The organism is Nocardia tenerifensis NBRC 101015, from assembly GCF_000308715.1.
GTDB lineage: Bacteria > Actinomycetota > Actinomycetes > Mycobacteriales > Mycobacteriaceae > Nocardia > Nocardia tenerifensis.
The window spans coordinates 1-82682 of sequence record NZ_BAGH01000614.1; the positions used below are offsets into that span (position 1 = coordinate 1).

At 67.5% G+C, this 82682-nt stretch carries 79 protein-coding genes; 40 read left to right on the plus strand and 39 right to left on the minus strand.

Features of this window, described 5'->3' with window-relative positions; genetic code table 11:
- From ON39_RS44545 to ON39_RS49530, 5 genes are all read right to left on the minus strand, one after another.
- The coding region (locus ON39_RS44545) for a bifunctional salicylyl-CoA 5-hydroxylase/oxidoreductase (protein ID WP_040743361.1) at positions 1-2317 on the minus strand (2317 nt) is incomplete at its 3' end.
- Between the two features lie 83 nt (positions 2318-2400).
- Positions 2401-3249, minus strand: a complete 849-nt coding sequence (locus ON39_RS44550) for a siderophore-interacting protein (protein ID WP_211336503.1) — start codon at positions 3247-3249, stop codon at positions 2401-2403.
- Complete coding sequence (locus ON39_RS44555) at positions 3246-4262, minus strand: ABC transporter substrate-binding protein (protein WP_246003209.1); 1017 nt, start codon at positions 4260-4262, stop codon at positions 3246-3248. Before ON39_RS44555 ends, ON39_RS44550 begins: the two co-directional genes overlap by 4 nt.
- Before the next feature lie 69 nt (positions 4263-4331).
- Entirely contained in the window at positions 4332-4976 is a 645-nt protein-coding gene (locus ON39_RS44560) for a hypothetical protein (protein ID WP_051187937.1), read from the minus strand.
- Positions 4973-5344: a hypothetical protein gene (locus tag ON39_RS49530; protein ID WP_157195665.1), complete on the minus strand. Its 372-nt coding sequence runs from the start codon at positions 5342-5344 to the stop codon at positions 4973-4975. The genes ON39_RS44560 and ON39_RS49530 overlap by 4 nt, the downstream gene beginning before the upstream one ends.
- A 250-nt stretch (positions 5345-5594) precedes the next feature.
- Here ON39_RS49530 and ON39_RS44565 point away from each other — a divergent pair, with 250 nt between their 5' ends.
- Complete coding sequence (locus ON39_RS44565) at positions 5595-6512, plus strand: RNA polymerase sigma-70 factor (protein ID WP_040743367.1); 918 nt, start codon at positions 5595-5597, stop codon at positions 6510-6512.
- A 51-nt stretch (positions 6513-6563) separates the two neighbouring features.
- Here the strand turns inward: ON39_RS44565 and ON39_RS44570 are convergent, their stop codons facing one another.
- Complete coding sequence (locus tag ON39_RS44570) at positions 6564-7025, minus strand: nitroreductase family deazaflavin-dependent oxidoreductase (protein WP_040743369.1); 462 nt, start codon at positions 7023-7025, stop codon at positions 6564-6566.
- Between the two features lie 267 nt (positions 7026-7292).
- Here ON39_RS44570 and ON39_RS44575 point away from each other — a divergent pair, with 267 nt between their 5' ends.
- Together ON39_RS44575 and ON39_RS44580 are read left to right on the plus strand one after the other, a co-directional pair.
- Positions 7293-8291 carry an Acg family FMN-binding oxidoreductase gene (locus ON39_RS44575; protein ID WP_040743467.1) on the plus strand — a complete coding sequence of 333 codons (999 nt, stop codon included), beginning with the start codon at positions 7293-7295 and terminating at the stop codon, positions 8289-8291.
- 163 nt (positions 8292-8454) lie between these two features.
- Positions 8455-8721 carry a hypothetical protein gene (locus ON39_RS44580; RefSeq protein ID WP_146251383.1) on the plus strand — a complete coding sequence of 89 codons (267 nt, stop codon included), beginning with the start codon at positions 8455-8457 and terminating at the stop codon, positions 8719-8721.
- 142 nt (positions 8722-8863) lie between these two features.
- Here the strand turns inward: ON39_RS44580 and ON39_RS44585 are convergent, their stop codons facing one another.
- Positions 8864-10096, minus strand: coding sequence for an ROK family transcriptional regulator (locus ON39_RS44585; protein ID WP_040743374.1), 1233 nt, complete (start codon positions 10094-10096; stop codon positions 8864-8866).
- 142 nt (positions 10097-10238) lie between these two features.
- On the opposite strand from ON39_RS44585, the gene ON39_RS44590 reads away from it, so the two are divergent.
- The 14 genes from ON39_RS44590 (at position 10239) to crcB (ending at position 23716) form a co-directional block, all read left to right on the plus strand.
- On the plus strand, positions 10239-11288 hold the full coding sequence (locus tag ON39_RS44590; RefSeq protein WP_051187938.1) for a substrate-binding domain-containing protein: 1050 nt from the start codon (positions 10239-10241) through the stop codon (positions 11286-11288).
- Positions 11279-12190, plus strand: a complete 912-nt coding sequence (locus ON39_RS50330; RefSeq protein WP_218006209.1) for an ATP-binding cassette domain-containing protein — start codon at positions 11279-11281, stop codon at positions 12188-12190. The genes ON39_RS44590 and ON39_RS50330 overlap by 10 nt, the downstream gene beginning before the upstream one ends.
- Complete coding sequence (locus ON39_RS50335) at positions 12099-12803, plus strand: ATP-binding cassette domain-containing protein (protein ID WP_218006210.1); 705 nt, start codon at positions 12099-12101, stop codon at positions 12801-12803. Before ON39_RS50330 ends, ON39_RS50335 begins: the two co-directional genes overlap by 92 nt.
- Entirely contained in the window at positions 12800-13855 is a 1056-nt protein-coding gene (locus ON39_RS44600) for an ABC transporter permease (RefSeq protein ID WP_085998379.1), read from the plus strand. Before ON39_RS50335 ends, ON39_RS44600 begins: the two co-directional genes overlap by 4 nt.
- A gap of 133 nt (positions 13856-13988) precedes the next feature.
- A complete protein-coding gene (locus tag ON39_RS44605) occupies positions 13989-14894 on the plus strand; it encodes an SMP-30/gluconolactonase/LRE family protein (protein ID WP_040743473.1) in 906 nt (301 codons plus the stop codon).
- Entirely contained in the window at positions 14884-15495 is a 612-nt protein-coding gene (locus ON39_RS44610; RefSeq protein WP_040743376.1) for a bifunctional 4-hydroxy-2-oxoglutarate aldolase/2-dehydro-3-deoxy-phosphogluconate aldolase, read from the plus strand. The genes ON39_RS44605 and ON39_RS44610 overlap by 11 nt, the downstream gene beginning before the upstream one ends.
- Positions 15496-15574: 79 nt before the next feature.
- A complete protein-coding gene (locus tag ON39_RS44615) occupies positions 15575-16519 on the plus strand; it encodes a sugar kinase (RefSeq protein WP_040743378.1) in 945 nt (314 codons plus the stop codon).
- An 11-nt stretch (positions 16520-16530) separates the two neighbouring features.
- Positions 16531-17286: an SDR family NAD(P)-dependent oxidoreductase gene (locus tag ON39_RS44620; protein ID WP_211336504.1), complete on the plus strand. Its 756-nt coding sequence runs from the start codon at positions 16531-16533 to the stop codon at positions 17284-17286.
- Positions 17283-18428: a galactonate dehydratase gene (gene dgoD, locus ON39_RS44625; protein WP_040743383.1), complete on the plus strand. Its 1146-nt coding sequence runs from the start codon at positions 17283-17285 to the stop codon at positions 18426-18428. Before ON39_RS44620 ends, dgoD begins: the two co-directional genes overlap by 4 nt.
- A 495-nt stretch (positions 18429-18923) precedes the next feature.
- Entirely contained in the window at positions 18924-20387 is a 1464-nt protein-coding gene (locus ON39_RS44635; protein WP_040743387.1) for an MDR family MFS transporter, read from the plus strand.
- A gap of 174 nt (positions 20388-20561) precedes the next feature.
- Positions 20562-22106 carry a M28 family metallopeptidase gene (locus ON39_RS44640; protein WP_040743389.1) on the plus strand — a complete coding sequence of 515 codons (1545 nt, stop codon included), beginning with the start codon at positions 20562-20564 and terminating at the stop codon, positions 22104-22106.
- Between the two features lie 140 nt (positions 22107-22246).
- Positions 22247-22633: a hypothetical protein gene (locus ON39_RS44645; protein ID WP_040743391.1), complete on the plus strand. Its 387-nt coding sequence runs from the start codon at positions 22247-22249 to the stop codon at positions 22631-22633.
- Positions 22634-22865: 232 nt separating this feature from the next.
- Entirely contained in the window at positions 22866-23357 is a 492-nt protein-coding gene (locus ON39_RS44650; RefSeq protein ID WP_246003210.1) for a fluoride efflux transporter FluC, read from the plus strand.
- Complete coding sequence (gene crcB / locus ON39_RS44655; RefSeq protein WP_040743393.1) at positions 23354-23716, plus strand: fluoride efflux transporter CrcB; 363 nt, start codon at positions 23354-23356, stop codon at positions 23714-23716. Before ON39_RS44650 ends, crcB begins: the two co-directional genes overlap by 4 nt.
- Positions 23717-23721: 5 nt before the next feature.
- Here crcB and ON39_RS44660 read toward each other — a convergent pair whose 3' ends face one another.
- Positions 23722-24861 carry a Fic family protein gene (locus ON39_RS44660; RefSeq protein ID WP_040743395.1) on the minus strand — a complete coding sequence of 380 codons (1140 nt, stop codon included), beginning with the start codon at positions 24859-24861 and terminating at the stop codon, positions 23722-23724.
- A gap of 52 nt (positions 24862-24913) precedes the next feature.
- On the minus strand, positions 24914-25843 hold the full coding sequence (locus ON39_RS44665) for a TetR/AcrR family transcriptional regulator (protein ID WP_146251384.1): 930 nt from the start codon (positions 25841-25843) through the stop codon (positions 24914-24916).
- Positions 25844-26152: 309 nt separating this feature from the next.
- Here ON39_RS44665 and ON39_RS44670 point away from each other — a divergent pair, with 309 nt between their 5' ends.
- Complete coding sequence (locus ON39_RS44670) at positions 26153-26773, plus strand: hypothetical protein (RefSeq protein WP_157195666.1); 621 nt, start codon at positions 26153-26155, stop codon at positions 26771-26773.
- On the opposite strand, the gene ON39_RS49535 is transcribed toward ON39_RS44670, so the two are convergent.
- From ON39_RS49535 to ON39_RS44715, 11 genes are all read right to left on the minus strand, one after another.
- Complete coding sequence (locus tag ON39_RS49535; protein ID WP_146251386.1) at positions 26770-28569, minus strand: hypothetical protein; 1800 nt, start codon at positions 28567-28569, stop codon at positions 26770-26772. The genes ON39_RS44670 and ON39_RS49535 overlap by 4 nt on opposite strands.
- Before the next feature lie 104 nt (positions 28570-28673).
- A complete protein-coding gene (locus ON39_RS49540) occupies positions 28674-28841 on the minus strand; it encodes a hypothetical protein (protein WP_157195667.1) in 168 nt (55 codons plus the stop codon).
- Positions 28842-29484: 643 nt separating this feature from the next.
- Positions 29485-31776: an excinuclease ABC subunit UvrA gene (locus tag ON39_RS44675; protein WP_040743401.1), complete on the minus strand. Its 2292-nt coding sequence runs from the start codon at positions 31774-31776 to the stop codon at positions 29485-29487.
- A gap of 76 nt (positions 31777-31852) precedes the next feature.
- Entirely contained in the window at positions 31853-33715 is a 1863-nt protein-coding gene (gene asnB / locus ON39_RS44680) for an asparagine synthase (glutamine-hydrolyzing) (RefSeq protein WP_040743403.1), read from the minus strand.
- A gap of 26 nt (positions 33716-33741) precedes the next feature.
- The gene (locus ON39_RS44685; RefSeq protein ID WP_051187939.1) at positions 33742-35229 is read right to left on the minus strand and encodes an aldehyde dehydrogenase family protein; all 1488 of its coding nucleotides are present in this window, start codon (positions 35227-35229) and stop codon (positions 33742-33744) included.
- An 18-nt stretch (positions 35230-35247) separates the two neighbouring features.
- Complete coding sequence (locus ON39_RS44690; protein ID WP_040743404.1) at positions 35248-36303, minus strand: zinc-dependent alcohol dehydrogenase family protein; 1056 nt, start codon at positions 36301-36303, stop codon at positions 35248-35250.
- Positions 36304-36314: 11 nt separating this feature from the next.
- Positions 36315-37505, minus strand: a complete 1191-nt coding sequence (locus ON39_RS44695; protein ID WP_040743406.1) for a cytochrome P450 — start codon at positions 37503-37505, stop codon at positions 36315-36317.
- Positions 37502-38563, minus strand: a complete 1062-nt coding sequence (locus tag ON39_RS44700) for a methyltransferase domain-containing protein (RefSeq protein ID WP_040743408.1) — start codon at positions 38561-38563, stop codon at positions 37502-37504. The genes ON39_RS44695 and ON39_RS44700 overlap by 4 nt, the downstream gene beginning before the upstream one ends.
- A gap of 33 nt (positions 38564-38596) precedes the next feature.
- Entirely contained in the window at positions 38597-40396 is a 1800-nt protein-coding gene (locus ON39_RS44705; protein ID WP_040743410.1) for a gamma-glutamyltransferase family protein, read from the minus strand.
- A 78-nt stretch (positions 40397-40474) separates the two neighbouring features.
- A complete protein-coding gene (locus tag ON39_RS44710) occupies positions 40475-41935 on the minus strand; it encodes an FAD-binding protein (protein WP_040743412.1) in 1461 nt (486 codons plus the stop codon).
- 250 nt (positions 41936-42185) lie between these two features.
- Entirely contained in the window at positions 42186-42665 is a 480-nt protein-coding gene (locus tag ON39_RS44715) for a MarR family winged helix-turn-helix transcriptional regulator (protein WP_051187940.1), read from the minus strand.
- Between the two features lie 101 nt (positions 42666-42766).
- On the opposite strand from ON39_RS44715, the gene ON39_RS44720 reads away from it, so the two are divergent.
- The 13 genes from ON39_RS44720 to ON39_RS44780 all read left to right on the plus strand — a co-directional run bounded on the left by ON39_RS44720 (position 42767) and on the right by ON39_RS44780 (position 59845).
- Positions 42767-43516 carry a VOC family protein gene (locus ON39_RS44720; protein WP_040743414.1) on the plus strand — a complete coding sequence of 250 codons (750 nt, stop codon included), beginning with the start codon at positions 42767-42769 and terminating at the stop codon, positions 43514-43516.
- Positions 43517-43540: 24 nt separating this feature from the next.
- Positions 43541-44743: an MFS transporter gene (locus ON39_RS44725; protein WP_051187941.1), complete on the plus strand. Its 1203-nt coding sequence runs from the start codon at positions 43541-43543 to the stop codon at positions 44741-44743.
- A gap of 285 nt (positions 44744-45028) precedes the next feature.
- On the plus strand, positions 45029-45529 hold the full coding sequence (locus ON39_RS44730) for a VOC family protein (RefSeq protein WP_246003211.1): 501 nt from the start codon (positions 45029-45031) through the stop codon (positions 45527-45529).
- Complete coding sequence (locus tag ON39_RS44735) at positions 45526-46428, plus strand: 3-methyl-L-tyrosine peroxygenase-related protein (RefSeq protein WP_246003212.1); 903 nt, start codon at positions 45526-45528, stop codon at positions 46426-46428. The genes ON39_RS44730 and ON39_RS44735 overlap by 4 nt, the downstream gene beginning before the upstream one ends.
- Complete coding sequence (locus tag ON39_RS44740; RefSeq protein WP_040743418.1) at positions 46425-47309, plus strand: LLM class flavin-dependent oxidoreductase; 885 nt, start codon at positions 46425-46427, stop codon at positions 47307-47309. The genes ON39_RS44735 and ON39_RS44740 overlap by 4 nt, the downstream gene beginning before the upstream one ends.
- Entirely contained in the window at positions 47309-48142 is an 834-nt protein-coding gene (locus ON39_RS44745; RefSeq protein ID WP_246003213.1) for a phenazine biosynthesis protein PhzF, read from the plus strand. The genes ON39_RS44740 and ON39_RS44745 overlap by 1 nt, the downstream gene beginning before the upstream one ends.
- Positions 48139-49377, plus strand: coding sequence for an aminotransferase class V-fold PLP-dependent enzyme (locus tag ON39_RS44750; protein ID WP_083895106.1), 1239 nt, complete (start codon positions 48139-48141; stop codon positions 49375-49377). The genes ON39_RS44745 and ON39_RS44750 overlap by 4 nt, the downstream gene beginning before the upstream one ends.
- The gene (locus ON39_RS44755; RefSeq protein ID WP_040743422.1) at positions 49374-50174 is read left to right on the plus strand and encodes a tryptophan 2,3-dioxygenase; all 801 of its coding nucleotides are present in this window, start codon (positions 49374-49376) and stop codon (positions 50172-50174) included. Before ON39_RS44750 ends, ON39_RS44755 begins: the two co-directional genes overlap by 4 nt.
- Before the next feature lie 51 nt (positions 50175-50225).
- Positions 50226-51290: a methyltransferase gene (locus ON39_RS44760; RefSeq protein WP_040743424.1), complete on the plus strand. Its 1065-nt coding sequence runs from the start codon at positions 50226-50228 to the stop codon at positions 51288-51290.
- Positions 51291-51366: 76 nt separating this feature from the next.
- Positions 51367-52257, plus strand: a complete 891-nt coding sequence (locus tag ON39_RS44765) for an alpha/beta hydrolase (RefSeq protein WP_040743486.1) — start codon at positions 51367-51369, stop codon at positions 52255-52257.
- A gap of 8 nt (positions 52258-52265) precedes the next feature.
- A complete protein-coding gene (locus tag ON39_RS44770) occupies positions 52266-54089 on the plus strand; it encodes a non-ribosomal peptide synthetase (RefSeq protein ID WP_246003214.1) in 1824 nt (607 codons plus the stop codon).
- Between the two features lies 1 nt (position 54090).
- Positions 54091-58431, plus strand: coding sequence for a non-ribosomal peptide synthetase family protein (locus tag ON39_RS44775; RefSeq protein WP_083895107.1), 4341 nt, complete (start codon positions 54091-54093; stop codon positions 58429-58431).
- Positions 58424-59845 carry an FAD-dependent oxidoreductase gene (locus ON39_RS44780; RefSeq protein ID WP_051187942.1) on the plus strand — a complete coding sequence of 474 codons (1422 nt, stop codon included), beginning with the start codon at positions 58424-58426 and terminating at the stop codon, positions 59843-59845. The genes ON39_RS44775 and ON39_RS44780 overlap by 8 nt, the downstream gene beginning before the upstream one ends.
- A 3-nt stretch (positions 59846-59848) precedes the next feature.
- On the opposite strand, the gene ON39_RS44785 is transcribed toward ON39_RS44780, so the two are convergent.
- From ON39_RS44785 to ON39_RS44805, 6 genes are all read right to left on the minus strand, one after another.
- Complete coding sequence (locus ON39_RS44785) at positions 59849-60580, minus strand: response regulator transcription factor (RefSeq protein ID WP_246003215.1); 732 nt, start codon at positions 60578-60580, stop codon at positions 59849-59851.
- Between the two features lie 104 nt (positions 60581-60684).
- The gene (locus ON39_RS44790) at positions 60685-62085 is read right to left on the minus strand and encodes a flavin monoamine oxidase family protein (protein ID WP_051187943.1); all 1401 of its coding nucleotides are present in this window, start codon (positions 62083-62085) and stop codon (positions 60685-60687) included.
- Positions 61995-62231 (minus strand): hypothetical protein, encoded by a 237-nt coding sequence (locus ON39_RS51115; protein ID WP_246003217.1) that lies wholly within the window; start codon positions 62229-62231, stop codon positions 61995-61997. Before ON39_RS51115 ends, ON39_RS44790 begins: the two co-directional genes overlap by 91 nt.
- Positions 62232-62779: 548 nt before the next feature.
- On the minus strand, positions 62780-63685 hold the full coding sequence (locus ON39_RS44795; RefSeq protein WP_040743429.1) for an ADP-ribosylglycohydrolase family protein: 906 nt from the start codon (positions 63683-63685) through the stop codon (positions 62780-62782).
- A 41-nt stretch (positions 63686-63726) separates the two neighbouring features.
- Positions 63727-64608, minus strand: a complete 882-nt coding sequence (locus ON39_RS44800; RefSeq protein ID WP_040743431.1) for an alpha/beta fold hydrolase — start codon at positions 64606-64608, stop codon at positions 63727-63729.
- 29 nt (positions 64609-64637) lie between these two features.
- Positions 64638-65033: a GNAT family N-acetyltransferase gene (locus ON39_RS44805; protein WP_085998380.1), complete on the minus strand. Its 396-nt coding sequence runs from the start codon at positions 65031-65033 to the stop codon at positions 64638-64640.
- Positions 65034-65208: 175 nt separating this feature from the next.
- On the opposite strand from ON39_RS44805, the gene ON39_RS44810 reads away from it, so the two are divergent.
- Positions 65209-66402: an NAD(P)/FAD-dependent oxidoreductase gene (locus ON39_RS44810; protein ID WP_040743436.1), complete on the plus strand. Its 1194-nt coding sequence runs from the start codon at positions 65209-65211 to the stop codon at positions 66400-66402.
- Complete coding sequence (locus tag ON39_RS44815; RefSeq protein ID WP_040743438.1) at positions 66399-67307, plus strand: sigma-70 family RNA polymerase sigma factor; 909 nt, start codon at positions 66399-66401, stop codon at positions 67305-67307. Before ON39_RS44810 ends, ON39_RS44815 begins: the two co-directional genes overlap by 4 nt.
- Positions 67308-67465: 158 nt before the next feature.
- On the opposite strand, the gene sigJ is transcribed toward ON39_RS44815, so the two are convergent.
- Together sigJ and ON39_RS44825 are read right to left on the minus strand one after the other, a co-directional pair.
- Positions 67466-68404 carry an RNA polymerase sigma factor SigJ gene (sigJ, locus tag ON39_RS44820; protein ID WP_040743439.1) on the minus strand — a complete coding sequence of 313 codons (939 nt, stop codon included), beginning with the start codon at positions 68402-68404 and terminating at the stop codon, positions 67466-67468.
- A 10-nt stretch (positions 68405-68414) separates the two neighbouring features.
- On the minus strand, positions 68415-69605 hold the full coding sequence (locus ON39_RS44825) for an NAD(P)/FAD-dependent oxidoreductase (protein WP_040743441.1): 1191 nt from the start codon (positions 69603-69605) through the stop codon (positions 68415-68417).
- Between the two features lie 161 nt (positions 69606-69766).
- On the opposite strand from ON39_RS44825, the gene ON39_RS44830 reads away from it, so the two are divergent.
- Positions 69767-70654 (plus strand): aminoglycoside phosphotransferase family protein, encoded by an 888-nt coding sequence (locus ON39_RS44830; RefSeq protein WP_040743493.1) that lies wholly within the window; start codon positions 69767-69769, stop codon positions 70652-70654.
- Here ON39_RS44830 and ON39_RS44835 read toward each other — a convergent pair.
- The 4 genes from ON39_RS44835 to ON39_RS44850 all read right to left on the minus strand — a co-directional run bounded on the left by ON39_RS44835 (position 70640) and on the right by ON39_RS44850 (position 74371).
- Complete coding sequence (locus ON39_RS44835; protein WP_051187945.1) at positions 70640-72034, minus strand: FAD-dependent oxidoreductase; 1395 nt, start codon at positions 72032-72034, stop codon at positions 70640-70642. The two genes, ON39_RS44830 and ON39_RS44835, sit on opposite strands and share 15 nt — an antisense overlap.
- A gap of 1 nt (position 72035) precedes the next feature.
- Positions 72036-72926 (minus strand): AurF N-oxygenase family protein, encoded by an 891-nt coding sequence (locus tag ON39_RS44840; RefSeq protein WP_083895108.1) that lies wholly within the window; start codon positions 72924-72926, stop codon positions 72036-72038.
- 6 nt (positions 72927-72932) lie between these two features.
- Positions 72933-73415 carry a hypothetical protein gene (locus ON39_RS44845; RefSeq protein ID WP_040743443.1) on the minus strand — a complete coding sequence of 161 codons (483 nt, stop codon included), beginning with the start codon at positions 73413-73415 and terminating at the stop codon, positions 72933-72935.
- A 365-nt stretch (positions 73416-73780) separates the two neighbouring features.
- Entirely contained in the window at positions 73781-74371 is a 591-nt protein-coding gene (locus ON39_RS44850; RefSeq protein ID WP_040743445.1) for a TetR/AcrR family transcriptional regulator, read from the minus strand.
- A 30-nt stretch (positions 74372-74401) separates the two neighbouring features.
- Between ON39_RS44850 and ON39_RS44855 the strand changes: the two genes are divergently transcribed.
- A complete protein-coding gene (locus ON39_RS44855; RefSeq protein ID WP_040743447.1) occupies positions 74402-74749 on the plus strand; it encodes a DUF6463 family protein in 348 nt (115 codons plus the stop codon).
- 80 nt (positions 74750-74829) lie between these two features.
- Here ON39_RS44855 and ON39_RS44860 read toward each other — a convergent pair whose 3' ends face one another.
- Both ON39_RS44860 and ON39_RS44865 read right to left on the minus strand, forming a co-directional pair.
- Positions 74830-75084: a hypothetical protein gene (locus ON39_RS44860; protein ID WP_040743449.1), complete on the minus strand. Its 255-nt coding sequence runs from the start codon at positions 75082-75084 to the stop codon at positions 74830-74832.
- Positions 75085-75189: 105 nt separating this feature from the next.
- On the minus strand, positions 75190-76029 hold the full coding sequence (locus ON39_RS44865; RefSeq protein ID WP_040743451.1) for a helix-turn-helix transcriptional regulator: 840 nt from the start codon (positions 76027-76029) through the stop codon (positions 75190-75192).
- Between the two features lie 85 nt (positions 76030-76114).
- Between ON39_RS44865 and ON39_RS44870 the strand changes: the two genes are divergently transcribed.
- Positions 76115-76897 carry an SDR family NAD(P)-dependent oxidoreductase gene (locus ON39_RS44870; RefSeq protein WP_040743453.1) on the plus strand — a complete coding sequence of 261 codons (783 nt, stop codon included), beginning with the start codon at positions 76115-76117 and terminating at the stop codon, positions 76895-76897.
- A 72-nt stretch (positions 76898-76969) separates the two neighbouring features.
- On the opposite strand, the gene ON39_RS44875 is transcribed toward ON39_RS44870, so the two are convergent.
- A complete protein-coding gene (locus ON39_RS44875; RefSeq protein WP_040743455.1) occupies positions 76970-77440 on the minus strand; it encodes a DUF3592 domain-containing protein in 471 nt (156 codons plus the stop codon).
- A gap of 126 nt (positions 77441-77566) precedes the next feature.
- Between ON39_RS44875 and ON39_RS46655 the strand changes: the two genes are divergently transcribed.
- Positions 77567-78175: a DUF6301 family protein gene (locus tag ON39_RS46655; protein WP_255219353.1), complete on the plus strand. Its 609-nt coding sequence runs from the start codon at positions 77567-77569 to the stop codon at positions 78173-78175.
- Positions 78172-78663, plus strand: a complete 492-nt coding sequence (locus tag ON39_RS44885; protein WP_040743457.1) for a TY-Chap domain-containing protein — start codon at positions 78172-78174, stop codon at positions 78661-78663. Before ON39_RS46655 ends, ON39_RS44885 begins: the two co-directional genes overlap by 4 nt.
- Positions 78664-79012: 349 nt before the next feature.
- On the opposite strand, the gene ON39_RS44890 is transcribed toward ON39_RS44885, so the two are convergent.
- Complete coding sequence (locus ON39_RS44890; RefSeq protein ID WP_040743459.1) at positions 79013-79834, minus strand: MBL fold metallo-hydrolase; 822 nt, start codon at positions 79832-79834, stop codon at positions 79013-79015.
- 98 nt (positions 79835-79932) lie between these two features.
- Between ON39_RS44890 and ON39_RS44895 the strand changes: the two genes are divergently transcribed.
- Positions 79933-80532: a helix-turn-helix domain-containing protein gene (locus ON39_RS44895; RefSeq protein WP_083895110.1), complete on the plus strand. Its 600-nt coding sequence runs from the start codon at positions 79933-79935 to the stop codon at positions 80530-80532.
- A gap of 89 nt (positions 80533-80621) precedes the next feature.
- Here the strand turns inward: ON39_RS44895 and ON39_RS44900 are convergent, their stop codons facing one another.
- The gene (locus ON39_RS44900) at positions 80622-80960 is read right to left on the minus strand and encodes a YciI family protein (RefSeq protein ID WP_040743503.1); all 339 of its coding nucleotides are present in this window, start codon (positions 80958-80960) and stop codon (positions 80622-80624) included.
- A gap of 87 nt (positions 80961-81047) precedes the next feature.
- Entirely contained in the window at positions 81048-81650 is a 603-nt protein-coding gene (locus tag ON39_RS44905; protein WP_040743461.1) for a TetR/AcrR family transcriptional regulator, read from the minus strand.
- A 118-nt stretch (positions 81651-81768) separates the two neighbouring features.
- Between ON39_RS44905 and ON39_RS44910 the strand changes: the two genes are divergently transcribed.
- Entirely contained in the window at positions 81769-82542 is a 774-nt protein-coding gene (locus tag ON39_RS44910; protein WP_040743463.1) for a hypothetical protein, read from the plus strand.
- Between the two features lie 6 nt (positions 82543-82548).
- Here the strand turns inward: ON39_RS44910 and ON39_RS48060 are convergent.
- Positions 82549-82682: citrate/2-methylcitrate synthase (locus ON39_RS48060; RefSeq protein ID WP_303621540.1), on the minus strand; the 134-nt coding region annotated here is incomplete at its 5' end.

Sequence of the window (82682 nt, forward strand, 5' to 3'; positions counted from 1 at the left end):
CCTGCTGGCGTTGGATATTGGCCTCGAACTGCCGTTTGCCCGCCGAATACTGCTTGGGCCAACCGATTTCGGTGTAGCCGATCCGGGCGGCCTCGGTGAGGGTCCAGGACGGGTTCGCCAGGTGCGGGCGGGCGATGGCGCACAGGTCGGCCCGGCCCGCGGCCACGATGCTGTTCACGTGGTCGGCCTCGGAGATCGCGCCGACGGCGATCGTGGCGATCCCGGCCTCCTGGCGCACCCGGTCGGCGAACGGCGTCTGCCACATGCGCCCGAAGGTCGGTTGCTCCAGCTTGGTCACCTGGCCCGACGAACAGTCGATCAGATCGGCGCCCGCCTGCTTGAACCACCGGGCGATCTCGACGGCGTCGACCGGCGTGATGCCGCCCTCCGCCCAGTCGTGCGCCGAGATACGCACCGACATAGGGAGTTCCGCGGGCCACGCCGCCCGCACCGCCGCGAAAACCTCGAGCGGGTAACGCAATCGGTTCGGCAGCGACCCGCCGTACTCGTCCGTGCGCCGGTTGGTCAGCGGGGAGATGAAGCTGGACAGCAGATAGCCGTGCGCGCAATGCAGTTCGAGCCAGTCGAAGCCCGCCTCGGCCGCACGGTGGGTGGCGGCGACGAACTGGGCGGTCACACCGTCCATGTCGGCGCGGGTCATCGCCCGCGACCACTGGCTCTGCCCGTCGAGGTACTGCTGCGGCGAGGCGGAGATCAACGGCCAGTTTGGTTCGTCGTCGTCGGCGGTGAGCGGTTGGTCGATGCCGTCCCACATACGCCGGGTGGACCCCTTCGCGCCCGAATGTCCAAGCTGCATGCCGATTTTCGCGTCGGTGTTCGCGTGCACCCAGTCGGCGATGCGCTGCCAGGCCCGCTGTTGCTCGTCGGTGTAGAGGCCGGGGCAGCCCGGCGTGATCCGGCCCGTCGCGCTCACACAGGTCATCTCGGCGAACACCAGCCCGGCGCCGCCCTGCGCGCGAGCGCCGAGGTGCACCAGGTGGAAGTCGCCGGGCACCCCGTCGACGGCCGAGTACTGGGCCATGGGGGAGACGATGACCCGGTTCTTCAGCGTCACCGAGCGGACCGTGTACGGCGTGAACATCGGTGGGACGGAAGGCTCTTCGGCGGAGCGCGCCATGCCGGCCCGCGCGTCGAACCAGCGTTCGTAGTTCTCCAGCCAGGTTTTGTCGCGCAGGCGCAGATTCTCGTGGCTGATCCGCTGGCTGCGGGTGAGCATGGAGTACATGAACTGCTCGGGTTCGAGCTGGTCGCAGTATCTTTCGCCGCACACCTCGAACCACTCCATGGCGTTCCACGCCGCGTTCTGGAGTCGCAGCGCGTCGATCGACCGGATCTCCTGGTAGTGCGTGAGCACGTCGGGCAGGTCCGCGGGTGTGTCGCCGTGCTCGCCCAATTGGCGCACCAGCTCGATGGCGTCCTCCAGGGCCAGCTTGGTGCCGGAGCCGATGGCGAAGTGCGCGGTGTGCACGGCGTCGCCCATCAGCACGACGTGGCTGTTGCCGTTGTGCAGCCACCAGCGCTCGCATTTGACCCGCTGGAAGTTCTGCCAGCCCGACCCCGGTAGGTGGCGCGAGTTCGTCATGAGCTTCGCGCCGCGCAGGTTGTCGGCGAACACCCGCTCGCAGAACGCCACCGACTCGTCCGGCGTGGCCTGGTCGAGTCCGTGTGCCCGCCAGACGTTTTCGGGGGCCTCGACGATGAAGGTGCTGGTGTTGTCGTCGAACTTGTAGATATGCGCCTGCAGCCAGCCGTGTTCGGTCTCGACGAAATCGAAGGTGAAGGCGTCGTAGAGCTTTTCGGTGCCCAGCCAGATGTAGCGGTTCGGGCGCGTCACCAGGTCGGGCGCGAACACGTCGCGGTGGCGGCCCCGGATCTTCGAGGAGATGCCGTCGGCGGCGACGATCAGATCCGCGTCCGGGAACTCCAGCTCGGAGGCGACCTCGCGGTCGAACTCCAGCCGCACCCCGACCTCCTCGCAGCGCGCCTGCAGGATGTTCAGCAGCTTCTTGCGGCCGATGCCGACGAAACCGTGCCCGCCCGAACGCAGTACGCGGCCCTTGAAGCGCAGTTCGATGTCGTCCCAGTGGTTGAAGGCCGACTCGATCCGGTCCGCGGTGGCGCGATCCCACACGCGCATCGTCTCCATGGTGGCGTCGGAGAAGACCACGCCCCAGCCGAAAGTGTCGTAGGGGCGGTTGCGTTCGACCACGGTCACCTCGTGGTCGGCGTTGAGCTGCTTCATCAGCAACCCGAAGTACAGTCCGGCGGGTCCGCCGCCGATGCACACGACCTTCATGCGCTCTCCTCAGTCGCGGTACGAAGTACTTTACATCTAAAGCTTTAGATCTGAAGTACTTTCGCCGGATCGAGGAGGGCGGGCTACTTGCCGGCCGCGCGGTTCAACTCGTCGCGGAATTCGTCCTCCGACGCGCCGAGCCGCCAGTACCCGCGAAACGTCACGTCCCCCTTAGGGATACGTCGTTCATTCACCAGGTGGCGGCGCAGCGCGCGCACGACACCCGACTCGCCCGCGATCCACGCGTACGGCCGCCCGTGCGGCAACGCGGCGTCTTCGATCGCCGCGAGGATCCGCCCGCGCTCGCGATCGCCGTGCACCAGCCAGGTGATCTCGGCGTCGGCCATGGTGTTCAGCTCGCGGCGATCGGCCTTGTGCGGCACCTCGATCCAGACCTTGGCGACCGTGCCCGCGGGCAGCGACTCGAGAATGCTCTCCGCGGCGGGCAAGGCCGTCTCGTCGGCGGCGATGAGCACGCACCCGGCGTCGTCCGGCGGGCGGAAGGAGACGCTGCGATTGTCGCCGTCGGACGGTCCGAGGATGGTCACCCGATCGCCCGGCCGCGCCCGCGCCGCCCACCGCGCGGCCGGGCCGCCGTCGGCATGGCTGACGAAATCTATGTCCAGCTCATGGGTTTCGGGCCGGTGCTCACGCGCGGTGTACGCGCGCATCACGGCCCGCACGGCCGGATCGACGGCCCGCCACTCGGCGAACCAGTCCGCCCCGGCGTCGACCGGCACCACCGGCCGCGACTGACCGGGGTGCGGCAAGAACAGCGACAGACTCTGATCGCGTCCGCCGCTGGCGAATCCGGCCAGCGCGGGGCCGCCGAAGACGACCCGGAGCTGAGAGTGGCTGAGCGGCTGGGTCCGTAGGACGGGCACGTTCTCGAAGAAGCGAAAAGGCTGGGCGCGCATGCTGACTCCGCTCACGTGACTTTAGTGGATCGTCGGAGGTTCGCGGCCAGATCCTCGAGCAGCGGCGCGGTCCCAGCGTGGGAGAACCGGTAGATCGGCTGCCATCCGCCGATCTGGTTGGCGCGCACCGCCGCAAGGCCGCGCCAGACCGGGTTCGCGGTGAGCGCCTCCGGCGACAGGCCGGTGGATCGGCGATCGAGCAGGATCAGGTCGGCCGGGTACCTGTCGGTGTGCTCCCAGCTCAACTCCTCGAAGAAGCCGTCGCCGCCCACGTGCTCCGGCCGGACCATCCGCACGCCCAGTTCCTCGAAGAAGCTCAGGTCGGCAGCGGCTTTCGGGTCGGACACGTAGAAGATGCCCGGTGCGGCGGAGGCGGCCAGCACGCGCAGGCCCGGACGCTGCGCGGCCGCGTCGCGCACGGCTTGCGCCGCCGCGTCGAACCGAGCCTTCGCCGCAACAGCCTTGGGCGCGCTGAGATCCGCGCCGAGCGCGCGAGCCAGCTCGGCGTAGCGGGCGATGGTCTCCGGCAAGGTGCGGTGCGCGACCCGCACGGCCGCCACATTCGGGTTGACCGTCAGAATCTTCGCCTTGCTGCCCTCCGGGACGTACCAGAGTTGGTCCGGCACATACATATCCGTGACGAGCAGATCGGGTTCGAGTGCCGCGTACTTCTCGACGTCGAACTCGCCCCAGTTGTTGCCGAGGACGGTCAGCTTGCCGAGGTCTAGCTCGCCCGTGAGCGGGGCCAATTCGTCGGCGGCCGTGCGAGTTTCGCCGAACACGCCGACGATGCGGTCCTGCAGGCCGAAGTCCGCCAGCATCGCGGCGGCGCCGACGAACGCGACGATCCGGGACGGGGTGTCCTTCGTGTGGACGGTGCTGCCCCGGTCGTCGGTGAACGACCACCCGCCCGGCCCGGTGAACGGGTCGTCGTCGGGCCGCCCGCCGCACGCGGTGGCGAGGGCGCCGAGCCCGACCATGCCCGCGGTCGCGAGCAGGCGACGGCGCGAGAGCTGGATTGTGTCCATGGCGGCCATTAGAACGACTGGCCCCCAGTTAGGCAAGCCTCACCTACATGAGGTTGGTCACCCGCGCGCTCAATAAAGCAGGTTCGCGCCGAAATCGGGGATCGCCCCGGCGTCGATCAGCCGCCGCCATTCGTCGAGCCGGCCGCCGTGTAGCTCCCAGAACTGCCGGCACAACTCGAAATAGGCGAGGACGACGTGGCGCTCGCCCTTCTCCAGAAGATCCTTCGCCAAACTCATGTTCGGGCCGAACGAATTCATTTGCGGGGAGCCGGGACTCGCGCCCGCCGCGAGTAAGTAACCCTTGGCGTCGTCGATGCGTCCGGCACGCAACGCGATGCGCCCGAGGACCATATTCGCGTCGTGGACGGCGTTGCCATAATTCCAATTGCCCTCGTACTGCGGAGTGATAGCCATCAGCTCCTGGGCATAGGCGCGTGCCTTGCGGATTTCACCGGCGTTGAAGCAGTCCTTGGCCAGCTCGCGCAAGTCATAGAATCTGTCTTCGGCCTCCTCCCGCGTCAACGGCCGTGCCGGCGGGGCCGGGACGTCGGACCGCGTCAGGCGGGATAAGACGACCCGGACGACCGCCCCGACCGCCAGCGCGGTCACCGCGAGCAGCCCGGCTATCCGGGGTGGCGCGGGCCAGACGGAATTGTGCTGCTTTATCCGCGGCCGGTCGCTCGCCGCCGAACGGGTGGTCGTTTGCTCTGTCATTGCGGTCTAACCTCGTTGAACACGGTTCCCGGTCCGCTCGTTCGGACCACTGGGCTCATCGACAGTTTCGCGCGCCCCGCGACCGACACCCGTAACTTTTCGATCATTTCGCTGATCAACCGTCCAGCGGACGAATCGAACTGTACCGCTTTCACGCCGACGGCGTCTGCTGTCCAACAACTTTCCCGTTTCCGAGACAGACCGGGATCGAATGCGTCTGGATCTGACCACAATTCGTCCACCGGTCGGGTTGTGCACCTGTTGAAACGTGCCGGTTGGTAGGCATCGACGATCATGGAGACCGGATTCGCGGCGTCGGCCAGACGACCGGCCCGATCGGCATGACTCGCATAGTCCTTGCGCGCCAACGCGCCCACCCCGGCTCGCCGAACACCATGGTCTCTCGCGCCGGGCCCCACGCTCGCCGTGCAGGTCGAGGCGGTCTCCGTCATTTCGTGCGCACCCATGGCGTCACATCGAACGGTCAATGGACGCCGGACAACCGGCGCGTGTGACGGGCGCGGCGATGTGACCTGTGTCATAGGCGAGCGGTGTCACGGAATCGCGCTGCCCGGCATCTGGTGGGGTGACAGTCGAAGGCTTGGACAGGAGTCACCCATGGCAGGTACGTCGAAGACGGCAGCGGACGGTAACGGTCACGATCCCGCGACGGCGGTGTTCATCACCCATCGCAACCTGCTGTTCACCGTCGCCTACGAGATGCTGGGCTCGGCCGCCGACGCCGAGGACGTGCTCCAGGAAACCTGGTTGCGTTGGGCCGGCGTCGATCTCGGCACGATCCGCGACCAACGCTCCTACCTGGTCCGGATCGCCACCCGCCAGGCGCTCGGCCGGCTGCGCACGCTCGGCCGTCGCAAGGAGTCCTATGTCGGCTCGTGGCTGCCCGAGCCCCTGCTCACCGCGCCTGATGTGGCCGAGGACGTGGAGCTGGCGGAGAGCGTCTCGATGGCGATGATGCTGGTGCTCGAGACGCTCGCGCCGACCGAGCGGGCGGTGTTCGTGCTGCGCGAGGTCTTCGATCTGTCCTACGAGGAGATCGCCGAGGCCGTCGGCAAGAGTCAGGCCGCGGTGCGCCAGATCATCCATCGGGCCCGCGCGCACGTCTCCGCGCGCAGGCCGCGCGGGGTCGTCTCGCAGACCGAGACGAGGGACGCGCTCGCCGCGTTTCAGCACGCGCTGGAGACGGGGGAGATGGGGCACCTGCTCGACATCCTCGCGCCCGACGTCGTTTTCCTCGGCGACGGAGGCGGGGTCAAGCAGGCCATTCTGCATCCCGTCCACGGCGCCGACGAGGTCGCTCGCTTGCTCGCCGGCGGCTTCGAACGGATTCGCGCGACGATGACGGTGGAGGCGGCGCTGGTCAACGGCGCGCCCGCGCTGGTGTTCCGGCTCGACGGCGAGGTCGACACCGTCATCGCGCTGCACGTCGACGACGGCCTCATCGCCGGTCTCTACTCCGTGCGCAATCCGGCGAAGCTGTCGCATATGGAGCACGCGACCACCCTGCGCCGCTGATCGCCCATGATCGGCGGTGGCGAAAACCTCAGGCCGAGGTGGCGGTGATCATCAACGGGCGTCGACGCACAGGCGGACCATCGGCAGATTGTGCACGGGCGTGCCCGTGGCCTTTTCTATGGTGGCACGCAATCGGTGCCACGCCTTCGGGTGCTCGCGCACGTAGTGCTCGAGGGCGGCGGCGGACTCCTGCTCGGTCATCGGGGTCGCGGTGGCGGGCGCGGAGCGCAGGGTTCCGATGGAGACTCGGACTTTGGCATCGGCCAGGACGTTGCGATACCACTGCGCCTTGCTGCCGAACCCGGACACGACCACGAACTCGCCCGAGGCCGGTCGCTGGACGACCTCCAGCACCACGAACCGCGCGGCGCCGCTGCGGCGACCGGTGTGTTGCAACATCAGCAACCGGGAGCCGAACAGAAATCCGAGACCGGCCCGATAGAGCCGGATCGGCGCCCGAACGAACCATCTGGTCTGTAAAGCGCGTGCGCCCAGATTAGCGATTGCGGACATTATCTTCCTTCGCGAGACCGGCGGCTCCGTTATTCCCTTCCCGTGTCGGGATCGGGACGCTGTCGATCGTATCCGGAAATTTCGTCCGTCCGATGGCGGCGATATGGCGGCGAATAGGTCGGGAATCGCCACCACGTGACATATCACTCGATGACAGGCGACGCGTCCTTCGGAACACTGGATTGCGGTTTCGATCACGGAACGGCCCTGTTCAAACATGGTGATATGCCACCTGACAATGCCGATCGGAAGGAAGTTCGCGAACTCATGGCACCGTTGGCGCCGACCACGGATACGCTCAAGATCGCATTGGAGATGGCGGGCCGCGCCCCGTCTATCCACAACACCCAGCCGTGGCGATGGCGAATCCGAGACCATGCCGTCGAGCTGTGGGCCGACCCCAGTCGGCACCTCGCCTCTTCCGATCCCACCCAGGGCAAGCTGATCGTCAGCTGCGGCGCCGCGCTGCATCATCTGCGCGTCGCGCTCGCCGTCCTCGGCTGGTCGGCCCTCGTGACGCACCTGCCCGATCCGGACGAACCGGACCATCTGGCGACCATCGAGTTCGAGCCGCACGAGCCGACCCAGGCCGATATCGACCTCGGCGCCGCCCTGCTGCAGCGGCACACCGATCGCCGCGGATTCCGCTCGTGGGAGATCCCGTCCGGGCACATCAAGACCATTTCGACGCGGGCCGCGAAGTTCGGCGCCGTGGTGCGCCACGTGCCGGACCCGCTGCGGCTGCGGTTGGTGCGCCCCTTCCAGGACGCCGTGCGCCGCCACGCGGAAGACTCCGAATATCAGCACGAACTCGCCGAGTGGAGCGGGGGCCGCCGCGCCGAGGACGGCGTGCCTGCCGCCAATGTTCCGCAGCCGCACCAGGTCGACCAGATTCCCGCGCGGGTGTTCGCCGACGCCGAGCTGATCGACGAGCTGGACCAGCCGGACGCCGCCGAGTGGGTGGTGATCTGCACGCCATACGACGATCGGCGCTCGCAGCTGCGCGCGGGGGAGACCACCAGCGCGCTGCTGCTCGAGGCCACCCGTCTCGGACTGTCCAGCGGCCTGCAGACCGAGCCGCTCGGCCTGCCCGAACTGCGCGACGACATCCGGTCTGCGGTTCTGTACGACTGCGCCTTCCCGCAGGCGATGATCCGCATCGGCTGGGTGCCTACCGGGTCCGCGCCGCTGGCGCCGACACCGCGCCGCCCGGTCGAGTCCATGATCGACGCGTACCCTGTGCAGGACAACCGCCTTCGGGTGTGATCAATAGTGTGGGCCTTCTCGGACAGTAGGGCGTTCGTGTTCGGCTCGCGCGGATCGCATCGGTTGACGGGCGTGGCAATTCATCGGATGATTAGATGGAATCGCCGATTGCTCAAGGGGTTTCAGCTATGACAGCCAGTGGTGGAGCGTGTGGAGAACTGGTATGGGGTGGCTGGGTAGGTTAGCCGAGGTGCTGGGCGTCAAGGTCGGCGTCGCCGACGTGCCCGACGATCGCCTGCCGCAGGTGGTGCAGGCCGCGGAGCGATACGCGATCGAAGCGGAGGAGCGCTGGCGTGCGCTGCCGCTGGACTTCAAGCTGTGGGACGAGGAGATCGAGGGGCGGGTTCGTGGGCGGCACCCGCGCCTGGTGAGCGATTCGTCGCCGTCGGTGGCCCGCGTCAGAGCACGGCGACGGCGCGGCCGGGGGTAATCGGCGGCAGGCCGAGCGTTCGCGCTGGGGGAGTATTTTAACCTTGGGGCTCAAGGCTTTTCGGTGTCCACCGCGTGGATCGATACTCGTCGCCGATGTGCCCTCGCCGAATTCAGCGGTGGCGCTTGACCTTTCATGGCGGTCACGGGGTCGAGGTGCGCAGGGCGCGGCGAGCGGCGATCGAACCGAAGGTTTCGCGGTCGGCGAGGAAGCCCTCCAGGGCGAAGGTCGCGGCACCCAGGCTCGCGGGATTGTGCGGCAGCGTCGAAAGTTGCAGTGTCACAGCGGCGAACGGGTCGGTCATCGCGTGGCGCGCGGCGACGCGACGGGTCACGTCCAGCAGCCGCGCGCCCAGATGGTCCGCGACGAGATCGCCGAACACGATGGTTCTCGGGTTGAACAGATTCACCAGATTGGCCACGGTGACGCCCAGATAGTTGCCGGTCTTGTCGATGACCTCCAGGGCGACGGCGTCCCCCCGATCGGCGGCCGCGGCGATGGCCGCGATGGTGACCGCGTCGTCGGCGTCGATCAGCGGACTCGACGGCGCCAGCTCGCGCAGCGTGCGCACGATGCCGGGCGCGCCCACGTACGCCTCGACGCAACCCATTCGCCCGCAACGGCATTCGCGTCCGTCGAGCACCAGGTTGGTGTGCCCCCACTCGCCCGCGCTGTTGGTGACACCGCGGTAGAGCATGCCCTCGACCACCACGCCGATGCCGACGCCCGCGCGCAGCGTGACGACGATCAGGTCGTCCACGTCCCGGCCCGCGCCGAACCACAGATGCGCCGCGGTACTGGCTTTCAACGGATTGTCCAGGTAGAGCGGGTAACTCAGCTGCTGTTCGAGCAGCTGCGCGAGCGGCACGTCGTGCCAGTGCCAGTACGGCGAGAACACCGAGACGCCGCCGACGGGCTCGACGAGGCCGGGCACGCTGAGCCCGACGCCGAGCACCTTGTCGGCGTCGGCGGCGGTCAGCTCGCCGATGCCGCGGGTGATCAGCGCGACGACGTCCGCGGGCTCGGTGGCCGCCGGGTCGACCGGGATCTCGACCGAGCGCTGCACCGTCATGGCCAGATCGAACAGGTCGAAGTGGAGCGCGGTCTCGGCGATGTCGACGCCGACCAGCATGCCGCGCTCGGGATTGATCGCGAGCTGGGCGCGGGGCCGTCCGATGCCCGGCGCGTCGTAGCCGAGCTCGACGAGCACGCCGACGTCGAGCAGTTCGGAGATCATGTTGCCGACCGTCGCGAACGACAGGCCGGTCGCCCTGGCGATCTCCTGCCTGCTGCTGTGGCCGACGGCGGCGTACACCGCCTGTAGTACGCCGAACCTGTTGCGGCGTCGGATGTCGCGCGCGGTCAGCTGATACACGGGTCGGGCCTCCTCGTCCGCTGGTGGTCGCAAACATACCCAACGACTTCGACCAACAGTATTTACAACAGTTATCGGAAGTCTTACTGTAACCGGCGTCACTACACGACGCGAGTGTGCGTCAGACCACCGAGGAGTGCCCATGTCCTGGACCCATCGACGACGCTGGACCAGTGCCGTTCTGTGCGGAGTCTCGCTGGCCCTGGCCGCGACCGCCTGCTCGTCGGGCAAGGAGAGCGACACCGCCGCCAACGGCCCGCAGCACCAGACGGGCGCGATCAGCCTGGTGTACGCGCAGAAACAGGGCGACCAGGAGTACTTCATCGGTGAGGCCGAGGGTGCGAAGGCCAAGGCCAAGGAGCTCGGCGTCGATCTGAAGGTGGTGAACCTCGGCAACGACGCGAACAAGGCGGTCACCGAGGTCAACAACGCGATCAACCAGAAGGCCACCGGGGTGATCGTCGTGGTACCCGATCCATCGGTGGGCCCGCAGGTCGCCCAGCTCACCAAGACCGGCGGCGTCGCCCTGCTCACCTCCGACGATCAGGTCTGCACCACCGGCCCGGATCCGGCGAAATGCGCCAAGGACCAACTGGTTCCGCGCGTCGGCTTCAGCGGCACGCAGATGGGCACCGAGGTCGGCCGCCGGGCCGGCGAGGACTTCAAGAAGGCGGGCTGGAAGCCGGAGGAGACCGCGATCGTCGACGCCTGGAAACAGGATGTGACGGTCTGCACCGACCGGGTCCAGGCCAACAAGAAGGCATTCCGTGAGGCGGCGGGGGTGGACGTCAAGGTGATCGATGTCGGCACCGACAACACGCCCTCCGACGCGCAGAACAAGATCTCCGCGACCGTGGCGGGCAACCGATCGGTCAAGAACTGGATCGTCATGGGGTGCAACGACGAGAACGTCAGCGGCGGCGTCGCCGCCATCCAGAACGCGGGCTACGCCGCCGACAATGTGCTCGGGGTCGGCCTCGGCGCCTACCTCGCCTGTAAGGAGTGGCGCGGCGGCAAGCCGACCGGGTTCAAGGCGGCGCTGTTCATCAACGGTAAGGACGTCGGCGCGCTCGCGGTGCAGACGATCTACGACTACCTGAAGAACGGCAAGGCCATGCCCGCCGAGGCCTTCGCGCCGACCACGATGGTCGACTCCAGCACCTGGCAGCAGGCCGGCGTCCCATGCAGCTGACCGGTCTGCGCGCCACCGGCCTCAGCAAGAGCTTCGCCGGGGTGCCCGCCCTGCGCGACGTGAGCCTGGACTTCCCCGCCGGCGCGGTGACCGCGCTGATGGGGGAGAACGGCGCGGGCAAGTCCACCCTCATCCGGATCCTGGGCGGCGACCACCGCCCGGACAGCGGCCGGCTCGAGCTCGACGGCGTCGCGCTCGCACCGGCCACCCCGGCCGACGCGCGTGCGGCCGGGATCCGGGTGATCGGCCAGGAACCGGAGATCGTGCCGCACGTGTCGGTCGCCGAGAACGTCTATCTCGGGGCGCTGCCGCGCCGGGCGGGCCGCCTGCTCGACCGCGCGGCCCTTCGCGAGCGGATGCGCACCGACCTGGCCCGCCTCGGCTTCGACCGCGACCTCGATCCGGACACCCTCGGGTCGAAACTCACTGCCGCACAACGGCAACTGGTCGAGATCATGCGGGCGCTCACCACCGACGCCAAGGTGATCGCCTTCGACGAGCCGACCTCCTCGCTGTCCGACCACGAGACCGAGTCGCTGTTCGCGCTGATCGGCCGGCTGCGGGCGCGCGGGCTGGCGGTGATCTACGTGTCGCATCGGATGCGGGAGATCTTCCAGCTCGCCGACCGGGTCGCGGTGGCTGCGCGACGGCGCGCTGGTCGGCGTGCGGACGACCGAGGAGACCAGCGATCAGGAGATCGTCCGCATGATGGTCGGGCGCGACCTGTCCACGCTGTTCAGCCGGGGGCCGAGCACGCCGGGCCGGGTTGTCCTCGAGGTCGACGCGGTCACCACCGACGACGTGCGGGAGGTGAGCCTGCGGGTGCGGGCGGGCGAGGTGGTCGCGCTGGCCGGGTTGGTCGGCGCGGGCCGGTCCGAACTGGCGGGCGCGCTCGCCGGTGACCTGCCGATCCGTTCGGGCACGGTGCGGGTGGACGGCAGCCAGCTGCGGCTGCGTCAGCCGCGCGACGCGGTGCGCGCCGGCGTCGGCTACGCGCCGGAGGAGCGCAAGGCCCAAGCCCTGCTGCTGCATCGCGGTGTGCGCGACAACATCTCGCTGGCCATGCTCGATCGGCTGCGGCGGCTGCGCTTCGTCCGGGCGGGGGAGGAGCGCAGGCTCGCCGAACGCTATGTCGAATCCCTGCGGGTGCGCACCCCCTCGATCGAGCAGGAGGTGCGCAAGCTCTCCGGCGGCAACCAGCAGAAGGTCGTTCTCGCCCGCTGGCTGGCCCGCAAACCCAAGGTACTGATCCTGGACGAGCCGACCCGAGGCGTCGACGTCGGCGCCAAGGCCGAGATCTACCGCATCATCGAGGAATTGGCCGAGGCCGGGGTCGCGGTGCTGGTGATCTCCTCGGAACTACCCGAGGTGCTCGGCCTGGCCGACCGGATCGTCGTCATGCAGCACGGCCGCGTCACCGGCGAGCTGGAGCGCGAAGAGGCCAGCGAGGAGGCCGTGTTGGCCCTGGCCATGGCCGAGGACCTGACGTCGCACACATCGCGAGGAAACCAATGAGCGAGCAACAACTCGAACTACAGCCGGTGGCGGTCCCCGCCGCCGCCCCGCCGCGCGCCCGCTACACGGCCGCGCTCACCCCGCGTCGCATACTGCACGCGATCGGCCCCGGAAATCTCAGCCTGATCGGCGCGCTCGCGGTGATCGTGGCGATCTTCGGCTCGCTCAACGACGGCTACCTCGATCCGGCGAACCTGGCCGGAATCGGCGATGCCGTCACGGTATTCGGCTTGCTGGCCGTCGTGCAGACCGTGGTGATCATCTGCGGCGCGCTCGACATCTCGGTCGGCTCGCAGGCCGGCGTCGCCTCGGTGATCAGCGCGATGGCGTTCACCGCGGCCTCCGGCAACGCCCTGCTCGGCATCCTCGCCGCGGTGGGCGTCGGGCTGGTGCTCGGCGTGGTGAACGGGCTGATCATCGTGTACGGCCGGGTGAACCCGGTGATCGCGACGCTGGCCACGCTGGCCGCGTACAAGGGCCTGGCGCAATTGATCTCGGGCGGCAAGGCTCAGGGGTTCGTGCTGGACAACGACCTGTTCATCTTCCTGGCGCGCGGCAAGATCATCGGGCTGCCGGTGCCGGTGATCATCCTCGCGGTGGTCGCGCTGGCCGTGCACGTGCTGCTGAAGTACACCGACATCGGCCGCAACATCTATGCGATCGGCGGAAACGACACGGCGGCAAGGCTTTCCGGCATCAATATCAACAAGTATCTGATCGCCGTGTTCGTTCTCGCGGGTCTGGTGGCGGCGATCGCGGGCGTCATCCTGACCGCGCGGACCGGATCGGGCCAGCCGGTGTCGGGTAGCGAGGGGCTCGAGCTGAAGGCGATCACCGCGGCGGCGCTCGGCGGGTGCGCGCTCAAGGGCGGCAAGGGCACGGTCGGCGGCACGCTGCTGGCGGTGGTGCTGCTCGGCGCGCTGGACAACGGGCTGAATGTCGTTGGTGTCAATACGTTTTGGCAGAACGTCGCGCAGGGGTCGCTGTTGGTCGCGGCCGTGGTGATCCAGCAGCGACGCAGCGGGGAGCGGGCGGTCGGGTTGCCGACCTAGTGGTGTACAGCCGCACATCCGGTGACATCCGCACGCGTGTCAGTGCGAGTCGGTGTGCGGGAAATCAGGACAGGTGCGGGTTCCGATCGACACACGTCGCTCGGCCTCGCCCACCGGCAGTCAGGAGCGAACCATGATCACGATGCGCGCGCGTCCGTGCGCCCCGCCGCCGGGTCGGCTGTGTGAGAGTCCGGTGTGGGACAGCCGATCCGACGAGCTGGTGTGGGTGGACATCCGCGGTGGACACATCCATCGGGCGGCACTCGACCCGGCGGCACCCGACCTCGTCCCTCGGTCGACGCTCAGCCTGCCGCCGCCGGTCAGCGCGGTCGTGCCCTGCGCGTCCGGCGGACTGGTGGCGACAGCGGGGGACACCTGCTACCGCGTCGACGACGACGGCAACGCCACCCGGATCGCCTCGATACCGTTGCCGGAGGACGGGATTCGGCGGCGGCTCAACGATGCGAAGGCCGATCCGCACGGACGCCTGTTCGCGGGCACCATGTCCGAGGACGGCGTCCAGGGCAGTGCCGCGCTCTACCGGCTCGACCCCGACGGCGCGCTGAACACCGTGCGCACCGGGGTCACCATCTCCAACGGACTCGACTGGAGCCCCGACGGCACCGTCCTCTACTACGCGGACAGCCCGACCAAGACGGTCGAGGCCGTCGAGTACGACATCGCCACCGGTGCGCTCGGCGAGAGCCGGCCGTTCGCGCGGTTCGACGACGGCGAGCCCGACGGGCTGACCGTCGACGGCGAGGGCTGGGTGTGGGTGGCGGTCTGGGGCGCCGGGCAGGTGCACGCCTTCGACCCCACCGGCCGGCGGCGCGCGATCATCGAGGTCGGCCCGTCGCAGGCCTCCAGCTGTGTGTTCGCCGGGCCGGACCTGGACGTCCTGGTGATCACCACGGCCGGGGAGGGACAGGCCGCGGACGAGCCCGATGCCGGCCGCCTCTTCGCCTGTATTCCGGGGGCGATCGGTCTGCCCGGAACCTCTTACGCCGACTCGGGATTGGTGCGCAGCGATGGCCGATAATCTGTTGGAGCTGGACACGCCGGTCATCGCGATCCTGCGTGCGCCCACCGCGGCGCGGTTCGCGGAGGTCACCGCGGTACTGCAAGAATCCGGCATCACCGCGGTCGAGTTCACGCTCACCTCCGAGGGCGCCCTGGACGCCCTGCGCGACTGCGCCGACTTCGCGTACCCCATCGGCGTCGGCACCGTCCGCACCGCCGAGGACGCGAACCGCGCGGTGGACGCGGGCGCCGCCTACCTGATCACCCCTGTCGTCAGCGACGAGGTCATCCACGAGGGCTATCGACTGAGCATCCCGGTCATCTCCGGCGCGTTCACCCCCACGGAGATCCACCGCGCCTGGGTGGCGGGCAGCACGATGATCAAGGTCTTCCCCGCCTCGCTCGGCGGCCCCGACTACCTCCGCGCCCTCCGAGCCCCGCTCCCCGACATCCCCCTGGTGCCGACCGGCGGTGTAACCCACGACGCCGCCAAGGCCTACTTGGACGCAGGCGCCACCGCCCTGGGCATCGGCTCACCCCTCATCGGCGACGCCTGCACCGGCGGCGACCTCAACGCCCTACGCGATCGAGCCCTGGCCCTCCGCGAGGAACTGAAGTGACCGCGTGTGGGCGAATGGCCAACGGGCACAACACGGCTCCCCGAGATGACTCTCAGTGGACCGGGCGGGACGGATTGTCATGAGGGGCAAGCTGGTAACGCTCGGGGAGGCCATGGGGGTCGTCGCGGCGACGGAACCCGGGCCGCTGGCGCCGGGGGCGGCGATGCGGATGGACTTCGCGGGGGCGGAGGCGACCGTCGCCATCGGGGTGAGCCGGTTGGGGCACGAGAGTGCGTGGGTGGGCAGTGTCGGTGCGGACGCGGTCGGCACGATGGTGCTGGATCGGCTGCGGGCCGAACGGGTGGACGTGTCCCGCTGCCGGATCGATCCGGAGCTGCCGAGCGGGCTGATGATCCGGGAACGGCGCACGGCCGACCGGATTCGGGTGACGTATTACCGTGCGGGACTTGCCGGTTCGCGCCTGTCGGTAGGTGAGGTCGATCCGGAGCAGATCGCTGAGGCGAGCGTTCTGCACCTCACCGGCATCACCCCGGCGCTGAGCGCGACCGCCCGCGACGCCGTGCACGCCGCGCTGGACGCGGCGGTCGACGCGGGCGTCACCGTGTCGCTGGACCTCAACTACCGCAGCGCCCTGTGGCCCCGCGCGGCCGCCGCCGCGGAGCTGGCGAAACTCGTGTCGCGATCCGACATCGTCTTCGCCGGACCCGACGAGGCGGCGCTGCTGGTGCCCACCGCGAGCCCGGCCGCCATGGCCGAATCCCTTGCGGCACTTGGCCCGTCGCAGGTCGTGCTGAAGCTCGGCGCCGAGGGAGCGCTCGCCCTGTACCGCGGCCGCATGCTCAGGCAACCGGCGTTGCCGGTGACCATGGTCGACCCGGTGGGCGCCGGGGACGCGTTCGTCGCGGGCTACCTCGCGGGCGTCCTCGACGGCGGCTCGGTCCGGCACCGCCTGCGACAGGCCGCCACCTGCGGCGCGTTCGCGGTATCCGTGCCGGGCGACTGGGCGGGCCTGCCGTTCCGGCACGAGCTGGAGCTGCTCGCGGGCACGGACATTCAACGATGAAGGGAAGCGCAGTGAGTCGTCTGGCAGATCGAGTCGTCGTAGTCACCGGCGCGGCGTCGGGCATCGGCGCCGCGACGGCAAGGCGCCTCGCCGCCGAGGGAGCCTCGGTCGTCATCGCCGACATCGCCGAGACCGGCGGCGAAGAGGTCGCCGCGAAGATCCGCGCGGCCGGGCACCGCGCCGAGTTCGTTCGGTGCGACGTCTCGCGCGAGGAGTCCTGGGAACACCTGCGCGACCGGGTCAACGACCTGTTCGGCCCCCTGGACGCGTTGTGCAGCAACGCCTCCCGGCAAGCCACCATCCCCGCGCACGAGCTGACCCGCCCGCAGTGGGACGAGGGCTTGGCGATCAACCTGACTCCGCTGTTCCTCGGCGTGCGCACCTTCATCGATGACCTGCGCGCCCGCGCCGGCAACGTGGTCGCCATCTCCAGCGTGCACGCGCAGTTCGGCCTGCCCGGCTACCCGGTCTACGCCGCGGCCAAGGGCGGATTGACCGCGCTCGTACGGCAACTCGCCGTGGAGTACGGCGCGGCCCGCGTGCGGTTCAACGCCATCCTGCCGGGCCCCGTCCTCACCCCGGTCTGGGACGACGTCGACGAGGAGGGCAGGCGACTGTCCGCGCGGGCCACCGCCCTGAACCGATTGGGCGCACCGGAGGAGGTCGCCGCAGCGGTCGCCTTCCTCGCCTCCGACGACGCCTCGTTCATCACCGGAGCCAACCTCGTCGTCGACGGCGGCTGGAGCGTACGAAAGGAGTCCCGGTGAAGATCACCGCCCTGACCACCTACCTGGTCGCGCCGCGCTGGTGCTTCCTGCGCGTCGACACCGACGAGGGCATCACCGGCTGGGGTGAGCCGGTGATCGAGGGCCGCGCGCACACCGTCGCCGCCGCCGTCGGCGAACTAGCCGACTACCTAGTCGGCAAGGATCCGATGAGCATCGAGGCGCACTGGCAGGCGCTCACCAAGGGCGGCTTCTATCGAGGCGGGCCGATACTATCGAGCGCGGTCGCCGGCATCGACCAGGCGCTCTGGGACATCACCGGCAAGGCCCTCGGCGTCCCGGTGTGGCAGCTGCTTGGCGGCGCGGTCCGCGATCGGGTCCGGGTGTACAGCTGGATCGGCGGCGATAGGCCCGACGACGTGGCACGGGCCGCGCTCGAGCGAAAACAGCAGGGCTTCACCGCGATCAAGATGAACGGCTCCGCCGAGCTCGAGGCCATCGACACGCCACGCGCCACCACCGGCATCGTCGACCGCGTCGCCGCCGTGCGCGAGGCCACCGGCGACGACTTCGACATCGCGGTCGACTTCCACGGCCGCCTGTCCGTCGCGATGGCGCGGCGGGTGCTGCCGCTGCTCGAGCCGTACCTGCCGTTCTTCGTCGAGGAACCGCTGGTGCCCGAGGTGAGCGACCGGATCGGCGAGATCACCGGCGCGACGAGCATTCCCATCGCGACCGGCGAACGGCTCTACTCCCGCTGGGACTTTCGCACGGTGCTCGACCAGGGTGTCGCGGTCGTCCAGCCGGATCTCTCGCACGCGGGCGGCATCTCCGAGGTTCGCCGGATCGCCGCGCTCGCCGAAAGCCGGGACGTGGCCCTCGCGCCGCACTGTCCGCTCGGCCCGATCGCCCTGGCCGCCAGCCTGCAGGTCGGCTTCGCCACCCCCAACCTGCTCATCCAGGAACAGAGCCTCGGCATCCACTACAACACCGGCTCCGACCTCCTCGACTACCTCGTCGACCCCGGCGTCTTCGCTTACCGCGACGGTTACGTCGACCTGCCGCACGCGCCGGGCCTCGGCATCGAGATCGACGAGAAGGCGGTGGCGCGCGCCGCCGAACTGGGGCACCGATGGCGCAACCCGATCTGGCACCGCGCGGACGGATCGTTCGCCGAATGGTGAATCACATTGCGAGCGGGCAGATCCCGCAGCTACGCCGAAGGAGATTGCCGTGGTCGCACACATCCTGATTTCCGCCCTCCGACTCGCCGCACCGGAACCGGTGCGGACGGACGGACCCGACGCTAGCGCTGTCGAACGCGCCCCGAGCGCGGGTGAGACGGTCGGTCATGACGCGCGCGTCGAACGTACAGTGGTCGACAGGCGTGCGACTCCGGCCGCGCCGCCACCGGGTGAGAGCCTCCACACGGTGCGGCAGGTCGAGTGAGCCAGCTCACTATTCGATCTTGTTTACTCGCGAAAACGCGTTTGAACAGCGGTTTCGCCTCAGTTTAGACCCCGCTCAACCGAAAAATCCGGTGAATCTTGTCGGTACCGAACGGTTTACTGGTGCACACGCGATGAGTTCGAGCTTCCGAGTCCGTCTCAATCACTGTGGCACCGGGAACCCGGAGCCCCGCACATCACCATCGAACGTCTGAGCCCGGAGGTAACCCGATGTCCGTCGATATATCCGCTCCCGCGAAGGGAGGACGGACGCCGCTCGTGATCCGGGTATTGGTACTCGCGACCTTCGTGGTGATCCTGAACGAGACCATCATGATCAACGCGATCCCGCGGCTCATGGAGGATCTCCAGGTCACCGAGCGCGCGGCGCAGTGGGTCTCCACCGCGTTCATGCTCACGATGGCGGCCATCATCCCCACGACCGGCTGGTTCCTGCAACGGGTTTCGACCCGCCGGGCCTACGCGACGGCGATGAGCGTCTTCCTGGCAGGCACCGCGCTCTCGGCCATCGCGCCCTCGTTCGAGGTGCTGCTGCTCGGCCGGATCGTGCAGGCCGGCGGCACCGCGGTGATGATGCCGCTGCTGATGACCACGCTGATGACCGTCGTGCCCGAACAGGACCGCGGCCGGGTGATGGGCAACGTCACCCTCGCCATCTCGGTGGCTCCCGCGATGGGTCCGGTCATCTCCGGTCTCGTCCTGCAAATCGGTTCGTGGCGTTGGCTTTTCGTGCTGGTGCTGCCGATCACGGCGGTGGTCGCCTGGCTCGGCCTCCGGCAGCTGGAGAACGTCGGTGAGCCGCAGGCCGGCGCCATCGACTGGGCCAGCGTCGTGCTGGCCGCGCTCGGCTTCGGCGGCCTGGTGTTCGGGCTCAGCCGCTTCGAGGCAGGCAACCTCACCGCTCCGGCCCTGATCGTCGCCGCGGGCGCGGCGCTGATCGCCGGGTTCGTGTTCCGTCAGCTTCGCCTGCAGCGCACCGGAACTCCGCTGCTCGACCTGCGGGTCCTGCTGGCGGGCACCTACACCAAGGCGCTGGTGCTGATGTCGGTCGCGTTCATGGCGATGCTCGGCTCGATGATCCTGCTCCCGCTGTACCTGCAGAACCTGCGCGGCCTCAGCCCGCTGGCGACCGGCCTGCTGGTGATGCCCGGCGGTATGGCGATGGGTCTGCTCGGCCCCACCATCGGAAAGCTGTTCGACCGGTTCGGCGGACGACCGCTGGTGATCCCCGGCTCGATCGGCATCGCCGTCGCGCTGGCCGGGTTCACCCAGATCTCGATGACCATGCCGTACTGGCAGCTGCTCGGCCTGCACATCCTGCTGATGCTGTCGCTGGCCGCGGCCTTCACGCCGGTGTTCACCCTCGGCCTCGGCGCGCTCACCCAGGATCTGTACTCGCACGGCAGCTCCATGCTGGGCACCCTGCAGCAGGTCGCCGCGGCCTTCGGCACCGCGCTGGTGGTGACCGTGATGTCGGCCAGGAGCAGCTCGCTCGTCGACGACGGGATCGACGCGGTCACCGCGCATCTGGACGGCATGAAGCTGGCCTTCCTCGTCTCCGCCGTCCTGGCGCTCGTCGTGATCGTGATGGCGGTCCTGCTGCCGAACCGGTCGACCGCGCATGCGGAGTCCGACGAAATCGAGACTGCCGCACCCGAATTGGTGAAAGGCTGAGACCTAGTACGACACACCGAAACCCCCGGCTGTGCGCGCATGCCGGGGGTTTCGGCGTTTCGCGTCCCCGGTCCGCGCACCAGTTTTCCCCAGTTCGACTGGGGTTTCACCGATGTGACATGCGCGCTTAATCTCCGTCCACCGGGATTTGTCCGTCCCTTTGGAGGAGCCCCCATGCATCACATCTTCCGCCGTGCCACGGCTGTTCGCATTGTCGCCGCAGCCACCGCTCTGCCCCTCGCTCTAACCCTCGCGCTCGCCGGGACCACGCACGCCGATCCGGGCGCGCCGCCCGAGCGTCAACTGGCCGACTCGGTCAAGGCGCCCAACATCAAACGGCACCTGCAGGAGCTCCAGAACATCGCCAACGCCAACGGCGGCACCCGCGCCTCGGGTACGCCCGGCTTCGACAAATCCAGTGACTACGTGGCAGGCCAGCTCCGCGGCGCGGGCTACCAGGTGACGGTGCAGAAGTTCGACTTCCCGTTCTTCCGCGAGAAGTCGACCGCGGCCATGTCCCAGGTCTCGCCCGACGCCAAAACCTACAAGCCGACCACGCCCGGCAGCAGCGAAGTCGGCGACTTCGCCACCCTGACCTACTCCGGTTCCGGGAACGTGCAGGCCACGGTGCAGGCCGTCGATCTCACCCTGCCGCCGACACCGGAGCCGAGCTCGACCTCCGGCTGTGAGGCACAGGATTTCGCGGGCTTCACCGCGGGCAATATCGCGCTGCTGCAGCGCGGCACCTGCCCCTTCGCCGACAAGGCCCGCAATGCCCAGAACGCGGGCGCCGTCGGTGTGATCATCTTCAACGAGGGCCAGCCCGGCCGGACCGACGCGTTCGCCGGCACCCTCGGCGGCCCCGGCTTCAACATTCCGGTGGTCGGCGCGAGCTTCGCCGTCGGCCAGGATCTCGCCTCCCCGGCCAACACGGTCGTCAAGCTGAAGACCGACACCGAGAGCACCACCCGCACGACCAACAACATCGTGGCCGAGACCAAGCGCGGCAACGCCGACAAGGTCGTGATGGCGGGGGCGCACCTCGACTCCGTGCTCGCCGGGCCCGGCATCAACGACAACGGCTCCGGCACCGCGGGTCTGCTCGAGGTCGCGCTGCAGTTCGCCAAGGTGCCGCCGAAGAACAAGGTGCGCTTCGCCTGGTGGGGCGCCGAGGAACTCGGCCTGCTCGGATCCGAGCACTATGTGGCGAGTCTGTCGGAGGCCGACCGCAGCAAGATCGCGCTGTACGGCAACTACGACATGATCGCCTCGCCCAACTACGCCTACATGATCTATGACGGCAGCGCGGGACCGGCCGGATCGGTCGAGATCGAGAAGAACCTGGCTCGCTACTTCGACTTCCTGAAGATCCCGCACGTACCCACCGCGCTCGACGGGCGCTCGGACTACGGCCCGTTCATGGCGGTCGGCATCCCGTCCGGTGGCCTGTTCACCGGTGCGGAAGGCATCAAGACGCCCGAGGAGCAGCAGATGTTCGGCGGCGAGGCGGGCAAGGCCTACGACGCCTGCTACCACTCGGCCTGCGACACGATCAACAACATCAACGACAAGGCGTTGACGGTGAACACCGGCGCCATCGCCTACTCGACGGCCACCTTCGCCTTCAGCGATAACCCGCCCAGCCGCACCCCGGTGGCGAAGACCGCGCCCCAGCAGCGCGGCAAGGCGGACAGCCACCGCGGCGGGCTCGCCCTCTGAGGACGGCGACTCGCGCCCGCTGAGTCCGGCGACTTCAGCGGATCCCACGCGACCCGGCGGGACATCCCGCCGGGTCGCTCTCTGCTGAGCGCCCGGACTAACCTCGAGTTCGACGTGTTTCGGACTTGCTACGGAGGTTCATGGTCATGTGGGATTCGCTGCCGGTGGGTGCGGCCGACGGCTCCTCCGCCGCGCTGACGCGGGAGCAGATGGCGGAGCTGATCGGTGGGCGAGCCGGAGCCGCAATGGTTTTCGGTGAACCGGTGACGGCGGACGGGCTCACCATCGTCCCCGTCGCGCGGGCGGGCATCGGTTTCGGCGGGGCGGACGGTGGGATCATCGGCGGTGGTACCGATATCAGGCCGCTCGGGTACATCGAGATTCGAGATGGTGTCGCGCGCTACCGGCCGATCCGCGATATCTGGGGGAGGGTCGGCGCGCCATTGACCGCGCTGGCCGCCGGTGCCGCCGCGTCATTGGCGGTTCGCTCGCTCCTCGATCTTCGCCGCCGACCCCGCCGGTTCTGAGCCCCGCTCGGCGGCGACACTGCCTGCGTCGTCGGCAGCATGCTGCGTCGGTGCACCCGCGCGTCGGCGACACCCCCGTCCATGCCGGGGCACCCGCCCGGCATACAATTGTTGCTGCGGCGGTGGGGCTCGCCGCTCCGGACGCAGGATTCGGAACAACCGCGGGCATAGCCGGCCAACAGTCCCTACCCCATCCCTCCGCCCCCGGGCGGCCATGGAGTAGGAGACCGCTGTGCACATCGACCCGCGACACGACCTGTGCGTCGATTCGGATATCGACATTCACAACCCTGACCAGCGCGGCGAGCTCGCGCACACGCACGGCACGGTGCTCGGCGTGATCGCGGCCGGCGGCGCGCTCGGGGCGCTGGCCCGCGACGGCCTCACCCTCGCCTGGCCCACGCCGACCGGTGGATTCCCGTGGGCGGTGTTCATGATCAACGTAGCCGGGAGTTTCCTGCTCGGCTTGCTCATGGTGGTGATCACCGAGATCCGCCCCGCCCACCCGTTGGTGCGCCCGTTCCTCGGCGTCGGCGTGCTCGGCGGCTTCACCACCTTCTCCACCTACGCCAACGACATCCGCGCCCTGCTCCACCCCGACACGATCGTCGTAGCCGTCGTCTACCTCCTCGCGACCTTGCTCGCCGCCCTGGCCGCGACCACCCTCGCGATGAAACTCGCCCGCACCGCCGCCCGCCTCACCCAGCGGGAGATGGTCCGATGAACACACTGCTCGTGATCCTCGGCGCAGCCGTAGGCGCCCCCCTCCGCTATCTCATCGATCGCGCCGTCCAACTACGCCACGACAGCCGCTTCCCCTGGGGCACCCTCCTCATCAACGCCTCCGGCAGCCTCCTCCTCGGCGCCCTACTCGGCGCAGACCTCTCCACCCCCTGGATCTCCTTGGCCGCCACCGGTTTCTGCGGCGCCTTCACCACCTACAGCACCTTCACCTATGAAACCATCCGCCTAGCCGAGCAATCCGCCTACCGCCCCGCCCTCCTCAACATAACCACCAGCGTGACCACCGCCCTGATCGCCGCCTCGATCGGCTACGCCACCACCCAAACCCTCCACGGCTGACACCGCTACACAGCGGCATACGGGTCCTTCAACGTCGTTGGCGTATGGGCGATCTCCAGCGCGGACTCCGGAAACTTCGAGCCTGCCACGTAAAACCGTGCCCGCGTGCGCCCCACCGGCGACAAAACCTCCCGCCGCACAAGCTCGCGCAGATCCCGCTGCGCCTGCTGAAGATTCAACCCCTCGTTCTGCTCGTAACGGCTGCGGCGCACGCGTCCGGACATCGCGACGTCGTGCATCGCCGTTACCAGCCGCTCGTCCACACTCTCGCGAGTAGTGAAGTCGGCCAACGCCTCCCACACGCGCCCCGAACGCACGAACCGCGCGTGCACGGTCTGCGTCTGCTGGTGGTAAGCGACCAGATTGAACCGAATCCACTCCGACACATCCTGATTCGGCCGATACTCGCTGCCCCGCCGCCCCAGCACCTGGTAGTACTCCCACGTGTTGCCCGGTCGACCCAGCCACGCCTCGATCGACGAGAACTCCGGAGCCAGCACCCCTTCTCGCGCGATCATCAACGTCTGCAGCGACCGCGACATCCGCCCATTCCCATCGGCCCACGGATGAATCGACACCAACTGCAGATGCGCCATAGCCGCCCGAACCAGTGGATGCGCCCCCGACTCGACATTGAGCCACTCCACCAACTCCGCCATCAACCCCGGCACCGCCGCAGCCTCCGGGGCGGTATAAGCCGCAATACTCGTATCCCGCACATCGGTCACGTAAACCGCCCCCCGCCGCCACTGCCCAGCCGGCCGCCGAGCCGCATGCCGATGCCCCTGCAACATCCAGTGCAGCGCGTTGAGAAGTCCCTTGCTGTACGAGAAGTCCTCGACATCGTGCAGGGTCTGGATGTAAGTCATGGTTTGCTCGTAGGCCAGAGTCTCCGCCCGGTTCTCCTCGGATACATCGACGTCGCGCTCTCCGGCGATCAAATCCTCGACGTCGACGGTAGAGACTTTGAAGCCCTCGATGGAGTTCGATGCGGCCACCGCGTCCGCGGTCAGGAACTTCCGCAGACCCCCGGTCCAACCGGCTGGGGCGCTCTGCAGCTGATGACGCAGGGTATCGCGCATGCGATCGACGTCGGACAGCACCCGCTCATCCGCCACGCTCAAGTCGGGAGTCGGAAACAGCACACGTCAACAGTAGGGTGACGTAATCATTACGTCAAGGCATATGGCCGGGGTGTCAGCGACCCCGGTCACGCTCTATTTCTAGCTGCAGTTCCCGTACGACGCTGGCGGCAGCGTTGACGCGAGCTTCGATGGGGACCTCGGCGTACTCGCTGTCCGATACCCCTTCGGTCATTGCCAATAGCATCGACGTGAAACTGATCGCCGGCGGCGACCACTTTTGAGCTGAGCCGGTTGAGAATGGATCGAAGGGAATGGGGCCGACTTCGAACGTGGGCACCTGCAGTCCCGCCAGGGTGCCGGTGCTCCGTAGCACCATGCCCTCCATGACGGCTGACCCGCTTGCTGCCAGCGTGGACCATGGTTTGGCCGGCGGCGGAGGTACGAACTCGGTCCGTACCCGCCGACCGAGTGCAGAGCCCATCGCGCTGTAGAACCGCGACATCTGGTCGATGAACCGCTGTTGCGTCTTGTGGATCTCGTGCTCCAGTCGTCCACGCATCGGTTCCGAGTACGATAAGACCGCGGCAGACAGTGACATATACGTGCGCCACGTGCGGCGGCGTTCGATACTGTCGTAGTTTGCTTGAGCGCCTTGTCGGCAGACCTCGACAATCGCTCGTTCTCGTCCACGCTGTGTGCTCAACAGCTCTGGAAAATGCTCAACGACGCCTGTCAGTGCGTCCAGCGCGGCATCGAGCGTCGGTCCGTCGAGAACGGAAGGAGAAGACTCCGGATGAGCGGCAAGCTCCAGTAGGAGGTCTTCGAAGAACTGATCCCGTTTCGGCCAGATGCGGTACACCGCGCTTCGGGCAACACCGGACATGGCGACAATCGCGTCGAGCGGAATGTGCTGGAGGCTGACCGTTAACCCCCGTTCGTTCACAAGGTGGGCCGCGGTGGCCAGCATCGTCTCCCGAACGTCGTCTGCCGTCATCCTGGCGCGGCGTGGATCGAGTGGATCACGGGCGAACGCTGCAGACATGACTACAGAGCCTACCCTAAGATTTTGGGATACTCTGTCCCAACATCTAAGGACGCTGAGTCATCGAGTACGATATCGACGCTCGGGCGCAGGGGCAGGCGTGTACTGCTGCCACCTGCACTGAGACGCGCACGTTCCGCATCAGGACCAAGCTCGAGGAGCCACGCATGGCGCAAGACCGCGGCCGAAATCGCAAGCTCACCGTCACTGTCGAGGTAGGCCACGGTGATAAGCTGAACAGCCAGCATCCCGCACAGATCGAGGGCGAACCGCCGGTGGAGGAGATCTTGCTGACACCCCGCCGCAAGCGTGACCGGAATACAAAGTGGACTTGGGCCAGGTCTGGTGGCGGTAGTGGAAAATAATGTATCGGCTGGGAAAGAGCTACCAGCGCAGGCTCGGAATTCCGCTGATGAAGCGACGGAGATGGTTCGTGTCGTCGAGGAGGGCGAACTCGATGTGGTTTCGGACTATCTCGATAAAGAGCTAGCAGTAGCGTGGCTCCGGAAGTCATCCTTCGAGACACGGGCTTTTCCGATCGTTACGATGGACGTCGGATTGGTCACGCTCTACCTGACCTTGATCAAGACGCTCGATCTGAAACTTGTGACACAGGAGGGCTGGCCGCACACGCTTGCGATTCTCATTGTCGTGGCTGCGTCGCTGTCTATTCTGTTCGCCGCTCTGACGGCGTTTCCTTTGCCCTATGCTGCTTACAGCCCCGACGGTTTCGATGAACTGTTCGAGGAGATATTGCAGAAGAAGCATGCTGCTCACGCGCAGTATATTGTAGAGCGAAAGATCCAGGCATACAGGAGTGCCTGGATCTCGAATCGGATAAAAGCGGCCTTTGTATTTGCTTCCTTCTTTTTCATGGCGACGCTTGCTGGTCTTCTCATTGCCGCAATTATTATATCTTTTGAGCGCTAATTCGTACTCAGTGCCACTTTCCACGGCTGATATACATCCGGTGTATTATGACTCGCTCGATTCCATCGCCCCGTCTTGTACAGGCCTGTACATGCTGGAATCCAGTCCTGGCCTATAAGGGCTTGGTAATCGTCGATCCCATTTTGACCAGGGCTTGATCGGTAATCTGCGTATCTGGAGGCACACTTCGCCTGACCGGGCAGGTGGACAATCAACGGGATGAGGTCGGCTCCTGTCATCCGGCCTTCGATCGCTACTGCCGTGGAATCGAACACGATGGTAGCGAGCACGCTTTTGCCACCACGTACGCTACGCAGTGAACGGACGATTGCTTCACATACCCAAACGTATTTCGGCAGCTGCATGTTTCCGATCGCGCGTGCGAGTTCGATACTTCCACCTAGTCGTTCGGTAAAACTTTTTTTGAATTCTACCCCTGTGCTCACGTAACTGCGAAGGGCGAGCTGTCCGACTTCGCTTCCAGACACTTGCGCAACAAAGCTTCGCAAATTGTCGTGATAGACCCCTGATCTTTCGTCTTCTGTGATTGCCTGCCAGGTGGGAAGTCTGTCCAGCCGGTCCTGCGCGAGTGTTTCCAGCCAGTAGGTCGCGGCCTCCTCTGCGGCGGTCCCGGAGAGCCAGAGTGATCGGGGAAGTGGTACTACTACCGCAGTGTCCGCATCCTCGGAATAAATCGAGCTCATTATCGCATCGACCAGATCGTCCAGTAGTACGATCTTGTAAGGGCCGACCTGATCATCGCATACGATGAACGCCGTGACATCGGAGTCTGATTTCTGCTGAGGAGGTAGTCTTCTCGGGAGGAGGGCGTCCTCGTCGATCTCCGACCGGCGCAGGTATCCGACAACTACTTGCGCATGAGCGACGTCGAGGTTGTCTTCCGGGCTTCGCAGCAGAATGACGGGAAGCTTGGAGTTGAGATAGCGGCAGATCGTTGCCCCTAAATTCTCTCTGACCCAGAGTCTGGCGAGGGGACGGCTGTTGATGTTTCTCTCTTCCTCGCTTTCAGCATTCGTCAGTTCGTTCAGTCGGGCTGAAAAGCCGGGTCGCCGAGACCAGTTGGTGTCTCCGTACCTCAGTAGTGATGCCGCGTCCAGCACCTCTGGGGGAAGATCGACCGAGCGAAGTGTGGTAGCCACTACATTGAGATTCAATCCCTGCGATGGGTAGGGACGGCTGACGGCGGCGCTCTTATCGCCGACGTCGTGAAATTCGGCAGTTGCTCGTCGCCGAACTGCGCCGCGCAACACGGCGGTATAATGGCAGACCCACGCAGCGATATGGGCGCACGTCAAAATATGACCGTCTTGTTCCATGAACGGCACGCCGACCACTTTTTTCGCGACGCCGAAAACTTGCACAACTTCTGCTACACTCGTGCGAACCTTGTCGGCGAATTCCTTCTCGCCGATTATCCCCGGTACTTCGACATCGACCGATACCATAGACCGTCCGATCTTGCCGGGAACCTGGGGGCGGATCACGGTGTAGCCATAGTAGATTGATTCATCCTGTGCGACAAAGTCGTAGATGTACGGGTTGTCATCCGCGATGACACCATGAAAGAAGTGAAGTCGAGTGGTATCGGGTGAGCGGAATGCGAACCGTGAATCGTGGACTTTGCTGAACTCGCTGCGGTAATCGATGTCGAAGTATCCACCTTCTACGATCACAACGTTGGCGCGAGAGCAAAACACCTCGATGAGCGAACGAGCCGGCTGGTCGTTGTCGGGCTGCCGTGATCTCAGTTCCAATTTATCCAGTAGGCAGTCCACGCGCGTAGTGCACAGTCGATAGATATCACCGTACGGCCGCTCTTTTTTAAGAGTAAGACGGGTACACAAAAAATTCACCCTCAGAGACGCGAAGAGAAAGCTGATCAGGCGTTGAAGCGATTGCGCTTGGACCTGGCCTTGCGCTGAAGTTCATTCAAAGGAGAATTCCGCTGCAGTTCCATGAGGTGGCGGCTTGTTTCGATCATTTGATCGATAACATGTTGCCCGAAATCCTGCAGCGTACGTTCGTCTCTGGCGGCCGCGAACTCCATTGCATTCATTGGCCGATATGTCCTCAGAACGGCTACCGCGTCTGAACGACTGCGAACCATACCTTCGTCGGTGAGGGGGGTGCGATGATCGTCCTCTGCCGACGGGCCAGGTTGGCCGTCATGCTGAGGCTGCGGATTGCCCTCCGGATAATATGGGTATCCACCATGTGTCACTCGAGTATCCCCCTTGAAGCGTACGTCGAAAACATGCTCGAATCGCTACATTTTAGATGGATGAACTCACGCAGCGTCGTGAAATCTCCAAATAAGTGGTCAACGATGCCGACCATGTGCTTCCCCTTACCCGGGCCAGTCTAGGTGTAGCGCGGTGTGGGCGCAACGGTGCGTTTGCGCTGCGTGGTGACCATACCCTTCTCGACGTGAAGGCTCGGCCGACACGCAGATTTTTTGTCAAAAAGCTACCTGCCCGCTGTTGACCATGGGTTTGCTGGTCCCAAATGGTCATTTGACTGATCCGTGATATTCGTGGTCCAAGGCTTGAAGATGCAATAGCGAGGTCATAGCGTCGGGTCGGGGCATGTCCGCAAAATCAGAACCGAGCAGTCGTGTTTGCGTTGCCGACTTGGGTGAGAGTGGTGCAGAGCCTGAGGCTATCGCAGGTGCGGCGTCCGGAGTCCAGCCGTCAGCGATCGGTCTGGTCGAGGTTTTTGCGGAGGTATTCGGCGGTTATGGAGGTTTTGTCGGAGGTTAGTTCGTGGGGGGTGCCTTCGAAGAGGATTTTGCCGCCGTGGCGGCCGGCGTCGGGGCCCAGGTCGATGATCCAGTCGGCGTGTTTGACGACCTCTAGGTCGTGTTCTACGACTATGACGGTGTTGCCTTCGTCTACCAGGCGGTCGAAGAGGGTGAGGAGGCGGTCTACGTCGGCCATGTGGAGGCCGGTGGTGGGTTCGTCGAAGACGAAGACGGTGCCGGTGTCCTGGAGGCGGAGGGCGAGCTTGAGGCGCTGGCGTTCGCCGCCGGAGAGGGTCGAAAGTGGTTGGCCGAGGGTGAGATAGGCGAGGCCGACCTCGCGGAGCATCGCGAGCTTGCCGGTCACCTTCTCTTCGTCGAAGAAGGACAGGCCCTCTTCGACGGTGAGTCCGAGCACCTCGGCGATGTTCTTGCCGCGCAACGTCTTCTGCAAAGCCTCGTCGTTGTACCGGCTGCCCTCGCACACCTCGCAGGTCACCGTGACGGGGTCCATGTACGCGAGATCGGTCTCGATCACCCCGCGCCCCTTGCACGCTGGGCACGCACCGGTCGAGTTGAAGCTGAACAACCCTGGTTCGGCGTCGTTGGCCTTGGCGAACAGCCCGCGGATCGTGTCCATGATGTCGACGTAGGTCGCCGGCGTCGACCGCGAGGAGATGCCGACCCCGGACTGGTCCACCATCACCGCGTCCGGATGCTGAGCCGCGAAAGCCCCTGAGATCAAGGAACTTTTACCCGAGCCCGCCACGCCGGTCACCGCGGTGAGCACCCCGGTGGGAACGCTCACGGACACGTTGTGCAGGTTGTTCAGCGTCGCCTTCGTAATCTTCAGCGCGCCAGTGGGTTCGCGGACCTCCTCCTTCAAACCCGTGTGCTCGCGCAACCTTCGGCCGGTGAGCGTGTTCGCCTTCAGCAGCTGCCGATAGGTCCCTTCGAACACGATCTCGCCGCCGTGCGTACCGGCCCCGGGGCCCATGTCGACGATGCGGTCGGCGACGGCCATGACGTCCGGATTGTGTTCCACCACAAGCACGGTGTTGCCGTTGTCCCGCAGCTGGGCGAGGAGTTCGTTGAGCCGGTGCACATCTCGCGGATGCAGCCCGACGCTCGGCTCGTCGAAGATGAAGGTCAGATCGCTCAGGCTGCTGCCAAGATGCCGAACCGTCTTGAGCCGCTGGCCTTCTCCGCCGGACAGCGTGGACGTCTCGCGGCCGAGACTGAGGTAGCCGAGCCCGATGGACTCGAGCCGTGTCAGCGCCGTGACGGCGGCCTCGACCACAGGTTTGGCGACCCGATCGTTGATGCGCCCCAGTTCGGCGATCAGCTCGCTCACCTCGAGCTCCGCGTAGTCGGCGATGTTCTTGCCGTTGATCTTCGAGGCGAGCGCGGCCTTGTTGAGCCGCCCGCCGCCGCAGACCTCGCAGGTGCTGGTCCGCACGACCTTCTCGACGTCCTTGCGCTCCTTGTCTTTCAGCGCGTCGAGGCCGTTCTTGAGGTAGCGGCGGTTGAACCGGACGACGATGCCCTCGTACTCGTTGGAGTGCGTCACGTCCTTGCCGGGCCGCCGCACCTTGAAACCGCTGCCGTGCAGCAGCTTCTCCCATTCGTCGGCGGTGAACTTCTTCAGCGGCTTGTCGGGATCGAACAGGCCGGACTCGGCGTAGGTGATCCACGGATACCCGCCGACGGCGAACAGCGGCGAGGTGATGGCGCCCTCGTTGAGCGATTTCGACCTGTCCAGCAGCAGATCGAGGTCGAGCTTGGCGGTGCGTCCGAGACCCTCGCACTCCGGGCACATGCCCTGCGGCACATTGAACGAGTACATGGTCGACTCGCCCGCGCTCGGCTTGCCGTGCCGCGAGAACAGCACGCGCAGCATCGGATTGATCTCGGTCATGGTGCCGACGGTCGAGCGGGAACTGCCGCCGATCTGGCGCTGATCGACCACGATGGCGGTGGACAGGTGCGACATGCCCTCGGCGTGCGGCCGTTCGTACTTCGGCAGCCGGTTCCGGATGAACCAGGGGAAAGTCTCGTTGAGCTGTCGCTGCGACTCGACCGCGATGGTGCCGAACACCAGCGACGACTTCCCAGAACCCGACACGCCCGTGAAAACGGTCAACCGCCCCTTCGGGATCTCGAGCGACACGTTCTTCAGGTTGTTCTCGCGGACGCCGCGCAGCGAAATGCAGTCGTTCGCTTGCCGTCCGGTTCGATCCGACATATCCACTCCCTCAGCGTGACCAAGAACTAGGTGCGACCAGTACCAGGCATGACAAGAAATGGTTTCCAAATGGAAATTATACCACCAGGCTCACGTCATAGGCGTCGACCCACTCGGCGAGGCGAATGGGCGTCTCGTTGTACAGCCCCCGCTCCTGCATCGAGGAGGCGGCGCCGATCGGCGCGTCGAGATGCTTCTCGATGGCGGCGAGGTCGAACAGCGGCAGCGCGGGCGAACTCGGCTCCGCCACGATTTTCCCGAGTATCTGCTTGACGGCCCGGTCGTAGCCCGCGTCCTGAGTGGACGGATAAGGCGCCTTCTTGCGCCGCACAATGGATTCCGGCAGCAGATCAGCGGTGGCGCCGCGCAGCAGGCTCTTCTCCCGCCCGTCATAGGTCTTGATCGACCACGGCGCGTTGAAAACATATTCGACCAATCGATGGTCGCAGAAGGGGACACGAACCTCGATTCCGCCGGCCATGCTCAACCGGTCTTTCCGGTCCAGCATCACCGGCAACCACCTGGTGAGATTCAGATAGCTCGCGATCCGCATCCGCCGATCGTGCCCGGTCTCGCCGGACAGGTGCGGCACCTCGGCGAGCGCGGTCCGATACTGGTCGGCGATGTACTCCGGAAGCTCCAGCCGCGCCGTCAGATCGGGGTCCAGGAACGCCGTCGACTGCTCGGTGATCGACCGCTCGCCGAGCGCGTGCCACGGAAAAGTATCGGCCTGCACGGCTTTCCGATCGTGGAACCACAGATACCCGCCGAAGACCTCGTCGGCCGACTCGCCGGACAGCGCGACGGTGGACTGCTGCCGCACCGCGCGGAACAGCAGATACAGCGACGGACCCAGATCACCGTCGCCGAAGGGCAGGTCCCAGGCCCGCGACACCGCCGACCGAATGTTCGGGGCGACGAGATCCGCGTTGTTCAACAGAATGGTCTGGTGATCGGTGCCGACGTGCCGCACCAACTCCGTTGCGAACGGCTGATCGGGCGCCTCCCGAAGCGGCTCCGGCGCGAAATTCTCCACCTGTCCCTCGAAATCCACCGAGAAACTCCGGATGCGACCGCCGCCTGCGGCGTCGAGTCTGCGCTGCGCGAGGGCGGTCAACGCGCTCGAGTCCAAGCCGCCGGACAGCAGGGTGCACAACGGAACGTCGGCGACCAATTGCCGAGCGACGATGTCCTCCAACAACTCCCGGACCTTGCCGACGCTGGCGGGAATATCGTCGGTGTGCGGCCGTGACTCCAATTCCCAGTATTTCTGCTCAATGCGCTTACCGTCACGCACGCGAAGAAAATGCCCGGGCCGGACCTCGTACATGCCGTGCAGCGGTGTCTGCCCGGGAACGCGCACGAACGACAGCACATCGCGCAGCCCGTCGAGGGTGAGCACCGCGCGGCTCTGCGGATGGGCGAGAATCGCCTTCGGCTCCGATCCGAACAGCACACCGTCGGGCGTCGGATAGTAGAACAGCGGTTTGACGCCCAGCCGATCCCGATACAGCAGCAATTCCTCGACGCGGCTGTCCCAGATCGCGAAGGCGAACATGCCGTTCAACCGCTGGACGAACTCCGCGCCCCACTCCAGATACGCGCGCAAGACGACCTCGGTATCGCTCCTGGTCGCGAAGCGGTGCCCGAGCGTCTTCAGCTCGTCGCGGAGTTCGGTGAAGTTGTACACCTCGCCGCTGTAACTGATCGCGGCCAGCGGCGTGCCGTCGGGCAGCGTCTCCGGGGAGAGCATCGGCTGCTTGCCGCCCTCGAGGTCGATCACGGAGAGCCGCCGATGCCCCAGGGCGCAGTGCGGATGCAGCCACGACCCCTCGGCATCCGGTCCGCGCAGGGCCATGGTGTCCACCATCGCCTGGAGAACGCGGCGCTCGGCGGTGAGATCACGATCGAAATCGACCCAACCGACGATTCCACACATCGTCTTATCCTTTCGCTATCGTCTGCTCACGCGAGGGTCGTCCACACGGTCTTCGGTTCCAGGTACGCGTCGAGCCCGGCGCGCCCCATCTCCCGGCCGACACCGGACGCCTTCACGCCGCCGAACGGTGCGGCGGGGTCGCCGGGCGCCCACGTGTTGAGATAAATCGAACCCGCGTGCAGGCGAGCCGCGAGCGTGTGTGCCGCGCCGAGGTTCCGGGTCCAGACGCCGGCGGCGAGCCCGTAGTCGGTGTCGTTGGCCATGCGCACGGCGTCGTCGATGCTGTCGAACGGTGCGGCGACCAGAACCGGCCCGAAGATCTCTTCGCAGCAGATCCGCATGTCCGGCGTCACATCCGTGAAAAGCGTTGGGGGAATGAAGTATCCGCCCTCGGGATCCGAGGGCGGAACCGCACCCGACCGCAGTGTCGCACCGGCGGCGACCCCGTCGTGGATGTAGCCACGCACCCGCCGGTACTGCTCGGCCGAGACCACCGGCCCGCACTCGGTCGCCGGATCGAGCGCCGGACCGACCTGCGCGCTCTTCGCCCGCGCGGCCAGCCCCTCGACCACTTCGTCGAACACGCTCTCGTGCACGAAGAGTCGCGACGCGGCGTTGCACGCTTGACCGGTATTGAAATAGATCCCGGTGTAACTCCCGGCGATCGCGGACTCGATATCCGCGTCCGGCAGAACGATATTCGGGCTCTTCCCGCCGAGTTCCAGCGTCACGCGCTTGAGTTGCGCCCCCGCCTTCGCGCCGATCTCGCGCCCCACGGCGGTAGATCCGGTGAACACGATCTTGTCGACGCCGGGGTGGTCGACCAGTGCGGCGCCGGTCTCGCCGTCTCCGGTCAGCACATTGACGGTGCCCGGCGGAAAACCGGCCTCCTCGACCAGCTCCGCGAGCCGCAGCGCGGTTAGCGGTGTCTGCTCAGCGGGTTTGAGCACCACGGTGCACCCCGCCGCCAGCGCCGCGCCGAGCTTCCAGGCCGTCATCAACAGCGAGAAGTTCCACGGGATGATCTGCGCGCAGACGCCGACCGGCTCTTTCCTGGTGTAGCACAACGTGTTCGGCACCGCGACGGGGATCGTCTCGCCCTCGATCCTGGCGGGCCATCCGCTGAAGTAGCGGAACTGGGCCGCCGCCGCGGGAATGTCCATCGCGCGGGTCATGGTGATCGGCTTGCCCGCGTCGAGGGCCTCGAGCTCGGCCAGCTGCTCGTCGTTGTGCTCGATGAGATCCGCGAGTCGCGCGATGAGCCTGCCGCGGTCGGCCGCGGACAGCCGGCTCCAAGGCCCGTCCAGCGCGACCCGCGCCGCGGTGACGGCGTCCGCGACGTCTTGCGTTCCCGCGTGGGCGATTTCGGCGATGTCTCCGCCGGTGGACGGATCGACCGTGGTGAATATCCGGCCGGTCGCCGCGCCGACGAACTGACCGCCGATGAACAGCAGGTGCTTTCGGGACAGGAAGTCGCGGGCGGCCGCGCCCACGGTGCTGCATGAGGTATTCACGAGTCCTCCCGGTCCGCGTCAGAAGCGGTCGATGACGGTGATGCCGTTGGTGGTGAAATCGCTCATTGCGGAGAGGACTTCCCCGGCTCGGTCCAGTGAAACGGTGCGCTGCACCAGGGTCTGCGGCGTGAGCCGGCCCGAGGCGACCAGTGAGAGCAGCTCCGGATACCTGGAGTGCGGATTCCCGTGCGAGCCCACGATGCTCAGCTCGCCGATGGTGATGAGGTCCATCGGCAGCGCGATCTCGCCCGCGTCCGCCGCGCTGGTGAGCCCGACCTGGACGTGGCGGCCGCGTTTGCGCAGCGAGCGAACGGAGTTCACCACCGTGGTCCCGGTGCCGAGCGCGTCCAGGGACACGTGCGCGCCGCCGCCGGTGACCTCTTGTACGGCAGCGGGCACGTCCTGCTCGACGCTCGCGTCGATGGTGTGTACCGCCCCCTGCTCCTTGGCCAGCGCCAGCTTGCCCGCGTCGATGTCCACGGCGACCACCGAAGCCCCTGCGGCACAGGCGATCTGCACGGCCGCGAGGCCGACGCCGCCGACGCCGTGCACCGCGACCCACTCGCCCGGGCGAACGCGCCCCTGCCCGGTGACGGCGTGGAACGCCGTCATGAACCGGCAGCCGATGGCGCTGGCCGCCACCGGCGTGAGCTCCTCCGGCACTGGGACGCAGTTGAAGTCGGCGTTGGCGATGTGCACGTACTCGGCATAGCCACCGTCACACCAGAATCCGAGCACCTGCATGTTGTCGCAGACGTTCGCCTGCCCCGACCGGCAGTACCCGCAGGCGCCGCAGGCCAGATGGAACGGCGTGGTGACCCGGTCGCCGCCGCGCACGCCGCGTACCTCGGGCCCGACGGCGCGCACCGTGCCGACGATCTCGTGCCCCAGCGTGCGGGGCAGTGCGACCTGCCCGCCCATCCATCCCCAATCACCCATCCACGCATGCCAATCGCTGCGGCAGATGCCGGTCGCGAGGACTTCGAGCACGACGCCGTCCGAGTCCGGCGTCGGGTCGGGGACCTGGCGCAGCTCCAGCGGGGCGCCGTACTCGACGATCTGTGCCGCTTTCATGGTCGCCCCTTTCAGGAGATGCGGACGGGAAGCGTGTCCAGTCCGCGGGTGATGTTGTTCGGCGTCCGGATGGGCTCACCGGTGAGCTCGATCGTGGAGGCCCGCTTCGCGAGCGCGCCGAACAGGGCGTGGGCCTCCATCGAGGCGAGGGTGCGCCCGGGGCAGTTGTGCACGCCGAAGCCGAATCCGACGGTGTCGGCCGGATTGCGGTCCGCCCGAAAGCGATCCGGCTCGGGGTAGTGGCGCTCGTCCCGGTTGGCCGCGGCGTAGGAGACGAGCACCCGCGCGCCCTCGGGGATCGTGACGCCCTCGATCTCCTTGTCCTCGGTGGTGACTCGGGAGAAGTGCTGGATCGGCGTCTCCAGCCGCACGCCCTCGAGGAACGCGCCAGGAACGAGTTTCGGATCCTGCCGGATGGCCGTCCACTCGTCCGGATTCTGCGCCAGCAGCCACAGAGTGCTCGCCACACCGGCGATGGTGGTGTCCAATCCCGCGCAGGCGTAGGCGCTCATGGTCATGAGGGCCTCGTTCTCGGTGATCTCGCCGCGATCGGCCGCCTGCCAGACGATTTGGCCGAAGCTGTCGGGCAGCAGCTTGTCCGGCGTGGCGTCGGTGACGAGGTACTGCATGAGCGCCTGCACGTCCGGGAACGTCGAGAGCTGACGCTCGCCGGGCGGCCCGAAGTAGTTGAACGCGCCCAGCGCCCAGACCAGAATCTTGTCCCGCTGTTCGTCGCGCGGGAAGCCGATGAGGTCCATGACGATGTCGACCGGCAGCTTGGCCGCGAAATCGGTGACGCCGTCGAAGGTTTCGCGCCGCATCAGGTCGTCGACGAGTTCGTCGGCGAGGTGCTCGATGTTGCCCGCGACCTGCCGCACGTACTTGGGGCGCAGCGCGTCGTCGAGGACCTTGCGTACCGCGCGGTGGCGCGGCGGGTCCATGGAAAGCAGTGAGCCGTCCGACATCTCGTTGGCCGTGGGGTTCATCGCGATGCCCTGGGCGGAGCTGAAGCCCTCCCAGTCCACCAGCGCCGCACGCACCTGGTCGTACCGGAACAGCCCGTAGAGATCGTGCTCGGTCATGTGCACGACCGGACCCAGGTCCCGCAGCGTCCGATAGGACGGAACCGGGTCGTGCAGGGCCTCCGTCGAGAAGAGGTCGATGTCGGACTCGATCGCCGAGGTCGTGGTGGAGCTGGTCACGTCCGGTCCTTTCCGGCCAGGTCGTAGAAGCACAACCGAGGCCCGGCCGCGGGGCGCGTGTACATCCGGCGACAGGTCAGCTCGGACTTCTGGAACACGTCGAACCACGCGGAACGGTCGCGGGGGAGACCCTGACCCGTCAGCACGTGGATCAGGAAGAAGTCATCGTCGTTTTCCCTGCTGTCGTAACGGATCTCGGGCTCGCCGACCAGCAGTATCTTCAAATCAGGGAAGGTCGAGGAGATCTCGTTCAGCAGATCGACGACGGCCTGCTCGCCGTGGCGGAAGTGCTCGTGCAGCGCGCTCATCATGCACAGGCCGTCGGCCTCGAAGCACTCCTTCGGCCACGTCTTCGGCGCGAACGCGTCGCCCACAACGAATTTCACCCGATCGTCCACGCCGCAGGTGCGCGCGTGCTCATTGGCCACCGCGACCGCGTCGGCGGAGATATCGAGTCCGATGCCGGTCAGCGACGGATCGCGCAGGCACGCGTCGACCACCAATTGGCCTCCGCCGCAACCGATGTCGAGGATGCGCTGCACACCGCGGCCGCGCATCGCGGTCAGCAGCGTCGGGGTGTGGAAGGCCGAGAACAGGGTGTCGCAGTGCGCGCCGAGCTTGCCGCCGTCGCGGACCACGTCCTTGCCGTACACCGCCTTGCCGGTGAGCAGGTCGCCGGTCCGGCTGGTGACCATGCCGTACGCGTCCACGTAGACGCCGAGGCGAGCCAGCGACACGTCCGTGGTCAGGAACTCACCGAGCCGGGTGAGGAAGAACTCCTCGCCGCGGGTCTCGAGAATGCCGCGAAGGACGAGGTAGCGCAGGAAGCCGGGCCCCATCTCGGGGTCGATGCCTGCCAGCAGCCCGTCGGCGGGGCTGCGCGGGCCGGACCTGAGCCGCTCGAGCAGCGGGGTGTCGGCGATCGCGCGCACCGCGTAGCAGACGTGCATCGCGCTGATCATCTCCGGCAGGTCGGACAGCGTGAACGACTGCCATTCCCGGCGTTGCTGTTCGTCGGTGAGTTCGATGATCTCCGGACGATGGTCGGTGATCGTCATCGTTGTTCCTTTCGAAAATGTTGGCGGCCAGCGCTATTCGGCTACCGCATAGGCGTGCCGCTTGCGCGGGCTCGCCGCGGCCCGGACGAACTCCTGGTCCTCGGTGAACCCGGTGGCGCACACTCGGCCGAGCGAGTACGCCGGGGCCAGTTCCACCTCGTGGCCGCGTTGTTCCAGTTCCTGGACGACCGCCGGGTCGCAGGTCTCCTCGACCACCAGGACGCCGGGCCGGTGCGCGTGCGGGGTGAACGACGCGGGAACCTGATCGGAGTGGAAGGCGGTGGTCTCGGTGGCGGTCTGGAAGTCGAGCCCGAAATCGACGACATTCAGGAAGAACTGGAGCGTCCACTGATCCTGTCGATCGCCGCCCGGCGTGCCGAAGGCGACGTAAGGTCGCCCGTCGCGCAGCACCACGGTCGGGCTGAGCGTGGTCCTGGGCCGCTTGCCGGGCGCCAGCGAGTTCGGGTGATCGGGGGTCAGGTAACCGCACTGGCCGCGGGTGCCGAGCGGGAACCCGAGGCTCGCGATGGCGGGGGAGCTCTTCAGCCAGCCGCCGCTCGGCGTCGCGGCCACCATATTGCCGTGCCTGTCCACCGCGGTGACCGTGACGGTGTCGCCCTTTGTCGTGGTCTCCTGCAGGATGGTCGGTAATCCGTTGCGCAACTGCGTCATCCACTCCGTCTCGGCCTCCGGATAGTCCGGCACCGAACGGTCGGGGATGAACGAGCTACGGCCGCCGGGCGAGCCGGGGCGCAGGTCCAGCGCGGCGCGGGGGCCGACCAGCGCGCGCCGCTGCTCGCTGTAGGCCTCGTCGAGCAGCCCGGCGAGCGGCACATCGCTGAAAGCCGGGTCGCCGTACCAGGCTTCGCGATCGGCCATCGCGAGCTTCGTGCACTCCGTGACGGTGTGCAGGTAGTCCGCGCTGCCCAGACCCATCTTCGACAGATCGAAGCCGTCGAGCAGCGCGATCTGCTGGAGGAACACCGGGCCCTGCGACCACGGTCCCGGCTTGAACACCCGGTACGGGCCGTAGTCGTAGCTCGGCGCGGTCTCGACGGTGGCCTGCCATCGCGCGAGATCGTCGGCGCTGAGCAGTCCGGTGTGCCGCCTGCCGGTCGAGTCCAGCACCGGGCCGGACTCGAGGAACTCCGAGATCTCCTCGGCCACAAAGCCTTTGTAGTAGGCGTCGTGCGCGGCCTGGATCTGGGCTTCGCGATCGGCCGACGCGGACTCCGCCGCCTTGATCAACCGCTGGTAGGTATTGGCGAGCGCCGGATTGCGGAAGCGGCTGCCCGCGGCGGGGGCCACGCCGCCCTTCAGATAGGTCTGCGCGGACCCGGTCCACTCCTCGCGGAACAGCGGGGCGAGCACGCCGATGGCCTGCGCGGTCTCGGGCAGCAGCGGAAAACCGTTGTCCGCATAGCCGATCGCGGGCTGCAGGACGTCGGCCAGGCGCATGGTCCCGAACTCGGCGAGCAGCCGCATCCAGCCGCCGAACGCGCCGGGCACACAGGCCGGCAGCAGACCAGAGCCGGGGATGCCGCTCAGGCGGAGCTCGGCGAAGGTGTCGATGCTCAGCGCCTGCGGCATCGGACCCTGACCGCAGATCTGTTGTACGTCACCGCTTTTCGCGCGATGCGCCACGACGGAAAGGTCACCGCCGAGGCCGTTGAAGTGCGGCTCCACGACCTGGAGCACGAACCCGGCGGCGACGGCGGCGTCGAAGGCGTTGCCGCCGTTGGCCAGAATTCGCATGCCAGCCGCGGAGGCCAGCCAATGGGTACTGGCTACGGCGCCGGTGGTCCCGGTCAACTCGGGCTTGGATGGAGGCATGGGGATACTCCCTACAATTCTGAAATGCTAGATCGGAGCGCGGACGAGAAATCGACGGTTTACTCCGGCGAAAAGTGGTTACTCGTCCTGGAATATGTGCAGACCCGGCGTGAGGATGCCGCTCGGGTCGTACCGCGATTTCGCGGCGCGGAAAGCGGTCCACTTGTCCCCGTAATGCGTGCGCCAGTCTTTCGCGGTGAACCGCAGCGAACCGATCGGATAAAGCACCGCGCCGTACTGATCCCGCGCGTGGGCGAACATGCGGTCGTTGCGGTCGAGCATCTCCTCGACGAAAGCCGGATCGATACCGGGGGTCTCGGCCACGGTATTGATGTCGAGCACGAACACCCAGTCGGAGCCGTTCGCCTCGGGCAGCGGCGGCAGCGGTCGCGTCATGTGCGAGCGCCGCTGCGGATACAGCAGGCTGATGCCGAAGGGACCGATATCGCGCGCGCTGAGCTGCGCCTGGACCTCGCCGACGTACTCCTCGACCACCGACCCGGACAGCCACACGTCGTACCACGGTTTGACCAGGTGGTCCCAGCCCACCGTCTCGCGCATGCCGTCGACCAGCGTGTCGATCTTGTACGCGTAGTCCAGGTAGGTGGTGTCGTCGATGATCGGCTCGGTGGTCAGACCCTCGGTGGCCACCTCGTCGTTCGGCGGCGCGTCGGGGTCGTACAGGACGGTCGCGTAGAGCCGGTGGGTCGGCGCGGACTCGGGCGAGTACAGCTCGGCGTAGACGTGGTCGATGGCCGGCCGCTCGATCAGCGTGCGCACATCGCGGAAGAACTCGCCGTTGTCGGTGTACTCCAGCACATAGGTGCGGGCCCGTTCGGTCGCGGGCACGAGATCGATGACCGCCTTGGTGATCACGCCGCACTGGCCGAGGCCGCCGAGCACCGCCTCGAACAGGTCGGGTTTGTGCTCGGGCGAGCAGCGCTCGATGGCGCCGGTGCCGGTGACCACCTCGAGCTCGCGCACGTGGTCCACGTGCAGGCCGGTGTTCAGCGCGCCGACCAGGCCGCCGAGTCCGCCGACCGAGAGCGTCCCGCCGACGGTCAGCGAGGTGTAGCCGGTGATGGCGGGCGGGCTCAGCCGCGGCGACCGCTCGTAGGCGGCGTTGATCAGGTCTTTCCACAGGATGCCCGCGTCCACCTCGGCGACGTCCGCGCCGATGGAATGGATGCGATCGAGGGTGCGATTCTCGATGAGCAGGCCGTCGGTGAGGCCCTGGCCGAGCGTGGTGTGCGCCGCGCCCCTGGTCGACACGCTGACGTCGTGCGCGCGGCAGAATCGGATCATCGCGGCGATGTCCTCGGCCGAGCGCGGCCGCAGCACGGCGGCGGGCCGGTGGTGGGTGATATTGCCCAGGTCGGTGGTGACGGCCTCGCGGGCGTCCGCGTCGACCAGCAGTTCACCGTCGAGGGCGGGCGCGGCGGCGAACGACAGGCTCGCCGTCTCGCCGGTGACCCAGCGACGCTCGATGGGGTCGAAACCGACAACGGCCGCCTTCTCGGAAACGTCCGCGCGGCTCACCTTTCCGGCTCCTGCCGCGCGATGTCGATTTCACGATCGGGCGCTGCTCCGATGCGGCGATCGCTTATTGTGCCGGCGCTGATTTCAGGCACGGCAAACTCCTTTCGACGCAATGGCTGAGGCCGAATGTCAGCACGATGGCCGCGGCCCATTTCCACTACATCGAACATATCCGGGCGGTACTGCCCGGCACATCCAGAGAATCTTCAAGTTACTGTCAAAAGCTCTTGAAGCGGGATATTCGGTCAGGTCAGGACGGTATCGGCGCGGGCTGCCCCGCCGCGTGGATGGCCTCGGCGACCCTGCCGCACAATGCGGCGAACACGGCCTGCTCGTCCGGCGTCAGCACGGACTCGGCGATGCGGGCGTTGTCGCGCCTGCACTCCGCGGCGCGGTCGAGGAATTCGCGGCCGGTCGCGGTGAGCGAGGTCGTCTGCTCGCGCCGGTCGGCGCCGAGCGCCGCCTGCGTGACCAGATCCTGATCCTTCAGTACCCGAAGGGCTTTCGACATCGTGGGGCGCGAAACGCTCAGTGCGGCACTGAGCGCGGACGGCGTCATCGGGCCGCGCAGACGCAGCATCTCGAGCACGTCGTACTGCTGCCAGGTCACCCGCTCGGGCGTGGTCCTGGTGCGCCGCGCGACCAGCACGCAGGTGAGGTGGGCCAGCGCGTTCTCCACCCCGTCCGGCCAGTCGAGCACCGGGCTGTGGTCGTTCTCGTCAACGGGCACTTGATCTCTCCTCACCCGGTCGTGGACTTGATTTCCGGTTGGAAATCAGTTTACGGTAAGAAGCGCACCTACTCGTACTCTGTCATACAGGAGGAGTGGTCATGGGCACCTCGGGAACCGTGGGATGGTTCGAGATCGTCGCCACCGATCCGGAGCGCAGTAAGCAGTTCTACCAGCAAATTTTCGACTGGCAGTACACCTCGTTCGGCCCCGGCTACCACACGATCACCGCGCCGGGCGCGCGGTCCGCCATGGGCGCGCTGCGCCAGGGCAGCCGGGACGCGTTGTGGTTCAGCGTGATTCGCGACGACCTGGCGGCCACCATTCCGGCGCTGGAGTCGTTGGGCGCCAAGGTGATCGAGGAGCCGGCCCGCACCGCGGCCGGTGACCTGCACGCGGTCGTCACCGACGTCAAGGGCAACAAGATCGGCCTGTTCGAGCCCGCCGACACAGCGGTGCCTGATCGGGCTCCCGTCCCGAACTCCACGGCCTGGTTCGAAATCGGCACAACGGATTTCGCGGCCACGCGGGAGTTCTACGAGCGGGCGTTCGGCTGGACCTACCAGCGCGACGAGGCCGCCGAGGGCGCGATCTACTACAGCGTGCACCCCGACGGCGCGAAGGAGCCGATCGGCGGCACGATGGACGTCTCGACCGTGCCGAACTCGACCGACTACGCGATTCCCGGGCTGCTCGTCGCCGACGTCCCGGATCTGCTCGCCCGCTGCGAGCAGGCGGGCGGGCAGCGCGTGCTGGATCCCTTCACCGACGCGACCGGCCTGGTCATCGGGCAGTTCACCGACCCGTTCGGGAACCGCTGGACCTCCTTCGCCCAGCCGTCGGACAGCTGACCGAGCCGCCCCGGGAGGGGAGTCATGCCTTTCGCCGTATATGTGTTGGGGCTCGGCGTTTTCTGCCTCAACACCACCGAGATCATGGTCGCCGGGCTCATTCCCGGCATGTCGCAGGACCTCGGCGTCTCCATCGCCGCCATCGGCTATCTCGTCTCGATCTTCGCCTTCGGCATGGTGATCGGCGGCCCGGCGCTCATCGTCGGACTGTCGCGGGTGCCGCAGAAGAGATCGCTGATCTGGCTGCTGATCGGGTTCGTGGTCGGACAGACGATAGGCGCACTGGCACAAGACTATTGGGTACTCGTGGTGGCGCGGATCGTGACCGCGCTGGCTGCCTCGGCCTTTTTCGGCGTGGGCGCCGCGGTCTGCGTGCGGCTCGTCGGCGCCGAGCGGCGCGGACGCGCCATGTCGGTGCTGTACGGCGGCATGATGGTCGCGCAGGTGGTCGGCCTGCCGGTGGCCACCTTCATCGAGCAGCACTTCGGGTGGCGGGCGAGCTTCTGGCTGGTCGACGCGCTCGCGGTGGTGTGCATCGCCGCGGTCGTCGCGCTGGTGCCCGCCGGCGGCAATCCGCAGACCCTGGATTTCCGGTCGGAGATCCAGGCCTTCCGCAACCTGCGACTGTGGGGTGCGTACGCGACCAACGCGCTCGTCATCGGGTCGGTCGTGGCCGGATTCACCTATCTCTCACCGATTTTCACCGACGCGACGCACTTCGCGCCCGCGACGGTGCCGATCCTGTTCGGCGTGTATGGGATAGCGACGGTGGTCGGCAACGCCGTGGTCGGCCGCTTCGCGGACCGCTACACAAGGCCCATCCTGTTCGGCGGGCTGATCGCGTTGATGCTGGTGCTCGCCGTTTTCGCGCTGTGCGTGGAGTACAAGGCGCCGACCGTCGCGGCCACCGTCGCGCTCGGCCTGATCGGCCTGCCGCTCAACCCGGCGATGGCCGCGCGGGTGATGTCGGTGTCCAACGAGGGCGCGCTGGTCAACACGGTCAACGGATCCGCCATCAATATCGGTGTCGTCATCGGCCCGTGGCTCGGCGGGATCGGGATCAGCACCGGCCACGGCCTCACCGCGCCGCTGTGGATCGGCGCGGCCATGGCGCTGTGCGGGCTCCTCACGCTGATACCCGATCTCCGGCAACACCTTCGGGAGCCCGCGGACGGCAACGCCACGCGGGAGCCGGTAGCCGTCGAAGACGCGCGCAAGAGTTCCTAGGAAGCATCATTTCGGTTGTGCCGTACCGTATATCGGGTACGGCTACAGCCATTCTTTCGTCTCCCCGGACGCTCGACCGTCCCGAATCCGGCCCGTCCCTCCGGGATAACCATTCTCGCGCGCGCTAAACAGCTGGTAGGCAAAGGATTTCGACAAGCGCCGACAATTGTTGTCTGACAGTGATTTAAGAGTTTCTTGAACCCCTTTTGATTGCCCCGGGCGTCGCCGTCCGTCGACTATGGAAGGTGCTGGGACACCCCCTCCCACCGCGGTGAGGGGCCCACCATGAGCACATTCGCGACGGAAAGGCATCCGATGCACGGGCTTGACATCGCGCCGAGATTTCACCACCTCGCCATTCAGACCGACGACGTGGACTCCACGATCAGGTGGTACCAGGAATTCCTCGGCGCCACCGTGGAATGGAAGCTCGACAGCTTCTCGCCACTCACCCTCGAGCGACTGCCGGGAATCGAGAAGCTGGTCGAGCTGAAGATTGGAGGCGTGCGATTCCACGTCTTCGACCGGGCCGAGCACAGTCAGGACGGTCCGGACCCGCTCGGCTACCAATACCAACACCTAGGTATCACCGTGGACCGAGCGGAAGACCTAGTGGCGCTGCGGGAGCAGTGGCTGAAGGCGCGGGCCGCGACCGACCTCCAGTGGGCCAGGGACGAGGGGCCCTCCGACATCGTGACCGACGCGGACGGGATGCAGAGCCTCTACGTCGTCGACCCCAACGGACTCGAGATGGAGTTCATCTATTTTCCGGGAGCGGGATCGTGACCGGACGCAATGGATCTGCCAAGGGCGCGCACCGCCCGCCGCCCCTGCAGCCGCACGTGCTGTTCATGCCGCCGCTCGGCGACTCCTTCGACGGGTCCGCCGAGTCGGACCACTCGACGGAGGTCACCGACCGAGACTGGCCGCGCTACAACGTCTTCGGCAACGAGCCGGTCGAGCCGGAGCGCCTGTTCTGGTACCGCTGGATCGCGGGGCACCAGGTCTCGTTCCTACTGTGGCGGGCCATGTGCGACGTCGTGTGGCACCACCCCGACGAGGACGCGCCGAGCGAGCGCGAGCTGGACCTGTTGTGCGCCTGCATAGATGGATACAGCGCGGTGCTGCTCTACTCCTCCACCGTCCCCAGGGACCAGTACCACGCCGACATCAGACCGCGAATGGCGTTGCAGCATCCTGCCTTCAGCGGAACGTGGGCGCCGGACTACCGGCCGGTTCGCCGGCTGTTCCGCGGCAAGATGCCCTGGCAGGAGGACGCGTCGTGCGCCGCGCTCGGCGAGGCGGTCGCGCGCAACGGCATCACGCACAGCCATATCGCCGATCATCTTGTGCCGGAGGGGCGTTCGCTGCTCCAGGAGTCGGCGGGCGCGCCCGGCGTGAGCGTCTCGCGGGAGAAGGAAGACCTCTACGACAACTTCTTCCTGACCGTCCGGCGCCCGGTCAGCCAGACCGAGTTCGTGGCCCAACTCGACTCGCGCCTGGCCGATCTCGCTGCGGACCTGGCGCACAACGGGCTGTACCCCAATGTGGACGGAGCGCATCACCCCGTCGTCACCGAGCAGGCCGACGACGAGATGCGACCGTTCGTCACCGGCGTGCTGGACGTGCTCGATCGCGCGGCCCGGCTGGTATCGGAGATGCGACTCGAGGAGGCGCACCGATGAAGCACGGCATAGTCCTACTGCCCGAACACGAATGGAAGGTCGCCGCCGACCGGTGGGGGGCCGCCGAGCAACTCGGCTACCACCACGCGTGGACCTACGACCACCTGATGTGGCGCTGGTTCGCCGACCGCCAGTGGTTCAGCTCCATCCCGACCCTGACGGCCGCCGCCACCGTCACCAGCTCCATCGGCCTCGGCATGCTCGTGGCCACCCCCAACTTCCGCCATCCCGTCGCGCTCGCCAAGGAGCTCGTCACCGTCGACGACATCGCGCGCGGCAGGTTGATCTGCGGACTCGGCGCGGGCGCACCGGGATTCGACGTGAGCATCCTAGGCGGGCCCGATCTCGGCCCGCGCGAACGCGCCGACCGATTCGAGGCGTTCGTCGAACTCCTCGACACCGTGCTGGTCCGCGGCTCCGTGACAAAGGTGTCACGCTGGTACACCGCGGCGGGCGTCAACTTCCACCCGCGCGCCGGGGACGCGCCGCGATTGCCCTTCGCTTTGGCCGCGACCGGGCCGAGGGGCATGGCGCTGGCGGCCCGGTTCGCGCGGTACTGGGTTACGTCCGGACCGCCCAACGACTTCCGCATGCGTCCGCTGCGTGAGGTCGTGCCCATGGTGCGAGACCAGGTGCGCGGCATCGAGGCCGCGTGCGAGCGCGCGGGCCGGGATCCGGCCACCCTCGGCAAGCTGTTCGTCGCCGACGCGGCGGTGGGCGGGGTGACCGATTCGCTGGCCGCCTACGAGGACGTGGCGGGCGAGCTCGAGCAGATCGGCATCACCGACCTGGTCGTGCACTGGCCCCGCCACGACCAGCCCTACCAGGGCGACGAACAGGTCGTCGTCGACTTCGCCGAGAAGCACCTCGGAGGTGAATGATGCGAGTGCTGCGAGTGGACATGTTCGGCGCGGCGCCGGGCCGGGGGAGCACCTTGGACGTGCTCATCCCGGAGGGCCGGTGCGACGACGCCGTGGTCGCGAAGGCCGCCGAGTACGCGCGCGCGGGCGCCTCGGACGAGACCGCGCTGGTGAGCGACTACTCCCGCGCCGGAAAGACTTTCGCGTCCCGGATCTTCAATGCCGAGGGCGAGACGCCGTTCGGCACACACTCGCTGGCCGGCGTGGCCGCGTGCCTGGTCGGCGCCGGCCTGCTGGCGCCCGGCGAGGTCGGCCGGACCGCCGAGGTCGGCTGCCAGTGGTTGTGGACCGACGGCGATGAGGTCCGGGTTCCGTTCGACGGACCCGTTGTGCGCGAGGAGATTCCGTACGACCCGGCGCTGTTCGGTTGGGGGACAGGCACTCCGCACGCCGGCGGCGTCGGCCGGGCCTTCAACTTCGTCCAGGTCACCGAAGACCCGCTGTCCCTGCCCGTTCCGGACCTCGAGCGCATGCGCGAACTCGGGCTCACCGATCTCACCGCCTTTCGCTGGGACCCGGACGCACGCGAGGTGCTGGCCCGAGTGTTCGCGCCGGGCTTCGGCATTCCGGAGGACGCAGGCTGTCTGCCCGCCGCCGCCGCGCTCGGTCTCACCGGGCTCGGCCTGGCCGGGGACGACGACGCGCCCGTGACGGTCCGTCAGGTGACGGGCCAGGGCAGCGAGTCCGTCTTCGCCTGCGCGGGCTCGATCAACGGCGACACCGCGAGCGTCCGGATCACCGGGCAGGTGTGGCTGCCGCCGCTCGAGGACGACCAGAAAGTGAGTGAGGCATGACAATCCGGCCGGAGTCCGCGGCGACCTTGCCGAGCGACAGCCTGCTGGCGGAGGCGCGCCATCGGGACAGCGTCGATCCGCTCGCCGAGTACGCGCGGGCGTTCGCCACCGACGGTGCCATCCACCTCAACGGAAACTCGCTCGGCCCGCCGCGGAACAGCCTGACCGAGGAGCTCGATCGGGTGGTGTCCGACCAGTGGGCCCCGCGCCAGGTCCAGGCCTGGTTCGAGGACGGCTGGCTCGACCTGCCGTGCACCGTCGGCGACAAGATCGGCACGCTGGTGGGCGCGGGGCCGGGACAGGTGGTGGTCGCGGGCGAGACCACCTCGACCACCCTGTTCAACGCGCTGATCGCCGCCTGCCGCCTGCGCCGGGACCGCCAGGTGCTGCTCGTCGAGTCCGAGTCGTTCCCGACCGACCTCTACATCGCGGGCTCGGCGGCCCGCCTGCTCGACCGCGAACTCGTCGTCGAGACACGCGAGGGTTTCGATGCGTATCTGCGCGACAACGGAACTCAGGTCGCGGTGGCCCTCGCCGCGCCCGTGGACTTCCGCACGGGCGAGCGCCGCGAGATCCGCCCGATCACCGCGCTGTGCCACGCCGTCGGGGCCGTCTCGGTGTGGGATCTCAGCCACGCCAGCGGTGTGCTGCCCGTCGACCTCGACGCCAACGCCGTCGATCTCGCCGTCGGCTGCGGCTACAAGTACCTCGGCGGCGGCCCGGGAGCGCCCGCCTTCCTCTACGTGCCCACCCGTCTTCAGTCGGCGGTGGACTTCCCGCTGACCGGATGGCACGGGCATGCGAAGCCATTCGCGATGGCGCAGACCTTCATTCCCGCCGAGGGCATCGACCGGGCGCGCACCGGCACTCCGCCGCTGCTCAGCCTCGTCGCCCTGAATCACGCGCTGGCGCCGCTGATCGAGGTCGGCATCCACGAACTGCACCGGCGTTCAACGGAACTCGGTGAGTTCTTCCTCGAGTGCCTCGCGCGCCGGCGCTCGGAGCTGCTGGGCCGCCTCGCGTCGCCGGAGGGCCCGGAGCGCCGCGGCGGGCACCTCGCCCTGCGAATCGCCCAGGCGGACAAGGTCGAACAGGCCCTGGCCGAGGACGGCGTGCTCGTCGACGCCCGGCCGCCGGACCTGATCCGCTTCGCCTTCGCGCCGCTGTACGTCACGCACGAACAGGTGTCGCACGCCGTGGACGCGCTGTGCCGCGCCGTGGAAGGAGTGCAATGACCACCGCCCCCGAGTACGTGGCGCCCGAGTACGTCACCTACGCCCACATGGATCGGCTGCACGAGCTCGCCCGCCCGCGCAGCGACGCCAGGGGCGAGTTGAATTTCATCCTGATCAGTCACGTCAAGGAGCTGCTGTTCCGTGCGGTGATCGATGATCTGGACACCGCCCGCGGCGCGCTCGAGCGCGACGACGTGCCCGACGCCTGCCTGGCGCTGTCCAGGGCGACCCGCACCCAGCGGGTGCTCGTGGCGTGCTGGGAGTCGATGAACGGCATGTCGGTAGACGAGTTCATCGCCTTCCGGCATGTGCTCAACGACGCCTCGGGCACCCAGTCCTTCGCTTATCGCGCTTTGGAATTCGTGATGGGCAACCGGCCGCCGGGCCAGGTGGAGGCCGCCTTCCGGGACGGCCACGCCATGCTGCGCGCCGAGCTCGCCCGGCCGTCGCTGTACGACGAGGTGCTGCGACACCTTGCGCGGCAAGGGTTCTCGGTGCCCGACGAGTGCGTCGAGCGGCCGCCGGAGCAGCAGCACGAGGCGAATCCGCTCATCGAGGACGTCTGGCTGGAGATCTACCGCCACCCCGACCGACATCACGCGGCGCATCGGCTGGCGGAGAGCCTGCTCGAGGTCGCCTACCAATTCTCGTGCTGGCGGGCCACCCACCTGCTCGTCGTCGAGCGGATGCTCGGCGGCAAGAGCGGCACGGCGGGCACCGACGGAGCACCGTGGCTCCGAACCATCAACGAACACCGCTTCTTTCCGGAGCTGTGGACTTTCCGCACCCGGCTGTAAGTCGCGACGATCACCGAAGAACACCCCGACTGCTGGAGGAACACGATCACGATGACCGACCTCAAGACCGAGCTGACCAAGCCCGTCGACCTCACCTCGCTCGTCCCGGTGTTGTTCGGGTTCGCGGCCTTTCAACAGCTGCGTGCGGCCTCGGAGTTGCAACTGTTCGAATACCTCGACCTGAACGGCCCGTCCACCAGCGACCAGGCCGCCGAGGGGCTCGGACTGCCACCCAAGTCCGCGCGCCAACTGCTGCTCGGCACAACCTCATTGGGCCTCACCGACCGCGAGGGCGACCGATACACGCTGAGCGCCATGCTGCACGACGCCATGGCCGACGGCACCTGGCCGCTCATCCGCAATATCATCGACTTTCAGCAGCGGCTGTCCTACCTGCCGGCCAAGGAGTACGCCGAGTCGCTGCGCACCGGGAAGAACCTCGGCCTGAAACACCTGCCGGGCAAGGGAAACGACCTCTACACCCGGCTCGAGCAGACACCGGAGCTCGAGGCGCTGTTCTTCCGCGGCATGCATTCCTGGTCCGAGCTGTCGAATCCGGTGCTGCTGCACCAGGTCGACTACAGCGGCGTGTCCATGGTCCTCGACGTCGGCGGCGGCGACGCGGTGAACGCGATCGCGCTCGCCCAGGCCCACCCGCACCTGAAGATCACGGTGTTCGACCTCGAGGGCGCGGTCGAGGTGGCCGGGGACAATATCGCCGCCGCCGGGCTCGGCGACCGGATCGACGTGGTGGCCGGTGACATGTTCGGCGACCCGCTGCCCCGCGGGTACGACGTCGCGCTGTTCGCCCACCAGTTCGTCATCTGGTCCCCGGAGCAGAACCGCGCGCTGCTGAAGCGGGCGCACGACGCGCTGCCGCCCGGCGGCCGGGTGATCGTGTTCAACGCGTTCGCCGACGATGACGGGCGCGGCCCGCTCTACACCGCGCTGGACAACGTGTACTTCGCGACGCTGCCCTCGGAGGAGTCGACGATCTACCCCTGGCGCGAGCACGAAGAGTGGCTCCAGGCTTCGGGTTTCGTCGATGTCAAGCGGATCTACAACGAGGGCTGGACACCGCACGGCGTCATCGAAGGGCGTAAGGCCGATGAGTGAGCTCATGGAGACGGCAGCCGACGGAGTCGGCGGGGTGGGTGAATACAGGGGGACGGCAGCCGACGGAGTCGGCGGGGTGGGTGAATACAGCGTCCTCGACCGCGAGTACTCACCGAGTTCGGTGGCGCGCGATCCCGCCGGGTCGCTGCGGCGGTACCGCAGGCGCAGCGACACCGCCCGTGCCCGCCTCGACGTGCACATCGCCGTGCCGTACGGGGCGGGCCACGGCGAGCGCTGCCATGTGTTTCCCGCTGTGCCGCAGGGTGTCCGGGGACCGGAGACCCCCGCGCTCGTCTTCGTGCACGGCGGTCACTGGCAGGAGTCCGGCATCGACGACGCCTGCTTCGCCGCCCGGCACGCGGTGGCGCACGGATGTGCTTACGTCGCAGTGGGTTACGGGCTCGCGCCGGACCGCACGGTGCCCGGCATGATCGCCTCGGTCGGCCGGGCCCTCGAGTGGCTCGCCGGCACCGGGCCCATCCTGGGGATCGACCCGCAGCGGCTGCACGTCGCGGGCAGCAGCGCGGGCGCGCACCTGCTCGCCGCCGCCCTGGCCGGCCCGGACGCGCCGCGGGTGCGCAGCGCGTGCCTGATGAGCGGGCTGTACGACCTCACCGAGATTCCCGAGACCTACGTCAACGACGCCGTTCGCCTCACGCCCGAACTCGCCCGCGAGTGCAGCCCGCTGCGCATGCCCGCGCCCCGATGCGACTCGATCCTGCTCGCCGCCGGGCAGCACGAGACACGAACCTATCTGCGTCAGCACGAGGTCTACGCGGCATACCTTGCCGCGCAGTCGGTCCCGGTATCGGCGCGGATCGTGCCCGAGCGAGACCACTTCGACCTGCCGCTGGATCTGGTCGACCCGTCGACGCCGTTCGGCCGGACCAGCCTGCGGCACCTCGGCCTGGCGCCGCGCCGCCGAGGCGCACCAACACCGGAAGGAACGGTGACATCAGCGCGATGAAAACCACAATGACCGCCCCGGTCGAGTCTGTCACGACGGGCGCGCCCGAGGCCGCGACCACCGAGACCATCGTCGACGCCTTCGTGCGCACGGCGCGCGCACACGCCGAGCGCGAGGCGATCTCCGACGGCGACACCACGCTGACCTACGCCGAACTCGACGATGTCAGCAGCCAGATCTCGCGCGCGCTGCGCGAGCGCGGGCTGACGCCGGGCGCGCGGGTCGGGGTGCATCTGGACCGCTGCCTGGCCACCTATCAGGTGTTTCTCGGCATCCTCAAAGCCGGCCTGGTGGTGGTCCCGTTCAACCCCGTGCATCCCGCGGCGCACAAGGAGCGGATGTTCGAGGTCGCCCAGCCGGACCTGACCGTGACGGATACCGGTGCGGTGGAAGGGATTCCGGAGCAGACGTGCCTGCCGGTCGGCGAGCTGTTGTCGGCGGCGGCGTCGTTGTCCACCGAATCGGGGCCCTCGGCGGTCACCGCGGCCGCGCCCGCGTTCATCCTGTTCACGTCCGGCTCGACCGGCGTGCCCAAGGGTGTCGTCATCGCCCATCGCGGAATCGCGCGGGTGTCACAGCATCTCACCGGCTTCACGCCCGGCCCGGACGACCGGTTCCTGCAACTCGCGCAGCCCGCGTTCGCCGCGTCCACCACCGACATCTGGACGTGTCTGCTGCGCGGCGGCCGCCTGACCATCGCGCCGCAGGAGATGCCGCCGCTGGGTGATCTCGCGAGACTCATTGCGCGGGAGAAGATCACGGTGCTCAACCTGTCGGTCGGACTGTTCAATCTGCTCGTCGAGCATCACGCGGACAGCCTCGGTCAGGTGCGTACGGTGATCGTCAGCGGCGACTTCCCCTCCGCGTCGCACCTCGAGCGCGCCCTGGCCGTGGTCGATGGCGACGTGTTCAACGCCTTCGGCTGCACCGAGAACTCCGCGTTGACCGCGGTCCACAAGATCACCTCTGCCGACCTGGCCGCCGCCGAGATCCCGGTCGGCCGGCCCATGCCCACCGTCGAGATGACCGTGCGCGACGAGGGATTGGAGCCGTGCCCGCCGGACCGCATCGGCGAGCTGTGCATCGCCGGCGACGGCGTGGCGTCGGGGTACCTCGGCGACCCGGAGCTCACCGAGCGGAAGTTCGTCCGGCACGACGGCAGGCGACTGCTGCGCACCGGCGACCTGGCCAAGCTGACCGCGGACGGCGAGATCGTGCTCGCCGGGCGCACCGATCAGATGGTGAAAGTGCGCGGATATCGGGTAGAGCCAAGACATGTCGAGGTCACCGCCGAGTCGTTTCCCGGCGTTGCGCAGGCGGTCGCGCAGGCCGTGCCGAGCGACGGTGCGGCCGATCGGCTCGCGCTGTGGTGTGTGCCGGCGACCGGTCGTCAGATCGCCGAGGCCGAACTGACCGATCATCTGCGAGATCGCCTGCCCGACTACATGGTTCCCTCGACGGTGCTCGTGCTGGACGCGTTCCCGCGCAACACCAACGGCAAGATCGACCGCAAGGAGCTCGGTGCGCGGCTGGCCGCGCACATCGCCGAAGAGGCGGCGGCGAACGAGAGCGCCGACAGCGCCGAGCCCAGCGTGAACAAGGACCGGCTCGCGGCGGTCGTGAGTTCGTCGCTCGCCGAGATCACCAAGACCGAGGAACTCGGCTTGGACGCCGGGTTGATCGAGAGCGGGGTCACCTCACTGCAATTGATCGACCTCGGGGCCCGGCTGGAGGACGTGTTGGGCGTCGCGTTGGCGCCCGACGAAATCGTCGGCGCGGGCACCGTGCGCGGTGTCGCCGACCTGATTCGCACCAAGCGTGCGCGAGGCTGACATGACAGCTACCGATCAACACACCGCGAACGGCGCGCAGCGCCTGCCCGCGTCGCCGGCCCAGCCCGGCCTGTGGTTCGACAGCATCTACGGAGCCGATCCGACGGCGTACAACCAGCCGCTGGTCTTGCGGCTGGGCATTCGGCTCGAGCACGAGTATCTCGTCGCGGCGCTCGACCTCGTCCACCGCGAACACGCCGCGCTGCGTACCACTTTCGAGATGGACGCCGACGGCGAGCTGCGGCAGGTGGTGCACCGCGAGCTGGCGCCGGAGGTCGACGCGCGCGACCACCCGGACGACGACGCCGACGCGTGGATCGCCGAGCAGGTGGCCGAGATCGCCTGCGCCGCTTTCGATCTGCGCGCCGGGCCGCTCGCCCGGGTGCGTCACCTGCGCCTGGGCGACGACCGCAGCGTGCTGGTGTTCAACATCCACCACACCGTCTTCGACGGCATGTCCTGGAAGCCGTACCTGACCGAGCTGGAGGCGGCCTACACGGCGCTGCGTCGCGGCGAGGAGCCGGCGCGGGGCGATCGGCGGCAGGCCATCGAGGCATACGAGCGCTGGTCGGAGTTGTCTTCCGAGGCCGGGACGCTGCGATACTGGCGCGACAAGCTGACGAATGCCCCGGCGGCGGCCCCGCTCGGGCTGCCCGCCGAGGGGCCCGCGCGGCACGTCACGCGCGAGCTGAAACTGGATGCGCGGCTGTCGGCGCGGGTGCGTGAGTTCTGCGCCGCGGAGGGCGTCACCACCAGCATGTTCTTCGTCGCGCTCAGTTTCGTGCTGCTGCATCGGCAGACCGGCGAGGACGACGTGCTGCTCGGCCTCCCGGTCTCCGTGCGCGGCACGGGCGACGCCGAGGTACTCGCACATCTCACCAATACCGTTGTGCTGCAACAACATTTCGACGGCAACTCGTCCGCTCGCGATGTGCTGCGCGCGGTGAAACGCGAAGTGCTCGAGGCGCTTCGGCACCGGCACGCGCCGCTGGAGGCGGTGCTGGCCGAGCTGCGCGCGGCGGGCGGCAGCCAGGACGGGGCCTTGTTCAACGTGATGGTCACCGTAATGCCCGCCGCCGCACGCCGTTTGGACCTGCCCGACTGGGGCGTGCAGACATGGGAGCACGAGCCGGGCGGCGCCAAGTACGATCTGGCGGTTCTGGTGGACGAGACGCCGGACCACTTCACGCTCGTGGTCGAGCACGCGACGGCCGCGGCCGACGGCGAGGAGTTCACCGCCTTCCTGGCACAGCGCCTGGAAACGCTGCTCGACAGCGTGCTGCACGACCCGGACGAGCGCGTCGACGACCTGCGCTGGATGAGCGACGACGAACGGCGGGCCATCGCCGAGCTGTGCGCGCGCCGGACGGACGCCCCCGAGTTGGGCACCGAGTTGACCGCCGACCTGTTCGCGGCGAGCGCCGCGGCGGCGGGCAGGGACCCCGCGATCAGGGTGGACGGCGCGACGACCACCTATGCCGAGTTGGCCGAGCGCGCCGACGAGGTGGCGGCGTGCCTGGTAGACAAGGGAGTTCGCGACGGGCAGCCGGTCGCCGTGCTGATGCGGCCGGGCCTCGACCTGATCACCACGGTCATCGGGATCCTGCGGGCGGGTGGCGCCTACGTCACGCTCGATGCCGAGCAGCCCTGGGAGCGCATCGAATTCACGCTGACCGACTCCGGCGCCACGATTCTCGTGCGTGATCCGGACATCGAGACGGCGTCGTTGCCCGCGGATCTCGACGTCCTGTCGCTGGCCGAGATGAACACCGCCTTGGCCACTTTCGAGGAACCGCGCAAGACGCCGGAGGACACGGCCTACATCGTGTACACCTCGGGCTCCACCGGTCGCCCCAAGGGCGTCCGGCTTCCGGAGATCACCCTCGCCAATCTCGTGCACAACCAGGCGATCTTCACCTCGGATCGCCGGATGCGTACGCTGCAGTACATGCCGCCGGCGTTCGACGTGTTCGCCATCGAGGTCTTCGGAAGCCTCTGCAACGGTGGCACATTGGTCATTCCGCCCGCGCACGCCCGCACCGACTTCGAGGCGCTGGTGCAGTTGCTCGCCGAGGAACGGGTCGAGCGGGCTTATCTGCCGTACGTCACCCTGCGCGAATTGGCCGCCGTCCTGCGCACTTCCGAGGTGGAGCTGCCCGATCTGCGCGAGGTGTACGTCACCGGCGAGCGGCTGGTGATCACCGGCGATGTGCGGGCGATGTTCCGGCGGAATCCGAACGCCAGGCTGATCAACGCCTACGGTCCGTCGGAGGCCCACCTGTGCAGCTGGGAAGCGCTGCCCGCCGATCCCGATGGGTGGCCGACCATTCCGTCGATCGGGCGGGTGGTCGCGGGCGTCGACGCGTACGTGCTCGACGCGGACTCCGCCGGCGCCGACCGGCCCGCGCCGTTCGGCGTGGAGGGCGAGCTATGCGTTGCGGGACCGGTCATCTCGCCGGGATACATCGGCCTGCCCGACAAGACCCGCGAGGCCATGGTCCCCGATCCGTTCGTCGACGGCCAGTGGATGTACCGCACCGGCGACATCGTGGTGCTGGATCCCGCTGGGCGCCTGCACTATCGGGGCCGCAAGGACGATCAGGTCAAGATTCGCGGCTACCGCGTCGAGCCGGGCGAGGTCGAGGCCGCGCTGGAGCGCGAACTCGACGTGGACGCGGCGGCCGTGATCGTGGTGTCCGACGGTGGCGACCGCGCGCTGCGCGCGTTCGTGCAGAGCGCCGAGGAGCCGCCCGCCGATTGGCGCGCCCGTGTCGGCGCCGTCTTGCCGGGGTACATGATTCCGCGGCAGGTCACGCGCGTCGACACCATCCCGGTGACGCCGAACGGTAAGACCGATCGCCGCGCCCTGGCGGAACTGCCCGTCGAGTCCGCCCCCGACCCCGGCGAGCACGCCGATGTCGCGTGGACCGATTCGGAGCGGACGATGGCGGAGCTGTGGTCCGAGGTGCTCGGCCACCGCCCCGCCACGCCGGAGGACGACTTCTTCGTCCTCGGCGGCCACTCGCTGCTCGCCGCCCGCCTGCACCGGCTGGTCAAGCGCCGTTTCCACACCGACGTCGCGCTGTCGACCATGCTGAGCACGCCGACGCCGCGCGGGATGATCAAGAGCCTCGCCGACCGCAATGCCGCCGCCGCGCCCGACCTGCGCGCGGACGCCCGGCTGGACGACCTGGTCGTCGGCGAGCGGTACGAACCGGAGAACGGCACCGTATTCCTTACCGGCGCAACGGGTTTCCTCGGCAGCCACCTGCTGGACGAGTTGCAGCGCACCGGGCACCGCGTGCGCTGCCTGGTGCGCGGCGAAACCGTCGCGGACGCGCGAGACCGGCTGCGCCGGACATTCCGCAAGTTCGCCCTCGACCCCTCCGGCCTGGACGAGGTGGAGGTGGTCCTCGGCGACCTGGACGAGCCGGGCTTCGGCCTCGGCAACTACTACGAGGCGCTGGCGCGCGACGTGAGCGAGGTCTATCACGCGGCCGCGCACATCAACTTCGTCGTGCCGTATCACACGGTCAAGTGCACGAACGTGGACGGACTGCGCCATCTGCTCGAGTTCTGCGCGCTCAATCGCACGCCGTTGCGGCTGATCTCCACGCTCGGCGTCTTCCCGCCCGACTCCACGTCCGGCCGGGTGGGAGAGGACACGGTGCCGGGCGATCCCGCGTCGCTGGGCATCGGTTACTCGCAGAGTAAATGGGTCGCGGAGCAGCTCGCGCTCCAGGCCAGGGCGGCCGGGCTGCCGGTCACCGTGCACCGGGTCGGCCGCATCGCCGGCCACCGGAGAACGGGCGCGTGCCGGCACGATGACTTCTTCTGGTTGCAGATGAAGGGTTTCGCGCTGCTGGGCTGCTACCCGGAGGACATCGCCGAGACGCCGGCCATCGATCTGTTGCCGGTGGATTACGTTGCGCGAGCGATCATTCGGCTGTCCGAGGACAAGCCGGACAACGAGAACTGGCACCTCTACCACCCCGACGGTCTCACCTGGCCGGTGATCCTCGAGACCATTCGCGACGAGGGTTACGCGACGGACCCGACCAGCGGGTCCGAGTGGATGGCGGCGCTGGAACGACAGGCGGCCGAAACCGACGACGAGCGAAGGGGACTCGGCCCCCTGGTGCCCCTCATGCGTGAGGGCGTGATGCGCCTGGGCGCGCACTCGTTCGACAACGAGAAATCCCGGCGGGCCCTCGCCGACGTCGGATGCCCTTATCCGCAGGCGGATCCGGGCTGGATCCACCGGATGTTCGACTACTTCCGCGCCGTAGGCGCCATCGCGCAGCCGGACGGGCGCACCCATGGAGGAGACCACAATGACTGAATTGGCCATGCGCTCGGTAGTGATCATCGGTGCCGGGCCGGTCGGCTGCGCGTTGGCGACGCTGCTGCGGCGGCAGGGCCTGGAGGTCGACCTGTTCGAACGGCAGGCGGAGTCGTCGGGCACCGGGTCCGGCCACTCGTTCAACCTCACGCTCACCTCGCGCGGGCTCGACTGCCTGCCGCGCTCGGTGAAACGCCGCCTCTACCTTCAGGGTTCGGTGCTGGCCAAGCGGATCATCCACCACCGCGACGGCGCCATCTCCACGCAGGCGTACGGGACGATGGACAACCATCACCTGCTGTCCATCCCGCGCGGGGTGCTCCAGGATCTGTTGCGGGACCAGGCGTTACGCGCCGGCGCCCGAATCCACTACGGGCAGCAGTGCATCGACGTGGACACCGCGCGCCCCTCGGCGCTGCTGCGGGACCGGGACGGCTCGTCGACCTGGGTCACCGGCGACCTGCTCGTCGGCTGCGACGGCGCCAACAGCGCGGTGCGCGACGCCATCGTCGCCGCGCACCCGAACGACATGTGGATGACCCGCGATACCATCGCGCACGGCTACGCCGAGATCAACATGGACTACCGCGACGCCGACCCGACGGGCATGCATCTGTGGCCGCGCGGCGATCATTTCTTGCAGGCCCAGCCCAACCGCGACCAGACGTTCACCACCAGTCTGTTCAAGCCGACGGCCAGTGACGGTGCGCGGCGGCACTTTTCGGACCTGCCGTCGGCGACGGCCATCAGCGACTACTGCGCGACGCAGTTCCCCGACGTGTTCGGCCGGATGTCCGCGGTCGGCGAGGAACTCGCCGGGCGCAGCCCCGGCCGGCTGCGGATCATCAACTGTGCGCCCTACCACCATCGGCGCGCGGTGCTGGTCGGCGACGCCGCGCACGCCGTCGTCCCGTTCTTCGGCCAGGGCATCAACTGCAGCTTCGAGGACGCCGCCACGCTGGCGAGCCTGCTGGAGAAGTTCCAGGCCGCGGTGCGCGCCGAGGGCGGGACCGTCGCGTCCGTCGGAGAGGTCGTCGTCGACGAGTACAGCGCGGTGCGGGTGAAAGCCGGTCACGCGCTGGCGGAGCTGTCGTTGCAGAACCTCGCCGAACTGTCCGACCACGTGAACGATCCGCGGTTCCTGGCGCGGCGGGCGCTGGAGCGCCGGCTGCACGAGCTGCGGCCCGAGTTGTACACGCCGCTGTACCAGCTGGTGGCGTTCACCCACATGCCCTACGACGCCGCGCAGCGCGTGCATCAGGAGACGAGCGCGGTGCTGGACTCGCTGTGCCGCGGGCGCGACGTTCGGGCCGAGCAGGACGCCATCATCGCCGAGTTCGCCGAGTTGTACGGCAGCGCAGCACAATTGGCGTCGCCGGGGCAGCTGACGACACCGGCGAAGCGGACGGGGTAGTGGCTACCCCGCCGCTCCGCCGGCGCGGGCGGGCTCGGCGACCGGCGCCGGCCTGCCCCGCGTCGCCTCGTCGTTGAAGCGAAAGCCGACGCCGTGCACGGTGACGATCCAGTCCGGCGAGCCGAGTTTCTTACGGATGCTGCTCAAATGGGTGTCGATCGTCCGGCTGGCCAGCGACGTCACCTCGGCGTCCACGTCGTCGTACCCCCACACCCGCTGCAACAGCTCGGCGCGGCAGAACACCTTCTGCGGCTCGGTGGCGAGCAGGCGAAGCAGCTCGAACTCCTTGCGCGTCAACTCGATCAGCCGATTGCCGACCCTGACCTCGCGCAGCGCCGAGTCGATCTCCAGCTGGCCCACGATGAGCGCCGGCTGGGACATCATGTGGACGCGACGCAGCAGTCCGCGCAGGCGCGCCATGAGTTCCCGGCTGTGGTACGGCTTCAGGACACAGTCGTCGCAGCCGGCCTCCAGCGCGAGGACCTGGTCCAGCTCGAGGGAGGAGAATCCGATGAGCGGAATATCGCTGGCGCGGCGGATCTCCCGGCACAGGGTGAGTCCGTCGAAATCGGTGAAGTCGAGATCGATGAGCACCACATCGAAATCAGGGTAGGCCGCCATGGTTTCGGCCCCCGTCGCGACCGGCACGGGATCGAACCCGTGCCGTTTGAGGTCGTTGACCGTATCCTGGATACCCTCACAGTCCGCTACGATCAACAAGCGCGGATGAAGCAAAGCGCTCCTCCTCCCTTCCGGTATTGCGATTCAATTGTTTTCTTGCTTGCCGACGTTGACGACCGGCTCGACCTGCATCGAGTCGGCCGACGGCGGGGGAAATGTCAGACGGAAGATAGTTCGAGGAGAACGCGGATGGCCGACTCGAGCGCGTAGTTCATCGAGCCGCCGTTCGGTTCGAACGCGGTGTGCTCACCTGCGAAATGTATCCGCCCCTCGGGGGACCTCGTGTGCTCCATCAGCTCGCTGTGCCCCACCTCCGGCAGGACGTAGGCGCCGCCGGCATAGGGCTCGTTGTCCCACGCCACGGAGGCGCCCAGCTCGAAATTCTCGCGTGCGCCGGGCAACATCGACTCCGCCTCGCGCAGCGCGAAATTCACCCTCTCGTCCTCGGACATGCTCGCCGCCGCCTGTGCGGGCCAGCCGGTGAGCCAGCATTCGAGGATCTTGCGCGGGCCGGGCTGCTGCGGGGTGGCGTCGCGGACCGTGCAGATCGGGGTGTCCGTCGACAACATCAGCCGTTGCTCCGGCCAGAACTTCTTGCGCATCTGCAGGTAGATGCGCAGTACGGAAACGTATTTCAGCTTGCGGATGGCCGCGTGCTTCGCGGCGGACAGTCCGGCCATCGACAGGTTGAGCCTGCGCATGCTGCTGAACGGCGCGGTGACGATGACCCGGTCCGCGCTCAGTGTCTGTAGGCGGTCGCGGTCGAGGAAGGTCACCTGCGCTTCCCGATCGCTTTGCGTGATGCGCACTACCGGCCTGCGGTACAGGATCTGGTCTTTGATCTTCTCCGCCATGGCGCGGGCGAGGAGATCGGTGCCGCCCTCGACCTTGTACCACTGGGCGTCCGCGGTGGAGAACGAGCGCGGGCTCGACTCGTAGCGGGCCCACGCCATGGCGGAGGCGGATTCCAGTTCGCCGCCGCGCATTTCGAGGAAGAGCGGCTCGATCAGGCTGATCGCGGCGGGGGAGGCGCCTCGGTCGGCCAGTATCCGCCGCACCGAAATCTGGTCCAGCTCGAGCAATTTCGGGGTCGGGGTCCAGTCCAGGGCCGATACCTCGGAGCCGATGTTCTCGTTGAACTTCGTGACGTATCTGGCGAACAGGTCCGCGACGGTGAGGTGCCGCTCGTCCTCGTGCAGACCGAGGGCTTCGGCGTGTTCATCGATCTTGTCCGGGCGTATTCGGACGCCGTTGCGGTAGTAGGAGAAGTCGGTGTCGACCAGATCGCTCGGCGCGGTGTCGACGCCCATCTCGCGGAGGTAATGCATTGTGTAAGAACAATGTTCGGTCACTGTCATCGCCCCGGCCTCGGCGTGCAGGCCGTCCGCGAAGGGCTGACGGTAGGTCCAGGTCCGACCGCCCGGACGATCACTCGCTTCGAGAACGGTGACTCTTGTCCCCTGTTTCGTCAACTCGTACGCGGCGGCCAGTCCGGATAGGCCGGCCCCGACGACAATGACGGAATCAATGGTGTTCTGGGACGGTAGACCACCGTCCATGGTATGTCGTACGTATTCTTGCGTGAGCCCCTGCACTGCTTTCCCTCCGGTGAACTGCGCTTGATTTCCACCGGCTCATCTGTGTATTCTGAACCGAAATCATAGACAAAATCATCACGCTGATGGAAAATGTAGTCATCGTTCATCTTCAACCATTGTCGGATGAAATTATCGTATCAACTGACTTGTAGGGCAGCAAACAAGTTTCAGTAGCCAGAATTTAACTCGTGGGGGGTGGTTGGTGGCTCTCTGCCTGGATGGCGTTTGCCTGGGGTGGTGTGACCGTTATCACACTGTGGGTGCTGTTTGGGGTGTAACTAACTGTAGGCGACTTGTTGGTTTGTGTTGGGGTTGTGGGGTGTTGGTGCACGTCTTGGTTGGTAGTGGACGTGGCATGCTGTTGGTTTGGCGGACGGGTGGTTTGTTTTTGGCTAATTTGGTGCTATCGCGAGTGTTCAGCTAACGAACCGGTCAGTTGGGTATGTGTGCGGTCGGTGGGTGGGTTGCTGTGCGGGCGGGCGGTAACGTTCGCGTCGGAGTTTGCGACTGGGTGAGTAATTGTTGGGGTGTTCGGCTTTGATTGGTATGCGTGGGTGGGCCCCTTTACTGAGCGCGCGCGGCGCGCCCTTTGAGGTCCCGCACTGCCTCTAGGGTTTCGCATAATGGCTTGCCGTTATGACACGCGTGCGTTTGCCTAGAGGGGGTGCGGGGGCGGGAGGGGCTCTCGGGCTCGCAGCCACGACTCCGGAATCCCGCTTACGTCACCTCGGCGTCCGACCCCGGTATGGGCGGACACGATTCCGCCGACTATCGCGGCGGTCGTGTCCACGTCGCCACCGGCCTCGATGCAGGCGGTGACGGCGGCGGGGTAGTCGGTGAGGAACGTCGCCGCGGTCCACAGGGCGAAGGGGACTGTGTCCTGTGCGCTGACCTGTGCGCCGTTGCCGAGTTCGTAGGCCGCCTCGGCGACCGATCTGCCCAGTAGCTTCCGCGCCCTGCGTATGCCGTCGGATGTTCCGCCATCGATGAGGTACGGTTCGACTGCGCGCAGCAAATCGATTGGCGTGCAAGGTGTTCCGCGCGTGGCTGCGGCATGGCCCGCCGCGACGGCGACGACCATCGCGCCGGTGATCGCCTCCGGATGGCGGTGGGTGATCTCGGCGGTCAGCGCCGCTTGTGCGGCGGCGCGGTCCAGGTCGTCCGCGAAGTACGCGCCGAGCGGGGCGACCCGCATCGCGGCTCCGTTGCCCCACGAACCGCGCCCGTCGAACGCGGCGGCCGCGGCTTCGGCCCAGGGCCGCCCGTCGCGAATCTCGTGCAGCACAACGACTGTGCCCGGGCCGTAGCCGCGATACGGTTCGCAGCGCTGGGCGAAGGCGGTCGCGAGCGCGTCCTGATCGATGTGGCCGCGGCTGCGGATCTCCGCGTAGACCGTGCAGGCCATCTCGGTGTCGTCGGTCCACGGCCACGGGGCGGCGGGGAGGCGTCCGGCGAGCAGATCGGGGACGGAGCTGCCGGGGACGAAGAATTGCGCGCCGAGGGCGTCACCGACGGATAGGCCGTCGAGGCTGTCGGAGGCGGGGTCGGAGGGTATCGGCATGGGTGAGGGCCATACTGCCGATCTTCGGGAGTGGATGCAACCTATGCGTCGGGGCTTTGCGCCGATGGCAGCAGTCTGGCGATTTCGCTGACGATCAGATCGGGTTCGGTGAGGGGGATGTAGTGGCTGGAATTCTCGGCGATGACGTGGCGGCCGTGGGGGGAACGGTCGGCGCGGTGCGCGTGCGAGGCGATGGCGGCGGCGCGCGTCGCGGCGTTCATGCCGTCGCCTGCCAGCGCGCCCGAGATGACGGTGATCGGGACGGATCCGTGCTCCGGTGGGTTGTCGCGCCAGGTGGCGAGCTCGTCGAGGAAGGTGCGCGCTTGCTGACGTTGTGTGCGAAGTACGCTGGGCTCGAACGCTTCTCGCTCCATATCGCGTCGAACGTCGGGTGGAAGATTCCGCAGTTGCTTGCGGAACAGCACCTTCAGCAATCTCAGCCGCGCGAGAAGATAACCGGCCGCGAGGAATCCGCGCTCCATGCGCCGAAAACCGCGCCCGAACAACACATCGGCGGCCTCGTCGGTGGGATCGACCAGCACGAGACCGGCGAGCCGATCGAGGCGTCGCGCCGCGGCGAGCCGCACGATCGGCCCGCCCGCGCTGTGCCCCACCAGGATGAACGGCCCCGGCCCGAAATGGTCGAGCACGTCGGTCAAATCATCGGCCATCCGATCCAGTTCTCGCCCCGCCGAATCCGGCGCGCTGCGCCCGAGCCCGGATCGGTCATAGACCACCGCTCGCGCGAACTTCCCGACCTCGGGCTGCACCGTTGCCCACGATGACCGGCCCGCTCCCGCCCCGGCCTCGAAAACCACGGTGGTCCCGCCGTTTTCACCGAGAACCATCGCGAACAGCTTTCGCCCGTCCCGAGTCCCGACCCACTCCGCCGACCCTTGCGTGTGCCGCTCCACCTCGGTCACGATTCCCCATCCTCCCCAAACCCGCCGCATCAGAGCCGCCTACTGATCAGGCGGCGGCCATCGTCGCGAAAACCTCGCTCGCGATAGTAGGCGAACAGGTGCCCGACCTCTCGATCGTTAGGCGCGACCACCAGCTCCAAACACCGGCAACCCCGCTCCCGGGCCCAGCCGGCACTATCCTCGATGAGCAGCCCGGCCAGCCCGCGCCGCCGCGCGCCCGGCACCACGAACAGATCCTCGAGTTCGGCGATCAGTCCGTTCTCCAGTCCGAAACTCGTTGTGGTGATGGCGAATCCGAGCAGCTGATCGCCCGAACACGCCACGGCGACCCGCGCCGCCGAGGAGGCAAGCAACGTCGTCAGGTTGTCCCGCAGCTCCTTCTCGCCGGTGCTGAACCCGTCTTCGGCATAGAACGCGACAGCCATCGCCAACACAGCCGCCAGCTCGCCGGACCCAGCGGCACGCACGGCAACCGGCGCACTCGTCACATTCCTAGTGAACACCCGCCGGTGACTCGACTCCACCTGCGGAAAACACCCTCGGTAACGTGACGGTCGTCACTTCCTGTCAGATCTGGCGGGCGCGGCGTGTCTCGAGGGCATGACTGATTCGAACAGCATCACCAAGGTAGTCGTCATCGGCGGCGGTTACGCCGGCGCCGTGGCGGTCAATCGGCTGCGGCAGCGTCGCGATGTCGAGATCACGCTGGTCAACCCGCGCGCGGAGTTCATCGAGCGCATGCGGTTGCACCAGTTCGTGGCCGATGCCCACGAGGCCGCCATCGGCTATGACACGCTGCTCGGCGCGGGTGTGCGGCTGATCGTGGACAGCGCCGTCCGCCTCGACACCGCCGACCGCAGGATAGAGCTGGCTTCGGGGCGCGAGCTCGAGTACGACTATGTGGTCTACGCCGTCGGCAGCACCGCAGCGGTGCCCGCATCGGTGCCCGGCGCGGTCGAATTCGCTTATCCCATCGCTGAATTCGAACACGCGCAGCGTCTGCGCGCCGCGCTGCGGGAGGTGCCCGCGGCGGCGCCGATCGTCGTCGTCGGCGGCGGGCTCACCGGAGTCGAGACTGCCGCCGAGCTCGCCGAGCAGGGTCGAGCGGTCACGCTGGTAGACAGCGGTAAATTGGCGGCGAACTTCGCTGACCCGGCTCGGCGGTCGGTGCGGAAGTGGCTGACGGAGAACGGAGTCGATGTGCGGGAAGAGACGCGGGTGCGGGAGGTGCGGTGCGACGGCGTCGTCGTGGCCGGCGGAGAGGTGCTGCCCAGCGCGCTCACGATCTGGACCGCCGGATTCGGGGTGCCGGAACTGGCGGCGCGCAGCGGACTTCGCACTGACGAACTGGGCAGGCTGCTCACCGACGAGACGCTGACCAGCATCGATGACGATCGCATCGTCGCCGCCGGGGACGCGGTCGCGCCGTCGGGCCGGCCGCTGCGAATGAGCTGCTATGCCGCTCAACCGCTGGGCGCCCAGGCCGCCGACACTGTGCTGGCCCGCATCGCGGGCTCCGAACCCGCTGTGCTGGACGTGGCTTTCGTGGCGTGCACCGTGGGCCTGGGTCGCCGCGCGGGTGCGATGCAGTTCAGCCGTCGCGACGACACGCCTGTGCCGATGTACATCGGCGGGCGCGTGGGCGGATGGATCAAGGAGCGGGTGGGTCTCGCGGGCCCGATCGGAACCATTCGCAAGGAGGCTCGCAAGCCCGGCGCGATCCCCTCGTTCATGGGGCTGGGCCGGCGCAAAGGCCTGCGCGACGCCGAGACCGCGGCGGCCGCGCGGCCGTGAACGCCCCCGACGAGCACACGGAGCGTTTCGTCCACCTGCGACCGCTGCTGTTCACCATCGTCTACGAAATCCTCGGCTCGGCAACCGAATCCGACGATGTGCTGCAGGACAGCTATCTGCGGTGGCGGCAGGTGGACCTGGCCACCGTGCGGGACACGAAGTCCTATCTGGCCCGGCTGGTCACCCGGCAGGCGCTGAATGTGTTGCGGGCGAGGGCGAGTCGCCGGGAGGAGTACGTCGGCCCGTGGCTGCCCGAGCCGCTGCTGCTCGCCGACGGCGACGCCTCGAGCGACGTGGTGCTCACCGAGGCGGTCTCGATGGGCATGCTGGTGGTGCTGGAGACGCTCACCCCCACCGAGCGGGCGGTCTTCGTGCTGCGCGAGGTGTTCGGCTTCGACTATGACGAAATCGCCTCCGCCACGGGGAAATCCGTCGACGCCGTGTATCAGACCGCCCGCCGCGCCCGCAACCACGTGCAGGCCCGGCGCAAGCGGTACGCTCCGGTCGACACCGCCCGAACCGCCGCGGTCACCGAACGTTTCATGACCGCCGCGACCACCGGCAACATGGAAGACCTGCTGTCGTTGCTCGCGCCGGATATCACCTGGACCACCGACAGCGGCGGCAAGGTGACCGCGCTGCGCGAACTGGTGCTCGTCGGCGCGGAGCGGGTGGGCCCGATTCTCATGGCGGTCTTCCGATACGCGCGGGAGCGACCCGAGGTGCGAATCGAGACGGTGAACTGCAACAGCCAGCCGGCGCTCGCCTGCTTCATCGGGGACAAACTGGAGGCCGTCCTCGTGTTCGAGATCGACGGCGACAAGATCGTCAACGGCTACGGCATCCGCAACCCCGACAAACTGGCCGCGCTCGAGATCCCGCGCGCGATCAGTCGCACCGAATAGAACATCGACCACAGCGAGGTGCCGGCGCTGCCGAGGAGATGACGCGATCGCCCTCTCCTCGGCAACTCGTATCCGAACTGACGCGCTCGCCGTGGTCGTGGACCCTGGCGGGTGCGTCAGGAAGTGATTCGGTGCCGTCGCGCCCGTGGATGGGTCCGCTACCACCATCCGATCAGCGAGGTCTCGTGCTCCCGCCGCCGCCATTGCGCCACGAGCCGCCGGAGCCGGTCCGGGTTGGCGATCCCGTACAGGCCCGCGATCTTGTCGTCGCGGATCTCCAGGATCGTCGCGGCCAAGATCTGGTCGTCCAGCGCGAGAAGCATGGCCGGGCAACCGTTGACCACTGAGGCATGGATCGAGGGCGAGCCACCGGCGAGTCTGCGCTTGGCCGAGGACGGGGCGAATCCGGCCCGCACCGCGCGGGCGATGCGTGCCGGGTCCGTGTATCGGATGAGCTGCTGGGCCAGGCCGCGGACACCGTCGGAGACGCCGGTCGCGTCGTCGGTCAGCAACGCCACCAGGTTCTCGGTCCGGCCCGAGGAGGCCGCGGCGACGAACGCCTCGACGATTCGTCGCGTGGATGCCTCGTCGGTGTCGAAGGTGTTGCGCGCCATGGCGATTCGCCGCCGCGCTCGGCTATTGTGTTGCTGGCTCGCGGATTCGGTGATGCCGAGCATCCCGGCTATCTCGGCGTGGGTGTACGCGAAGGCTTCGTGCAGCACGTAGACGGCCCGTTCGACGGGCGAGAGCCGCTCCATCAGGGTCAGCACCGCGAGGGTCACCGACTCGCGCTGCTCGGCGGTGTCGGCGGGGCCCAGCATGGGGTCGCCGTCGAGGAGCGGTTCGGGCATCCAGGCGCCGACTGCGCGTTCGCGCTGTACTTTCGCCGAACGCAGTCGGTCGAGCGCGAGGTTGGTGACGACCTTGGTGAGCCAGGCCTCGGGCACCTCGATGTACTCGCGGTCGGCGGCCTGCCACCGCAGGAACGCGTCCTGCACCGTGTCCTCGGCGTCGGCGGCCGAGCCGAGCAGACGATAGGCGAGTGAGGCCAACCGACTCCGGCTGGCCTCGAAACGCGCCACGGTGGCGGTGTCCATCAGCACGACTCTAGGCGGCGACCACCTCGGGCGCGTGCTCCCGGGTGGTCGCCAGGCGGTACCTGTGGCTCGGCTTTCCCAGGGTCGGGTGCCTGAGGCTCCAAGCGGTAAACGCCAGGATCGTTGCCTTCACGCGCGCGGCCGGGCGCCCGCGCAGTGCTCCAGGCATGGATCGGCCGTCACCGTCGACGAACTGGAAGAGCCCGTCCTTGCGGCCGAGGCTGATGTGGTTGCCGACGTAGGGCAGCGAGGTGGTCTCGACCTTGCGCCCGGTCAGGTCGCCGATGATCGCGGCCGTCGCCTGGGTGCCGGTGAAGCCGGCGGAGGCACAGGACATGGGTAACGGCAGGCCGTTGTCGGCGATGATGAACGCGCTGTCACCGGCGACGTAGACGCCGGGGTGCGAAACCGATCGCATGTGACGGTCGACCGTGATCTGACCGTTGGCCTCCACCGCGAGACCGCTCGCGGCGGCGATCGGATGCACGGCGAATCCGGCGGTCCACACGGTCGTGTCGGCGGCGAAGATGGTGCCGTCCGCGGCGACGACGGACGCCTGCTCGACGCGCGCGATGGTGGTGTGCTCGTGGACCTCGATCCCGAATCGGTCGAAGGTGCGCAGCAGGTGCCGGCGGGCTTTGGGGCCGAGCCAGCCGCCCAGTTCCCCGCGGGTGGCGAGGCCGATCGGGATGCCCGGATGGGCCTCGGCGATCTCGGTGGCGGCCTCGATCGCGGTCAGGTTGCCGCCGACCACCAGGACCTTTCCGTGGTCGCCCAGCTCGTCCAGGCGTGCGCGCAGTCGCAGCGCGGCTGGTCGCGCGGCCACGTGGAAGGCGTGCTCGGCGACGCCGGGAACGCCGTGATCGGCCGCGGTGCTGCCGAGCGCGTACACGAGGGTGTCGTACTCGAGCCGGTCGACGCCCTGTCCGTCGACCAGGTCGACGGCCCGGCGCTCGACGTCGACATGGGTTATTCGCGCCACTCGCAGCCGAATCCCGGTGCCCGCGAATATTTTCGCCAGCGGTCGGTGGCGCAGATTTTGACCGGCCGCGAGCTGATGCAGGCGCAAGCGCTCGACGAAATCGGATTCGGCATTGACGACGGTGATCTCGACGTCGTCGGGGTGGAGCCGGCGGGCCAGATATCCGGCGCAGAAGGCGCCGGCGTATCCGGCTCCGAGGACGACGATGCGATGCTTCATGATTCGCTCCTGTCTGGTTCGCGTGCCCCTTGAACGAGACAGCGCTCGATTTCCTGACAGGCTCGAACAGTGAGGTGGGTCACCCTCTTTCGCGGGCATCTCTGCCCACTCGGTTGCCGCATCGGCCGGTGCTAGCGTGCACAGGGATGGGAGGCCGATTGATGGATGAGGTCAGGTTCGAGCAGGATCTGGTGCGGGCGATGCTCCGGGATCAGCATCCGGATCTGGCCGACCTCGAGCTGCGAGATGTCGAGGGCGGCTGGGACAATCAGCAGTGGCGGCTCGGGCCGGAGTTGGCCGTCAGATTGCCGCGCACCGAGCGCGCGCCCGCGTTGCTTCGCACCGAGCAGAAGTGGTTGCCGGTGTTGGCCGATCGCCTGCCGCTGCCGACGCCCATCCCGGTCCGAATCGGCGAGCCCTCGCCGCTTTTCGAGCACACCTGGACGATCGCCCGCTGGGTCCACGGGGATCCGGCCGATCACGCCCCGGTCGCCCGGCTGGACGCGGCTGAGGCACTGGCGAATTTCCTTGGGGCGCTGCATGTCCCAGCACCCGCCGACGCGCCGGTCAACCCCACGCGCGGCATCCCGCTGGCCGAGGTCGGGGACGGGGTCGAGACCTGGGTCGAGGTCATCGCCGACCATCCGGAAATCGAAGGCGCGCGGGAGGTTTGGCGACGAGCGTTGGCGGCGCCGGCCTGGCGGGGCGTTCCGCTGTGGTTGCACGGTGATTTGCATCCGGCGAACGTCACTGTGCGCGAGGGGATGCTCGCGGGGGTGATCGATTTCGGCGAGCTGTGTGCGGGCGATCCCGCCACCGATCTCTCGGCGGCCTGGATCCTGTTGCCCGCCGGGGCGACTGGGCGATTCTTCGACGCCTACGGGGAGGCGGATGAGGCGACCATCGCCCGGGCTCGTGGGTGGGCCGTCCTGCGCGCCCTGGGCCTGATCCACGTCGGGCAGAACGGTAGACGTGGTCTGCCCGGGGGCAAACCGACCTGGGAGCCGGCGGGCTACGCCACCCTCGAACGGGTGCTAGCCGCGAACTGAGCGGTTTCGTCGGTGGTTTGCTTGACCGGGTAGCAGGCCGTCGCGGAAGTCTTCGAGCACCGACAGGGCGGTTTCCCTGGAGCAAGGTCTGTTGACGCCGATCTTGCCTCGGGGGCCGCGCTTCAGCCAGCCCGCCACGTACAGGCCGGTGGCATCGATGACGCGTCCAGCACGGTGCCGCACCGCGCCCGTGTCGTGATCGAGAGCGAGATCGGCAGGGGGATCGACGGTATTGCCGATGGCATGGACGATCAGCCCGGTGGGCAGTGTCTCCGGCTTTTCCGGGCGTGCCGTGGAGGTGAGAATGATCTGCCGGACAGTGCTTTCGCCGACGATCGCGAGCGGTTCGGTCCAGAACCGGAACTTCACCACCCTGGTATCGAGATTTACCGGCTCGTCGGGTCCGGCGTCGACGTGGACCGCGATATCCGGGTATCGCGAGAACGCGCGGAGGGTTGACGCGGTGAACGCGGCCTCGCGGGGTCCACGTCGGCCGACGATCACCACCTCGCGAATCCGGCTCTGGGCCAGCGTTTTCCAAGCATCGGCGGGGAGCGCGAGTGCCGAGAGTTCCCGCGGTGGAAGGAGAAGGATGCGCGCCGCGTCGAGAGCGACGTTGCCGTTTCCGATCACCACCGCCCGTGGCGTCGACAGATCGGGTGCTTGCCGCGGCCCGAGCTGGTGGCCGTTGACCCACCCGGCCAGCTCGACGCCGGAGATGTTGCCCGCCAGCTCGTTTCCGGGAACAGTGAGCCGCCTACCGGCGACCGCGCCCGTCGCGAGGATGACGGCGTGGTGGGTACTCAGCAATTCGGCGAGCTGGTCCGGGTGACGAAAGTCGGTGTCGAGGAAGAGGCGCACCCGGCGATCGGCGAGAACGTCGCCGAACTCGCGCATGACAGATTTCGTGGACGGCTGATCGGGCAGGACGCCATAGCGCACGAGCCCGCCCGGTTCCGGCCGCCGCTCGTAGATGTCGATGCGCACCCGCGCATGGCGAAGGAGTTCCGACGCCGCGTATAAACCGCTCGGCCCCGCGCCGATGATCGCGACCCGCAGCACGCCGTCGCGCGGCAGCAGAACCGGCATTCGCGGCTCGGAAGCCAGCGATCGATACGGCACCGGCCTGGTCGCGAAGTATTCGGCGTTGCGGTCCGCCTGGTGAGCCTGGGTCAGGGGCAACTTCCATTCCGGGCGAACCGCGTCCACCGGACAGGCGTCGGTGCAGGCCCCGCAGTCGATGCAGGTGGCGGGGTCGATGAACAGCGTCTCCGCATCGAAGAATCCGGGCTCGTCGGGGGTCGGGTGGATACAATTCAGCGGGCATGCCCTGAGACAGCTGGTGTCATTGCAGCAGTCGTCGGTGATGACATGCGCCATGTCACAGTGCTCCGGCCAGTCGGCAGAAAGTGTCACCGAAGATATTGCGAATGCCGAGACGGGCGTAGGTTCGCATGGCCTGCTCGGAGGCCCAGCGTTGGGTCTGTCGCCAATACGGGTTTTTCTTGGCCACCGCGGCGGCCGCCTTCGGATCGAGCCCGGCGTCTTCGTATGCCGCGGGCGCGACCATGAAGCCGAGGACCACGAATATGACGGGACCGTAGATGAGTGCGAGCAGGAGGCGTTCGAGTGGCGACGCGGAGAGCAGCTCGTTCAGTTCCGCCCTGGCGAACTTCAGATGACGAGATTCTTCCACCACATGGATCTGATTTATTTGCCGGGTCAGCGGATGGACTGCTTCGTCGGTGGCTGATTCGCGTTGGATCGCGTCGAAATACTCCTCGAAGAACAGGGCTACGCCCAACGCCAGTAACGGAGGCGTCCAGATTCCCGGGAGCTTTCCGAGCTGGCGTGCCCACCACGGGGGCTGATAGTCCGAGCGGCCGATTCGCGCCACGATCCGGCCGAACATCGTGGAGTGCTTGCATTCCTCACCGACCTCGGTATAGAGATGCCACGCGTCCGAAGTCGTCAGGTCGGCGGAGTACACTTCGCGCAAGAGCGTCTGCATGAATACCGTCTCGACCCACGCGCCGATCGTGAACATCGAGGCCGTCTGATATTTGCTGAATTCGACCTTCTGCTCTCGACTGAGCGTGTCCCAGAGTTCGGTGCCGTACAGGGCGATTCGATGTTCCGGCAGGTGCATCAGCGTCTCGTCGAAGACGCCGTCCCAGTCGATATCCCTATCGATGTCGAACGACATCTTCGCCGCGCTGTCGACCAGCATCTGCGTCGTCTCGGTCAGACTGGGCGGACGTGTCTTTGCCATAACCAGTTACCTCTCGCGATATCGTGACGGATGGAGCGGAACCGCGTCTGCGCAGGCTCGGTAACGAAATTTTCCAGCGGTGGACCGGCGGCAGCGAGCATGAAAGATCCGGCCTCCGGATATGTTCGCCGTTCCGTGCAGCTGCCGGATGTACCGTTCTCCTTTGCTCTCGCCGTCGAGGCGCTCCGGATCGAACGTGGCGAGGCCGGCGGGGAGATGTCCGCACAGGATGATGCCGGAGGACCAGACGTTGCGGATCAGTTCGGTCGCTACGTCGGCGAACAATGTGGTGGCGAAGGAGGGCCCCGACAGGAGTGGGAACAAGACATACTCTTTGACGCCGAGGGTGATCGTCTTCCGGGCGCCGGACTTCAGCTTGTCGAGCGTTTCACCGATAGCTTTCTCGCCGGAGAGCACCTTCTCCAGTTCTGCGGCGCGGCCGTCGATCTGCGCAACGGTGAGGGACGCCTCGGTGGAAGTTTTGCCCATGATCTCCCTTCGGCTGGAGCCCGATGCCGAGATCGTCGGCCGCCGTTGGCCTAATGGATGAGGAAGATCTTTCCGGGCCGCTACGCGGCGCAGTGGCCGAATCGCCGTAGTCCGGACTTCGTCGTAACCTCGGCTTCCTCCACATATACCCTACGATCGGCGTTTGTAACCCCGTCTCGGAGTTGGCAATTCCGTATAAACCAACCGTTCGGAAATAGCTGACATGTTTCGTGCGTGCATATGGGTGCGCATTGATGGCGAGCTCGGGGCTTTTCACATGGTCGCGCCATTCACTGATCGGCGGCGTCCTCGCGCCGGGCGCTCGTCCAAAACCGCCGAGGTCGAACAGCGTGCCGTCGGCGTTGTCAATCTTGTTGGCGCAGCTTGTGAATCACGGCGGCCGTCGCGGTGGCGGTGACGTCGTCGACCCACTCCGGGATGGGTAGCGCGCGGGCGATGTACTCACGGACCAGGCCGTAGGGGATGGCTTTGACGGTGGTCATCGCGATGGTGGAGCGTGGCTCGTCGGCGTCGCCGAACTCCGCGACGACGGCGGCGCGCATCGCGTCGTTCATGGCGTCGTTGACCGCGGCGAGATCGGCGCGCAGGTCGTCGGGGCCTGTCTCGAGCAGTTCCTCGCGCCGGAACATCTTCATGGCACGGGCCTCGGTCGGCTCCTCGCGGCAGTATCGCGGCAGGTAGGTGGCGGCGGCGAGCAGCGGGTCGGGTCCGGACAGAGCGGCGATGAGCCCGACGTGGAAGCGCCGGATCGAGCGCAGCCACAGTCGCGCGAGCAGCTCTTCGCGGGAGGCGAAGCGCACGTAGATCGACCCGGTGTGGATGCCGGAGGCGGCGCTGATCGCGGCGATGGCCGGCCGCGTCGTCGCCGGATCGGCCAGCAGATCGCGCGCCGCGTCGAGCACTTGGTCATCGGTGAACCGCCGGGGTCTTGCCATGCGGGACAGCCTAGGGCAGAGTTTAGGAATATGGATTCAAAAACCACGTTCCCGCTGACGGGCACCCTGTTCACTTTCATCGGCTCGGCGCATACCGTGCTCGGCGTGGCGATCTGGGCGGCAGGCAAGGAGCCGTCCGAAACCTCGTTCTGGTTCACGGCTTTCGGCGTCGCGGCGGTTTGTCTCGGGATCGCGGTGATCGAGATGGAACGAGCCCGCGGCTACGTGCCCCTCCCTGTCCTCGCCGCGATCGCCGCCCTCACCGTCTTCGGCTTGATCTTCGAACCCGTCTCCGGATTCCTCACCGTGCTGATCCCTCTGTTCTTCGGGTTCCGCGGATGGATGCGTCATCGCCGCGTCCCGGTCGCCGCCGGATAACCGAATCGACTTGTGTGCACTGGCTTTTCAGCCCACGGGTGGCGCGGTGGCCTGGCGCGGCACCAGGCCACCCTGGTGCGTTAACCCATGCCGGGCTGGCCGGAACCGCCGGTGCCGGGGTTGCCGGGACCGCCGCCCTGGCCCATGCCGGGGTCGCCGGATCCGCCCTGGCCCATGCCGGGATCGCCGGGGCCGGCCTTCAGCACGATGCCCGGGTGCCCGGCCGCCGCGATGCTGGTGTCAGTGGCGGCCATGGCCGGAACGGACAATGCGACGGCCGCGGCCGCCCCGGCGATTCCGGCGGCAGCGACGCCGCGAAAGGTGAACAAGCTCATGCACACTCCCGATCGTTGACGACGACGGGTCGTCGCCGTTGTCGAAGCCGCAACCGTGTGGCCGCCGCTACCGTCGAGACTAGGAAGCCGGGCGTAAGGGCAGAGTCATGGCGAGATAACACCGAGGACGTTCAGCAGCGCCAGCGCGTCGGCGGCGGGGGACCCCAGCGGCGCGCTATAGAGCACGAGGTGCTGATCGCGGTCGGTCAGGGCGAGCGAGTCGCAGTCGACAGTGATCTCCCCGACGACCGGGTGACGGAGAGTCTTGGTGAGCATCGGCGCACCCTGTACGCCGTGGCGTTGCCAAAGTCGTGCGAATTCGGCGCTGCCGGTGCGTAATTCGTCGATGAGCCCGGTCACCTCGGGGTCGGTCGGATACCGGGCGAGGCTGGTGCGGAGCCGCATCACGACATGGTGGCGGAACTCCGCGGCGTCCGAGATGCCGTAGAGCGGAGCATCGGGGCGCGCCGGGCCGAGGAAGGCCCGGCGGGCGAGATTGCGCTCCGGCGAAGCGATTTCGGCGAAGTTCTCCATGAGGGCGGCCGCGAGGTCGTTCCACGCGAGGACCTCGAACACGGCGGACATTACGAAAGCCGCTGTCTGCGGCAGTCTTTCGAGCAGCGCGAGGATGCTCGGCCGCACATCGCGCCGATGCAGTCCGTTACGGATCGGCGCGGTGCCCGCCAAGAGGTGGAGGTGATCGGACTCGGCGTCGGTGAGCCGCAAGGCATTTGCGATACCCGCGAGCACCTCCGCCGACGGCCGCGGTGCCCGGCCCTGCTCGAGCCGGACGTAATACTCGGTCGAGATATTGGCCAGCACCGCGACCTCCTCACGGCGTAGCCCCGGTGTCCTTCGCCGTGAGCCCGCCGGGAGACCGACGTCCGGCGGCCGCAGCCGTTCGCGCCGGGTACGGAGAAACGCCCCGAGTTCCTGCCTGTCCATACCTCGAGTCTGCCCGTCGCGCGACGGCCGATCCTGGTACCGCCGGTGCCTGCCTCGGTGCCGGAACCGGCTCGACACTGACACCATGACTGACAAACGCGATACGACATCCCTCGGCCTGCTCACCGGGAAGGTCGTGTTCATCACCGGCGCCAGCCGCGGTATCGGAGCTGCCGCCGCAAGGCTTTTCGCGCGCGAGGGCGCGGCCGTCGTGCTCGCCGCCCGCGGTACCGACGCCCTGGCGCAGGTCGTCGCCGAGGTCCGCGCGGATGGCGGCGTCGCGGAAGCCGTGACAATGGATCTGGCCGACGACGCGAGCATCCGTGCGGCGGTCGCGCGCGTCGGCGAACTGCACGGACGGCTCGACGGCGCCTTCAACAACGCGGCGGCCGGCCAAACGCCCGGCCCCCTCGACTCGACGAGCGAGCAGGACATCGACCAAACGTTCACGGTGAACTTCCGCGCACAGTGGACCGCGATGACCGCGCAGGCCGCGCTCATGCGCCGGACCGGCGGCGGCGCGATCGTCAACACCTCGAGCATCGGCAGCCGACGCGCGAACCCGGAGCTTCCGGCATACGGTGCCATGAAACGCGCTCTCAACAGCCTCACCGAATCCGCGGCGGTCACCTGGGGCCGCGCGGGTATCCGGGTGAACGCCATCGCCCCCGGAGCTACGGCGACGGAGATGATCGAATCCTGGGAAACATTGTCTCCCGGCACAATCGAGCGCATCAACGCGGCCACCCCCCTCGGCCGCATGGCCCGGCCCCGCGAGGTCGCCGAGGTCGCGGCCTGGCTTCTCAGCGACCGCGCCTCGATGGTTACCGGCGCCCTCGTGCCGGTAGACGGCGGTGCGGGAGCTTGACGTCCGTCAAAGGACCGGTGCGCGAGCCACCGTCGTGTTCGACTCAGCGGACCGCGAGCTGTCGATGCGGTTTCAGTAGAGCGCGCGGGTTTGGTTTCGGGAGATCAGCAGTGTCCATCCGACTGCCAGCAGGAGCGCGACGCCGAGCGCGCCCACGAGCAGTGGGAAGACGGTGAGATGGAAGAAGAGGAGGTCGCGGTCGACCACGGCATGGTCGGGATTGTCCGGGTCGTAGCGGACCGGTACCCGGTCGCCGACTTCGATGTAGAGCGAGGAGGCGGCCTCGTCGCCATCGAACCGTTCCGTCCTGCCCGCCGCGGTGGTGAACTCGATGACCAGGGAGGAGCCGGCCGGGCGACTGCCTTTGGTGTTGTCGCGGAGTTCGTGGCCGGTTTCGACCGCGGTGCCGGCCGCGATTTCGGAATTGGCCAGGAACACCGCGTTGTATCCGATCGGAACGGCGGCGAACAGGATCGCGATACCCGCAATGCCACAGATGAGAAGCCTGTGGCCCTGAATGCGAGCGACCAGCGAATCCTGCACGAATCCTCCCCTCGAGCGCAATCCTAGCCTGCCAGATGTTCAGCACCGCAAGCGATCTCGCGACGCAGCCTGCCTGGAGTCGTGTGCGGACGCTCGGCGACGGGGACTGAAGAGTGCGTTTTGTCGGTGCCATCGGTTACATTTCCCGCGTACCACATCGGTGAGGTTGCGAGCGAAGGGTTCGCGGCCAGCCGGGTCGGTTGCCGCACAACCAGTCCAGCGCTGAAGGAAGTACCCCTTTTGCAGGTCGATGTCGAAGGCGCTGTTCGAACAGCCCGCCTGGCCGCCCAGTTCGACTGGACCTGGTATCTGGACAAGGATCTTTCCGCGTTCTGCGATGCGGCGGGCTGGAGCCTCGGCGAATCCAGCGACCGGCGCACGGACATTCGGACGGATCTGCGGGTGCGCCCTCCCCGCGCGTCGGTGGCCCGGCGGAGACGGATGTTCGACGAGATGTCGGTGCACGTCAGCGACGAGATCGATCGGTCGATCCCATGGGCGCAGCGGCGGCGGTCCCTGGTGGACGCGTTCGCGGCCCTCGGCGAGGGGCTCACCCTCGCGTTGGATAATCCCACCCGCGTAACACCGGGGGAATCGGCAATGATGAGTTGGGAATGTCCGCGTGTGTGGATCAAGCTGCAGATCGTCTACGACACCGTGTACCTGTATCTCATCAGCCAGGAGTCGCAAGCAACCGCTGATGCCGCCGCACGATACGATGCCGGTTACTGGTGAGCGTCGACGGGAGCGATATCAACGCGATGAGCCTTGATGCGGCGTGGCAGAAGTTTTCGGCGGGATTGGCATTGACGCTGTCGTGTATGCCCGCCGAGGCGTATCTGGTGCTCAACGCCGCAGACGGCCGGTATGCCCGCTTCCATATGGGGACGCCCGTGTTGTGGTGCGAAATCGTCCACAATGCGCAACTCGCCGAGGAATGGCGGATGCCCGAGCGCGTCGAAACCCTGCTCCAAGAGCACGGTTGGGCTTCGCCGGTGGACGGGCAGTCGGTCAGCTGGCATCGATTGGTCGCGTGGCCCGTGCCCTTCCGAGCATATGAGCTGGTGGCGGACCATATATCTGTAGCGCTCTGTCACGGTGTGAGGGTGCAGGCTCCGACCGAGCTCAGTATCGACTGCTGGATACGAAACTCGAAGGAAGACTTCGACATCTCGGCCTTGCGCGTTGTCATCGAAGGCAGACTACGCCCTGAAATCGAATAGCCGACAGCAAGCAACACCTCCACGCCGAAGGTAGTGCGCATGGAACGACCGGTGGATTCTTGACGGCGCCGAACAGTGACCGGGCCCACCGCGAACTACGCAGTGGGCTCCTGGTTGTGTTTCGGGGCAGGGAGGGTGCACGCGGGTGTACCTCCGGGGAGACGATGGCGGTTGACGGCCACGAGGTGGTAGAGCGCGGCGGTGAGCCAATTGATCGGTGGGATCAGCATGAGGGTGCCTAGTGCTCGCCAGGGCCGAGAGGCTCGGCGCAGGAGCAGCGCGACGGCGCGGGCTCCGGCGGCTCGGCTCTCGGCGCCGTCGATCCATTGGACCGCAACAACGTAGCGAACTACACCCCGATCGGCGGGGCGAGATATTCCAGGGCGTAACCGGTGCCGGAGGGCGATATGCGGGCGATACCGGGGGAGTCGAGGTGGGCGCCTGCTACGAAATGATTTGGGTGGGCGAGTATTTCGAGGAGGGCGGCGCGGGCGGTGCGAGCCTGGGACTGGTTGCCATCGAGTTCCCAGGACACGTTCGGTTGATCGAATTGGAGCGTGGGGACGTGCACGGTATCGCCCCAGACCAGAAGGTGGCCGGCGCCGCTGTCGACGTCGAAGACGGTGTGGCCGGGTGTGTGGCCGGGGGTCGGGACGGCGGTGGTCCAGTCGTTGATCGCGACCTTTTCCGATACGGGGACGACTCGGTCGCGGATCGGCTCGAGTCGCCCGGTGAACACCGAGAGGTCGCCCGCGCCGATCCATACGCGCTCGAGCTCGGGGAACGCCTCCGCGCCGTCCGGCATGATGAGGCCGCTCACGTGGTCTTCGTGCCGGTGGGTGATGGCCACGTCGGTGATCTGCGCGCGGTCGATTCGCGCTTCGTCGAGCGCGTCGTAGATCAAGCCCATGGTGGGGTCGTGCCAGACGTTGGACGCGCCGGTGTCGATGAGCAGCGACCGCGTGCCGTCGGTGACGTAGAAGGCGTTGACCGACAGTCGCAGGTTGTCGCCGACCAGCGGCACGGCGGTCGGCAGTTGCGGGAGCGGACGGCCCTCCTCGTCGCGCAGCCGGGTCGGCGGCATGTCGATGTACCCGTCGCGCAGCGAAATCACTTGCAGGTCGCCGAGTTCGAACGTGGCGTGGTGCCGGCCGGTCGAGATCAAACGCATGGAATCTCCGATGTGTAGTTCTCCGATAGAAGACTTTGTCTTCTTTAGAAGAATACTACACTGTGGCGACCGAGGTACCCCTTCGATCGAGGAGCACGGTGGTCGAGCGAGACGCAGACGAACCGCAGCACGGCGACGACCTGGCCGGCGCGTTCGGCGGCAACGTGCGGCGACGCCGCGAGGAGGCGGGGCTGACGCTGGAACAGCTGTCCACGCAGTCGTCGGTCAGCCGGGCCATGTTGTCGAAAGTCGAACGGGGAGAGAAGAGTCCGACGATCGGCGTCGCGTCGAGGATCGCCCACGCGCTCGGTGCGTCGCTCTCGGAGTTGATCGGCGGGCCGGCCGCCGCGTCCAGCGTGGCCGTCGTCATGCGCAAGTCCGATCGCCCCGTATTCCGTGACCCGGAAACGGGTTTCGAGCGGCACATGGTGTCGGCGGCCCCGGGCGCGGGCGGCGGCGAGATGATCGTCCACTACCTCCCCGCGCAGGTCTCCACCGGACTCCTGCCCGCCTATCCGCCCGGCACGGAGAAACAGCTCGTCGTCCTCGCGGGCACCCTCACCGTCGCGATCGGCGGCATCACCGAAACCCTGCACACCGGCGACTCCGTGTTCTTCCAGGCCGACGCGGACCACGGCTTCGCCAACCGCACCGACACCCCCTGCGAATACATCATGGTCATCTCCCGCCGAAACTGATCGACCGCGCTACGCGGAACCGAGAGTGCGGGAAGGGTCGGCGTGTTCGATCCGGCGGAGCTGGCCCGTGATCGCCGCCTGTTCGGGGGTCAGGAGGGGAGGGTGTCTCCGGGGAAGCTGAGGCAGGGGTGGACTTCGCAGAGGATCATGTCGGCTTGGACGCAGGGGTCGGCGTCCATGAGGTGCTGGGCCTCGTCGGGTGGGACGGTCATGATGGCGATGCCGGCTGTGGTGTCGGAGAGGACGGGGCAGAGGATGGCTATGACGCCGTCGGCGCGGAGGGAGACCATTCGGCGCTGGTGTTCGAGTTCGATCGCCTCGGCGCCGTCCCGGTGCCGTTGCGGGCCCCAGCGGAGGATGGCGACGCTGTAGGGCTTCGCCGATTCGGCCAGCTGTCGGATTTGCTCGTCGGTGACGGTGGTGCTCAATGAATCCTCGATCTCATCGCGGAGGTGCGGGGGCGACGCCACTGCGCAGCCTAACCGCGCCGCGTGGAAGTTGTCCTCGGCTCGCGGTCATTCCGATTTGCCATAGAGCGCGATGGTGTGGTCGAGGCAGCGGGTGATGAACGCGTCGTCCAGTGGACGGCCGCCGACGAGTAGCTGGAAATGTAAAGGGGCGGAGAGGGTTTCGATGACCTCGCGGGGGTCTGCGGCGCGGGTCAGCTCGCCGCGCTCGATCGCCCGGTGGACGATGGGGGACATTCGCTCGAAGCGGTCGATCCAGAAGTGGCGGCGGGCGGCGGCGACGTCGGGGTCGCGGGAGAGCGCGAGGGTGGTGCCCAAAAGGGGTGCGATGCCGGGGCGGGAGATGAGCTGTGCGATCTGCTCGGCGAGTTGCCGGAGGTCTCCGCGCAGGGTGCCGGTGTCGGGGACCGGGTTGCTCTCGGCCGCGAGTTCGGTGACGGCCTCGGCGATGAGCGCGGTGCGGGTTTCCCAGCGCCGGTAGAGCGTGGTCACCGCGACGCCCGCTCGGTCGGCGACCTCCCCGAAGGTCAACCCCTCGATGCCGTGCTCGGCGACCTGCTCGATCGCCGCGGCCAGAATCGCTTGGCGCACACGGGCGGAACGCCCGCCGGTGCGCCGTCGGACCGGCGACGCTTGCTCGCGATCATCCATGGGCCCGTTTCTAGCAGGTCCCGGCGGTAAAAGCTATGAGATATAGCGTTAGCCCCCACGTGAGGCATCGTTAATGCTAATTTCTTTAGCGTTAACCGGTGGAGGAGAGGAAACCGACATGGCCGAGACCATCGAAATCCAGGCGATCGTGGGCGCGCGGCGGGTCACGCGCGAGCAGGTGCGGGCGTGGGAATCGCGTCGCGCGAACGCGGTGCTGAACAAGATGACCGCCCGCCTCGGCCCGCGTGCGCTCGCCGAACTCCTGCCGGACCGCCCGATCGAGACCCTGTCCGCCGCGCCGCTCGAGACGCGGCGAAAGGCATTGACGGACTTGAAAACTCGTCTCGGTCACGCCGGCATCTACGCCATGCTCAAACGCGAACTCGCGTTCTCGGAGCGCACGGCCCGCACCGCCGTCGCGGTGAGCAGGGGCCGCACCCAACACTCGGTGACCCGATTGTCGGCCCCCGGCCGCTCGGCCGAACGCTTCGCCGCATGGTTCACCAACCTGGTCGTCGTCGACGACGAACCCCCGATGGTCGACTCCTGTCCCGACCACTACCTGCAGCGCGGCCTGCCCGACGGCCGGCACGAGGTCGTCGAGACCACCGGGGGATCACCCATGCCGTCCCGCTTCGTCATCGACTACACCAGAACCGAGGCCCTCACCATCCCGGTCGATCCGCGCTACCCCATCCAGATCGCGGGCCAAGCCCTGCTCGACGACGGACTGACCATCGGCGGCGTCCGCCACCAATTCCGGGACAACGAAGGCACTCTCGAAGCCCTGCTGACCGTCCAGTTCCCGGCCGCCCTGCCCGCCAGGCTCATTCGCGAACACCGATGGCATCTCGCGGTGGAGTTCAGCAACTGGTTGCTGGCTTCCGTGTGACGCGGGTCAGGCGACGATAGACCGTTGGGGCACACCGGTATAGGCGCTGAGCGGGCGAATGAGTGCGTTGGACTCGGACTGCTCGATGATGTGCGCGGCCCAGCCGGTGATTCGGCTCATCACGAAGATGGGCGTGAAGA

Coding starts and splice junctions, on each gene's coding strand:
- asnB (WP_040743403.1), bottom strand. CDS start 33,715: ATGTGTGGAATCGTCGGTTGGGTCGATTTCGATCGTGATCTCACCGCC.
- ON39_RS44705 (WP_040743410.1), bottom strand. CDS start 40,396: ATGCCTCCATCCAAGCCCGAGTTGACCGGGACCACCGGCGCCGTAGCC.
- ON39_RS44690 (WP_040743404.1), bottom strand. CDS start 36,303: ATGAAAGCGGCACAGATCGTCGAGTACGGCGCCCCGCTGGAGCTGCGC.
- ON39_RS44780 (WP_051187942.1), top strand. CDS start 58,424: ATGACTGAATTGGCCATGCGCTCGGTAGTGATCATCGGTGCCGGGCCG.
- ON39_RS44605 (WP_040743473.1), top strand. CDS start 13,989: ATGATCACGATGCGCGCGCGTCCGTGCGCCCCGCCGCCGGGTCGGCTG.
- ON39_RS44870 (WP_040743453.1), top strand. CDS start 76,115: ATGACTGACAAACGCGATACGACATCCCTCGGCCTGCTCACCGGGAAG.
- ON39_RS44775 (WP_083895107.1), top strand. CDS start 54,091: ATGACAGCTACCGATCAACACACCGCGAACGGCGCGCAGCGCCTGCCC.
- crcB (WP_040743393.1), top strand. CDS start 23,354: ATGAACACACTGCTCGTGATCCTCGGCGCAGCCGTAGGCGCCCCCCTC.
- ON39_RS44590 (WP_051187938.1), top strand. CDS start 10,239: ATGTCCTGGACCCATCGACGACGCTGGACCAGTGCCGTTCTGTGCGGA.
- ON39_RS44770 (WP_246003214.1), top strand. CDS start 52,266: ATGACCGCCCCGGTCGAGTCTGTCACGACGGGCGCGCCCGAGGCCGCG.
- ON39_RS44795 (WP_040743429.1), bottom strand. CDS start 63,685: ATGCCGATACCCTCCGACCCCGCCTCCGACAGCCTCGACGGCCTATCC.
- ON39_RS44845 (WP_040743443.1), bottom strand. CDS start 73,415: ATGGGCAAAACTTCCACCGAGGCGTCCCTCACCGTTGCGCAGATCGAC.
- ON39_RS44740 (WP_040743418.1), top strand. CDS start 46,425: ATGAAGCACGGCATAGTCCTACTGCCCGAACACGAATGGAAGGTCGCC.
- ON39_RS44665 (WP_146251384.1), bottom strand. CDS start 25,843: ATGTCTGCAGCGTTCGCCCGTGATCCACTCGATCCACGCCGCGCCAGG.
- ON39_RS44560 (WP_051187937.1), bottom strand. CDS start 4,976: ATGACAGAGCAAACGACCACCCGTTCGGCGGCGAGCGACCGGCCGCGG.
- ON39_RS44640 (WP_040743389.1), top strand. CDS start 20,562: ATGCATCACATCTTCCGCCGTGCCACGGCTGTTCGCATTGTCGCCGCA.
- ON39_RS44825 (WP_040743441.1), bottom strand. CDS start 69,605: ATGAAGCATCGCATCGTCGTCCTCGGAGCCGGATACGCCGGCGCCTTC.
- ON39_RS44615 (WP_040743378.1), top strand. CDS start 15,575: ATGAGGGGCAAGCTGGTAACGCTCGGGGAGGCCATGGGGGTCGTCGCG.
- ON39_RS50330 (WP_218006209.1), top strand. CDS start 11,279: ATGCAGCTGACCGGTCTGCGCGCCACCGGCCTCAGCAAGAGCTTCGCC.
- sigJ (WP_040743439.1), bottom strand. CDS start 68,404: ATGGACACCGCCACCGTGGCGCGTTTCGAGGCCAGCCGGAGTCGGTTG.
- ON39_RS44645 (WP_040743391.1), top strand. CDS start 22,247: ATGGTCATGTGGGATTCGCTGCCGGTGGGTGCGGCCGACGGCTCCTCC.
- ON39_RS44855 (WP_040743447.1), top strand. CDS start 74,402: ATGGATTCAAAAACCACGTTCCCGCTGACGGGCACCCTGTTCACTTTC.
- ON39_RS49540 (WP_157195667.1), bottom strand. CDS start 28,841: ATGGAGTTCGCGGCCGCCAGAGACGAACGTACGCTGCAGGATTTCGGG.
- ON39_RS44610 (WP_040743376.1), top strand. CDS start 14,884: ATGGCCGATAATCTGTTGGAGCTGGACACGCCGGTCATCGCGATCCTG.
- ON39_RS44580 (WP_146251383.1), top strand. CDS start 8,455: ATGGGGTGGCTGGGTAGGTTAGCCGAGGTGCTGGGCGTCAAGGTCGGC.
- ON39_RS44725 (WP_051187941.1), top strand. CDS start 43,541: ATGCCTTTCGCCGTATATGTGTTGGGGCTCGGCGTTTTCTGCCTCAAC.
- ON39_RS44730 (WP_246003211.1), top strand. CDS start 45,029: ATGAGCACATTCGCGACGGAAAGGCATCCGATGCACGGGCTTGACATC.
- ON39_RS44865 (WP_040743451.1), bottom strand. CDS start 76,029: ATGGACAGGCAGGAACTCGGGGCGTTTCTCCGTACCCGGCGCGAACGG.
- ON39_RS44750 (WP_083895106.1), top strand. CDS start 48,139: ATGACAATCCGGCCGGAGTCCGCGGCGACCTTGCCGAGCGACAGCCTG.
- ON39_RS44635 (WP_040743387.1), top strand. CDS start 18,924: ATGTCCGTCGATATATCCGCTCCCGCGAAGGGAGGACGGACGCCGCTC.
- ON39_RS44790 (WP_051187943.1), bottom strand. CDS start 62,085: ATGGACGGTGGTCTACCGTCCCAGAACACCATTGATTCCGTCATTGTC.
- ON39_RS44810 (WP_040743436.1), top strand. CDS start 65,209: ATGACTGATTCGAACAGCATCACCAAGGTAGTCGTCATCGGCGGCGGT.
- ON39_RS44830 (WP_040743493.1), top strand. CDS start 69,767: ATGGATGAGGTCAGGTTCGAGCAGGATCTGGTGCGGGCGATGCTCCGG.
- ON39_RS44840 (WP_083895108.1), bottom strand. CDS start 72,926: ATGGCAAAGACACGTCCGCCCAGTCTGACCGAGACGACGCAGATGCTG.
- ON39_RS44555 (WP_246003209.1), bottom strand. CDS start 4,262: ATGGACACAATCCAGCTCTCGCGCCGTCGCCTGCTCGCGACCGCGGGC.
- ON39_RS44675 (WP_040743401.1), bottom strand. CDS start 31,776: ATGTCGGATCGAACCGGACGGCAAGCGAACGACTGCATTTCGCTGCGC.
- ON39_RS44745 (WP_246003213.1), top strand. CDS start 47,309: ATGCGAGTGCTGCGAGTGGACATGTTCGGCGCGGCGCCGGGCCGGGGG.
- ON39_RS44720 (WP_040743414.1), top strand. CDS start 42,767: ATGGGCACCTCGGGAACCGTGGGATGGTTCGAGATCGTCGCCACCGAT.
- ON39_RS44700 (WP_040743408.1), bottom strand. CDS start 38,563: ATGACGATCACCGACCATCGTCCGGAGATCATCGAACTCACCGACGAA.
- ON39_RS44565 (WP_040743367.1), top strand. CDS start 5,595: ATGGCAGGTACGTCGAAGACGGCAGCGGACGGTAACGGTCACGATCCC.
- ON39_RS44760 (WP_040743424.1), top strand. CDS start 50,226: ATGACCGACCTCAAGACCGAGCTGACCAAGCCCGTCGACCTCACCTCG.
- ON39_RS44850 (WP_040743445.1), bottom strand. CDS start 74,371: ATGGCAAGACCCCGGCGGTTCACCGATGACCAAGTGCTCGACGCGGCG.
- ON39_RS44835 (WP_051187945.1), bottom strand. CDS start 72,034: ATGGCGCATGTCATCACCGACGACTGCTGCAATGACACCAGCTGTCTC.
- ON39_RS44860 (WP_040743449.1), bottom strand. CDS start 75,084: ATGAGCTTGTTCACCTTTCGCGGCGTCGCTGCCGCCGGAATCGCCGGG.
- ON39_RS44910 (WP_040743463.1), top strand. CDS start 81,769: ATGGCCGAGACCATCGAAATCCAGGCGATCGTGGGCGCGCGGCGGGTC.
- ON39_RS44890 (WP_040743459.1), bottom strand. CDS start 79,834: ATGCGTTTGATCTCGACCGGCCGGCACCACGCCACGTTCGAACTCGGC.
- ON39_RS44570 (WP_040743369.1), bottom strand. CDS start 7,025: ATGTCCGCAATCGCTAATCTGGGCGCACGCGCTTTACAGACCAGATGG.
- ON39_RS44575 (WP_040743467.1), top strand. CDS start 7,293: ATGGCACCGTTGGCGCCGACCACGGATACGCTCAAGATCGCATTGGAG.
- ON39_RS51115 (WP_246003217.1), bottom strand. CDS start 62,231: ATGAACGATGACTACATTTTCCATCAGCGTGATGATTTTGTCTATGAT.
- ON39_RS44755 (WP_040743422.1), top strand. CDS start 49,374: ATGACCACCGCCCCCGAGTACGTGGCGCCCGAGTACGTCACCTACGCC.
- ON39_RS44905 (WP_040743461.1), bottom strand. CDS start 81,650: ATGGATGATCGCGAGCAAGCGTCGCCGGTCCGACGGCGCACCGGCGGG.
- ON39_RS44600 (WP_085998379.1), top strand. CDS start 12,800: ATGAGCGAGCAACAACTCGAACTACAGCCGGTGGCGGTCCCCGCCGCC.
- ON39_RS44805 (WP_085998380.1), bottom strand. CDS start 65,033: ATGGCTGTCGCGTTCTATGCCGAAGACGGGTTCAGCACCGGCGAGAAG.